A 111648-nucleotide genomic window follows, 5' to 3' on the forward strand; every position below is an offset into this window, starting at 1 on the left:
ATCAGCACCACGCAGATGCCCCGGTCTGCGACCCTGCGGACGGTCTCCAGGACCCGGGCGCGCTGGACGACCCCGAGGGCGGCGGTCGGCTCGTCCATGAAGATGACCTTGTTGGCGAAGGCGACCGCGCGGGCCACCGCGACGGACTGCCGCTGACCGCCGGACAACGTTGTCACAGCGGCCGTCACATCCTTCAGTTCGACGCCGAGTTCGGCGAACGCCCTGACCGCCTCCCGGCGCATCGCGGGCCGGTCGAGGACACCGATCCGCCCGAGCAGGCCACCCCGCACGATCTCCCGGCCGAGATAGAGATTGGCCGCCGCGTCGAGATCGGGCGCGAGCGACAGATCCTGGTACACCGTCTCCACGCCGTGCCGCTGTGCGTCCATCGGCCCGGAGAACCGCACCGGCGCCCCGTCCAGGCGGACTTCGCCGGCGTCGGGGGCGAGGACGCCCGACAGGACGTTCACCAGGGTGGACTTGCCGGCACCGTTGTCGCCGATGAGGGCGACGACTTCGCCGGGGTATGCCGTGAAATCGGCGCCCTGGAGCGCCTGGACATGGCCGAAACGCTTGACCACGCCATGTGCTGTGAGTAGTGGTTCCCTTGCAGAGGCCATGTTGTGCCTTCTGGTTGGTATCGTTAACAGCTTGGCTGATTCTTGGGGCGCTCACGGCGGGGTGTCAAGGGTGGTGCAGCTGCCGCCGGACCCCGCGGACCGGCTCCTCAACTCCGCCCATTTGCACGCCTGTTGATATGCCGCCGAGTTGGTAACGTTAACGAGTCGACGCTCAAACGTGACACAGGTGGAGGACGTGGCGTGGCAGCCACCCGGCCGACCATGAAGGACGTTGCCGCGGAAGCGGGCGTCAGCGCGATGACGGTGTCCCGGGTCGTCAACGGCGATGCGGCCGTCGCCCCGCGGACCGCCGCACGGGTGGAGGCCGCGGTCCGCAAACTGGGCTACCAACGCGATGACGTGGCACGCCAGTTGCGCCGCACCCACGAACTGAGCCAGACCATAGGGCTGTTGGTCGACGATGTCGCGGACCCCTTCATGGCCGCCGTCGCCTCCGCCGCGGAGGACGTCGCCCGGCAGCGCGGCAGCGTCATGCTCATCGGCTCCAGCCGCGCCGACCTGCGCCGCGAGCGCGAGGTGATCGCCGCGTTCACCGCCCGCCGCGTCGACGGCCTGATCCTCACCCCGGCCGCCGGCAGCCACCGCTTCCTGCGCCCGGCCCAGGCACAGGGCACGAAGATCGTCTGCGTGGACCGGGCGGCACCCGGGCTCAGCGTGGACGCCGTGGTGGTCGACAACTTCGGCGCGGTGCGGGAGGCGGTGGGGCGGCTGGTGGCCCACGGCCACCGCAGGATCGGGTACATCGGCGACACGCCGCGGATCTGGACGTTCGGCGAACGCCGGCGGGGCTATCTGGCGGCGCTGGCGGCGGCCGGGATCGCCGCCGACCTGGCACTGGTCAGGGACGGTCTGCGGCCGGGCCCGGCCGCGGCCAGCGCCGTCACCGAGATGCTGGCACTGCCCGATCCGCCGACCGCCCTCCTGGCCGGCAACGAGATCCTCGCCTTCAGCGCCCTCACCGTCCTTCCGGCCGACCTGGCGTTCATCGCCTTCGACGACTTCGCACTCGCCGACCGGCTCACCCCGCCCGTCACCGTGATCGCCCAGGACCCGGTGGCCCTCGCGACCAGCGCGGCGCACCTGCTGTTCGCCCGGATCCACGGGGACGCCTCACCACCACGCACGGTGGTCATGCCGACCCGGCTGATCCAGCGGGGGTCGGGGGAGCTACCGGGACCGTTCGCCGCGTAGGGAGATGGCCCGGCGTCCGCCAACCGCATCCGGAGACCCGCCGCTCGGCCCGGTGAGCCGCGGGCCCGAACTTCGGGCCGCGAGCCGTGGGCCGTGGGCCGCGAGCCCGAACTTTGGGCCGCGTGCCGCGAACGGTGAACCGCGAGCCGTGGGCCGTCGGCCGTGGGGCCGTCGGCCGTGAACAGTGGGCCGCGAGCTGTGGGGCCGTGGGCCGCGAACAGTGGGCCGCGAGCCGCGAGCCGCGAGCCGCGAGCTGTGGGTCGTGGGCCGCGCGTCGTGAACAGCGAGCCGCGCTCCGGCCGTCTGCGGCGTGAACGCTTAAGTTGCGGGTTCAGCGACCTCTGACATCGACCGATGAACTCACTCAGGCATAAGGCGGCTCGTCTGCAGGCGGGCGGGCATGTTCTCCTCACCGGGGATCCCCAAGACGTACTCCACGCCTTCGACTCGCAGACAGCCGGCACGGCCGGGGCCGTTCGGAAGCGGTCTGGTGGCGTCTCCCGCGCACAGCCCGCACGCTGGACACGGATGTGGACGCGTCGCCGCCAACCAAGTGGCGGCAGGGCTCTGGGAGGACCGTGTGACCGCTTCGTCACCCGCCACCGACGCACCGCCGGCCCGGTACGACGACCTGCGGGCCATGGTGATCAACTGCACTCTGAAACGGTCGCCGGAGCCGAGCAACACCCAGGGGCTGATCGACCGCAGTACCGCCATCATGGAGGCGCAGGGAGTGCAGGTCGATGTCGTACGGGCGGTGGACCACGACATCGCCACCGGCGTGTGGCCCGACATGACGGAACACGGCTGGACCACGGACGCCTGGCCGGATCTGTACCGGCAGGTCCTGGCGGCCGACATCCTCGTGCTGGCCGGCCCCATCTGGCTGGGCGACAACAGTTCCGTGACGAAGCAGGTGATCGAACGCCTCTATGCCTGTTCCAGTCTGCTCAACGAGGCCGGTCAGTACGCGTATTACGGTCGTGTGGGCGGCTGCCTGATCACCGGCAACGAGGACGGCGTCAAGCACTGCGCCATGAACGTCCTCTACAGCCTGCAGCACCTGGGTTACACCATCCCTCCCCAGGCGGACGCCGGATGGATCGGCGAGGCGGGCCCCGGACCCTCGTACCTCGACCCGGGCTCGGGCGGCCCGGAGAACGACTTCACCAACCGCAACACCACCTTCATGACCTGGCCTGCTGCACCTGGCCCGTGCGTTGAAGGATCTCGGAGGCATCCCCGCCTACGGCAACCAGCGCACCGCCTGGGACGCGGGCTGCCGCCGCGACTACGAGAACCCCGAGCACCGGTAGCGGCTCCAACGGCTGGGGAAGCCGAGCCGTTCGGGAACCGGACGGCTTCTTCTCAACGACGGTGCCGTCCGAAGACGACCCGTCGCAGCAGGGTGAAGCGCGCCACGGTCACCAGGGCGAAGCTCGGAACCAGCACCAGGACCTCCGTTGCCGGTGAGGCGGTGGGCCGCCAGTGGCGAAGGAGCAGGACCGCCCCGGAGGTGACCAGGTATGCCAGGACGAACATGACGCCCGCAGCGAGATGCGCCTGGCCGGCACGGACGGGAGAGCCACGGAAGGTCAGCCGCCGGTTCGCTTCGGTGTTGAGGACCGTGACGACGAGCAGCGAGACGAAATTGGCCGGCAGGGGAGGCGCCCAGTGGCGCAGCACCCAGTACAGCAGGGCCTGGGCCGCCGTGGAGACGACGCCGATCGCGGCGAAGCAGCCGACCTGTCTGGTCAGCGTGGTGCGGCCGAGCCGGTCGGAGGAGCCGTGCCGTGCGCTGAGGCGTCGCACCTCTCCATCATGAGGCCGGGCCGGGGGACCCGGGGGAGCACAGAGGCAGCGGTTCGGCCGTTCGGCTGGTGGCAGACACCCGCACGCACCTCAGGCCCGGACAGCCCGCCTGACCTGTGTCAGCCTGTAGATGTCTTGTTTGTCGGCATATCAGGTATGGGTCGCGGTCAGGCATGGGTCGCGGTCGGGCATGCGCTGTCCCGTCGTGAGACGGCTCGGGGACTGGAGGAGAGGGCCGATGGCAAGTGGCGGACGGCCGTCGGGTTCGGCCCCATCCGGTGGATCACGGCGCCGGAAACCGGGCCAGGAGCGTGCGCGGGCGCGCCTCGAACGTCTGCGCGCCACTGTGGCCGGTACGGCAGGGGCGGCCGCCGCTCGTAGCCGGGTGGCAGCGCGGCGCATCGGGCAGATGCCTCCGCCCCCGGGCCCGTTCCGTCCGGGGTTCTGGCGCAGCCCGATCCGCGGCCCCTGGCTGACGTCCGTGTTCGGCGTGGTGCTGCTGATCGGCATCCCGCTGCTGTTCGTCACCGGTCTGCTCTCCTACGCCTCCTACAACCCCGGGCTGAGCCCTCGCAACGACGAGACTCCCGACAAAGGCGTGCTGGGGTTCTACCTCTTCTCCTGGCCCACCCACCCGTACTGGCTGTACCGGCTGACTCAGGGCGTGCACGTCACGCTCGGTGTGATCCTCGTACCGGTCCTGCTCGCCAAACTGTGGTCGGTGATCCCGAAGCTGTTCGAGTGGCTGCCGGTGCGCTCCGTCGCGCACGCACTGGAGCGGGTGTCCCTGCTGATGCTGGTCGGCGGAGCCATCTTCGAATTCGTCACCGGCATCTTGAACATCCAGCTGTACTACGTCTTCCCGGGCTCGTTCTACCGCCTGCACTTCTACGGCGCCTGGGTGTTCGTCGCCGCCTTCGTCGTCCACGTATGCCTCAGACTCGGCCGGATGACACGGGCCCTGCGCTCACGCAGCCTGGGCGCCGAACTGCGCACCGACCTCGCCCACACCCGGCCCGAGCCACCCGACCCCGACGGCCTGGTGGCGGACGCCCCCGCTCCGCCGACGATGACCCGACGCGGTGCGGTGGGCATGGTGGGAGCGGGATCGCTGCTCCTCCTCGTCGTGACCGCCGGGCAGAGCATCGGCGGATGGCTGCGCGGCACCGCGCTGCTCGCACCGCACAACCGTGACCCGGGCAGCGGCCCCAACAGCTTCCAGATCAACAAGACGGCGGCGGCCGTCGGCGTCACCCCCGCACTCGTCGGCCCCGACTGGCGGCTGGAGGTCCACGGCCACGGACCAGCACTGGTCTTCACCCGTGAGCAGCTCCTGGCGATGCCGCAGCATGCCGCCGCGCTGCCGATCGCCTGCGTGGAAGGGTGGTCCACCGACGACCAGCACTGGAGCGGCCTTCGTCTGGCCGACCTCGCGGCCATGGCCGGCGTGCCCGGCGCCGGAAGCGTCCTGGTCGAATCCATCCAACCCCCCGGCCCGTTCACCAAGGTGATGCTGCGGGGCAACCAGATCCACGACACCCGAGCACTGCTCGCCCTCCGCGTCAACGGTGCGGACATCTCCCTCGACCACGGCTACCCGGCCCGCGTCATCGTCCCGGCCAACCCCGGTGTGAACAACACCAAATGGGTCCACCGGCTCACCTTCAGGGCATGACCATGGCACGATTCATCCGCTGGTACGGCTCCGGCCCCCTGCACCTTCTCGTTCTGATCGCCTCGTTCGCCCTCACCGGCTACGCCATGGTGCGCCTGTTCGCCATCCAGCCCTGGCAGGTGGCGGTCTGGTTCGTCGGCGCGGCGATCCTCCACGACATCATCCTGCTGCCGCTGTACTCGCTGGCCGACCTGTCGGCCCTCTCCGTGCTACGGCATCGCACGAACCGGGGACCCACGGTGCCGAGGATCAACTACCTTCGCGTCCCCGCCTTTCTCTCCGGTCTCCTGTTGCTGGTCTGGTTCCCGCTCATCCTCGGTCTGGCCGTCCCCTACGCCGGTGACACCGGGCTGCCCGAGAGCGTCTATCTCGGCCGATGGCTCGCGATCACCGGCGTACTCTTCGCCGCTTCCGCGCTGGCCTTCGCGCTCAGACTCCGCCGCGTCCGACGGGCCGACGGTGCCGACGGGGACCGGCCCGCTCCTCCAAGGCATGGCGCCACACCGTGACGACCGGCGAAGACAAGCTCTACGGCGACGAAGGCGACGAAGGCGACGAAGAGGACCCCTACGCGCTGGCCCTGCGACCCGGCCACGGACCGGTCTATCTGCGGTTGGCGGACGGGCGCCGTATCCGGATGCCGGTGCACCGCTGGTACGCGCCGCCCAGCGCCGCCGACACAACCGTGCTGGAACGCTGCGTCGGCCCCGTACTCGATGTCGGCTGCGGCCCAGGCCGTTTGTGCAGAGCGCTCCTGAGCCGGGGAGTCTTCGCTCTCGGGGTCGACATCGCGCCGCGCGCGGTCGCCCTGACCACCGGCCTGGGCGGGATCGCGCTGTGCCGCTCGGTGTTCGAGCGACTGCCGGCCGAGGGAGGCTGGCAGACGGTTCTGCTCACCGACGGCAACATCGGTATCGGAGGCGACCCCCGCGGCCTGCTGCGCCGCTGCGGCGGGCTCATCACCCCGACGGGGCTGCTCGTCGTGGAGGTCGACCCCCACGATGTCGAGGAGCTCTGCGCTGCCCGGTTCGAGGACTTCCGCGGCCGCGGCGGCCCGCTCTTTCCCTGGGCGCGCCTGGGAGAACGAGCGCTCCACAGGGCCGCCGAGGACCTTGCCCTCCGCGTCACCGACCAGTGGACGAGCGGCCACCGGCGTTTTGTCGCCCTGGGCCACTGACGCGGGCCCAGGGGTTGCTTGTGGGCGCCATCGGATCGCCGTAATTCGATGGCGTCACGGCCTGGACTCCTCTACTCTTGGTGCCGTTCGAGCGGCGACCGGAGGTCGCCGCGGGTGACCTGGTCGGGGAGGTGTGACCGATGGCTGTCTCTGTGATGGGCGCTGCCCGCAACCAGAAGTTCATCCACTCCACCTCCGTGGTCCCCGGCTGATCCTTCCTGCTTTCTCGCGCCTTGAGTGCGCGCGGCCGGGGCCGCCCTGTGAAGGGTTCCCCTTGAATCTCTCTTTCTCTTCGGCTTCCTCGGCCTCTTCCGCTTCGTCGCACCCTCTGTCCCCGTACGGCTGGGACGCGGGCTGGGAAGCCGAGTTCACCTCCCATGCCGAGCAGGGCCTCCTGCCCGGTCGTGTCGTACGTGTCGACCGCGGGCAGTGCGACATCGTCACCGCCGACGGGCTGCTGCGCGCCGACACCGCGTTCGTCACCCCGAACGATCCGCTGCGCGTCGTGTGCACCGGCGACTGGGTCGCCGTGGAACCCGGCGGCACCCCCCGTTACGTACGCGCGTATCTGCCGCGCCGTACCGCCTTCGTACGCTCCACCTCCTCCAAGCGGTCCGAGGGGCAGATCCTCGCGGCCAACGTCGACCACGCGATCGTCGCGGTGTCCCTCGCCGTCGAGGTCGACCTCGGCCGCATCGAACGGTTCCTGGCGCTGGCCTGGGAGTCCGGGGCGCAGCCGGTCGTGGTGCTCACCAAGGCCGACCTCGTCCCGGACCCGGTGACGCTCGCGCATCTCGTGCAGGACGTCGAGACGAGCGCACCCGGCGTGCCGGTCCTCACCGTCAGCGCGACGGCGGGGGAGGGCCTGGACGTCCTTGTCGCCCTCGTCTGCTCCGGTACGTCCGTACTGCTCGGGCAGTCCGGCGCGGGCAAGTCCACCCTCGCCAACGCGCTGGTGGGCGAGGAAGTGATGGACGTCCAGGCCGCCCGGGACGTCGACGGCAAGGGGCGGCACACCACGACCACCCGCAACCTGCTGGCGCTGCCGGGAGGGGGAGTACTGATCGACACGCCCGGGCTGCGCGGCGTGGGCCTGTTCGACGCCGAGACCGGGGTCGGGCAGGTGTTCTCCGAGATCGAGGAGCTGGCCGAGGGATGCCGGTTCTCCGACTGCGGGCACGAGAGCGAGCCGGGCTGCGCGGTCCGGCTCGCGGTGGAGACCGGGGAGCTGCCCGTGCGCCGGCTGGAGAGCTACCGCAAGCTGATGCGGGAGAACCAGTGGATCGTCGCCAAGACGGACGCGCGGCTCCGGGCCGATATCAAGAAGGACTGGAAGAAGAAGGGCGCGGAGGGGAAGGCGGCGATGGAGGCGAAGAGGGGGCGGTGGGGGTAGTCGGCTGCCCGGCAGCACCACGTCCGATTTCCGCCGGACCCACCCCTCCCCATCGCCCACACTTGAAGGGTGATGGACGAAGACACCAGGTATGAGGCGGTGCGCAGCCGGGACGGGCGGTTCGACGGCGCGTTCTTCTTCGCCGTGCGGACCACCGGCATCTACTGCCGTCCCAGCTGCCCCGCCGTCACCCCGAAGCGGCACAACGTCCGCTTCTTCCGCACCGCCGCCGCCGCGCAGGGTTCCGGCTTCCGGGCCTGCCGGCGGTGCCGACCGGACGCCGTACCCGGATCCGCCGAGTGGAACGCCCGCGCCGACGTCGTCGGCCGGGCCATGCGGCTGATCGGCGACGGCGTCGTGGACCGGGAGGGCGTCGGCGGACTCGCCGACCGGCTCGGCTACAGCGCCCGCCAGGTGCAGCGGCAGCTCACCGCGGAGCTCGGCGCCGGCCCGGTCGCCCTCGCCCGGGCCCAGCGCGCCCACACCGCGCGTGTGCTGCTCCAGACCACCGAGCTGCCGATCACGGAGATCGCGTTCGCGAGCGGATTCGCCAGCGTGCGGCAGTTCAACGACACGGTCCGCGCCGTGTACGCCACGACCCCGAGCCGGCTGCGCGAGGCAGCGCCCGGCGGCCGGGTCGCCCGGCGCGGCTCGCCGGCCGCCGGGATCCCGCTGCGGCTCGCCCATCGCGGCCCGTACCAGGCCACCCCCGTCTTCGACCTGCTGCAAGGCGAGGCAGTACCCGGCGTGGAGGAGGTCACCGGTGCCCCCGGCGCGCGCACCTACCGCCGCACCCTGCGGCTGCCGTACGGCCATGCCGTCGTCGCCGTCGAGGAGCGGACCGGCGCCACGACCGGCGCGGGCGGCGGCGCCCATCCCGGCGGCTGGCTCGACGCCCGGCTGCGCCTCACCGACCCACGTGACCTGACCACCGCCGTACAGCGGCTGCGCCGGCTGTTCGACCTCGATGCCGATCCGTACGCCGTCGACGAGCGGCTCGCCGAGGACCCACGGCTCGCTCCGCTGGTCGCCGCGCGGCCGGGGCTGCGCTCACCGGGCGCCGCGGATCCGGCCGAGGCCGCCGTGCGGGCCCTGGTCGGCACCGCCGCCGCCGAGCGGCTGGTCCAGCGGTACGGCAAGGCGCTGGACGCGCCCTCCGGCAGCCTCACCCACCTCTTCCCGGAGGCTGCTGTCCTCGCCGAGGCCGAGCCGGACGGCAGCCTCGGCGCGCTCGCCGCCGCGCTCGCGGACGGCACGGTACGGCTGGACCCGGGCGCCGACCGCGACGACGCGGAGGCGGCCCTGCGCGCCCTGCCCGGACTGGACCCGGTGGTCGTCGCCGCGATCCGCGTGCGCGCGCTCGGCGATCCCGACGTGGCCGCACCCGGCCTGGACATTCCGGACGACTGGCGGCCCTGGCGGTCGTACGCCGTCCGGCACCTGCTCGTGGAAGGAGAGCTGAGGAACTGATGGGTGTCACGTACTGGACACGGATCGTCTCGCCGGTCGGGGAGTTGCTGCTGACCGCCGACACGCACGGGGCGTTGACGTCCCTGTCCGTCCCCGGGCAGAAGGGCGGCCGGAGCGTCGAGGCGGGGTGGCTCGCGGACACGGGCCCCTTCCGGTCGGCCGAGGAACAGCTCGCCGCGTACTTCGCCGGTGAACTGAAAGAGTTCCGGCTGGAGTTGAGCACGCACGGGACGGAGTTCCGGGAGCGGGTGTGGGGCGCGCTGGACAGTGTTCCGTACGGGGGGACGACGACGTACGGGGAGATCGCCGCGCGGATCGGGGCGTCCAGGATGGCGGTTCGGGCGGTCGGCGGGGCGATCGGGGCCAACCCGTTGCTGATCGTGCGGCCTTGTCACCGGGTGATCGGGGCGGACGGGTCGATGACCGGGTATGCGGGGGGACTTGAGCGGAAGGTGCGGCTGCTGGCGCTGGAGGACGGGCGCGGCGGAGACGCCCCGTAAGGGGCGGGGGGAACTGCGCGGGCAACCACACACCACCCGCGGTCGGGACGCGGCCGGCGGATCTACGGCGCTGCTCCGCAAGGCACGCGCTCCGCCACCCGAGTGGTCCCCCGGTCAAGTTGCCGCCCCGCTCACCGTCCGTATGCCACCTTCCCCTCCAGTGGGCCTTTGGAAGGGCGGGTGTGGATGGGCAAGGTCGGGCGGGTTCTCGGCGCCGCGCTGCTGATCGCGATGGGTACGACCGGGCGGGCCGGTGCCGATTCCGCCCCCCCGCTCTGGGCGGGGAGCTGGGAGGCCGCGCCCTCCGGTACCGCCCCCGCGGTGCCCGGCGCCGTCTTTCGCAACGTCGTTCACCTGTCCGTCGGAGGCAGTGCCGTCCGGGTCCGGATCAGCAACCGGCTCGGCGGCGCACCGCTGCGGCTCGGCGCGGTCACCGTCGCCCTGCGCCAGGGCACGGGCGCGGACGCCGTGCCCGGGTCGATGCGCGGGGTCACCTTCGGCGGCGCCGGTACCGCGGTCGTACCCGTCGGGCAGGACCTGGTCAGTGATCCGGTGCCGCTCGCCGTTCCGGCCGCCGCCGATCTGCTGGTCAGCGTGGAGACGCCAGGTGACTCGGGGCCGGCCACCTATCACCGCGTCGCACTCCAGACCAGCTACCTCGCCGAGCACGGCGCCGGCCGGGCGGCCGACGAGGCCGGGGCGGCGTACACCCGGACCACCGGCAACTGGTACTACGTCGCCGGTGTCGACGTGCGGGGTACGGCCCGCGGCAGTGTGGTCGCCTTCGGCGACTCCCTCACCGACGGCAACGGCTCCAGCTTCGGCACCAACCACCGCTGGCCCGACCGCCTGGCGGAACGGCTGCGCTCCTACCGGATCGGCGTCCTCAACGCCGGGATCTCCGGCAACCGGCTGCTGCTCGACAGCACAGGAGGACCCGGCGCCCTGAACCGGCTGGACGCCGACGGGCTCACCCGGGCGGGAGTCCGGACCCTGGTCGTCCTCGAAGGCATCAACGACATCAAGGGCACCCCGGAGGCCACCGACCCCGGTGACTTCGTGCGTGCCTACCGGACCATCGTGGCCCGCGCCCATACGCACGGGATCCGGGTCGTCGGCGCCACACTCACGCCGTATGCCGGGTTCAGCGGATACACCGACGCCCGGGAGGCCGTACGGCAGCGGGTCAACGCACTGATCCGGACCGGGCAGGTCTTCGACGCGTACGTCGACTTCGACGCCGTCGTCCGCGACCCCGAGCAGCCGGCGCGGATCCGGCCCGCCTACGACCCCGGCGACCACCTGCACTTCAACGACGCCGGGATGCGCGCCCTGGCCGCCGCCGTCCGGCTCGTCGACCTGCTCTGAGCCCTCAGCCGTACCAGACGGAGGCGTTCGTGCAGGTGGATCCCGGCCAGGAAACCGGGAATCGCGCCGAACACGGGGACCACCTGGGTCAGCAGCACGACCGAGGCGCCGACCAGGACCGCCCACGCCACCCGGCACACCGGGCACCAGCACAGAGTGCCGCGCGGGTCAGTCCCGGGCCACCCAGCCCCGCTCGTAGGCGTGCCAGCCCAGTTGCAGCCGGGTCGTCACCCCGGCCAGCTCCATCAGCCGCTTCACCCGGCGCTGTACGGTCCTGAGGCCCAGGTCGAGCTGTTTGGCCACGCTCACGTCGGTCAGCCCGGCCAGCAGCAGCGACAGCACCTCCAGATCGGTGGCGTCGGGGGCGTCCGGCTGCTCCTCGGTCACCCCGGACGCGCCGAGGCGGAGTGGCAGCGCCGTACGCCACACCGACTCGAACAGTTCGGACAGCAGCTCCAGCAGGCCGCTGGCGTGCACCACCACCGCGGCGGGCTCCGAGGTGTGCGAGGTGAGCGGGACCATCGCGAGGGCGCGGTCCGCCACGACCAGTTTGGTCGGGACCCGCTCCACCACCCGCACCTGCTCGTTCCGGCCCAGCGCCGCCGTCAACTCCGTGATCCCGTACGGCAGATCGAGCACCGCACGCTCCACCACCACCCGGTAGCGCACACCCCGGCCGGCCGCCTGCTCCTCCGCCTCGTTCTCCATCCCGGACACCACCATCGGGTTGCCGGTGACCAGCGCGCACACCTCGTCGCCTGCGCCCAGCTGGAGCTGGAGGAACCGCTGGGCGACGGCCGGGGCGCCGGTCACCACCTCCACCAGGTCGTGCACCGCCGGCTCGGCGGCCGCCGCCCGGTACTCCTCGGCCAGCAGCGCCACTGCCAGCTCCGCCTTCTCCAGCTCGTGCCGCTGCTGGGTGAGCAGCGCGCCCAGCGCCACCCCGGGTGGCGCCGCCACCCAGCGGCCCGGCCGCCCCGAGGACTGGGCCGCGAGGCCGTGCCGCTCCAGCCGGCGCAGCGCGCGCTCGGTGTCCGGCTCGGCCAGCATCAGGCGCCGCGCCAGATCGGGCACATCGGCGGCACCCACGGAGACCAGCGTCCGGTACGCCGACTCGTCCCTCTCGTCCAGACCGAGCGCTGCCAGCATCGACCCGCGTTCCTCCTTCGCAGTCGGGTGCCATGGCGGGAACCGGCCACGGCGCAAACCCGCCGCAGCACATCATCGCCGTACCGCCGGTCACTCTGCCAAGATCACGTCACCGCAGCACCTTCACACGGGATCCGGACTCGCGATTCACAGCTGGTCATAAGGAACACCCGTCACAATCTGGCCCCCGGCCGGCGCCACGGCGTCCGGCCGTGCGAACGGTGGCCCGGGCCAAGACGCGCGCACGCGTAGGGGATCTGGGGCCGGGTCACTCAGGTGTCGCCGGGTGGTTCTCCCGTGGGGGGTGGGACCACCCGGCGACTCACATGGGTCATCCGTGTCATCCGTGTCATCCGTCTCCTGTATCTCCCGCGTGTCCTCGACTCTCTTTCCTCGCACGGGTGTTCAGTACGTCCCTCGCGACGCCGTTCGACACCGGGTCGTGTGCGGGATTTTCCCGATGCCCCGTTTTCATCCGGCCCGTGCGGTGGACAATTAGGGGCATGAGCCAGCCAGGGGGTAGGCCCGCCCGTCATGAGGACGACTGGTGGGGGCAGTTGTACGACGACTCCACCGAGGACACCGGCCCCACGGCCGCACCCGATTCGCTGGACGACCGCTTCGCCTCGGCGAAGAACACGGTGGGGGGACGGGCACGGCGGGGCGTCGCCGAGGAACCGGACGCCGAGCCGGTCTCGTCGGCCGAGCCGGTGCCGTCGTCCGAGCCGGTCCCGTGGACCGCTTCGGCCCCGTCGGCCGAGCCGGTCTCGTCGCCCGCGCCGGTGCCGTCGGCCGCTTCGGTCCCGTCGTCCGAGCCGGTCTCGTCGCCCGTGCCGGTGCCGTCGGCCGAGCCGGTCCCGTGGACCGCTTCGGTCCCGCCGACCGTGCCGGTGCAGCGCGCGGCCGCCGCCGCTGCCACCGAGACGCCGGGCGAGGACACCACCGCCACCCGGAAGCCATGGCCGTGGGACGAGGAGTACCAGGAGGACGAGGAGGACGAGGAGTTCCCGGAGGCGGACGACGAAGCCTGGGCGGACTGCCACCCCGCCACCCGGTCCGACCTGGCCGCACTCCCGCTGCCCTCCGTCCCGGCCTCCTCCGTGGAGTACGTCGGCTCCGGCCCGCCCACCTACGACGCCGAACCCACCGCCCTGCCCGCCGCCGACCCCGACGAACTGGACGACCTGGTCGCCGACACCGTGCTGGACGGCGCCCGTTACGGCACCTGCACCCTGCGGGCCGTCTCCCAGCGCGGCGACTCCGCCCGGTACCGGGGCGAGCCGCGCCGCGACGCCCTGCTCACCGCCCGGTTCGGGGCCGGCGACCAGGCGCTGCTCCTGGTCGCGATGGCCACCGGCGCCCGGGCCACCCCCGGCGCCCACCGGGCCGCCGCCGAGCTGTGCGAGTGGATCGCCCGGGCCGTGGGCCGCAGCCACCAGCGGCTCACCGAGGACATCCAGGCCGCCCGGCGCGGCGACCTCAAGTCCGGGCTGCACCGGCTCACCGACCGCAGCCTCGGCAAACTCCGGGCCAGCGCCGCCGAACAGGGCGTCGCCGCCGAGGAGTACGCGGCCAGCCTGCGCTGCCTGCTCATCCCCGCCCACCCCCAGTGCCGTACCCGGGTCTTCTTCGGGGTCGGGGAGGGCGGGCTGTTCCGGCTCCGGGACGGCGAGTGGCAGGACATCGAACCGCAGGTCGACACCGACGCCGTCGGCGAGGCCGTGGTCGGCTACGGTTCGCCGCCCGCCGAGACCCCGGAGGGCGACCGGCTCACCATGGACCTCGGCATCCCGACCCCGCCGAGCCCCTACGAACCGGCCCCCGAGCCGCCCCGCGACCCCTTCCTCTTCCGGGCCTCGGTAGCCCGCCCGGGTGATGCCCTCGTGATGTGCAGCGGCGGGCTCGCCGACCCGCTGCGCGGCGAGCCCGCCCTCTGTGCCTACCTGGCCCGACGCTGGTCCGGCCGTACTCCGCCGGGCCTCGCCGCGTTCCTCGCGGACGCCCAGGTGCGGGTGAAGGGCTACGCCGACGACCGTACGGCGGCGGCCGTCTGGGAGGCGTGACGGCGGTCCCTGTGCGTGGATGGGAGGTATCCGCCCACAGGGAAGGGGCACCTGTCCGCCATGGCCAAGCAGAACGTCGCCGAGCAGTTCGTCGACATCCTCGTCCGCGCCGGAGTGCGCCGTCTCTACGGCGTCGTCGGTGACAGCCTCAACCCGGTCGTCGACGCCGTCCGCCGCAACTCCGCCATCGACTGGATCCACGTCCGCCACGAGGAGACCGCCGCCTTCGCGGCCGGCGCGGAGGCCCAGGTCACCGGGAAACTGGCGGCCTGCGCCGGCTCCTGCGGCCCGGGCAACCTGCACCTCATCAACGGCCTGTACGACGCCCACCGTTCGATGGCCCCGGTGCTTGCCCTGGCCTCCCAGATCCCGTCCAGCGAGATCGGCCTGGGCTACTTCCAGGAGACCCACCCCGACCGGCTCTTCCAGGAGTGCAGCCACTACAGCGAGTTGATCTCCAGCCCCAAGCAGATGCCCCGGCTGTTGCAGAGCGCCATCCAGCACGCGGTCGGCCGCAGCGGAGTCAGCGTGGTGAGCATGCCGGGCGACATCGCCGACGAGCCCGCCCCGGACCATCCCGTCGAGAGCGCGATCGTCACCTCCCGGCCCACCGTCCGCCCCGGGGACGAGGAACTCGACAAGCTGGTCGCGATGATCGACGCGGCGGACAAGGTGACGCTGTTCTGCGGCAGCGGCACGGCCGGCGCGCACGCGGAGGTCATGGAACTCGCCGGGAAGATCAAGTCCCCGGTGGGCCACGCCCTGCGCGGCAAGGAGCACATCCAGTACGACAACCCGTACGACGTCGGTATGAGCGGACTGCTCGGCTACGGCGCCGCCTACGAGGCCACCCACGAGTGCGACCTGCTGATCCTGCTCGGCACCGACTTCCCGTACAACGCCTTCCTCCCCGACGACGTGCAGATCGTCCAGGTCGACGTGCGCCCGGAGGTGCTGGGCCGCCGGTCCCGTCTCGACCTCGCCGTGTGGGGCGATGTGCGCGAGACGCTGCGCTGTCTGGTGCCGCGGGTGCGGACCAAGGAGAACCGGCGGTTCCTCGACCGGATGCTCAAGAAGCACGCGGACGCGCTGGAGGGGGTGGTGAAGGCGTACACCCGGAAGGTGGAGAAGCACATCCCGATCCACCCCGAGTACGTGGCCTCCGTGCTCGACGAACTCGCCGACGAGGACGCGGTGTTCACGGTCGACACCGGCATGTGCAACGTCTGGGCGGCCCGTTACATCTCGCCCAACGGCCGCCGCCGGGTGATCGGTTCCTTCTCGCACGGCTCGATGGCCAACGCGCTGCCGATGGCGATCGGCGCCCAGTTCACCGACCGGCGGCGGCAGGTCGTCTCGATGTCCGGGGACGGCGGCTTCGCCATGCTGATGGGCGACTTCCTGACCCTTGTGCAGTACGACCTGCCGGTGAAGGTCGTACTGTTCAACAACTCGGCCCTCAGCATGGTCGAGTTGGAGATGATGGTCGCGGGCCTGCCCTCGTACGGCACCACCAACGTCAACCCGGACTTCGCCGCCGTCGCCCAGGCCTGTGGCGCCTACGGGGTGCGGGTCGAGAAGCCCAAGCAGCTCGCAGGTGCGCTGAAGGACGCCTTCAAGCACAAGGGGCCGGCCCTGATCGACATCGTCACCGACCCCAACGCGCTGTCCATCCCGCCGAAGATCAAGGCCGAGATGGTCACCGGCTTCGCGCTCTCCGCGTCCAAGATGGTCCTCGACGGAGGCGTGGGCCGGATGCTCCAGATGGCCCGCTCCAATCTGCGCAGCGTGCCGAGGCCGTAGCTCAGCCCTCGACCGGCACCCACTGGCGGACGCCGTTCACGAAGCCGTACCAGTAGTGCGGCAGGCCCTTGATGGAGCTGGTGCGGAACGGCCGGCCGTGGTCGTCGATGCGGACCGTGCCGGAGCGGCCCTTTGACGACCAGTCCAGTTCGAGGTACCAGCGGCAGTCGCAGCCCTCGGTGTGCGCCTTGACGCGTAGGACCTCCGGGTCCGTGGAGGAGACGCGGTAGGGCAGACGCATGGTCGAGACGGTCTGCCCGTCCGGGCCTTCGCCGGGCACCGGGCGGGCGATGGGGCGGTCCTTGTCCAGGTCGACGTCGAAGTAGCGCGGGGTGAGACCGCCGCCGCAGCCGTCGGCCATGGAGTAGGCGGTGCCGGGCGCGGGCGCGGTACGGCCGACGACACGCACCCGCAGGTCCTCCAGGACGACGGCCGTGGACGAGCGGCCCTGCACGGAGATCTGGACGATCGTGTCGTGGCCGTGCACCGCGTTCTGGGTGGCGGCCCAGGTGCCGGCGTCCTGTGGGACGGGCGGCGGCGGGACCTGCGCCGGCTGCTTGTCGATGACGTAGTCGTGGTCGCAGCCCAGTTCCCACACCTGGGAGTTGGCGGTCCAGGCGAGGGGGACGGCGGTCGGGGCGGGGGCGGTGGACTTGCTCGGGGCGGAGGAGGCGGCCGCGCGCTTGGTGCCGTCCGGCGAAGCGGATGCGGATGGGGAGCGACGGCTGGGTGAGTCGGAGCCAGGTGCCGGGTTGGTGGGCGTGGCGTCCTGGCCCCGGGCGTCGCCGACGGCGGTCGTGGGGGAGGAGCCGGGGGATTGGGCCGCGGTGCCGGTGGGCGGCCGGTCGTCGGAGAGGGCGGACAGACTGCCCAGCGTCACCAGGAGGACGGTGGCCGCGGCCGAGGCGACCACGGTGCGGCGACGGCGGTACCAGGGGCGCGGCGGGGGCTGCGGCGCCGACTCCGCTGCCGCCTCCGCCTCCGCCTCCGCCTCCGCCTCCGCCTCGGCTTCGGTGGCCGCCGATTCCGCTTCAGCCGGTTCGGGCTCCTGCGCCCCGGGGTCCTCCGTCGTCCGCGGTCGCTGCCGTGCCGCCACCGCCCGTAACCAGCGCTCGTGGAGTTCGAGACGTTCCTCCGGGGTCGCGCCGCAGAACGCGGCCAGGCGCTCGACCGGAGCGAAGTCCAGCGGCACGGCCTCGCCCGCGCAGTAGCGGTGCAGGGTGGAGGTGTTCATGTTCAGGCGGCGGGCCAGGGAGCCGTAGCTCCGGTCCGTACGGTCCTTCAACTGCCGCAGCAGCGCCGCGAACTCCTCGACGTCCTCGCGCACAGGTACCTTCCCCCGGTCGTCCGTATCCCAGGCACTCATATACCTGCACGTCAGCAGGGCTGGGATGGTTCCAGGGCGGCGGAACGGGTGGTGGCCGTTGCGGTTGCCGCGGGTGACCGCCGATGCTTCTGGTGTCGCACCGACCAGGGCCGGACCGACCAGCCGGCGCCGTCCGCGGCATCCCACACCCATGCACCGATCCAACGGGGGACCATCCATGCCCAAGCGCACCCGAGCAGGCGCGCTCACCGTACTCGCCGGCGCCGCACTGGCCGTCGGCACCGCGCTCGCCGCTCCGGCGGCGGCCGCCGCGAAGGCGCCCGGCTTCCTCGCGGCGGCCGATCTGCCGCCGCACCCGAGCTCGTCCTGGACGGCCGGCAAGGTCACCGCGGGTGTGCGGGACGCGGTCAGACGGGACACCTGCCTGGGCATCGCGCTCGGCGGCGGTCAGAACACCTGGTACCGGGAGTTCCGCACCGATCTCGACACCAGTGCCCGCCAGGTCGGCGTCGAACTGCCCGGCGTCAGCGCGGCGAAGGGCCGGGTCGCGAAGCTGGACGAGGACATCGTGTCCTGCGCGGACCGGATCGAGATGGAGGACCCGGAGACCCGGGCCGCCTTCCAGGACCACGGCGAGCTGTCCGTCGGGGACGGCGCCCATGTCTACGCCCTGCACACCGAGACCTCCTGGGGCGCCAGTGACATCCGGCTGCTGTCGCTAGGCCGGGACGGGAGCACCGTGACGGTCGTGGACTGGGGGCAGCTGGGCGGCTTCCGGGACGCGCCGGTGAAGGCGTTCAAGAAGACGGCCGCCACGGCCGTGAACAAGCTCCACTGAGGACGGGGGCCGTCCTCCCGCTCGGGGGAGGGGAGGACGGCCCCGACAGGCACCACGTACCGACCAGGCACACAAATCCAAGTACAGAAAACCAAGTACCGAAACGGGGAAACAGACATGAGCACCAAGACCCGCACCGTCCTCACCGCCGGCGTCCTCGCCGTGGCCCTCGGGCTCGGCGTCACCGCCCAGGCCTCGGCCGGCGCGCCGCGCAGCGTCAGCGGCGACCCGTCGGACAACCTCACCCGGATCGCCGACTTCTACGGCGCCTACATCGACGCCGAGAGCGACCTGGACGGAAGCGGCGGCCTGCCCACCGCACTGCGTTCCTACTACATCGACCCGACCTACCTGAAGAAGGTGGAGGCATGGGAGGACCGGGAGCACGCCGACGGGGTGCTGCAGGCCCAGAACACCCCGCTCAAGTGGAAGGTCACCGACAACGGCACGGCGAAGAACCACACCGAGGCCGTCGTCACCCTCACCTGGAGCCGCGACACGACCACGAAACTGTTCGTCGACATGAACCGCGGCTCCCACAAGATCATCCACATCGGCACCAAGGGCCTCGGGGGTAAGTAGGCGGAAGGGTAGGTTTCGGCCAGGTTCGTCGGTGCCGTGGACCGCGTGAATCAGCTCGGGGGTTTGTGCGAGGGGCTGTTTCACGCCGGGTCTGCGGCACCGTTGGCGCGTACGGGACGGTCCGGGAGGCGACGTACGCGCCGGGGCCGGTCCGGGACATGGCCGAACACCCCGGCGTCAACGGCGTGACATGACTGGCCCGTGCCCGAGCGGGCATGGATCCCCGTGAACGTGTTCGATCAGGAGGGGATCCGGCAACAGCGTGCGGGCGGGGGTCATGAACAGTCAGGCACGAGGGAGCGGTCCCGTGGCCATCGGGGCCTCCTCGGCGAGAACGGCGGGGGAAGAGACCGACACGAGGGAACGGGGACATCCGTCACAGCTCAGGCGCCGGCTGGGGCGGTCGGATCTGCGGGCGGTGCCCGAGGCGCGCAGGGAGTTGCGGGAGCTGCTGCGGCACTGGGGGAAACCGGGCCGCTCGGAGATCGCGGAACTGCTCACCAGCGAACTCGTCACCAACGCCCTCCTCCACACCGACCGCGAGGCCGTGCTGACGGCCGTCGTGGGACCGAGCCAACTGCGGGTGGAGGTGCGGGACTTCGTGGGCCGTCGGCCGCGCGTGTGCGCTCCGGACACCGGGGACGGCACCCACGGCCGGGGCCTGGTGCTGGTCGACTCCCTCGCGGACGCCTGGGGCGTCCAGGCGCACGAGGTCGGCAAGTCGGTGTGGTTCGAACTGGACGCGGAGGCCGCCTGAGGCCGCCTTCTCACAACGGGACGGGGGCGTGACCCTGAAGGTCACGCCCCCGTCCCGAGGTGCCGTACGGCAGAGGTGATCAACCGAACTGCTGCTCAAGGTCCTTGAGCTTGCGCTCCAGGGAGTCGAGGCGCGGCAGGGCCATCGTGTCGTCCTCCGCGGTCAGGTCGACGGTGATCGGGTCAGACCCTTTGCGGACGGGCTGGAGGGAGGGACGCTGGCGTACGGGCAGCTGCTCCGGCGCCGATATGGCAGGCTCCGCAGTGGGCTGGGAGGGAGCGCGTTCGACCTGGTGCACCTCGTCCTGCCGGCCGGCGCGTCCGACGAAGCCCCGGTGACCCCGGCTGATGGCCTTGAGCTGGGCCCGCTCCAGACGGTCGTGCTCGCGGCGGCGCAACCGGTTCGCCTCCTTCTGCCGCTTGTCCTCGCGCACCTCGTCGACGGCCTCGTCGAGGCTGCGCACGCCCTCAAGGAGCATCAGCGACCAGGCCCTGTAGGTCTCGAGGGGAGCACGCAGCCAGCGCACGATACGGATCTGCGGCAGTGGGCGCGGAACCAGGCCCTGCTCGCGAAGGGCGGCCCGGCGGGTCTGCTTCAGCGCGCGGTCGAAGAGAACGGCCGCCGAGAGCGACATGCCGGAGAAGAACTGCGGTGCACCGTCGTGGCCGCCGCCCCTGGGTGCGTGCACCCAGTTGAACCAGGCGGACGCGCCCGCGAAAGTCCACACCAGTATCCGGGAGCCGAGCGCCGCGTCACCGTGGCTGGCCTCGCGCACCGCGAGGACGGAGCAGAACATCGCCGCACCGTCCAGACCGAAGGGCACCAGGTATTCCCAGCCGCCGGACAGATTGAGGTTCTGCTGGCCGAAGCCGACCAGCCCGTGGAAGGAGAGCGCGGCGGCGACCGCCGCACAGCAGAACAGAAGCACATAGGAGGCGGTGGCGTATATGGCTTCCTTGCGCCTGCGCCGTTCCTCGCTGCGCTCCCACGAGTCGTCCTTCGCGTGCTCCCCGCCGGACCGCTTGGATCGCGTCAGCACCGCCACCGCGACCAGTATGCCCAGGAGCAGTACGGCGCCCGGAAGCAGCCAGTTCAGCGATATGTCGGTCAGTCTCATCTAGGGGTCCCTTGCATTGGGATAGGGCGTATCGCCCGCCATAGTGGCCCAATCCCACTGGCCCTCAGGGGGTTTCGGGGCAAGAGGCCGCCAAGGAAGTGCAAGGGGATGCCCCAGGGCGGCATTCTGCTCGAACTGCCGCGTGAGGGGCGGGAGTTGAGTTCGAGTAAGAGTACCCGTACGGGTGGTTCCTCGGAAAGTTCCTGCGGCAAGTGAGGAAGTTGTGAATTCCCTGTCGGCGCAAGGGTGATCTCACCCTCGGTGATCTTAGCGGATCCCGGGGAGTGCTCGGTACCGAGGGGCGGCCTGAGGGTGGCTCAGGCCGCGGCGGCCGCCGTGAGTTTGGCGATCCGCTCGTCGTCGCAGGTGCGCGGGCAGGTGGCGCAGGTGTCCTCGGGGCGCAGTGTGTAGTACATGCAGCAGCTCGCCCGGTCCCGGGTCGGCAGCGGCTCGCCCGCCGGGCCGGTCAGCACCCGGAAGGCGGCCGAGCCGACGTACGGCCTGGTGGCACCCGGCAGAAGCCGGTCGAGTTCGCGCACGGCCCGCTCCTCGTCCCCGAGCAGGTGTGCGACATACCAGAGCCCCTCGACGATCTCGTCGGTCGCCATGCCCCACAGCGCGCGCCCGCGCCGCCGCATCCGCGGCCCGAAGGCGCCGAGGACCGGTTCCAGGTGCTCGGCGACGGCCGTCCGCACCTCGGCCCGCAGCGCCTCCTCGCCGGCGACGACGACCGCGCCGGGCAGCGCCGCCGCCGGGTCGCCCGGCAGGCAGGCGAAGGAGGCGACGCGTACGGCCATGCGGCCGGCGGTGCGGTCGTACGAGACATGCGTCACCGGCAGGCGCGGGACCCGGCGGTCCAGGAACCAGGGGAGAGTGACCAGGAGGCAGGCGGCCCAGCCGTAGCGGTGCAGGCCGAAGCTCGCCACCACGTCCGGGCGGCCCGGCTGTCCGTAGTCCCGCCGGATCTGCTCCTCGTCCCAGGCGAGGAAGGTGTCCAGACCGGCCTCGCCCGCCGCGAGCTCGGCGGCGCCGACCCAGCCGCCGCCCCGCGGTGCCGGCTCGTCCGGGCCCAGCTCCGTGACCACCAGGTCCGGGCAGACCTCGGTGAGGCGGGCGTAGGCGGCGGAGACGGGGGAGGTCATGGGCTACCACCGATCGGCTGCGGACCGACTACCAGATAAGTAAGCCTTACCTTACCCAGACATTCGGAAATTTGAACTATCGACCGGTGCGCCTAAGGTGCTTGACGGACAAGTGACAACCCGCCGTTAATGGCCCAAGTCCCGACGAGTCGGAGGAGGACCCGTGAACCATCGCGCGCACCCGGCTCCCGCCGAGACGGCCAGGGTGCCGGCGCAGACGCGGTCCGGGGAGACGGCCGGGGAGGCGACCGGACATCCCGCCGGCACGCCGGCCGCGCGCGGCGAGCACACGCACGGCGAGCGGCCGATGCCGCAGCCCAGGCCCGCCGTGCAGCGGGCGTCCGTGCGGGGGCAGATCCTGGACGCGTTGCGTACGGCGCTGGCGAGCGGGGAGCTGGCGCCCGGTGAGGTGTACTCGGCGCCGGCGCTGGGGGAGCGGTTCGGGGTCTCCGCGACGCCCGTGCGCGAGGCGATGCAGCAGCTGGCCCTGGAGGGCGCGGTCGAGGTCGTGCCCAACCGCGGGTTCCGGGTGGTGGAGCGGGGCGCGCGCGAACTCGCCGAACTGGCCGAGGTACGGGCGCTGATCGAGGTGCCGGTGATGATGCGGCTGGCGCGCAGCGTGCCGGCCGAGCGGTGGGCCATGTTGCGGCCGCTGGCCGAGGAGTCGGTGCGGGTGGCGGCTTCGGGGTGCAGGGCGACCTACGCGGAGGCCGACCGGGCGTTCCACCGGGCGGTGCTGGCCCTTGCGGGCAATGAGCAGCTGGTACAGATCGCGGAGGACCTGCAGCGGCGCGCCCTGCCCCGGTTGCGCGGGACGCGGGGCGAGTTGATGGCGGACGCGGCGGAGCACGCCGCGTTGCTGGAGGCGTTGATCGCGGGGGAGCTGGATGCGGTTCGGGCGTTGGTGGCGGGGCATTTCGCCGCCGTGAGGTGACGGGCGGGGGATGTTCGCGTGGCGACCGGTTGCGGGGGTGACGGACCGGGAGGCCGGGTGGAAGCGGCGCGGTGGGTGTCGGGCGATCGCCGTAGAGGTGTGGGTTGTGGGCCGTGTGCGGCTGGTCGCGCCCACGCGGAGGAGCCGCACATCGATACAGCCCCGCTCCCCTTACGGGGCGCGGGGACGATGGGGAGGCACTCCACAAGCGCCGGTAAGTGCCCCCCTCGCCGGTGCCGGCCCTGCCTCAGCCGCCCTGCGCCGTCTTGTCGTACGCGTCGTGCCAGGCGGCCTTCGCGCCGGAGTCGCCTATGCGGTAGACGTCGACGACCGCACCGGCCGCCACGGCCACCGACAGCACGCCCACGACGATCCGCACCGGAAGGGCCGACAGGCGTCCGGCCCCGCTGCGGTCCGTCTGCGGCCCGCCGCTCCGCGTCGCCCACCACACGACCGTGGCCAGCACGAACAGACCCACCGCCCACGGCAGCAGTCCGTCACCCAGCTCGGTGTGCCGGCGGACCAGGGCGTCGTCGGTCACGTGCCGCTCCAGCCACTCGCCGGCCTGGGTCGTCAGCGGCACGCTGACCAGGGCCACCAGCGCGAGCGCGGGCAGCACCACGCCCAGCCGCCGGGCGGCACGCGGCCACAACGCGGCCGCCACCAGGGCGAGTGCGGTCAGCGGAACAAGGATGACGACGATGTGGACCAGCAGGACATGGGCCGGCAGGCCGTTGACAGTGCTCATGGCAAAGCGCTCCTGAGAGGGGTCGGGGCGCGTCACACTGGCACAGCCATCTCTCAGTTTCCTCTGAGCCCGCTCTTATGCGGTCGCCGCTCCCGGCTCGGGTGGTGTCAGCTGCCGCGCCAACCACGTGGGCACGCCTCCCAGCAACCGGAACAACCTCCCCGCCTCCTCCCGCAACCGCGACGCCTCCGGTTCCGACTCCGTGTCGGCCAGGGACGCGAGTGCCGGTGCCGTGCCCACCAGGTAGCCCAGTTCCTCCCTGATCCGCAGGGACTCCGCGAAGCCGTGCCGTGCCTCCGCCAACTCGCCGTCGCGCAGGGCCAGTCCGGCCAGGTGGCGCCAGGTGAAGGACAGCAGCAGCGGGTCGGTGTGCGCGGTGGCGGCGGCATGCGCGCGGCGGTAGGCCGCCCTCGCCGCCTGCGGGGAGCCGGTCAGGTTCTCCGCCAGCAGGCCCCGGCGGAAGTCGAGAAGGGCCCGCCCCGGCGCCCCCGGAGGGATCAGCGCCGCCGCTCTGCCGAGCGCGGCCCGCGCCTCGTCGGCCCGGTCCCGCACCCCGTGCAGCGTGGCCGCGTACGCGAGTTGGCCGCGCTCGCACGCGGCAGCGCCCCGCTCCTCGTCGGTGCGGGCCACCGCCTCCGCCGTCCGCAGCGCGTCCTCCGCCTCCTCCCAGCCGCCCTCGGTGTAGAGACACCGTTCGACCATCAGCCCCGCCCGCTGCAGGGAGTACGTCGGCGTGTCCGTCGGCAGCAGTGCCGCCGCGTCGGCCCAGCAGGCCCGCGAGCGCAGCCGCCATACCGCGGTCTGGAGCGGATCGTCACCGGCGGTCGTTCCGTTCCCAGACACGGCGGAATACGCCACGTTGCCCTCCCCGGGGTCCTGCCCTTCGGCTCAGCCCGGGGTCGCGGGGCGTGGCACGCCCCACTCATCGGCATCGAAAGGCGAGGTGCCCCGACACCGACCTGATCCGAAGGGCAGGCCCAGCGCGCCGTCGAGCTGTGAAGTGGTGGCCGCATTCCAGCACCGATCGCCGCGCGAGGCCAAGAGGGTGGGTGAATAATTTCACAAAGTCGTGGGACGGCGGGGGTACTCGGCGCGATCCGGTCGTACGCCCGCGTGACCTCAGCTCATCCGCAATGCCAAGAAGAAATCGAGCTTGTCCTCCAGTCGCGAGAGGTCCCGGCCCGTCAACTGCTCGATCCTGCCCACGCGATAGCGCAGTGTGTTGACGTGCAGGTGGAGCCGGGTGGCGCAGCGGGTCCAGGAGCCGTCGCAGTCGAGGAACGCCTCGAGGGTCGGGATCAGCTCCGCTCGGTGCCGGCGGTCGTAGTCGCGCAGGGGGTCCAGCAGCCGGGCGGTGAAGGCGCGGCGGACGTCGTCGGGGACGAAGGGGAGCAGCAGGACGTGCGAGGCCAGTTCCTGGTGGCCCGCCGCGCAGACCCGGCCGGGGCGGGCGGCGGCCACCCGGCGGGCGTGCCGGGCCTCCTCCAGGGCCCCGCGCAGCCCCTCCGCCGAGTGCACGGCCGCACTGACGCCGAGGGTGACCCGGCCGTCGTCGTCCAGGCCCGCCGACAGCGGGTCCGCCACCGACTTCAGGAGGGCGTCGGCGTGGATACCGGACTCGGAGCCGTCGTGCTCGGTGGCGACGGCGGGGAGCGGGACCAGGGCGATCGCCTCGTCGCCGGTGTGGGCCACCGCTATCCGGTCGGACGGCTCCGGGCCGGTGGCCAGCGGGTCGACCAGGATCTCTTCGAGGAGTGACTGCGCGACCGGGCCGCCCTCGACCTCCCCGCCGTCCCACTCGACGCGGGCGACCACCACCTGCCAGTGCGGGGCCGCGCCCAGACCCGGCAGCAGGACGGGCGCGGCCACCCGCAGGCGCGCGGCGATCTCCGCCGGGGCCGCGCCCGTCTGGACCAGCTCCAGCACCTCCTGGGCGAGCCGGCGCCGTACCGTACGGGCCGCGTCGCGGCGGTCGCGCTCCACGGCGATCAGCTGGGTGACGCCCTGGAGCAGGTCGAGGCGCTCGTCCTGCCAGTCGCCGGCGTCCGCCTCGACGGCCAGCAGCCAGTCCGAGAGCACGGTCTCGCGCACATCCCGCGCCCCCTGCGGGGAGCGGCCTCCCCCAGCTACCGCTGGGCGGTGCCCCCAGGACCGGATCGGAAAGAGCGAGAACGTCGTACCGCCGAGGAGGACGCGGTGCGGGCCCCGGCGGCCGGTGCGGGTCGCGGCCAGGTGCTCGGCGGCCAGCTGGGCGCAGGCCTCGGCGGGCAGCGCGGGCCCCGACGCCTTGGAGCCGGCGATCAGTCGGCCGGTCGGGGAGAGCACCCACGCCCGCAGGTCGAGGTCCGAGCCGAGCAGGTCCAGGACCACGTCCGGGCCGCCGCCCGCCGGGCCCGAGGTCATCATCCGGCGGTGCCGGTCGACGACGGCCGCCAGGTCCCCGGCCCGCTCGCCGCTGACCTGCCGTACGACATGCTCGGTGATCGTCGCGAACGCCACCGACTCGTGCACCGCGAACAGCGGGAGGCGGTGCCGGGCGCAGGCCACGACCAGGTCGTCCGGGATGTCCCCCAGCTCGGCCTCACCGGCCGCCAGCGCGGCCACCCCGGCCTGCGCCAGGAGTCGTACGAACGGCTCGGAGTCCGCGGCGTCCCGGCGCCAGGCCAGGCCCGTCAGCACCAGCTCACCGCCCGAGAGGTAGCGGCTGGGGTCACGCAGGTCCGTGGTCATCACCCCGCGCACCGTGCGGTCCAGCTCGTCCTCGCCGCCGAGCAGCCGCAGGCCCAGCGCATCGGTGTCCAGCAGTGCGCGCAGCCGCATCTCGTCGCCGCCGTTCTGTGTCTCGAAATCTACGATGAATCTTGCAGTGTCATGGATGAGGCGCCCGGCGTGCGGGGTCCCGGGCCGAGATCGCGGGGTACCTGGGCGTTTCCTGCGTTTCCACAGGAAATCCAAGGGGTTACTGATGACCTCCGTTCATACGAATCTACAAGATGCCCGTGCTGGCCAGCCAACTCCTTCATGGTTTCGGTGACTGACCCCGGTGGAGTACGGGGCGGTGTACTGGCCTCATTCCGCGTTAACAGGACATGAACGAGCCGGGCCCGCCGCACACGGATTGGCTCAAATCCGCACGACTCACGAGACTCACGAGACGGAGAAGAGAGCCGGTCATGGACTTCCTTCGCCCCGCCAGCTGGGATGAGGCGCTCGCCGCGAAGGCCGAGCATCCCACCGCAGTGCCGATCGCGGGTGGCACCGATGTGATGGTCGAGATCAACTTCGACCACCGCCGGCCCGAGTACCTCCTCGACCTCAACCGCATCGGCGATCTCTACGAATGGGAGGTCGGCGAGGAGAGCGTACGGCTGGGCGCCTCCGTGCCGTACACCCGGATCATGGAGAACCTGCGCACCGAGCTGCCGGGTCTCGCCCTCGCCTCGCACACCGTCGCCTCCCCGCAGATCCGCAACCGCGGCGGCGTCGGCGGCAACCTCGGCACCGCCTCCCCGGCCGGTGACGCCCACCCGGCGCTGCTCGCGGCCGGTGCCGAGGTCGAGGCCGAGTCCGTGCGCGGCACCCGGCTCATCCCCATCGACGACTTCTACACCGGCGTGAAGCGCAACGCCCTCGCGCCGGACGAGCTGATCCGCGCCGTGCACGTGAAGAAGGCCGACGGACCCCAGCAGTACTCCAAGGTCGGCACCCGCAACGCCATGGTCATCGCCGTGTGCGCCTTCGGGCTCGCCCTGCACCCCGGCACGCGGACCGTGCGTACCGGTATCGGCTCGGCCGCTCCCACGCCGGTGCGCGCGAAGACCGCCGAGGACTTCCTGAACGCGGCGCTCGACGAAGGCGGCTTCTGGGACAACGGAAAGATCATCACCCCGTCGGTCGCCAAGCAGTTCGCGGACCTGTGCGCCGCCGCCTGCAACCCGATCGACGACGTCCGGGGGACCGCCGCCTACCGCCGTCACGCGGTCGGCGTGATGGCCCGCCGGACGCTCACCTGGACCTGGGAGTCGTACCGCGGCGCCCGCCGCATCACGGAGGGAGCCGCGTAATGCGCGTCAACTTCACTGTCAACGGACGCCCGCAGGAAGCCGACGACGTCTGGGAGGGCGAGAGCCTTCTCTACGTGCTGCGCGAGCGGCTCGGTCTCCCCGGCTCCAAGAACGCCTGCGAGCAGGGCGAGTGCGGGTCGTGCACGGTACGGCTGGACGGGGTCCCGGTGTGTTCGTGCCTGGTCGCCGCCGGTCAGGTCGAGGGCCGTGAGGTCGTCACCGTCGAGGGCCTCGCGGACTACGCCAAGGACCGCTCCTGCGGTACGACGCTCGACGAGGCCAAGCGCTGGGAAGCCAAGCCCTCGGACTCCCAGACCGGCGAGGGCACCGAGCTCTCCCCCATCCAGCAGGCGTTCATCGACGCCGGCGCCGTGCAGTGCGGCTTCTGCACCCCGGGTCTGCTGGTCGCCGCCGACGAGATGCTGGAGCACAACCCGACCCCGACCGACGCGGACATCCGCGAGGCACTGTCGGGCAACCTGTGCCGCTGCACGGGCTACGAGAAGATCATGGACGCGGTCCGCCTCGCGGCCGCCCGGCAGGGAGAGGCGGTCTGAGCGAATGCCCACCATCGGCACTCCCACCAAGATCACCCAGGGCTCCCAGACCAAGGGCGGTATCGGCGAGTCCACGCTCCGCCCGGACGGCACCCTCAAGGTCACCGGCGAGTTCGCGTACTCCTCCGACATGTGGCACGAGGACATGCTCTGGGGCCAGATCCTCCGCTCGACGGTCGCGCACGCCGAGATCGTGTCGATCGACACCAGCGAGGCCCTCGCGCAGCCCGGCGTCTACGCGGTCATGACCTACGACGACCTGCCGACCGAGGTGAAGAACTACGGCCTGGAGATCCAGGACACCCCGGTTCTCGCGCACGGCAAGGTCCGCCACCACGGCGAACCGGTCGCGATCGTCGCCGCCGACCACCCGGAGACCGCCCGCCGCGCGGCCGCCAAGATCAAGGTCGAGTACCGCGAGCTGCCCGTCATCACCGACGAGGCCTCCGCGACCGCCCCGGACGCGATCCACATCCACGAGAACCGCGACGACCACCACATCGGCCACGTCCCGCACCCCAACATCGTGCACCGGCAGCCGATCGTCCGCGGCGACGCCGACGAGGCCGCCAGGCGCGCCGACGTCATCGTCAAGGGCGAGTACTACTTCGGCATGCAGGACCAGGCCTTCCTCGGCCCCGAGTCCGGTCTCGCGGTGCCCGAGGAGGACGGCGGCGTCCACCTGTACATCGCCACCCAGTGGCTCCACTCCGACCTGCGCCAGATCGCCCCGGTCCTCGGCCTGCCCGAGGACAAGGTGCGGATGACTCTGGCCGGCGTCGGCGGCGCGTTCGGCGGCCGCGAGGACCTGTCGATGCAGATCCACGCCTGTCTGCTGGCCCTGCGCACCGGCAAGCCGGTCAAGATCGTCTACAACCGGTTCGAGTCCTTCTTCGGGCACGTCCACCGCCACCCCGCGCGGCTCTACTACGAGCACGGGGCCACCCGCGAGGGCAAGCTGACCCACGTCAAGTGCCGGATCGTGCTGGACGGCGGCGCGTACGCCTCCGCCTCCCCGGCCGTCGTCGGCAACGCCTCCTCGCTCGGCGTCGGGCCGTACGTCGTCGACAACGTCGAGGTCGAGGCCATCGCCCTCTACACCAACAACCCGCCCTGCGGCGCGATGCGCGGCTTCGGCGCGGTCCAGGCCTGCTTCGCCTACGAGGCGCAGATGGACAAGGTGGCCAAGCAACTCGGCATGGACCCCGTGGAGTTCAGGAAGCTGAACGCCATGGAGCAGGGCACCCTGCTGCCCACCGGCCAGCCGGTCGACTCACCGGCCCCGGTGGCCGAACTCCTGCGCCGGGTCAAGGCGATGCCCATGCCGCCCGAGCAGCAGTGGCTCTCGGCCGGCGAGGAGGCAGACGTACGCCAGCTGCCCGGCGGTCTCTCCAACACCACCCACGGCGAAGGCGTCGTACGCGGCGTCGGCTACGCGGTCGGCATCAAGAACGTCGGATTCTCCGAGGGCTTCGACGACTACTCCACCGCCAAGGTGCGCATGGAGGTCGTGGCCGGCGAGCCGGTCGCCACCGTGCACACCGCGATGGCGGAGGTCGGCCAGGGCGGTGTCACCGTCCACGCGCAGATCGCCCGCACCGAGCTGGGCGTCACCCAGGTGACCATCCACCCGGCCGACACCCAGGTGGGCTCGGCGGGTTCGACCTCGGCCTCCCGGCAGACGTACGTCACCGGCGGCGCCGTGAAGAACTCCTGCGAGCTGGTCCGCGAGAAGGTCCTGGAGCTGGGCCGTCGCAAGTACGGCACCTACCACCCCGCCTGGGCCACCGCGGAACTGCTCCTGGAGGCCGGCAAGGTCGTCACCGACGGCGGCGAGGTGCTCGCCGACCTGGTGGACGTGCTCGGTGACGACGTGGTCGAGATCGAGGCGGAGTGGCGGCACCGGGCGACCGAGGCCTTCGACCTGCGCACCGGCCAGGGCAACGGCCATGTCCAGTACAGCTTCGCCGCCCACCGCGCGGTCGTCGAGGTCGACACCGAACTGGGCCTGGTCAAGGTGATCGAGCTGGCCTGCGCCCAGGACGTCGGCAAGGCACTCAACCCGCTCTCCGTCGTCGGCCAGATCCAGGGCGGTACGACCCAGGGCCTGGGGGTCGCGGTGATGGAGGAGATCATCGTCGACCCGAAGACGGCGAAGGTCAGGAACCCCTCCTTCACCGACTATCTGATCCCGACCATCCTCGACACGCCGACCATCCCGGTCGACGTCCTCGAACTCGCCGACGACCACGCCCCGTACGGGCTCCGTGGCATCGGCGAAGCCCCGACCCTGTCGTCGACCCCGGCCGTCCTCGCGGCGATCCGGAACGCGACGGGCCTGGAGCTGAACCGCACGCCCGTCCGCCCGGAACACCTCACCGGCACGGGACCCTCCGGGGGTTGAACCGGTAAGTCGTCCTGGGGGACCCCGTCCCCCAGGACACCCCTGAATGTTCGCCTCGGGCCGTCCCCCGGGTCGGGCACCTCCCCAAATCCCGCCAGACGCCGAAGGCAAGTCGCGGGTGCCCCTTTGAACCTTGGGAGCAGGCCCATATGACCCAGCAGTCACTCGAGCCGAAGACCGTCGCAGAAGACGCGGGAGAAGGCACCCGCGTCACGGCCGGCCGGTCCTGGCTCGACCGGTACTTTCACATATCCGGGAGAGGATCCACGGTCGCTCGTGAGGTCCGCGGCGGCGTCACCACCTTCATGGCGATGGCGTACATCCTCCTGCTCAACCCCCTGATCCTGTCCGGCAAGGACGCGGCCGGGGACACCCTCGGCCAGAAGGCCCTCATCACCGCGACCGCGTTCGCGGCGGCCTTCACCACGCTGCTGATGGGCTTCGCCGGCAAGGTGCCGCTCGCGCTCGCCGCCGGCCTCTCCGTCTCCGGCGTGCTGTCCTCACAGGTCGCCCCGCAGATGACCTGGCCGCAGGCGATGGGCATGTGCGTGATGTACGGCGTCGTCATCATGCTCCTGGTCGTCACCGGCCTCCGCGAGATGATCATGAACGCGATCCCGCTCGCGCTCAAGCACGGCATCACCATGGGCATCGGCCTGTTCATCGCCCTCATCGGTCTCTACAAGTCCGGCTTCGTGCACCAGGGCAAGGCCACCCCGCTCACCCTCGGCCCCGCGGGCCAACTCACCGGCTGGCCGGTGCTGCTCTTCGCCGGCACGCTGCTGCTGATCTTCATGCTCCAGGCCCGGAACGTCTCCGGTGCCATCCTGATCGGCATCATCAGCGGCACGGTCGTGGCGGCCGTACTCAACGGTCTCGGGGTCATCGACCCCAAGCAGTGGGCGGCCGGCGCCGCTCCCGCACTGCACGGCTCCGCCGTCTCCATGCCGGACTTCTCGCTCTTCGGGCACGTCGAGTTCGGCGGCTGGGGCAAGGTCGGCGCGATGACCGTGGCGATGATCGTCTTCACCCTGGTGCTCGCCGGGTTCTTCGACGCGATGGCCACCATCATCGGCGTCGGCACGGAGGCCGAGCTCGCCGACGACAAGGGCCGGATGCCGGGCCTGTCCAAGGCGCTGTTCATCGACGGCGCGGGCGGCGCGATCGGAGGGGTGGCCGGCGGCTCCGGGCAGACCGTGTTCATCGAGTCGGCGACCGGCGTCGGCGAGGGTGCCCGTACCGGACTCGCCTCGGTGGTCACCGGCCTGTTCTTCGCGGCCTGTCTCTTCTTCACCCCGCTCACCGCGATCGTCCCGCAGGAGGTCGCCTCGGCCGCCCTGGTGGTCATCGGCGCGATGATGCTGATGAACGCCCGGCACGTCGACTGGGCCGACCGGGCCACCGCCATCCCGGTGTTCCTGACGGTCGTCCTGATGCCCTTCACCTACATGATCACCACGGGTGTGGCCGCCGGCGTCATCTCCTACACCGCCATCAAGGCAGCTCAGGGCAAGGCACGGGAAGTCGGGGCATTCATGTGGGGCCTGACAGCCATCTTCCTGGTCTATTTCGCCCTCAATCCCATCGAGAGCTGGCTCGGCGTCCACTAGACGCTCCACCGGCGAAGCCGTGATGGGCCGGCGGTCGTCCGCCGGCCCGTCGTGGCTGGTCGCGCCCACGCGGCGGGGCCGCACATGTACACAGCCCCGCCCCCCTTCGGGGCGCCTTTCCTCCAAAGGAGACCGAGAGATGCTGGACATCGCCGAGGAGCTGAACCGGTGGGTCGCGGACGGACGTGACTTCGCCGTGGCCACGGTGGTGGCGGTCGGCGGCAGCGCCCCGCGTCAGCCCGGCGCCGCCCTCGCGGTGGACGCCGACGGCACCGCCGTGGGCTCGGTCTCCGGCGGGTGTGTGGAGGGCGCCGTGTACGAGCTGTGCCGACAGGCGCTGGAGGACGGCGAAACCGTCCTGGAGCGCTTCGGGTACAGCGACGAGGATGCCTTCGCCGTGGGCCTGACCTGTGGCGGCGTCATCGACATCCTCGTCACCCCGGTACGGGCGGACGACCCCGCCCGGCCGGTGGTCGCGGCCGCGCTGGCCGCCGCCGCGCGTGGGGAGGCGGCGGCGGTCGCGCGGATCGTCACCGGGCCGGCCGAACTCCTCGGCCGCGCCCTGCTGGTGGACGCCGACGGCTCCTGTGAGGGCGGCTTCGGCGCCCACCCCGAGCTGGACCGCACGGTGGCCGCCGAGGCAGGAGCCTTCCTGGACGCGGGCCGCACCGGCACCCTGGAGATCGGAGAGCAGGGCTCCCGCTGCGGAGCACCGCTCACGGTGCTGGTCGAGTCCTCGGTCCCGGCACCCCGGATGATCGTCTTCGGGGCGATCGACTTCGCGTCCGCGCTGGTCCGCGTCGGCAAGTTCCTCGACTACCACGTGACGGTGTGCGACGCGCGGCCCGTGTTCGCCACGAAGTCCCGCTTCCCGGAGGCCGACGAGATCGTCGTCGAGTGGCCGCACACCTACCTGGAGCGTACGCAGGTGGACGGCCGTACCGTCCTTTGCGTCCTCACCCACGACGCCAAGTTCGACATCCCGCTGCTCCGGCTCGCCCTGCGCCTGCCGGTGGCGTACGTCGGCGCGATGGGCTCCCGCCGCACCCACCTGGACCGCAACCAGCGGCTGCGCGAGGTCGGCGTCACCGAGCTGGAGCTGGCCCGCCTCAGGTCCCCCATCGGCCTGGACCTGGGCGCCCGTACGCCCGAGGAGACCGCCCTGTCGATCGCGGCCGAGATCGTCGCCAACCGCCGCGGCGGCGGCGGCCTCTCCCTCACCGGCGCCCACACCCCGATCCACCACGACACGACATCGACATCGACGCCCGCGCGGCGGATCGGGTCGGTGGCCTAGCCCCCCGGCCCAGGCCACCCCTCAGGGAGCGGAGCGCTCGGTCTGTTCCCCCGATCGCCCTACCGGTCCGGGCGCCAGGGGACGATGGAAGCGCCTTCATGGGCGTCGTACAGCGTCAAATGACGCGTTCGGCGGGGGGAGTTCCGTTCCGATGCGTTCGCGGTGCAACTCCTCTGCCCTCGCGGCGCGAGCGGACCGGGTCCCCTCGCCGCCCAGCGCCGTAACCCCGCCAGGTCGAGTACGACGGTGCGGCCCCGGCGGGTGGCCACCGGGCCCTCCTGCTGCATCGCCCGCCAACAGCGCACCACCGACTCCCTGGACGCCCCGGTGGCGGCGGCCAGTTCACGCTGGTTGAAGACCGTGACGGCACCCGGCAGGTCTCCGGCGCGGCCGAGCCGTACTGCACGGCGAGCTTCACCAGCAGCCCGGCGACCCGGGCCCGGGTGGTGCGGGCGCCCTGTTCGGCGCGCAGCCCGTCGGAGTCCCGTACCGGCCCACGACACCGCGCAGCACCGCCAGGCACAGCGCCGGGTCCCGCTCCAGCAGCCGCAGGAAGGCGTCCGCGGCGACTACCACGCCCTCCGAGCGGCGCATCGCGGTGACCGTCGCGGCCCGCCGGCCGCCGTCGACACAGGCGAGTTCGCCGAGGAGTTCACCGGGGCCGCGCAGGGCGAGCAGACTGGTGCAGCCGTTGGCCGAGTCGACCGTCGCCTTCACCAGACCGGCCGTCAGCAGGACGACGGAGTCGGCCGCCTCGCCCTCCCGCATCAGCACCTCGCCGCGGACCCATCCGCGCGGGTGCCCGGCCTCCCGCAACAGCTTCACTTCCCCGGGCGCGAAGAACGCCACCTCCGTGCCTCCCGGCCGCATCGACCCACGGTGACCGTTCGGCACCGGAGGGCCACTGCCCATCGTGCGGCCGGGATCTGCCAAGGGGAGGCGGCCAGGGCGGCGGCTACGGTTTCCTGAGCAGCGCGTTGACCGCCCGCCCGAACACCGCCCGGGCGGCCCGGTCCAGCAGTGGGTCGAAGGCCGACGGCATCCCCCGCACCCGTAGTTCCTCGTGCCAGATCACCCGGGTACGGCCGCCGGGCCCGGGACGCACCTGCAGTTCGGCCCAGCCGAGCACCACCCGGCCATGCTTGACCAGGCGGCACCGGCCGGAGCCGCCGTCCTCCGGGGGCTCCCAGACGGTCACCTCCATGGGGTCCTCGAAGGACAGCGGCCCGAGCCCGGAACGGGCCACAAAGACCGTGCCCTCATGGGTCGGGGGATCGGTGAGCACGCTGATCCGGGTCAGCGGGACCGCATCGGCGTGCGCGGACCACTCCGTGAGCCGGCGCCACGCCTCGTCGATGGGCAGCGGAGCCGTGCGTTGGAGAAGGAAGGTGACCACGGAACGATCGTAGGGAATCGGCCAGGCTCCGCGGGGCGCACACCATCTGTTCACAGGACCGACAGAAACGTCCAGGACGGACCGGAACCCGCCCCGGGCCCGTACGATCCCCGCCATGGGCGGGCAAACCGCCTGCCTTCACGGGGAGTTGGCCGACATGCCGTTGAAGACCTATGGCGTACTGATCACCCGGGCCGTCGACATCCGGCGGGAGGGCGCCGGCGACAGCCCGCACTACCAGATCCATCTCACCGACGACACAGGCGTCCACTACCGGGCCGCGGTCAACGTGCTCTCGCAGCAGAAGCCCGCCGAACTGCTCTATCTCGTCGACGACGACTTCAAGCACCCCCTCACCGTCCGCCTGGAGGGCCTGACGAGCGGCTGGAACACCCTGCCGCCCGGGCCCGGCGGGCCCAACCTCGACTTCGTGCGCGGCAACCTCTTCGACCCGGCGCGGATGCGCGTCCTGCCGGCCGACCGCTCAGGCCCCGACAACGACCTGGCCGACCTGCTCGACCACTACGTACGCCGTGCCGTCGACGACCCCAGTGCCCGGCTGTACCTGTTCGGCGAGCGCTGGGGGCCCGAGACCGCCGTCAAGGACAAGGTCTTCGGCTTCCTCCCCGGCAACGGCGTCCACGACATCCACATGAACCAGGGCAACAGCGGCCGCTTCCGCAGCGACGACGGGGTGTGGCAGGACGGCGGGCTGCTCATCCGCCTCCCCGGAGACGGTCAGGTCCAGGAACGCTGGGTCGGGATCTTCCTCGCCTTCCAGAACCAGGCCTGGCACACCGACGACGTCACCGGCCACGCCCTCGACGGCGTCGACACCTCCCGTCCCGCCCCGGGCGACCAGCCGGTCCGGATCGTCGCCGCGCTGGTCAACCCGCCTGGCCCCGCGCCCGAAGGGGAGACCGTCACCCTCCTCAACGCCTCACCCACCCCGGTCGACCTCACCGGCTGGCGCCTGCTCGACCGCGTCGGGCAGGCCTCCCCGGTCCCGCCCGGCCCGCCGGCCGCCGGTGCCACCCTCGCCGTGCCGCTGTCCGGCGGCGCCCAACTCGGCGACCAAGGCGGCGAGATCACCGTCCTCGGCACCGCCGGCCTCAAGGCGGACGGGGTGTCGTACACGGCCGAACAGGCGGCCCGAGAAGGATGGTGGGTCGTCTTCTGACCGGGCCCTTGAGCACGGCCTATAGAACGTGTGCGCGAATTCTTTGGGGTTGGACTCGGTCTTCGACGCCTTCGGGTGTGAGCATGGAAGAAGGGGACCGACCCCGGCCCGAGAGGACGAACCGTGCGCTACCGGGACCGCGCCCAGGCCGGTCGCGAACTCGCGGCCGTGCTGGGGAAGTTGCGCGACGAGGGTGGTCTGCCTGACCCCATCGTGCTGGCGCTGCCGCGGGGCGGGGCGGCCGTCGCCGCGGAGGTCGCGCGGGAGCTCTCGGCCCCGCTCGACGTGCTCGTCGTACGCAAGATCGGAGCCCCGTACCACGAGGAGTTCGGTGTCGGCGCGATCGCCGGGGACGACCCGCCGCTCCTCGACCACGCGACCCTGGCCCACCTGCGCATGAGCGAGGACTCCCTGGCCCCGGTGGTGGAACGCGAGCGGCGGGAACTGCGCCGCCGCGAGCGCCGGTACCGGCAGGGGCGGCCGGCGCCCGAGCTGCGCGGCCGTACCGTGATCGTCGTCGACGACGGCCTGGCCACCGGCTCCACCGCCCGCGCCGCCCTGCGCCACGTACGGCGCCGGGGCCCGGCCCGGACCGTGCTGGCCGTCCCCGTCGGCGCGCCGGACTCCCTGGACGCGCTCGCCGGCGAGGCCGACCTCGTCGTCTGCCCGTGCCGGCCGGCCCTGTTCAGCGCGGTCGGCCAGTGGTACGACGACTTCGGGCAACTGACGGACGCCGACGTACTGGACGCCCTGCGTGGCGCCTGAGGGAGAGGGAGCGCCATGCCGGAACTGGGCGAGGGTGAGGCTCGGCGGCGGTTCGCCGATGCACGCGTGGCACGGCTCGCCACCGTCGACGAGACCGGCCGCCCGCATCTGGTGCCGGTCGTCTTCGCACGGCACGGGGCCGACGGGATCGTCACCGCCGTGGACCACAAGCCCAAGACCACGCCCCGCCTCAAACGGCTGCGCAACATCGCCGCACAGCCGTCCGTGAGCCTGCTCGTGGACGCATACGACGAGAACTGGGACCACTTGTGGTGGGTCCGGGCGGACGGTGACGCGCGAGTGATCCCTGCCGACGCGGCGGTCATCGAGCCACTGCGCGAGAAATACCCGCAGTACCGGGAGCGTCCCCCCCACGGCGCGGTCATTTTCGTGACGGTGTCGCGCTGGACGGGCTGGCAGGCGGCCGCCTTTTAGGCGGCGAGTTCCCGCCCGCCGCCCCAGGCGCGCGGCGCCGCACCGATGGTTACGATTTGATCAGGTTTGACACGTTACGGGGTGAACATGTGATGGCGACGCGCATCGCGGGGTACGAGGTCGAGGGTGAGATCGGGCGGGGCGGGATGGCCGTCGTCTACCGTGCGACGGACCTGCGCCTGGACCGCACCGTCGCCCTGAAGCTGCTCGCCCCGGAGATGGCCCGCAACGACACCTTCCGTCGCCGCTTCACCCACGAGTCGCGTGTGGCGGCCGCCCTCGACCACCCCCACATCGTGCCGATCTTCGAGGCCGGCGAGACGGACGGCGTGCTCTACATCGCGATGCGCTATGTGTCGGGCCCGGATCTGCGTGTGCTGCTGGACAGGGAGGGTGTGCTGCCGGTGGAGGCGGCGCTGCGGATCGCCGCGCAGATCGCCTCGGCCCTCGACGCGGCACATGAGCACGATCTGGTGCACCGGGATGTGAAGCCCGGCAACGTGCTGGTGGCGCGGGGCACGGACAGCGACCACCCGGAGCACGTGTACCTCACGGATTTCGGGCTCACCAAGAAGTCGCTGTCGCTGACGGGGTTCACGACGGTCGGCGAGTTCGTCGGCACGCTGGACTATGTGGCGCCGGAGCAGATCTCGGGCCGTCCGGTGGACGGCCGGTGCGATCTCTACAGTCTCGCCTGCGTGGTCTTCGAGATGCTCGCCGGCGGTCCGCCCTTCGTCCGGGACGAGGACATCGCGCTGCTGTGGGCGCACCAGTACGACCGCCCGCCCGCGCTGAGCGAGGTGCGGTCCGGGTTGCCGCCGGGGTTGGACGCGGTGTTCGCCAAGGCGCTGGCCAAGGTTCCCGGGGACCGTTACGAATCCTGCCTGGAGTTCGTGGGGGCGCTGCGGCTCGCCGCGTTCGGCGTCGTACCGGGGGAGCCGGCCCCGCCGGACCGGCCCGCGCGAAGGACCCCCACCGTCCGCCGGAACACCGGACCCGCCGAGCCCCCGCCCACCTGGGCCCGCCCGGTGTTCGGTCCCTGAGACCTGTTCGCCGGAAACTCACTCCTCCCTGAGGAACTGCTCCGCCCAGACGGTCTTGCCGGTGCTGGCGTGCCGGGTGCCCCCAGCGCTGGCTGAGCTGGCCGACGAGGAGCAGGCCGCGGCCGCCCTCGTCGTAGGTGTGGGCCCGTCGCATGTGCGGGCCCGTGTTGCTGGAGTCGAAGACCTCGCAGGTGAGGCTGTGGTCGTCGTGGATGAGCCGGAGGCGGACGGGCGGACGGCCGTACCGGAACGCGTTGGTGACGAGTTCGCTTCCAGGGTTTTGTAAACGGACAAACCGCCATTATCGGTCAATCCGGCAAGGGATCCTCATGAGCTTCTCCGTTGTCACCCAGCACACCGGGACCGCCGCCGTCGCGCTGGCCCCGCGTGAGCGCGAGACGCTGAAGCACATCGCCGCGGGCTGCAGATACCTGCAGGCGGCACGGCACATGGGGCTCTCCCGGCACACCGTCGACGCCTACCTCCGCCGGTATCCGCGCCAAGCTCGACATCAACACCACGGCCGAGCTCACCCGGCTGGCCACCTCCCTTGGCCTGTGAGATCCGCCCGGCCGTGACAGCGTGGGAGCAACGGCGGAGCACGGGTGTCCTGGAGGCGGAGATGACGGTGAACGGGCTCGGACTTGTGGTGCACGGGGGCCGCGCGGAGGCGGTGGAAGCCGCCCGTGCCGTGCGGGCGTGGGCGGCGGAGCACGATGTGCGGTGCACGGACATCGACGTGTGGAACGACGGCGGACGGCACCACTCCGTGGAGGAGGTCGCGGCCGCGGGCGACCCCGACCTGATCGTCACCCTCGGCGGCGACGGCACCTTCCTGCGCGGCGCCCGGCTCGCCGCCCGCAACGACGCTCTGGTCCTCGGCGTCGACCTGGGCCGGGTCGGCTTCCTGACCGAGGTGGCGGCCTCCTCGGTGCGGGAGGCGCTGGACGCGGTCCGCGAGGACCGGTTCACCGTCGACAGCCGGATGCTGCTCACCATGCGCGCCTCCCGCCGTCTGGAGATGCCCTCCGACATGGAGGAGCTGATGCGCTACGGCCGCGGGCCGCTGCTGCCGCCGCCCCAGGTGCGCACGGACTGCGAGGAGGACGCGGAGTGGGGCGTGCCCCTGCACGTCACCGCGGTCAACGACGTCGTACTGGAGAAGCTCTCCCGGGACCGTCAGGTGTCCATCGGCGTGTATGTCTCCGGGCGGCTGCTCGCCTCCTACTCCGCCGACGCGCTGCTGGTGGCGACCCCGACCGGCTCGACCGCCTACAGCTTCGCCGCCGGCGGTCCCGTCGTCTCGCCGTGCGCCGACGCGCTCGTCTTCACGCCGGTCGCCCCGCACATGGCGTTCAACCGCTCGGTCGTCACGGCCCCGAACGAGGCCGTCGGACTGCGCATCCTGGAACACTCGGGGCAGGTCGCGGTCAGCGTCGACGGACAGGTGCGGGGCGTCCTGGGGCCGGGGGACTGGATCGGCGTGTACGCCGCACCGGTCCGGCTGCGCGTGATCCGGCTCGCGCCGATGGACTTCTACGGCCGGCTGCGCGAGCGCATGAACCTCACCGACGCCCCGGCCGCGGTCGCCGACGGCGCCGCCGCGCCTCTGTGGTCGCTGCGGAAACCCCCGCCCGACGACCTCTCCCATCTCTCCCTGCTGCCCCCCAGCACGCTGAACGCCGAACCGGAAGAGCCGTGCGCCGAGGATGCCGAGGACGATGTCGCCCCGGCACCCGGCCGCGGTTGATCGTCGAAGGTGCTCTCGGAGAGCTGCTCGCGCTTCTCGTGCGACGTGGTGGTCAACTGCCGGACGATCCGGCCCGGTCCACGGTCCGCGCCCGGCATCCGCGGCTCGCCGGCCGCGAACGGGCTGCGCGCGGCGACGTCCGCGCCGGACATGATGAAGGCGATCGACAGGAAGTCCGCGTCATGCGCGAACCGCATCGGACGGTCGATGTCGCACAGCACCATGCTGCCGGGCCGCTACAGCTTCGCCGCCCGCTCGCCGCACGAGGGACTGCGGCCTCTGCGTGACCCGGCAACCGTCCACCTCGACGAGGACGACGACTCGGTGTAGCAGCTGGCCGGATGGCTCCTTCGCCCTTCCGTCCGACACCCCCGAACGTCGGTGGGCACCGTGGCTCAGGACCGGGACGAGGAGGTGCCGGCGCGGGAGCGGTTCGCGCGGATCTCGTCGTGGTGGTCGGAGGCCCAGCCGATCAACTGCATGACGATCTCGTGCAGGCCGCGGCCGAGCGGGGTTAGGGCGTACTCCACGCGCGGCGGCACCTCGGCGTAGGCGGTCCGCGTGACCAGGCCGTCCTCCTGGAGCTGGCGCAGTGTGTGAGTGAGCATGCGCTGGGAGATGCCGGGGATCTGGCGCTGCAGGTCGGTGTAGCGCAGGGGGCCGTCCTCCAGGACGGCGATGATCAGCATGCTCCACTTGTCGCCGACCCGGTCGAGCACCTGCCGGATGAAGGCCATCTGGTCGGCGGGGATGCTCGCGCATGGCCCGATCGCGGCCGCCATCTCCATACCAGTGCTGTCCTGCATGGCGCCCATTCCTCTCCGTCGCGCACACCGATGTGCCTTTTGTAACGACTTCCATACTGGCGCATCATGGCGTTACGAACAAATTGTAGGAATTGGAGGTCAGGCCGTGAAGGTAGAGATCTGGGCCGAGGTGACCCGCCCCTGGTGCGGGCTCGGCAGCCACCGTGTGGACCGGGCCGTGGAGCGGTTCGAGCACGGCGACGAGGTCGAGGTGATCCACCACTCCTTCCCGCTGGGCAACGGCTTCCCCGCCGACCGCACGGTCAGCGTCCGCGATGCACTGTTGAGCAAGCACGGCATCAGCGGCGCGCAGGCGGAGGCCGCGACCGGGCAGACCGAGTCGCTGGCCGCTGCCGAGGGCCTGAGCCCGTACCGAGTGCTGGATAACGTCGTCGGCAACACCGAGCTCGTCCACGAGTTCCTGGCCCACGCCTCCGCTCAGGGCAAGAACCGCGAAGCCTGGTACACCATCTTCCGCACCTACTTCGGCAAGGCCGAATCCGTCTTCGCCCTGGACGACCTGCTCCGGCTCGCCGATGAACTGGGCCTGGACCGCGACGAGGCGCGTCAGGTGCTGACCGAGCGCCGCCACCGCATCCAGGTGCAGGACGACGCCCGCCGCGCGCAGCGCCTGGGCGCGACCGGTGCGCCGTTCACCGTCGTCGACGGCCGCTACGGCGTTCACGGCGCGCAGGACAGCGACACGTTGCTCGGCCTGCTGCGGCGTTCATCAAGGGATCCAAGGCCGGTTTCACCGACCATGACGGAGTCGACCAGACCGTCCGTGCCTCCAGCGCCGACTGGACCCTGGCCCGTGCCGTCGCCCTCAGCGACAAACCGGCAGGCGGCCCGGTGAAGGCCGCCGAACGCGGCACCGACAAACCAGCCATGCGGATCAGCCGCACGGACTTCGCCGGCTTCATGATCGATGCCGTCGAACAGGGCGCGTGGATCCGCGAGGCGCCGCTGGTGTGGAACGCCAAGGGCTGATCCAGACCTCCTCGCCGTCATCATTCACCGTCACTGCCGCAGTAGTTGGAGGAGCACCCCATGTCCAAAGTGATCGCTGTCTTCGGCGCCGGCCAGGGTCTCGGCACCTCGATCGCCCGACGCTTCGCCGCCGAGGGCTTCCGTGTTGCCCTGGTGGCGCGTCGCAAGGACCGCCTCGATGCCCTGGTCGACCAGCTCAGTACCGAGGGTATCGAGGCGGCCGGCTTCACTGCCGACCTCTCCGCGCCGGAGGATATCCCCGCCCTGATCGAGGCCATCCGCGAGCGGTTGGGCCAGATCGACGTGATCGAGTACGGCCCGATCCCCAGCGGCCGGTTCACCCCGGCCGCCCAGCTGGAACCGGACGCCCTGGCTCAGGACATCCCGCTGCTCCTGCTCTCGCCGTTGGCAATCGTCCAGGCCGTGCTTGCGGAATGGAAGGAGCGCGGTGACGGCGCATTCCTGATGACTACCGGCGCCACCGCCGTCCACCCCATGCCCCACGCGAGCGGCGTCGGCCCGCTGATGGCCGCCGCCCGCAACTGGCTGTACTCCCTGAACGGCGAACTCGCCGCCTCCGGCGTCTACGCCGGCACCCTGTCCATCGCCGCCTTCATCACCGGCAGCGAGGCCGCGGAGGCGGCTGCCGCCGACCCCGAGGCGGCTTCCCTGGCGGCTTCCTTGCCGGTTGTCGATCCGGCTGACCTGGCCGGGCTCTATTGGGACATGTACTCCAAGCGCGACCGCGTCGAGGAGGTCCACCCCGACCTCAAGACCAGCTGACAGGCGAGCCCCTCGGCGGTGTGGACTGCGATCCTCCGGTAAGTAAGTGGGGAGGATGCCAGGTACGGTGACCGGCCTGGGGGGGAGTACCCCATGAACGGACAAGGACCCGCGCGTCCCGTGCGCGCCCACGCCCGCCGCAACCGGGAGAAGCTCGTGGCGGCGGCCCTGGAGGAGTTCACGCGCACCGGCAAGGACGCGCCGCTGGACGGCATCGCCGGGGCGGCCGGGGTCGGCATCGGCACCCTCTACCGGCACTTTCCGACCCGGGAGTCCCTCGTCCTCGCCGCCCACGAGCACGAGGTGGACCAGCTGTGCGCCGTAGGGGACGAGCTTTTCGCGGCGCTGCCGCCGGACCGGGCGCTGCGCGAGTTCATGGGCCGCCTGGCCGGCCTGTTCGTCACCAGACAGCACATGTCCGAGGCGCTGCGCAGCGTGGGACCCGCCGGCGAGACATCGGCCTCGGAGTCGTACACGAAGGTCTACGACGCCATCGACGCCCTCTACAGCGCGGCCGTCGCGCCCGGCACGGTCCGGTCCGACCTGGAGACCGGTGACGTGGTCCGGGCCATGGGGGGACTGCTGCGGCTGGACGCGGCCGGGGACTGGAAGGGGCAGGCCGACCGGCAGATCCGGCTCCTCGTGGACGGCCTGCAGACAGGTGCTCCGGCCCGCGCCGAAGGGCGCCGGCCGGAGCGGTGAGGGGTGGTGGGGCCGGTCAGTCCGCGGCGCGTACCGCCGGCATGGTGAGCGCGACCGGCCCGCTCTTGCAGGAGTCGTGGCAGTCCTTCTCCAGGCTGCAGCACAGCGAGCAGACCGCCCCCGCGTGGAAGGGGCAGTTGGCCACGTCCGGCCGCTCGAACTCGGTCGTGCACACCGTGCAGGTCAGCACGGCCGCCGAGGGCAGCCCGTCCGCGCCAAGGAGCGGTTCCGCCAGGTCGTCGACGCGGGCGATGTAGTACTTCCCCTTGGTCAGCACCGCGAACAGCGGCGAGAGCACCATGGCCAGGAACAGCGCGATGAACGGCGAGTACGCCTTGCCGTAGTCCCCGAAGGCGTTGAAGTAGGCGGCGATCGAGACCGCCGACGCGATCAGCATCGAACCGAAGCCCACCGGGTTGAAGTTGTGCAGATGGGCGCGCTTGAACTCGATGTACGACGGGCTCAGCTTGAGCGGCTTGTTGATCACCAGGTCGGCGACGACCGCGCCGATCCAGGCGATCGCCACGTTGGAGTAGAAACCGAGGACGGTGTTGAGGAAGCCGAAGACACCGCCCTCCATCAGGGCCAGCGCGATGCCGACGTTGAGGAAGATGTAGACGACACGGCCGGGGTGACGATGGGTCAGCCGGGAGAAGAAGTTCGACCAGGACAGCGAACCGGAGTACGCGTTCGTCGAGTTGATCTTTATCTGGGAGAGGATCACGAAGAACGTGGCCAGGCCCAGGGCGACGGGCGCGGCGAAGGTCCTGAAGCCGTGCACGTACTGCTGGATCGGCTCGTTGGCCTTGGCCAGGCCCACGCTGCCGGCGATGTAGAAGGCGAGGAAGGCGCCGCCGATCTGCTTGGCCGCGCCGAGCACCACCCAGCCCGGACCGGCGGAGAGCACCGCACCCCACCACTTCCTGCCGTTCTCCGGAGTCTTGTCCGGCATGAACCGCAGATAGTCCACCTGCTCACCGATCTGGGCGATCAGCGACAGCGCCACACCGGCGCCCGCGCCCACCCCGAGCATGCTGATGCCGGACCCGGTGGGGGAGTTGCCCGCGAAGTGCGTGAACTCCGAGAACCTGCCCGGCTCCTGGATGGCGATGGACACGAACGGCGCGACCATCAGCACCAGCCAGACGGGCTGCGTCCACACCTGCATCTTCGACAGCGCGGTCATGCCGTAGACGACGAGCGGCAGGATGATGACCGAGCAGATCAGATAGCCGACCGCGAGCGGGATGTGCAGGCCCAGTTCCAGGGCCTGCGCCATGATCGAGCCTTCGAGGGCGAAGAAGATGAAGGTGAAGCTGGCGTAGATGACCGAGGTGAGCGTCGAGCCGAGATAGCCGAAGCCGGCGCCTCGGGTCAACAGGTCCATGTCGATGGAGTACTTGGCCGAGTAGTACGAGATCGGGATGCCGGTGAGGAAGATGACCACCGCCGCGGTCAGGATCGCCACCATCGCGCTGGAGAAGCCGTTGGAGATGGCGATCGAGCCGCCGATGGCGAAATCCGCGAGATAGGCGATACCGCCGAGCGCCGTGGTGGCCACCACATAGGGGGTCCAGCGGCGAAAGGACTTCGGAGCGTAGCGCAGCGAGTAGTCCTCCAGCGTGTCGTTCTTCGCCCAGTCGTTGTACGTCCGCTTCCCGTCCGTCCCGCCGTCCGGCACGGCCGGCGGCGCTTCTTTGCCGACGATCTCCGTCACGACTCTGCCCTCTCTCGTCCCCGGTCGTTTGCACGGAAGAGTCGCGGCGCGCCGTTTCCCGAACGTTTCACCTGCTTTAAAAAGACAGAGCTTGATACTTCCCGTGGGAAGGAGCTGGGTGTGGAGGGGCGATCCGGGGCAGCAGCGCCTGCCGTACCGCCGAGGTGTGCGCCGTCAGTGGTCGGCCAGAGACCGGGGGGAGTCACCAGCCGGTGAACAGCAGATGGTTCAGCAGCAGCGCGAGCAGCGCCTGTGCGGTGAGCCAGGCGCGCGGCCGGGGCAGGAACGCACAGGCCGGGAGCAGCCACATCGCGAAGGGCAGCCAGATGCGCTCCGTCTCCGCCTTGCTCATGCCGGACACGTCGGCGACCAGCAGCGCGAGCAGCGCGACCGTCACCAGGAAGGCGAGGCGGGTCGGTGCGGAGCCCGCCGTACGGCGGTGGATCAGCGTGGCACCTGCCCGCCGCAGCCCCGCCGCCGTAGCCGGCCCGGTGATGATCACCGTGCAGGCCAGGTTGGCCCACACCCAGTAGCCGTACGGGCGGGTGCCGCCGATGCCCTGGTAGTAACGGGTGACCAGCAGCCGGTACCCCTCCCACCAGTCGAACCCGGCGAGCGTGAACGCGACCGGGACCACCGCCGTCCCCGCCACCAGCAGGGCGAGGATGACCGGCCGGGCCCGGACCCGGCGCCGGCCGAGCACCAGTACCGCCGCCCCGATCAGCGCGAAGAGCGTCAGGCCGTACGACAGATAGCAGGTCAGGCCGTACAGCAGTCCCGCACCCGCCGCCCACCCCGCGGACCGTCCGGTCACCGCCAGCGCCAGCAGCGCCACCGCCCAGGCGGCGACCGCCGCGAAGTACCCGTCGGCCGAGGCGCCCACCCACACCGCTGCCGGCGCCAGCACCAGGAAGGGCGCGGCACGCCGGGCGAGCCGCTCGTCGGCCAGCGCCCGCACCGCGACCAGCACGGCGACACAGGCCGTCGACCCGACGGTGATGCACCAGGCGCCCGCCCAGCCGCCGCCGTGCAGCCCGATCCGGTCAAGGAGGACGAAGGTGAGGGTGGCCGCCGGCGGGTGGCCGGCGATATGGGTAGGCCAGGGCGCGGGGGTGCCGCTGACGATGTGGTGGGTGAAGTCGCGCAGGGTCGCCGGGATGTCGTGGAAGCGGCCGATGCCTGTGAGGTACTCGTTCGGGTTGGTGAGCCGGCCCGCCACGCCCCGCTGCCAGCTGTCGACCAGCGCCAGCGACCAGGTCCAGGCCAGACAGGCGCCCCAGGCCGCGGCGAGCAGCCCGCGCCACGGCAGCCGCACCGCCAGGTTCGGCCCGTACGCCACCACGGCGACCGCGACCAGCACGGCGGCCGGGGTGCCCGGGCCCACATGCGGGTCCCAGTCGGCGAACAGCGGCGGCCAGTGCACGAACAGGGTGCGGTAGGCGTCCTGGATGTGCCGGCCGACCAGGACGGCGACGAGCACCAGCAGGGCCGCGGCGAGGACGGCGTACAGATCGGCGTGCCGATCACGGTGGGGAGCGCGGGTCACACCGGAACGTTAGGCGGGCGACCGTCCGAAAGAGCGGATCAGGCCGCTGACGTCAGACTTTCGTCATGGGTTGCGCACCCGTTCACGGGGTTCTCCCGGCCTACCGTCGGACCATGCGACACGACGACCCGCGGCTTCCCTCCTCACCCGGCTTCTGGCGCAGCCCGCTGCGCGGCACCTGGTTCACCTCGGTGCTGGGCCTCGTGCTGCTCGTCGGCATCACCGTGCTGTTCGTGACCGGACTGGTGTCGTACGCCGCGTACAACCCGAACCTGGCCCCGGTGAACGACCAGACGCCGGACAAGGGCATCCTCGGCTTCTACCTGTTCTCGTGGCCGACGAACCCGTACTGGCTCTACCGGCTCACCCAGGGCCTGCACGTCACCCTCGGCGTCACCCTGATCCCGGTGCTGCTCGCCAAGCTGTGGTCGGTGGTGCCGAAGCTGTTCACGCTGCCCCCGGCCCGCTCGCTCGCCCACGCCCTGGAGCGGATCTCGCTGCTGTTGCTGGTCGGCGGCGGTCTCTTCGAGTTCACGACCGGTGTCCTCAACGTCCAGCTCGACTACGTCTTCCCCGGTTCCTTCTACCCCCTGCACTTCTACGGCGCCTGGGTGTTCTTCGCCGCGTTCGTGGCGCACGCGGCGCTCAAGGTGCCGGCGGCGCTCCGGGCGGTCCGGCAACGGCGGGGGCACGAAGGCGAGTTGGCGTCCACCCGGCCGGACGCGCCGACGGTGTCCCGGCGCGGGGCGCTGTGGTTCGTCGGGGGCGCGTCCCTGCTGCTGCTCGTCACCACGGCCGGGCAGAGCGTCGGGGGCGCGCTGCGGCGCACCGCCCTGCTCGCACCGCACGGCGGAGCCGACCCCGGCAGCGGGCCGAACGGCTTCCAGATCAACAAGACGGCCGCGTACGCCGGGATCGACGCCAAGGAGACCGGCGGCGAGGCCTGGCGGCTGGTCGTCACCGGACGCGACGGCCGGACGGTCCGCCTCAGCCGCACCGAGCTGCTCCAGCTGCCCCTGCACAGCGCCGCGTTGCCCATCGCCTGCGTCGAGGGCTGGTCGACCGCCGACCAGTGGTGGCGCGGGGTACGGCTGCGCGACCTCGCGGCGCTCGTCGGCTACGACGGCGACCCACCGGACGTGCTCGTCGAGTCGATCCAGCTCCACGGCGCCTTCCGCCGTGCGGCCCTGCGCGCCAACCAGGTCGCCGACCCGCGTTCCCTGCTCGCCCTCCAGGTGAACGGCGAGGACCTGTCCCCCGACCACGGCTACCCGGCGCGCGTGATCGTGCCCGCCGCACCCGGTGTGCTCAACACCAAGTGGGTGGCCCGGATGACCTTCGGAGACCTGTGATGCGCTCGCCCCTGCCCGTCGGCGTCCTGCTGGGGCGGCTGCGCCTCCCGCTCGGCAGCCCCCTGCAGATCCTCCTGCTGGCCTGCTCGTTCGCGCTCGCCGCCTATGCCGGCGTACGACTGCTGTCCGGCGACTGGCTCGGCGTGGCACTGTGGGTGGTGGGGGCGGCCCTGCTGCACGACCTCGTACTGCTGCCGCTGTACTCGCTGGCCGACCGGGCGGCGGTACGCGGGCTGGGCGCCGCCGGGCGCCGGGGGTGGTCGATGTACGTCCGGGTCCCGGCCGCGCTCTCCGCGCTGCTCCTGCTGGTGTGGTTCCCGCTGATCAGCGGGATGGTGGCCGGGCATTACCAGTCGGCCACCGGCCTGTCCGCGGACGGTTACCTCGCCCGCTGGCTGCTGATCACCGCTTTGCTCTTCGGCGGCTCGGCACTGCTGCTGGCGCGCCGGCTGCGCAGCGCGACGAAGCGGCGGCCACCGGCCGCCCACTGACCGGCCCGCTCCCATCCCCACGCGTACCGCAGCAGGGCCGCGGTGCCGAGCCGTGCCCAGAGGAAGGGGGCACCGACCGCCTCATGGGCGTCGGTGAGGTGGACATGGGCGCGTTCGTCGACGTCCACCGGAGCGGTCTCGGCGATCAACAGACCACCCGGGGCGAGGAGTTGGCCGACCCGGTCCAGCAGGTCGCGCGGGTCGCCGCCGATACCGACGTTGCCGTCCATGAGCAGGACGGTGCCCCAGCGGCCCTCGCCGGGCAGCGGCTCGAAGACCGAGCGGCGCAGCGCCTGGCCGCCGAGGTGCACGGTGTGGTCGACGGCGGCCGCACTGACGTCGATACCGAGGACGGTACGGCCCCGGGCGGCGAGTTCGGCGACGAGCCGCCCGGGGCCACAGCCGACATCGAGGACGGCACCCTCGCAGCGGTCCAGGACCTCCCGGTCGACCGGGTCGGCCCGCGCGCACCAGCGCTCGACGTCCAGGGGAAGCAGCCACCCGTCGGTGCGGCGCAGGAACAGCGGGCCGCGGCCGGCGCGCAGCGCGGCGGCGTAGGGGTCGGCGCCGGTCCAGGCGACAGGCGGCGAGGTGGTCATCGGCGGCCCGTCCCGCTGTGCGCCGTGCACCGGGCCAGGCGGGCGGCGAACCGGCCGCGCGGTGCGAGGGCGGCGACGGCGGTCGCGTCCGCCGCGGTGTCCACGTCCCGCAGCCTCGGCAGGTCTGTGACCCGCAGCCCGGCGGCGACGAGCCGCTGCCGCTGGACCGCGCCGGTCTCCGGCGTGGACATCGGCACCCCGCGCAGCAGCGAGGGGTCCGGGTCGGCCAGCCCCAGCGCCCAGAACCCGCCGTCCTCGGCGGGACCGAAGTAGGCGTCGCAGTCCGCGAAGTCCACGGTGAGCAGGGCCGGGGTGACCTGCGGGGTGTCCATGCCGATGAGGAGAGTGGGACCGGTGCAGCCGGCGAACGCGTGCGCGAGCCGCTCGTCCAGCCCGCCGGCACACTGCGGTACGACGTCGAAGCCGGCCGGCAGCCACGGGCCGGGGCTGCCGTCGAGGGCGAGGACGCGGCGCGTGGCGGGGGTGTCGGCGACCGTCCGCAGGGTGTCGGCGAGGGACGCCTCGGCGAGGGCGGCGGCCTGCTCGGGGGAGAACGGCGGGGTGAGCCGCGTCTTGACCCGACCGGGCCTGGGCTCCTTGGCGATGACGAGGAGGGTGGTCATGTGGGGGTTCCTTGAGTGGTGACGCGGGGTGGGGAGGACGTACGACTGCCCGCAGCCAGGCAGCCGGCGTGAGCGCAGCGCCCCTCTGGGGGCGCGGGGAACCGCGCGCTCAACCCCCACCGGCCCGCACCCGAGGCGGTTCCTTCAGTACCCGGCTCATGTCCCGCACCGCCTGCCAGGTGCCGCGCCAGGTGCCGGTGACCTTCGAGACACCGGTGCGCGGCCGGTACGGCACCTCGTGCTCCACGACCCGCCAGCCCGCGTCGGCCGCCCGCACCACCATCTGGAGCGGATAGCCGCTGCGCCGGTCGTCGAGCGACAGCGCGAGCAGCGGTTCGCGGCGCGCCGCCCGCAGCGGGCCGAGGTCGTGCAGCCGCAGCCCGGTACGGCGCCGTAGCATCCGTGCCAGCGCCAAATTCCCGGCACGGGCATGCGCCGGCCAGGCCCCGCGGCCCTGCGGCCGCCGTCGGCCCAGCACCAAGTCCGCCTCCCCGGCGAGGACTTCTCGCACGAACGGCACGAGGAGCCCCGGATCCAGGGAGGCGTCGCAGTCGCAGAAGCAGACGATGTCGGCGGTCGCGGCGGTCAGCCCCGCATGGCACGCCGCGCCGAAGCCGCGCCGCGGCTCGTGGACGACGGTCGCGCCGAGCGCCCGGGCGATGTCCGCCGAGCCGTCCGTGGAGCCGTTGTCCACCACGAGGGGCCGCCAGCCCGCAGGGATCCGGCCCAGCACCCAGGGCAGCGCCTCGGCCTCGTTCAGGCAGGGGAGGACGACGTCCACGTCCGTCGTCGGGGAGGATGGTGAGATGGTCACGGTTGTCACCCTACGAACGTGAACCGGACATAACGGGCGTCGGCTCCTTACGAAACGCGGACGTCGCGCCCCGTGCCCACCCTCGGGCGCGACACCCGCGACGGCCCGGTGCGAGGGTGGAGGCATGCAGCAGCCGTACGAGCTCACCGAGGACCGGGCCACCACCGGTGCCGCCCGGGTCCTGGTCGTCGACGACGATCCGACCGTCGCCGAGGTCGTCACCGGGTATCTCGACCGCGCCGGGTACCTGGTCGACCACGCCGACGACGGCCCCACCGCGCTGACCCGCGCCGCCGCCCACTGGCCGGACCTGGTGGTGCTCGACCTGATGCTGCCCGGCATGGACGGCCTGGAGGTCTGCCGGCGGCTGCGCGGCCGCGCCCCCGTCCCGGTCATCATGCTCACCGCGCGTGGCGACGAGGACGACCGGATCATGGGCCTGGAGGTCGGCGCCGACGACTACGTCACCAAGCCCTTCAGTCCCCGTGAACTGGTCCTGCGGGTGGAGTCGGTGCTGCGCCGCGCCCGTCCCGCGCCCGCCGCGCACTCCTTCTCCACCGCCGGCCTCACCCTCGACCCGAGCGCCCGTCGCGCCACCAGGAACGGCACCGAACTCGCCCTCACCCTGCGCGAGTTCGACCTCCTCGCCTTCTTCCTGCGGCACCCCGGGCGGGCGTTCAGCAGGGAGGACCTGATGCGCGAGGTGTGGGGCTGGGATTTCGGTGACCTGTCCACCGTCACCGTCCATGTCCGCCGGCTGCGCGCCAAGGTCGAGGACGACCCGGCCCGGCCGCGCCTGATCCAGACGGTGTGGGGCGTCGGCTACCGCTTCGACCCCGAGGCCGACGAGCAGGGGATGGACTGACATGCGCGACACCCTGCTGATCGCTCTCTACGCCCTGGCGGGCGCCGCCCTCACCGGGCTCGCCGGAGCGGCCGCGCTGCGCCTGCTCCGGCGCCGCTCGCTCACCCTGTCCATCGCCGTGGTCGCCGCCGTCGGCGTGGTCGCGATGCTCGCCGGCACCCTGGCCGTCGCCTGGGCGATGTTCCTCTCCTCGCACGACCTGTCGGTGGTGACCACGGTGGTCGCGATGGCGGCCGCGGTGTCCCTTGCCAGCGCGCTGATACTGGGCCGCTGGGTCGGCGCCCGCAGCCGCGAACTCGCCCTCGCCGCACGCTCGTTCGGTGAGGAGGGCGACTTCGCCGCACCCGCGGCCCCGGCCACCGCCGAACTGGCCGCGGTAAGCCGCGAGTTGGCGGCCACCAGCGCAAGGCTCGCCGAATCCCGGGAGCGGGAGCGCGCATTGGAGACCTCGCGCCGGGAACTGGTCGCCTGGATCTCGCACGACCTGCGCACCCCGCTCGCCGGTCTGCGCGCCATGTCGGAGGCGCTGGAGGACGGCGTCGCCACCGACCCGGACCGCTACCTGAAGCAGATCCGCACCGAGGTCGAACGCCTCAACGACATGGTCGGCGACCTCTTCGAACTCTCCCGCATCCACGCCGGGACCCTCGCGCTGAGCCCGAGCCGGATGTCGCTGTACGACCTCGTCGGCGACGCGCTCGCGGGCGCCGACCCGCTGGCGCGTGAGCACGGCGTACGGCTGGTCGGCGACCGGGTGGAGCCGGTGCCGGTCGAGGTGGACGGCAAGGAGATGAGCCGGGTGCTGGGCAATCTGCTGGTGAACGCCATCCGCCGGACGCCGCCCGACGGCACGGTCGCGGTCGCCGCCGAGCGGGGTCCCGAGGGGGTCGTCCTGTCCGTCACGGACGGCTGCGGCGGTATCCCCGAGGAGGACCTGCCCCGCGTCTTCGACACCGGCTGGCGCGGCAGTCACGCGCGGACGCCCCCTGCCGGAGCAGGACTCGGCCTTGCCATCGTGCGCGGGATCGTGGAGGCCCACCAGGGGCGGGCCACCGTACACAACATCCCGGGCGGCTGCCGCTTCGAGGTCACGCTGCCGACGGCGCCGTAGCTCACCGCACCCGCGCGAACTCCCGCATCCCCTCGGCGAAGCCGACCTCGGCCTTCCAGCCCAGCTCGGCCCGCAGCCGCGAGGAGTCGGCCGTGATGTGCCGTACGTCCCCGAGCCGGAACTCCCCGGTGACCACCGGCAGCGGCCCGCCGTGGGCGTCGGCCAGCGCGCGGGCCATCTCGCCGACGGTGTGCGGCTCGCCGCTGCCGGTGTTGTACGCGGTCAGCGCACCCGGCTCCGGCCGCGCCTCCAGGGCCACCGCGTTGGCGGCGGCCACGTCCCGGACGTGCACGAAGTCCCGGCGCTGCCGCCCGTCCTCGAACACCCGGGGGGCCTCACCCCGGGCGAGCGCCGAACGGAAGAAGGAGGCCACGCCGGCGTAGGGGGTGTCACGGGGCATCCGGGGGCCGTACACGTTGTGGTAGCGCAGGGACACCGCCGAACCGCCCGTCGACCGGGCCCAGGCGGCGGCCAGATGCTCCTGGGCCAGCTTGGTCGTGGCGTACACATTGCGTGGATCGACCGGCGCGTCCTCGGCGACCAGCCCCGGTGCCAGCTCGGCGCCGCACACGGGACAGTTCGGCTCGAACCGCCCGGCCTCCAGGTCGGCGACCGCGCGCGGCCCCGGTCGTACGACACCGTGGCGCGGACACTCGTACCGGCCCTCCCCGTACACGACCATCGACCCGGCCAGCACGAGCTGCCGTACCCCCGCCTCGGCCATCGCGGAGAGCAGCACGGCCGTACCGAGGTCATTGCGGGAGACGTACTCCGCCGCGTCCCCGAAGCCCACCCCAAGACCGACCATCGCGGCCTGATGGCAGACCGCGTCCACGCCCGCGAGCGCCCGCCCGACCGCCGCCGGATTGCGCACGTCGGCGCCCGGATCGTCGCGCACGTCGAACACGACCGCCTCGTGCCCGCGCGCCGTCAGCGCCTCGACGACATGGGACCCGATGAACCCGGCACCGCCGGTGACCAGTACACGCATACCGCCACGCTAGGCCCGCACGGGCGCCGGACCACGCGAGCGCGCCCGTACGTCACGACTCCGTAAGAGGTCCCGCCGAAGCCGACGGCGGCGGTCGGCCACCCGCCGTCCGGGACGGCGGTATCAGCCGCCGTATCGCGGGCACTCGGCCGCTGACACCGCCCCGGGAGGTGCCGTCATCGTGGCCGAAGCTGCGGAACCCTCGAAGGACGTTCGGCTCTCGCCGCACGAACGTCTCGTCCTGTCGCGGATCGAGGCGGAGCTGCGAGCCGACCGCCGCTTCATGCGCCGGATGCGCGCTCGGCGCGGCCTGGTCCGGCTGCGGCCGGCTGTCGCCCTGCTGACGGCGGCCTCGCTGTTCCTGGCCGTCATGGGGATACGCCCCTCGGCCCCCGTGGTGCTGTGGTGCTTCGCCGTGGTGTGGCCGCTGACGCTGGTCCAGGGCATACGGCTGCTGTGCCGCGAGGGCCGCCTCGGCCGATGAGCCCGAGCTGAGCCGCGCGGCTACGGACCGCCGGGCCCACGGGTTCTGGCGACGGCGGCCGTGAGCTGCTTCTGCACGGTATCCCGCAGCGGCGCACCCCGTACCGCCGTCACCACGTCCTGGGCCAGGCGGTGCAGCTTGGTGTTGGTGTGCTGGGAGGCCGAGACCAGCACCTCCCACGCCTGGTCGGCCTTCAGACCGAAGGACGCCATGAGGATTCCGCGGGCCATGTCGATGTCCGGCCGGGTCCGCAGCGCACGCCGGAGCTGGACGACCTCGGTCTGGAGCAGCCGGTCGCCGGTGTCCGTGCACGGACCGGTGTGATCGCCCGGATCGGGGTCCTCGCGCCGATCGGTGTGGTCGTGCGCCGACGAGAAGAGTTCGTATGTGTCCGTGAGGGTGAGCAGGCGTTCCACGGCGGTGCCGGCGGCGGTGACGACCACGGTCTTGCCCGCCGCGACGGCCTGACTCCGAAGCGCCAGCAGGACGTTGAGCGCGGCGCAGTCCGCGAACACCAGTCCGCCGAGGTCCAGGTCCACGCCGTGGACCGACCTGGTGAGGGCGTTGCGCAGGGCACGCCGTAGGTGCTCGCTCTCGTCGAGAGAGCACTCCCCGCTCACGGTGACCGTCACCCGTCCGCCGTCCGGTCCCGTCCACACCCGCAGAGCGCCGGCGGACGATGACGGGCTGAGGGCACAGCACGGGCTCGTCGACGGCCCTTCAAAGGGCGTTTCCGGCATGGTCGCCTCCTCCCCAACTCTTCCTCCAGGGTCGTGCGTTCCCCGTGACACGTCAAGACATACGCGAATTTCCTTTCGTGTTTTTGGATGTGTGAACGTGTAGCCGTACGATTTGGCCATGACGGGAGACGACGGAGTTCCTGAGCCGCATACGGGGTGGACGTTCGTGACCAATCACGCACGGGTCCTGGCCAGCATCGCCGACAACCACAACGTGCGGATCCGTGACATCGCCGCGCGCTGCCGGCTCACCGAACGCGCCGTCCAGAAGATCATCTCGGATCTGGAGCAGGACGGTTACCTCTCCCACACCCGCAACGGCCGCACCAACCACTACCGGATCGACCCGGGCAAGGTCCTGCGCCACCCGGCCGAGGCGGGCCTGACCGTGGCCGCGCTGCTGTCGATGCTGGTCCAGGACGAGGCCGAGCGCCACGGCGCGGCCGAACAGCGCCGGGTCGACTCCTGACGGGAGCCGGCCCGCCGGGCGGGAGGGTCTCTCAGCAGCCGCCGGGTCGGTCTCAGTAGCCGCTGAGGAGGGCGCGCACCCTGCCCAGGGTGTCCGGTCCCGCGGAGCTGTACCAGCGCGAGGGGTCGGCGGGGCGACGGCCCCACAGCAGCAGGACGCGTACGGCCGCGTCGCTCTCGATCGTCGCGGGGCCCTCGGGCGCGGCGAGCCGGATGCCGGCGCCGTCCGTGTCGGCGGTCACCACGACGTCGTCCATGCCCGGCGTGCGCAGCCGGCCCTCGACCCGTCCCCCGGGCCCGAGATCCAGACCGGCGCGGCCCCGTTCCAGCAGTGGCCGGCCGACCTGCACCACGCTGTGCTCCGTCATCCACGGCTCGCTGAGCGCCCGCACCGCGGTCCGGTCGTCGCCGGTCAGGTCCCAGCGGTGCAGGATCAGTTCCTCCCGCATGTGCTCCGCGAAGAACGGGACCTTCACCGACCGCCCGGTCCACCGCACCTCCGTGTCGGGGGACAGGTCCTGTGCGGCGGCCGCGGCGACCTCGGTGAGCTTCTCGCAACGGCTCAGGAACGCCGCCCAGAGTTCGGCGTCGGACATCCGACGATAGGGGGCCTCCCGCTCGAAGCCCCTGGTCTCCACCGGCGACCGGTCGAGGAACGCCTGGAGCACCCGGGCGAGTTCCTCGGCGTTGCCCGTCTGGTGGGCCAGGACGTCCCGCACCGTCCACGCCTCGCACCACGTACCGTCGTCGGGCCGCCGCCCCTGCACCGCGTGGACGAACGGGGCCAGCTCCGGCAGGGTCTCGTCGACCCGGGAGGGAATCATGCGCCATGGGTAGCCGGGCGGGTCACCGGCCAAACGCCCCCACCACCTGATCGCCACCATCGACGGTGTCAGATGACGAAGGTGGGCTGTTCGGCGATGCCCAGCAGGCTGCGGCCGTAGATCTCCCGGCCCAGGTCGGGGTTGACGACGCCGTGGCGGGAGGCGGTACCGAGGTCGCGCCGGATCCGCTGCAGCGGATTGGCCAGGGCGAAGGTGCTCGCGCCGGACACGGTAGACCAGACGGTCCACCGCCTCGCGGCTGCGGATCGCGGCGACGGCCGTGTCCATCCGGACCCGGGCCCGCTCCTCCACCGTGAGCTGCCCGGCCTCGGCGGCGGCGCGGTCGAGGTCGTCGGCGGCCCGCTAGGCGTGCAGTTGGGCGGTGTCGACGAGGGAAGCGGCGTCGGCCACGGCGAGCTGGACGCTCGGCGAGTCGGCGAGGCGCTCGTAGACGGTCAGGGACATCGGCTTGCGAGCCGCGGTGGCCAGGGTCAGGTCCAGGGCCGCCCGGGCCATGCCGAGCATGGGCGCGACGACCGCGAGGCCGACCATCGAGGCGACCGCGACGGCGTCGCGCGGCTCGCCCTCGTGGCCCACGCGGCCGGCGCGGCGTCGGCCGTGCTGCTGACCGGGGTCATCCGGACCCACGCGTCCTTCGCGGTGCCGCCACGGTCCCTGCGCGCCGCGGCCACGGCATACGCCGACGGCGGACTGCGGGACCCGGACCTGACCCCGGCCGACATCGCCCGGGCGCTGAACGTCTCCGTCCGCACCCTGCACCGTGCCTTCGCCGACGGCGAGTCCCTCATGGCCTACGTGCGCCGCCGCCGTCTCGAAGGCGCCCGCCGCGAACTCGGCCGCCCCGGCAGCCCGTACACCGTCGCCGAGGTCGCGGCCCGCCGGCAGTTCGCCGACCCCGGCCACTTCCGCCGCGTCCACCGCGAGACATACGGACAGTCCCCGCGGCGACCGGAGGACCGCAGCACCTGACACGGCCCCGGCCACCGCCCTCAGGACCGCCGGACCGGCTGCGGGGAATTCCTCGCCCGGTCTCCGGACTCCGGCGACCCGGTCAGCACGCGCCCTTGCCGTGCGTCGACCGCACCCGGAACAGGCGCGGCCGCACGCCGGTCACGATCGGATGCCCCTACTCCCTGGGAGGCTTGACGGCGATGTCGAGGTAGAAGGCGTCGATGCTGCGGACGGCCGTCTCGAACTCCTCCAGGTTGACGGGCTTGGTGACATAGGCGTTGGCGTGGTGCTGGTACGCGCCGTTGACGTCGTCGGGAGCCACGGACGTGGTCAGTACGACGACCGGGATGGTCCGCAGATCCGCGTCCTCCTTGACCACGGCGAGGAACTCGCGCCCGTTCATCCGGGGCATGTTGAGGTCGAGCACGATGAGGTCCGGGCGCTCGTTGGCCGGGTCGCGCAGGAAGTCCAGGGCCTCGATACCGTCGGAGACCTGGGTGAGGTTGCGCGTACCGCGCTCGGCGAGGGCGTCCTGGATCAGCATCGCGTCGGCGACGTCGTCCTCGACCAGCAGCACGTCGTACGGGCGGGTTGCGGCGGCAGCCATGATTCACGAACTCCGGTGTGTGGGGCGGCGGGTCGAGTGGTCTGTGCTGTTCGTGATCAGCCCGGGCCAGCGGCGCCGAGCTCCTTGGCGGCTCATACTGACGGCCCGGCCGATCTCCGGGTAGCCGGCGCCGCTCGCGGCGGCGGCGTGGGCGGCCTGGTCCTCCAGGTGTCTGACGGCCTCCTTGACGCCGGTGAGTACCCGCAACCGCAGCAGAGCATGCCGGCGGGCCTCGCCCGCCGTGTCGACGGGCTCCGCCGGAGGGTGGGCGGTCTCCTGCGTGAGGAGCCGGGTCAGTTCGTCCACCACCTGGGTCACCAGCACGTCCGCATCCCCACTCGGCGGACGGGGAGGGGGAGGGAGAGCAGGCATGCCATCACCCTAGGGCGTTGATCCAGGAGGGGACAACATGCGTTGTCGGGCCGCTAGTACAGTGTGCTTGCCGCGCGCCGAGGTGCGGCCCGGAACAGCTGGCCGAGGGAGCAGCCCACCGCGATGAGAAGGAAGCCGTCAGGCGCCGTGGGCGCGTTCGCGGGCTGGACGACCCGGCGCTGGCTGCGGGTGGGTGTGGCCGCCACCCTGGTCGTCCTCGCGGTGCTGGGGTCGCTGGGCGGCTGGGCCATGTGGCGGACCTCGCAGATCACGACCTCGCTGGTGGACCGGCGTTCGCCCGCCCTGATCGAGTCGATGCGGGTCGAGGCGGCTCTGGTCAACCAGGAGACCGGCGTCCGCGGCTACGGCCTGTCCGGACAACGGGACTTCCTGCAGCCCTACGCGCAGGGTGTGGCCGGCGAGCAGGCGGCGCTCAAGCGGCTGCGGCCCCTGCTCGGCGACGACGGCCGGGCCCGTGCGGACCTGGCCGAGGTGGAGAGACTCGCCGGGACCTGGCAGGAGCGCATCGCCCACCCCGTGGCGACGGCCTCCCCCGAGGAGGCCGCGACCGTCGCCGCGGCACGGGCCGACGAGGGCAAGACCTCGTTCGACTCCCTGCGCCGCGCGATGGCACGTCAGCAGGCCCACCTGGACCAGGAGCGGACGACGGCCACCCGTCAGCTGCGGCAGGCGGTGACCCTGCGGAACTGGATGTTCGCCGTCATCGCCGTCGTCATCGTGCTGGTGGCCGGGCTCGTCTTCGAGGGGCTGCGACGTGGTGTCACCGGCCCCCTCGGCATGCTCGGCTCGGCCGCCCGTGAAGTGGCGCAGGGCCGTTTCGACCGTTCCCTCGACGGCACCGGCCCCGCGGACCTGCGACGGCTCGCCTCCGACCTGGAGTCGATGCGCCTGCGCCTGGTGGCGGAGCTGCGGTTCAGCGAGGAGGCCCGCGGGCTGCTGGACGAGCAGGCCGAGGACCTGAAGCGGTCCAACACGGAACTGGAGCAGTTCGCCTACGTCGCCTCGCACGACCTGCAGGAACCGCTGCGCAAGGTGTCCAGCTTCACCCAGCTCCTGCAACGGCGTTACGGGGGGCAGCTGGACGAGAAGGCCGACCAGTACATCGCCTTCGCCGTCGACGGCGCCAACCGTATGCAGAACCTCATCAACGACCTGCTGGCCTTCTCCCGGGTCGGCCGCGTCCACAACGAGCAACGGACCGTGGACCTGGAGGAGGTGCTGAGCACGACCGTGGACGACCTCAGCGTGAGCGTCGAGGAGACCGGCGCCGAGATCACCCACGACGCTCTGCCCACCGTGCTCGGCGACGCGACCCAGCTGGGCATGCTGCTGCGGAACCTGCTGTCCAACGCGATCAAGTTCCGGCACCCCGACCGGCCGCCGCGGATCCACATCGGCGCGACCGGGACCGACGGGACCTGGGAGTTCGTGGTCAGCGACAACGGGATCGGTATCGAGCCCGAGTTCCAGGAGAAGGTCTTCGTCATCTTCCAGCGGCTGCACACCAGGGAGGCCTATCCGGGCACCGGCATCGGTCTGGCGATGTGCAAGAAGGTCGTGGAGTTCCACGGCGGCACGATCGGCATCGACCCCGACCACCGGCCCGGCACCCGCGTCGTCTTCACCCTTCCCGCCCTTTCCGCCCTCACGGCCGCGACGGCCGTCCCGGACAGAGAGACACAGTCGTGACCGGTCCATCCGCAGGCCGTGGCGAGCAGTACGCCGAGCAGTACGACGTCCTGCTGGTGGAGGACGACGACGGAGACGCCCTGCTGGTCGAGGAACTGCTCCACGACACCGATCTGCCGTACACCCTGACGCGGTGCCACACCGCCGCCGAAGCACACCGCGCACTCGCGGCCCGGCCAGTCGACTGCGTCCTGCTCGACCTGCACCTGCCCGACGCCTCCGGGGTGGAGACGATCCGGACCATCCAGGCGGACACCCGCGCCGCGATCATCGTCCTGACCGGCCTGGACGAACCCCGCGCCGGAGTGGACTCGCTGGCCGTCGGCGCCCAGGACTATCTCGTCAAGGGCAAGGTCGAACCCGACCTGATGCAGCGCGCCGTCCGCTACGCCGTCCAGCGAAAGCAGGCCGAACTCGCCAACGCCGCCCTCCAGATCGGGCGCCTGCGCGCCGCGGAGAACGCCCGCCTGGAACGCGGCCTGCTGCCCGAACCACTGCTGTCCACCACGGCCGTCACCGCCTCCAGCCGCTACTACCCCGGACGGGCCCAGGCCCTGCTGGGCGGTGACTTCCTCGATGTCGTGCAGACCGACGACGGCCAGGTCCACGCGATCATCGGAGACGTCAGCGGTCACGGCCCCGACGCCGCCGCGCTCGGGGTGTGCCTGCGCATCGCCTGGCGCGCTCTCACCCTCGGCGGCCACCGCGCCCAGCGCCTGCTGCACCTGCTGGAACAGATACACATCGCCGAACGCGCGGGCAGCGACCTGTTCACCACCTGCGCCCTGATCACCCTGGACCCGCAGGCCGCCACCCTTACCCTGCACCTGGCCGGCCACCACGAACCCCTGCTCGTCACCCCCGAGGGCACCCGGCAGGTCAGCGCCGCCCACGGAATCGCGCTGGGCATCGCACCCGGACTGGGCCACTGGCCCGCCACCACGCTGGCCCTGCCCGCCGACGGAGCGCTCATCGCCTACACCGACGGGCTCATCGAGGGCTTCGCGGACGGTACGGGCGCCCGGCTCGGAGTGGACGGCCTGCTGCGCCTCATCGACACGCTGCACACGCCCGATCCCGGCACCCATCTGGACCGGCTCATCGCCCGCACCCGCGCCCTCAACGCGGACCGCCACACCGACGACCTGGCCGTCCTGCGCCTGGACTGGAACACGGACGCGTCCTGAGGTGCGGCTCACTCTCGCTGAGCGGTCTTCGCCAGTTCCGCGTTGAACTGGGCGCCGATCAGCAGAGCCAGGTTGGACAGCCACAGCCAGATCAGGAAGACCACGACGCCTCCCAGCGAACCGTAGAGGCGGTTGTAGCTGCCGACATGGGAGGTGTAGACGGTGCAGCCCAGCGAGACGGCCAACAGAAGGACCACCGCCAGCACACCGCCCGGTGCCATCTTTCCGACACGGCGGGAGGGCTCGGGGCCCGAGTGGTACAGGACGAGCACCATGACGACGGCGACCACGACCACGAGTGGCCACCGGAGCGTGTCCCAGACCGCCTGTGGCCCGCCACCGAGTTCCAGCGCCCGGCCCAGGAACGCGGCCAGGCTGCCGGTGAGGAACAACGCCAGAACGGACGTGAGAAGCAGCACGATCAGGACGAGGGCCGTGATGATGATGCGTGGCGCGGTCCGCCAGAGCGGCCGTTGCGCGCTGACCCGGTACATGGCGTGCAACGCCCGCCGGAAGACGCTCAGATAGCTGGATCCCGACCACAGCGCTCCGGCCCCGCCCAGGACGATCAGTGTCCACGCCGCCGACGACTGCCCGGCCATCTGCCGCAGGGTCCCGCGCAGCAGGGAACGGGACGCGGCCGGAGCCGCCTGCGCGATGCGGTCGATGACCTCCGGCCTGGCCGTGGGGATGGTCAGCCCCAGGACCGAGAGGATCACCAGCAGTACGGGGAAGAGGGCCAGGACCGCGTAATAGGTCAGCGCGGCGGCCCAGTCCGTGATGTCGTCGTTCCAGACGGCCACCGGCGTGCGGCGCAGCGCCGCCCACCATCGAGCCGCGCGACCGCCCGCATCATTCATGAGACGGATGCTCTCACCCCTCGGTGCCCGGGACGGGCAGGAGGCGGGCTCAGCGTCGGCGGGTGGCCCGGACATGGAGATGGTTGAGGGCGTCGACCACCACGGTGCTGTGGTGCCAGAGCAGCCAGCGGCCCACCTGTCCGCCGAGCTGTTCCAGAGCCGACAGCTGGGCCGGCGCGAGCTCGTGCAGGGGACGTTCGTGGTGGCTGGAGATCATGCCGACCACGTTCCCTTTCGGGCCGACCAGGGGGACGCTGTGGCAGGCGCGGCTGCCGGCCTGCAGGATCGTCTGCCGGGAGCGTTCGTCGAAGGTGTCGCAGGAGCCGACGTCCTTCACGGTGACCTGCCGGACTTCCTCGGCCGCCTGCGCGCACGAGGTGGACCCGTTGTCGACGAAGGTGAAGTAGTCGGTGAAGCGCCGGTTCAGCCCGGTGTGCCGCACCATGCGCAGCAGCCGGTTCTCCACCAGCTGCACATTTCCCATACCGGTCCCGGTGATGTCCAGGGTGCGCTGCAGCGCGGCGTCCAGGACCGCCCCGTGGCCCTCCGGACGCGTTCCGTTCCGGTGCAGGAGGGGCAGCGGGGGAGGGCCCGCGTGCGGGCGTCCCGCAAGCCATCGCGGAGCCGTCGCCTCGGGGACGGGAAGACGGACGACAGCCGCGGCCAGGGTGTGCAGTTTGAGGTTGAACCGCTGGGACGTGTCGCGCAGCAGCTCGAACGACTCCTCGCGCGACGAGAGCCGGTAGTACGTCAGCAACAGCTCTTCGGCACGGGTCACACCGGCACGCGCCAGCCGCCTGTTGCGTTCGTCCAGGGCCCGCTGCTCCTCGGTCTCCGCGGCCTCCTCGGCGGGCGGTGGTGCAGGGGTGTTCGGATGCTCGACCATAGGCAGACCTCCTCTTCCGGTACGGGAACGCGAGGCCGGCCGGCAGCCCGTGCCGGAACACCGTGCCAGGATGTCCGCAGCTCGAAGCGCGCCGATCGGCCTTTCGCTGTACGCATGCCCGCTACGGGCTCCGGCAGACCTCTGTTCCCGCCAGGTCGCGGAGCCCGCGCAGCTCAGCGATGAGTTTCGGCCGGGCCGGGAGTCTGTTCCGGTGACCGTCGTAGGAGTCGGTCGTACGACGCTGCCCGGTACCGGACACCACGGAGGACACCATGACCACCACGCCGGACGAATCCGCGACCTCGTTGCCCGGGCGCCCGCCCGTCGTCGACCTGGCCACCTGGCAGGCCGCCCGGGACGAGCTGCTGGTCCGCGAGAAGGCGCACACCCGTGAGGGCGACGCACTCGCCGCGGCCCGCCGCCGGCTGCCGATGGTGGAGTTCGACGGGACGGTCGAGGTCGTCGGACCCGCCGGCCCGATCCCGTTCCTGGACCTCTTCGAGGGCCGCGACGAGCTCGTGGTCTACAAGCACATGTGGCACGACGCCGCACCGCACCAGGGGCAGTGCGAGGGCTGCACCACCACGGCCTGGCACCTCAAGGACGCCGTCTACCTCAACGCCCGCAGCGTCTCGTTCGCCGTCCTGACGACGGGCCGGTGGGACGAGGTGGCCCCCTACCTCGAGTTCATGGGCTACACCCAGCCCTGGTACTCGGTGCGCGACGTGAAGGGGCCGGCCGGCGGCCCCATGGGTTACCTCACCAGCTACCTGCGTGACGGCGACCGCGTGTTCCTCACCTACTCCACGACGGGCCGTGGCAACGAGCGGGTCAACGGGTCCCTCGGCCTGCTCGACATGACGCCGTACGGCCGCGGCGAGGCCTGGGAGGACAAGCCCGAGGGCTGGCCCAAGGGGGACAACCCGTGCTGGTCCTGGCGCTCGGACGCGGACGGGAACGCCACCTGGGGCCCGACCAGCCGCCCCGTGCCGCAGTGGACCCGCCCCGGCGCGACACCCGTGGAGACCCTCGGCCGACACGGTCACCATCACTGACACCGACCCTGATCAGGGGCGCCCCTGCCGGCCTGCGGCGTTCACGTCAGGCGGGCTGCCACAGTTCGATCCGGTTGCCCTCCGGGTCGGTGACCCAGCCGAAGCGGCCGACACCGTCCATGTCCTGCGTCTCTTCGGCCACGTCCGCTCCCGTGGCGCGGAGTTGCGCCAGCATGGCGTCCAGGTCGCGGACGCGGAAGTTGAGCATGGTCTGCTGGGTGCGGGATCCGAAGTAGTCGGTCTCGGACTCGAAGGCCGCGAAGACCGTGGGCCCGGCCTGCTGACGCCACAGGCCGTGGTCGTCGGCATCCAGGCCCAGGCAGTCGCGGTACCACGCGGTCAGGGCCGCCGGGTCGGTGGCCCGCAGGAAGTATCCACCGATTCCAAGTACACGTTCCATGCCGTCATCCTGCCAGCACGGCGCTGTGCAGGGACGGGATCGGGTGCGGTCAGGCGCGCGCTGTCGTTCTCCACGGCCGGGGCGAGGGGGGCGGAGCGAGTCCGGCCAGCAGGCCGAGAGCCGGCGGTGCGGGTCGGCGAGCCCGGTGGTCTCCTTCTTCCGCTCCCTCGGCGGCACATCGGATGAAAAAGGGCATGATCATCGTGCCCGAGAGCCGGTCGGCGGCGGCATTCTGAGCACAGGCCGGTATCCGGGGAAGAAGCACCCTTCCACGCCATCCCCAAGGAGAGTCGCCCCGTGCGTTCCATCCTCGCTCTCGCGCTCGGCTGTGTCGTCGGAGCACTGGAGAAGACCCCGGGTCCTGCCGGGGTCGCCCTGCATCGCGCTCCCGGCCCCGGACGCGCCCAACTGGCCGACACCACATACGAGTTCATCAGCACCGTGCCCTCCGGAGTACGGCTGGAGATGCTCACGGACGCCACCGGGATCGAGCTGGACGCCCAGATCACCCAGGTCGTGATGACGGGAACCGAGCCGTCCGACGCGGTCTTCGACCTGGTCGTCGACGGCGAACTGCGGGCTCCCGTCACCAGCTCCGGCCAGACCGTCATCCATGTCGACCCCGCCACCACGGCCCTGGACGAGCACCCGGCGCCACCTGCCACCCTCCGGTTCACCCTCGGGTCCGAGCCCCGGGAGCGCCGCGTCGAGATCTGGCTGTCCAACTCACGGGCGACCCAACTCGTCGACGTGCGCGTACCGGAGGAGGCGTCGGTGCGGCCGGCTCCGGCAAGCGGCCCGATGTGGGTGCACCACGGCAGCTCGATCAGCCAGTGCTCGGAGGCGGACCGCCCGACCGGCACCTGGCCGGCGATCGTCGCCCGGCGCGCGGGCCGCTCGCTCGTCAACCTCGGCCTCGGCGGCGAATGCCACCTCGATCCCTTCATGGCCCGGGCCATCCGCGATCTGCCCGCCGACGCGATCAGCCTCGAACTGGGCATCAACATCGTGAACGGCGACACCATGCGGGAACGCGCCTTCGTCCCGGCGTTCCACGGCTTCCTCGACACGATCCGCGACGGGCACCCGGACACACCGATCCTCATCGTCAGCCCCATCGTCTGCCCGGCCGTCGAAACCCGGCCCGGCCCCACGCTGCCGGGTGCCGACGGCAGGGTCCGCACCCTCGACCGCCCCGCTGAACTCACGCTGGGCTCAATGACGTTGACGCGCGTCCGCGAGCTGCTGACCGAGCACGTCGAGCGCAGGCGGAAGGCCGGTGACCACCGTCTCCACCTCATCGACGGCACCGCGCTCTTCGGCCGCGAGGACATCGCCGACCTCCCCGACGGCCTGCACCCGAACGCTGCCGGCTACGCCCGCATGGCCGAACGCTTCCTGCCCCGCTCGTTCGGCCCGGCGGGGCTGTTGCGCTAGATCCTGGTGGACCCGCAGATTTAACCGCACACCCCTTGTCGCGTCATTTCTACGCGCGTAACCTCAGCCGGTCGCATGGATCCCACCGGTCGAAAGCACGTCATGTGCCCCAACTCCGGCGGACGTTGAAGGAGTCACCCTCGTGCAGATTCACAGACCCAGCGCATCGCGTGTAGCCGGCGCCGCGTTCGTGGCCGCGGCGGCCACGGCGGCCGTCATCGTGGCACCGCTGCCCGCCGCGTTCGCCACCCCGTCGGCGAACGCGGTCATCTCGGAGGCGTACGGCGGCGGAGGCAACTCCGGGGCGACGCTCACCAACGACTTCGTGGAGCTGGCCAACCGCTCCACGGCGGCCTACTCCCTGGACGGCTACAGCGTCCAGTACCTCCCGGCCTCCGCCTCCGCGAGCTCGCCGTGGCAGGTCACCCCGCTCACCGGCTCGCTCCCCGCCGGCGGCAACTACCTGGTCGCCGAGGGCGCGGGCGCCGGCGGCACCACCGCACTGCCGACCGCCGACGCGACCGGCGGCATCGCGATGTCCGCCACCAGCGGCACCCTGGCCCTGGTCAAGGGCACCACGGCACTGACCTGCAAGACGGTCGCCGACTGCACCGGCGACGCCGATGTGGTGGACCTCCTCGGCTACGGCACCGCCGTCGTCCGCGAGGGCACCGCCGCGCCGACGGCGAGCAACACCACCTCCGTGTCCCGCGCCGCCTCGCTCGCCGACACCGACGACAACTCGGCCGACTTCACGACCGGCACGCCCACCCCGACCAACAGCGCGGGCGACACCGCGAGCGGCGGCACCGGCGGCGGCACCGGCGGCCCGACCGCGCCCGGCGCCTTCCGCATCCACGACATCCAGGGCACCACCCGTATCTCGCCCCTCAAGGGCCAGAGCGTCGTCGGCGTCCCCGGCATCGTCACCGCGGTCCGCACCACCGGCAGCAAGGGCTACTGGATCCAGGACCCGACCCCGGACGCCAACCCCGCCACCAGCGAAGGCCTGTTCGTGTACACCGGCTCCGCCACGCCCACCGTCTCGGTCGGCGACTCGGTCCTGGTGAGCGGCAAGGTCTCGGAGTACTACCCGGCCTCCGCCGCCCAGTCGGTCACCGAGCTGGGCAGCCCGGTCTCCACCACGCTCTCCACCGGCAACCCCCTCCCGGACGCGGTCGCGCTCAACGCCTCCACCATCCCGGACCAGTACACGCCCACGGCGGGTGGCGGCAGCATCGAGAACCTGACCCTCCAGCCGACCGTGTACTCGCAGGACTTCTACGAGTCCATCGAGGGCATGCGCGCCTCGGTCTCCGACGCCCGCGTGGTCGGCGCGACCAACACCTACGGCGAGATGTTCGTCACCGCCAAGCCGGACGAGAACCCCACCAAGCGCGGCGGCACCCTCTACGGCGGCTACGACCAGCAGAACACCGGCCGTATAGAGATCGTCTCCGCCGACGGTACGACCCCCGTCCTCAACGTCGGTGACGAACTGTCCGGCGCCACCACAGGACCGGTCGACTACTCCTCCTTCGGCGGCTACCTGCTCGCCCCCTCCTCCGCCACCACCGGCACGGCCGTCGACAACGGTCTCCAGCAGGAGGTGACGCGCAAGCAGAAGCACCGCGAGCTGGCGCTCGCCACCTACAACGTCGAGAACCTCGACCCGACCGACAGTGACGACAAGTTCGCCCGGCTCGCCGAGGGCGTCGTCAAGAACCTCTCCTCGCCCGACATCGTCACCCTGGAGGAGATCCAGGACGACAACGGCGCCACCGACGACGGCACCGTCTCCGCCGAGGCGACCCTGAAGAAGTTCACCGACGCGATCGTCGCGGCCGGCGGCCCGAAGTACTCCTGGCGGTACGTCAACCCGGTCAACGACGAGGACGGCGGCGAGCCCGGCGGCAACATCCGCCAGGTCTTCCTCTTCAACACCAAGCGGGTCTCCTTCGTGGACCGCGCCGCCACCGGCGATGCCTCCACGACCGCCGTTTCGGTGGTCAAGGACCGCATGGGCCAGGCCCATCTGTCCGCCTCCCCGGGCCGTATCGACCCGACCAGCGCCGCCTGGACGGACAGCCGCAAGCCGCTCGTCGGCGAGTTCGTGTTCCGGGGCCAGACGGTCTTCGTCATCGCCAACCACTTCATCTCCAAGGGCGGCGACGACCCGATCCACGGCCGCTACCAGGAGCCGACCCGCTCCTCGGAGACGCAGCGGGGGCTCCAGGCCGAGGAGGAGAACACCTTCGTCGAGTCGCTGCTCGCCGCCGACCCCAGGGCCCAGATCGTGGCCGCCGGCGACCTCAACGACTTCGAGTTCTCCGACGCGGTCAAGACCCTCACCGGCGACGGCAACGACCTCACCGACCTCATCAACACCCTCCCGGCGGACCAGCGTTACAGCTACGTCTACGACGGCAACAGCCAGACCCTGGACCACATCCTGACCAGCCCCTCCATCACCCACTACGACTACGACGTCGTCCACATCAACTCCGAGTTCGCCGACCAGGCGAGCGACCACGACCCCCAGGTCGTCCGGATCGACGTGAAGAAGAACGGCAAGAAGGCCCACCAGCCGAAGCCGCCCAAGAAGTAACGGCAACGGGCGCACGCCGTCGCCCGCGCTGACACGGCCTGAGTGCCGTGTCAGCGCGGGCGGCTCTGTTCAGGCCTCATGCACTCGCATTCCTTCTGAGACGCACTCGCGCAGACAACCGGTCCCTCTTGTCACACGTTTGCCACGGAACTCGAGCCCCGTCCGCTCCGACTACTGAGGCGGTACGGCTCGATCCGAGCGACGCCGTACGAAGCGATCTGGAGACCCGGTGATGGACGAGTCCCTGCCTTCCTCCGCCGGCGCGGGCGCGACGGCGCCGCGCAAGCCGGTGCCGCCGCCCGCGCTCTGCGGCTTCCTTCTCCTGCTGGCCCTGATCTTCACGGTGTCGTACGCCGTCGGAGCCGCCGCCGGACCCGTCGCACCCGGCATACACGGCACGAGCACCGACGTCGGCACCGGCACCGGCACCAGCACCGGTGGCGGGGCGGATGATATGGGCGATATGGGTGACATGGGGAACGGGCACGGGGGAGGTAACTGATGGGTGCCAAACCGGTGGGGGTCCTGGTGACCACCGATTTGACCGTCGGCGGCATGACCTGCGCGGCCTGTGTGATCCGCGTCGAGAAGAAGCTCGGCAGGCTGGACGGGGTCACGGCGACCGTCAATCCGGCCACCGGGCGAGCCCGGGTGAGTCATCCCCCCGAGATCGGCCCCGGCGAACTCGTCGCCGCGGTCGAGGAGGCCGGGTACACGGCCGTCCTGCCCGAGCCGCCGAAGAGGAAGGAGCAGCAGCGCGGGGAAGCGGCGGACGAGGAGTCCGAGGGCGCCCGGCAGGAACGTGAGCGGCTGCTGGTCACCGCGCTGCTCGCGCTGCCCGTTCTCGTGCTGTCGATGGTGCCCGCGCTGCAGTTCCGCAACTGGCAGTGGCTGTGCTTCGTGCTCGCCGCGCCGGTCGCCGTGTGGGGTGCCCGGCCGTTCCACACCAGGGCCGTACGGGGCCTCAGGCACTCCGCGGCCACCATGGACACGCTGGTCTCGCTGGGCGTGGTGGCGTCCTTCTCCTGGTCGGCGTACGCGCTCCTCCTCGGCGGCGCCGGTGACCCCGGGATGCGGATGCCGTTCAGCCTGGTGCCCTCGGCATCGGACGGCGTGGCACACATCTACCTCGAAGCGGCCGTCGGCGTACCGCTGTTCGTGCTCGCCGGGCGGTTCCTGGAGGGGCGGGCCCGGCGCGGCACCGGGGCGGCGCTGCGCTCGCTGGCCCGGCTCGCGGCCAAGGAGGTCGCCATACGGGACGGGGACGATGAACGGCTCGTCCCCGTCGAGGAGTTGAGGACCGGGCAGGTCTTCGTCGTACGGCCCGGCGAGCGGATCGCCACCGACGGCGAGGTGACCCAGGGAAGTTCGGCCGTGGACCTGTCCCTGGTCACCGGGGAGACCGAACCCGTCGAGGTCGGGCCCGGCTCGGCCGTGGTCGGTGGGGCGGTCAACTCCGGTGGTCTGCTGCTCGTACGGGCCACCGCAGTGGGCGCGGACACCCAACTCGCCCGGATCACCCGGCTGGTGACCGAGGCACAGACCGGCAAGGCGAAGGCGCAGCGGCTCGCCGACTCGGTCGCCGGGGTTTTCGTGCCCGTCGTCCTTGCGCTGGCCGTCACCGTGCTCGGGTTCTGGCTGGGCGCCGGGGCCGATCCGCAGGCGGCGATCACCGCGTGTGTCGCCGTCCTGGTCGTGGCCTGCCCGTGCGCGCTGGGCCTCGCCACCCCGACCGCGCTGATGGCCGCCACCGGGCGCGGTGCCCAGCTGGGCGTCCTCGTCACCGGCCCGCAGGCCCTGGAGGGACTCCAGCATCTCGACGCCGTCGTCCTGGACAAGACCGGCACCCTCACCACGGGACATATGGGCGTCGCCCGGCTCACCGCCGTACCGGGCGGACTCGGCAGGGAAGCGGCACTGCGGCTGGCCGGAGCCGTCGAGCAGGGTTCGGAGCACCCACTGGGCCGGGCCGTCGCCGCGTACGCCCGGCGGGAACTGGGCGAACCGCTCCCCGAGGTGGACGGGTTCCGCGCGCTGCCGGGGCGCGGTGTGCGCGGCCGGGTCGAGCAGCGGCTGGTCGAAGTCCTCGCCCCGGACGACGAGTTGCCCGCCGGTCTGACGGTGGACGAAGCCGCCGCGCACACGCCGGTACTGGTGTACGTGGACGGTGTGGCCGAGGCTCTGATCGAGGTCGGGGACGTCGTACGGCCCGGCAGCTACCGGGCCGTCGACCGGCTGCGGCGGCTCGGTGTACGGCCCGTGCTCGCCACCGGCGACCGGGAGGCACCGGCCCGGGCCGTCGCGAAGGCCCTCGCCATCGACGAGGTGCGCGCCCGCTGCACCCCGGAGGACAAGGCCGGCCTCGTACGGGACCTCCAGGAGCAGGGTCACCGGGTCGCGGTCATCGGCGACGGTGTGAACGACGCCGCCGCACTGGCCTGTGCCGACCTCGGCATCGCCATGGGCACCGGCACCGACGTGGCCATCGGGGCCGCCGACGTGACCCTCGTCCGCGGTGACATCGAGGCCCTGGCGGACGCGGTACGGCTGGCCCGACGCACCCTGAGCACGATCCGCGCCAACCTCGTCTGGGCCTTCGGCTACAACCTCGTCACCGTGCCGCTCGCCATGGTCGGCCTGCTCAACCCGATGGTGGCCGCCGCCGCGATGTCGGTCAGTTCGGTGCTGGTCGTCACCAACAGCCTGCGGCTGCGCGGCCGGCAGCCCTCGCCCGTCGTCGCCAGGAGGCGTGCCCGATGACCACACCGTCCCTCTGGCGGCCGACCCGGCGCCGCCTCACCGACACCCTTTCGGCCGCCGTCGCGCCGATCGCCGCGTTCAGTCTCGCCCTCGGCGGCCTGTCGGCGTGGGTCACGGCCGGGAAGGCGGGCAGCCCGCCCAGGATCGCCATCTCGAACGGGCGGGTCTTCCTGCCGTACGGCAACAACACGGAGACCGCCGCGTTCTTCGACGTCAGCAACGGCGGCGGAGCGGACGACCGGCTGGTGAAGGTGACCTCCTCCTCCTCGAGCGAGGGGCTCGCCCTCAGCCGCCACCGCATGCTCGGCGGAGGGGCCGCTTCCAGGAGCGACGTGAACTCGGTGACCGTCCCCGCGGGCGGCGCACTGTCCATGTCGCCCGGCGGCCTGGACGTCACGCTGACGGCCAAGTCCCGCCTGCGGTCCGGCGATCTCGTCCCGTTCACGCTGCACTTCGAGCACAGCGGGGCGGTCGGAACCCTCGCGGAGGTGGTCCGGCCGACGTCATGAGCGGCCGGTTCCGGGCGTTCGGCGTGGTCCAGATCACACTTCGTGGATTGAGTGGGGTCCCCGTCGGATATCCGTACCCCCGCATGACGACCAATGGCCGGATGCGAGGATGAGGCGCCATGACAGCAGGGTGGTGTTCTCGCACGCTACGGGCCGCGGTGTTCGCGGCCGTGTGTGTGCTGCTCGCCGCTCTGGGCCACGTTCTGATGTCCGGCAGCCAGGTGCCCTCCTGGGCGCTGGCCGCCGGCCTGGCCGGGACGAGTGCCGCCGGCTGGTGTCTGGCGGGCCGGGAACGCGGACTGCCGCTGATCGTGACGGTCGTGGTCGCCGCCCAGGCAGTGCTGCACGAGGCGTTCTCCCTGGCGCAGGCGTCATCGGTGCCGTCATCGGGCGGGGCGGCCTCCAAGGGCATGGCATCGATGGACATGGGCTCCATGGACATGGGCTCGATGCGGATGGACTCCATGGCCGACATGGGGCACATGACCGTGAGCCACACGGATCAGATGGATCACATGGGCCACATGGGGCATTCGATGGACGGCGGAAGCTCGGCGTACGGCATGCTCGCCGCCCACCTCCTCGCCGCGCTGCTGACCGGTCTGTGGCTCGCGTACGGCGAGAGGGCCGCCTTCCGCATCCTGCGGGCCGTGGCCGGATGGCTCGCGGCGCCGCTACGGCTGCTGCTGGCGCTGCCTCCCGCTCCGGACCGGCGGCGCATCCGCCCGTGCCGCCCTCGCTCGGACCGGGCGCCGAGCCTTCGTCTTCTCGTCCACGCGATCACCTCTCGGGGACCTCCTGCGGGGACGGCTGTCGTCTAGAGACAGCTGGATTCCCGAGGTTGCGCCCATGCGCCTCGGGCCCCGGCCGTACGCCCGTACAGGAGCCGTAGGGCCGTCTCCCCATTCACCGGACCGCCAGCGCCCTCGTGTGCCCCGGTCCGGATCAAGGATCCCGAGAAGGACACCAGGTGATCACCTCTGCCCTGCTTGACTCCCACCGCGGTACGGACAGATCGGCATCCGCCGACGAGTCGATAACCGCCTGCGCACTGGCCGCCCGAGGCGGTGACCCGGACGCCGCCGAGGACTTCGTCAGCGCCCTGCATCGCGATGTCCTGCGGTACGTCGCCCACCTGTGCGGCGACCCCCAGGCAGTCGAGGACCTCGCCCAGGACACGTTCCTGCGCGCGCTCGGCAGCCTGCACCGCTTCGAGGCCCGCTCCTCGGCGCGCACCTGGCTGCTGTCCATAGCCCGCCGGGCGGTGGTCGACAGCTACCGGCACGCCGCCGCGCGGCCCCGGCTGTCCGACGTACCGGACTGGCAGCTGGCCGTCGAACTGGCCCAGCCCCGGGACCTGCCCGGCTTCGACGACGGCATCGCCCTGCTGGATCTGCTGGCCGCGCTGCCCGACGAGCGCCGGGAGGCGTTCGTCCTGACCCAGTTGCTCGGCCTCCCCTACGCGGAGGCGGCCGAGGTCAGCGACTGCCCGATCGGCACGGTCCGCTCCCGCGTGGCCCGCGCCCGGGCCACGCTGATGGAACTGCTGGACGAGGCGGAGGAGCCCGCTGTGCCGGTGGCGGCCTGAGCCGGTTGCACGAGGGTGTCGGGGCGGCCGGCTCCGACACCCTCGGCGGCGCCTCGGCGTGCACCGCAATCCGTCCACCCGGGTCACACGCCTCATCAACAGGAACGCTTACTGCTGATAGTCTGCACCTGCATACCAGTCGCAATAAGGTCGGAGGATGTTGGACATGCCGGTGTACACGCTCCCGGAGCTTCCGTACGACTACTCGGCGCTCACCCCGGTCATCAGCCCCGAGATCATCGAGCTGCACCACGACAAGCACCACGCGGCCTACGTCAAGGGCGCCAACGACACGCTGGAGCAGCTCGCGGAGGCACGCGACAAGGACAGCTGGGGCTCGGTCAACGGCCTGGAGAAGAACCTGGCCTTCCACCTGTCCGGCCACATCCTGCACAGCATCTACTGGCAGAACATGACCGGCCCGAAGGACGGCGGCGGCGAGCCGCTGGCCGCCGACGGCGTGGGCGACCTGGCGGACGCGATCACCGAGTCCTTCGGGTCTTTCGCCGGCTTCAAGGCCCAGCTCACCAAGGCCGCCGCGACCACTCAGGGTTCCGGCTGGGGCGTCCTGGCCTACGAGGCGCTCAGCGGACGGCTGGTCGTCGAGCAGATCTACGACCACCAGGGCAACGTCGGCCAGGGCTCCACCCCGATCCTGGTCTTCGACGCCTGGGAGCACGCCTTCTACCTCCAGTACAAGAACCAGAAGGTCGACTTCATCGACGCGATGTGGGCCGTCGTCAACTGGCAGGACGTGGCCAAGCGTTACGCAACCGCCAAGGAGCGCGGCGACAGCCTGCTGCTGGCTCCCTGAGCCACTGATACGTCCTGCCTCGTGATCGTCTTCTCACCCTTCACGTCGGCAGGCGGAGAGAAGAAGGGCTCCCGCGAGCCGGATGCCCGCGGGAGCCCTTCCGGCTTGCGGCCCGGGTGCTGTCCTCAACGGCCCATAGGTTGCCCGGGCCTTGAAGGTGGCACCAACCCGACGGCCGTCCCGGCGCTCGACGACGCGCCCCGCGGCCCGGCTGCGGATGCTCGCCCACCACGAGCACGACCGGGACACCCGCATCCAGCAGCGCGTACGGCGGGACACCCGGAGACCCGCCCATGAGTCGGTCCGCCCCCCTTCAGGCGGGGCTCAGGTGCGGGAGTCGGCTTCCAGGAAGTGGTGGAGGGAGGCGGTCATGGAGCTGACGAAGGCGTCGCGGGTCCGGTCGGTGACGAGGTCGAGGGAGAGACAGGGGTTGAGGTCTTCCAGCTCGACCAGGAGAAGGCCGCCCTCCTGGGTTCGGCAGGCGTCCACGCGCTGGATGCCGTGGTCGAGCGTGTTCCAGTCGATGAAACGCCGGGCGAAGAAAAGATCGGCTTCGGACGGCCCGTACGGCTCGAGGACCCAGCGGCGGCCGGGGTCGGGGGCGTGCCCAGGGCGCCGCCCCGACCTGCCTGCCAGTCGGGGGACGGCGGCTTATGAACGGAGCCGGGCACCCGGGCCCAGCCGGGCGGTGACCTCCCCGGGGGTGAGGGCCGAGTGGTCCGCGGAGCACTGGACGACGACGCGGACCGGGGCGTCGCAGTCGGTGTGGCGAACGTCCAGCGGGGGGTTCTCCCCGGGGTCGAGGGCGTAGGTCTCGCCCCACTGGGTCAGCGCCATGAGCACGGGCCACAGATCCCAGCCCTTGCGGGTCAGACGGTACTCGTTGCGGGCGCGGCTGCCGGGCTCCCGGTAGGGGACGGTCTTCAGGACGCCGGCCGAGATCAGTTTGCGGAGGCGGTCGCTGAGGACGGCCTCGGACAGCCCGATGTGGCGGTGGAAGTCGTCGAAGCGGCGGACTCCGTTGACGGCGTCCCGCAGGATCAGCAGCGTCCATTTCTCGCCGACGACGTCGAGCGTGCGCTGGACGGGGCAGTTCTCCGTGCTCGTCTCAAGCCACTCCATCACACCATCGTAAGGGCCTGACTTCGTCGTTGACAGTCAGGCGCGGGAGAAGCTAGCTTCATTTGAAAAAGTCAGAGGGAAGGGCTCGGTACCGTGGGGCGCACACGTACGTATCAGTGGGACGATCCCGCGGTCCTGGCGGAGGCCGCCGGACGCATGGCCGGTATCGACTTCCTGCGCGAGCTGCAGGCGGGAGGGCTGCCGAGCTCGCCGATCAACCACACCGTCGACTTCGTCCTGGACGAGGTGGAGCCCGGGCGGGCGGTCTTCTCCCTGACGCCGGGGGAGGAGCACTACAACCCGATCGGCAGCGTGCACGGCGGCATCTTCGCCGTCCTGCTGGACTCCGCCGCGGGATGCGCCGTGCAGTCCACTCTCCCGCAGGGGATCGCGTACACCTCGCTCGACCTGACGGTGAAGTTCCTGCGCCGGATGACCGTGGAGACCGGTACCGTGCGCGCCATCGGCACCGTTCTCAGCAAGGGGCGTAAAACCGCCCTCGCGCAAGCGCAGTTGGTTGACGGGACGGATCGGCTGCTCGCCCACGCCACCAGCAGCTGCATGCTCTTCCCGGTGCCGCCGCCGCGCTGAGCCCGCCCGCCTGGGGGCGGGGGCCCAGCCCTCCCACGGAGTGACAGCAGGGCGCGCGGTACCGCTCCTTCGCCGACCCCTCTCAGTGGTCGTGCGCCCCCTCGGGCGCGTACACCGGCTTCAGCTCGGCTGCCCCCGTATCCGCGTCGGCCCGGCGACTGCCCGGTGTCCACAGGACGGCGCCGGCGGCCAGGCCCAGGGCGGCGAGGAGCCACCAGACCCGGTGGAAGGAGCCGATGGCGTCGGCCGCGGTGGGGGTGCCGAGGACGGCGACGAAGAGGCTGATGCCGAGGACCGCGCCGAGCTGGCGGAGGCTCGCGTTGATCGCCGAGCCGAGTGCGAACCGCCCCGGCGGCAGTGCCTGGACGGCGGCTCCGGACTGGGCGGGCAGGGTGAGCCCGACACCGAGTCCGGTGAGCAGCGCCGCGGGCAGCCAGTGGGTGCTCCAGTGCGGGGTGGGGCCGACGACGATCGCGTTGAGGGCGAGGCCGGCGGTCCAGAACAGGGCGCCGCAGGTGAGCACACGGCGTGCGCCGTAGGTGTGGGAGAGGCGGCTGGCGGTGCGTGCCACGGCGGTGACCACCAGCGGGCTCGGCGCGGTGGCGAGGGCGGCGCGCAGCACCGAGTAGTGCCACACCGTCTGCAGGAAGATGATGTTGCTGAGCAGCATGCCGTAGAAGGCGGCCGCGAACAGCAGCGTCGCCGCGTTGACCAGCCGGAACTGCCGGACCCGGAAGAGCGCGAAGTCCATCACGGGCTGCGCGGTGGAGCGGTCGCGCAGGACGAAGGCGGGGAGCAGCAGCGCGGCGAGCACGAAGGCGCTGATCACCCGCGGGTCGGACCAGCCCCAGTTCGGGCCCTCGATGATGCCCAGGCTCAGCGCGGCGGGCATCGCGGCGATCAGCAGGACGCCGAGCGGGTCGGGCAGGCCGTGGGCGTGCGGGTCGCGGGCCTCGCGCAGCAGGCGCAGCCCGAGGAAGGCGATCACCGCGCAGATCGGCACGTTGACCAGGAAGATCCAGCGCCAAGAGGCGTACTCGGTCAGCAGTGCGCCCAGGGTGGGGCCGAGCGCGGCCGCCGCCGCACCCATGGAGCCCCAGGTGCCTATCGCGACCGGCCGCCGGGCCGCCGGGAACTCCGGGAGGATCAGGGACAGCGACGTCGGGGTGACCAGGGCGGCGAACGCCGCCTGCAGGGCTCGCCCGGCGATGAGCATTCCTACGTTCGGCGCCAGCCCGCACAGGGCGCTTGTCGCCGCGAACCCGGTGATGCCGATCAGGAAGACCCGCTTGCGCCCGTAACGGTCGGCGAGCCGGCCGGCCGGGATGAGGACGGCGGCGAAGACCAGGCTGTAGGCGTTGAGCACCCACGCCAGATGGCCGGCCGTGGCATGGAAACTGCGGCCGATGGTCTCGAAGGCGACATTGACGATCGTGGTGTCGAGGAACACCACGAACACGCCGAGGCTGCTCAGCGCCAGCACCCGCAACGCGTGCCGTCGGGCGGCGGCGTCCTGGACCGGCTCCTCAACCGTCGGTGACCCGGCAGGCGCGGCGGTGGAGGCCCCCTCGGGTACGGCCATGCTGTCCTCGCAACTTAGTTTGAATTTCCTACTTACCGCGCCCGACGCTACCCGGAGTGAGTCGTGAAACACAACCAACCAGGGGTAACGTGGGCTCATGGACGTACAACCGCAGACTGCCGGGGAGCCGCAGACGGCCAGCACAGGGGCCGTCACAAAGCCGCTTTCGGTGATGGCGGATATGCCGGTGGGCGTACGCCCCTGCTCGATCGCCGCCGCACTGCAGATCGTCGGCGAGCGGTGGTCACTGCTCGCGCTGCGGGAGATGGCGTACGGCGTGCACCGCTTCGCGAAGATCGCCGGCTACACGGGCGCGCCCCGCGACATCCTCGCCGACCGGCTGCGCAAGCTCGAAGCGGCGGGCGTGATCGAACGGCGGCAGTACAGCGAGCACCCTCCCCGCCACGAGTACCACCTCACCCAGGCGGGGCAGGAGCTCTTCCCCGTCATGATCGGCCTGCTGCAATGGGGCGACAGGTGGGCGGTGGACACCCCTGCGGTCGCCTTCCGGCACGAGTGCGGTCACCCCCTGCGGATGGAGTCCGGGTGCCGGCACTGCGAGGGAGAGATCACTCCGGAGTCGCTCTCCTTGCTGTCGCGCGACTCGCACACCTGACCTCGGCATACCGGCTCGCTGTTCGGATCGCGTCGAACCACTGGCGACCTGCCGGGCGGTGACCCCTACAACGGGGGCCGCGTCCATATGAGCCTGGGCGACGCACACCTGGACGCGGGAGACGCGGAACTCGCCCGTATCTGCCTGGACGAGGCGGTCAAGGCCATGAACCAGGCAGGGGCCGGCCTGCGGCTCGCGGAGGCCATCGAGGCGAGGGCCGAGTGCCATCGCCGAGCCGTCCCCCGGACGCGGGAAGCGGAGGAGCGCTTTGCGTGACGTTCCTGGCCGACCGTGTGGTGATATGAGTAGCCGCAGCCCTCTGTCAGCGACGGGTCCACCACACCGGAGGACGGTCCCTCTCCGCGGGGATCAGCCACAGCGGACGTCCTTTGGTCCGGACACCGCGGCAACAGGGCCGGCCCCCGCTGCAACGGAGGACCGGCCCATCACGCCATACCCGGCAACAACGGGAACGTGAAGCCGTCGGCTGCCCGCCCCAGCGCGATCACCGAGCGATCAGGACGGGAGGGGCTGTCCGGACCCGGTCGGTAATTCCCAGCCGCGCTGCCTCGTATCGCGTAGGCTGGGGTCACCGACGCGGGGTGGAGCAGCTCGGTAGCTCGCTGGGCTCATAACCCAGAGGTCGCTGGTTCAAATCCGGCTCCCGCTACGACAGTTCGGCCCCCTCGGCGTATGTTGTTGAGGGGGCCGAGCGCATGCCCACCGGGTGGGGCCTGCCGTTTCTGAAAGTGGGCGACGGCCGAGTCGCCCCCGGATTCACGGAGCGGCATTCTGGAGCCGGGCTGCGTCAGCAGCGCTGCGGCGTAGAGGGAGCCCATGAACTCCTGTGAGCCCATGTACTGCACGCGGGCGTCTCGCTCGACGCGGACATCCTCCTCGTTCCGACCCATCCGCAGACCGGGGAGTTCTGGACCCCGGTCGGCCCGGCCGCCTCGGCATACCCAGATACCCAGCGCCGCTGCCGTTCGGGGTGTGGCTGTGGCTGGCCTGCCCCGAGCCGTACCTGCCCGTCCCCGCGTCGGGCGCCATGCCCGACGGTGTCGTCCGCGACGACCCGCCCGCGCCGCGCCCCGGTTACCTCTTCCGGGCCGACCCGAGAGCGTTCCAGCGCACCCTGGTCCGGCTGCCGGCCGTTCGCAGCCCCTGGCTGCACGAGATCCTCAAGAACCTCGCGCAGCGCATGCGCACCCGCCTCCTTTAGCCGACCGGCAGGGAGCGCCGACACCCAATCTCCGAACTGTCCGTGACCGTGCTGCCACAATCGAACACGGCCAGCCAGCGGTGCAGGGTTCTGCGCCTGCTCCGCGCCCTGCCGGACGGTGTGTGTGCTTCTGCTCGCGCACCCCGCCCGGTGTGCGGGATTCCTGGTAGGGCAGCATCTGCTCAGCTATCGCCTGCCTGTGAGGGGTCGTCATGCGTTCCACCCGCCGCGCTGCTTTTCCCGCGCTGCTCTCCTGCCTGTTGCTGGCGGGCTGTTCGTCCGTACAGCCGGGTGAACCGGACTCGTCATCGTCCGGCGCGTCGGCGCCGGCGGCGTCCCCGTCGGGTGCAGCGGGCGCGGGGCGGTCGATCGCGGTGGGGGCCGGTCCGCAGAAGAAGTACACGGTGCAGCAGCAGCCTGCGGCGGGCAGCTGCCACTACCGGTATGACAAGGGGGAGCCGCTGGAGGACCCCAAGTGCACCCCGGGAGCGGTCTCTCCGGCGGTCACACAGGCGAACCTGAAGTCGACGATATGCCGTAAGGGCGGCTACACCTCCGGTATCCGCCCCTCCACGTACGTGACGGGCAAGGAGAAGAAGCTCAACGCCGTCTCCTACGGCTACACCGGGAACATGGCCGACGCCGAGTACGACCACGAGATCAGCCTGCAGCTCGGCGGCGACCCCAACGATCCCCGCAACCTGTGGGTCGAGCCCCCGGACCCTGGCCACAAGAAGGGCAGCGGGGTCAACAACATGAAGGACCCGGTGGAGACGAAGTTGCACACCGCGGTCTGTGCCGGCAAGGTCACGCTCGCCCAGGCGCAGCAGGCGATCGTCACCGACTGGACCACCGCCCTCAGCACCCTCGGACTGAACTGACGTCCACCGGTGCGGCCATCGAACCGGCCCTCGTGGACAGCGGCTTCGCGAAGCAGCGACGAAGTCCCACCCGGAGACGAAGCGTCTCCGCCGCACGGGAGTTGTGTCGCGAAGCGGGCAGCAGCAAGGCAAGTGTCCGCTGAAGGGCCTGGACGTCCTCGACGGGTGCGAGGCCCGGGTCCTGCGTGAGGAAACCGGGCCGATCAACGCCTGACGAGGTACGGCCGGAGTCACCCGGTCGCGAGGGACACCTCGGTCGACTTGATCAGCGCCACGACCGGCGAACCGGCCGTCAGACCGAGGTCGGCGACCGCGTCCTTGGTGATCGCCGAGGTGAGCTCGCCCCCGTCGACCACGACCTTGACCGTGGCCATCGCCCCGCCCGTGGCGATATCGCTGACCGTGCCGGGCAGTTGGTTACGGATGGACAGCCCCTCCACCGGGCCCGTCGCGAGGGCGACCTCGGTCGACTTCATCATGGCCCGGACTGCCGAACCCTCGGCCAGCCCCAGGTCCTCGACCGCCTCCAGGGTGATCGCGGCGGTGAGTTCCTGGCCGCCGTCCAGGCGTACCTTCACGGTCGCCATCACCTCGCCGGGGGTGACGGCGGTGACGGTGCCGGGGATCTGGTTGCGGATGCTCAGACTCATGACGAGGCGCCTCACAGACAGAGGGAAAGGGCTGAATTGCCATGCTTTGTGCTGATCATGAGTCCATAAACTAGCCGCTTTGGCAACGCCCGTTGCGCCTCCCGTCTCATTCACCACCCGTGTGCCCGTTCGGCCCTGGCGAATCCGAGAAAGCGGCGCAACGGCATCCTCGGCCGCCGGAGAGCCACCACCCCGACAGTCGTCCGAGAGGTGATGGCCCGTGATCCAGGTCGTGGAACACGCACCGCAGGAAGGGCCGTACGCCATCGGTACCGCGCTCGTCGCGACCGGGCTGCCGGTGCGGGTCTGCCGGACCTGGGCGGGCGACCGGGTGCCCGAGACGGCGGAAGACCTGGTGGCCCTGGTGGTGATGGGCGGGCCGACGGCCGCTTACGACGACTTCCCGAGCCGTACCGCGGAACTGGCGCTGCCGCGGGCCGCGCTGGAGGCCGAGGTGCCGGTGCTGGGCGTGTGTCTGGGTGCGCAGCTGCTGGCGGTCGCGGCGGGCGGTGTCGCCCGGCCCGGCACCGGCACGCAGATCGGGTGGGGCGACGTACGCATGACCGAGGCCGCGCACGCCGATCCCCTGTTCGCAGCCGCTCCCGAGCGGCTGCGGGTGCCGCACTGGCACGGCGACACGATGGACCTGCCGGCCGGAGCCTCCCTGCTGGCGCCCTGCGACCGCTACCCGGTGCAGGCGTTCAGGGCCGGCGGCTCGGCCTGGGGCGTGCAGTTCCACCTGGAGGTGGATGAGGCGGCCGTGCAGGCGTTCGCCGCCGCATTTCCTCAGGAGGCGGCCATCGCGCCCGGTCTCGTGGAGTCCGCGCCCGCGGAGCTGGCCGTGCTCGCCCGCCATCGGGACGGCGTGTTCGAGCGCTTCGCCGCGTTCGTCGCGGGCCGGGCCGGCCAGACGGCGATGCGCGCGTTCTTCACCCGGCGGGCGGCCACCTGGGAGAAGCGCTTCGCCGCCGACGGCCCCCGATACGCGGCGGCGGTCGAGCGGATGGGACTGCGCCCCGGGCAGCGCGTCCTCGACCTGGGCTGCGGCACCGGCCGGGTACTCCCCGCGCTGCGCGCGCAGGTCGGCCGAGGCGGGCTGGGAGCTGGGCGGGTGGCGCGCCGGCCACCTGGTCGGCGAGTTCCCGCACGAGAAGATCGACGGCGCGGACACCGAGTCGTACATCGCACCCGCCAACGACACGCGCCTGCGCCGCACCGACAAGGCGGGCCGTAACTGCCACTGGATCCTGGAGATCCATCTCATCGACCGGCAGCGGGAGTTCGGCGGCTTCTACGAGGAGCTGCTCACACTCCGAACCGGCACGGGCAGCGCTCGGCTCTCCTCCCCGGACAGAACACCTAGGGCGATGGCTCGGTGGACCGGCCGGGCCGGCGGGTGAAACGTCGCAGGCCCCGTCGCGTGGGCTTGAGGGGTCTGTCCTCGGGAGCGATCGGGCCCTGGCCCGCAGTCACGGCCGGTGCCGTGGCTGCGGCCGGTACGGACCGGCCGCCCCGTTCGAGCCGGATCCGGACGGCCTGGGCCATGGCCTGGTGAGCCGGTTCCAGCAGCAGGCCCTCCGAGGAGAGGTGCTCCCACATGTGCAGCAACTCCTGTCCCCGAGTGGCCACCTGGCCCTCGTCGAGCAGCCGCTGCCACGCCGCGGTGGCGCGGGCCACCTCGGGTGCCGCCCGGTTCAGATCGGTGCGGCAGCGGATACGTGCGACGGTCAGCGCGAGGACGGTGGAGAGCATGTAGTCGCCGCGCTGATACGCGAGATACGCCTCGATCGCCCGGGCCTCCAGGGAGAGTTCGTCCTCCGCGCCTCTGCGCAGCGTGAGATGCTCCCGCAGCGCGCTGGCGAGGACGAACGCGGCGTGCAGCTCCTGGCGCTGCGCATGCTGGATGATGCGTTCGACGCGGGCCAGCGGAGGGAACGACTCCTCCTCCGCGGCCGTACGCTCGCGCCCGGGCGGCAGGTCCTCCTCGTCGGCGATGGTCCGGCTCGAACCGTCGGGGTACACCCGCAGACGTGCCACCTGCTGCACGGTGCGGTCGATGACGGTGGCCGCCACCGGGGCCCGCAGGGTGCGGGCGAACATGGCGATGGCGTCGAGTATCGCCTCGTTGGGGGGCCGTGTGCCGCCCATGTCCAGCAGATGGCCGTTGACCACCGTCGATCCGTCCTCGGCCACATAGGCGTCGAGCCGGATCAGCGGCGGTGCGCTCAGCGCGGGGAGGTTTCCCTCGTTACGGGGGGTCAGTGAGTAGGTCATCCGCTCAGACTCCGGGTCGGACGACACCGAGTATGGGCATGGACGCGGCCGGCGCGGTCGTGACCGTGCGTCCCGGCCGGGGGGCGTGGACGATCTGGCCGCCCCCTATGTACATGCCCACGTGCGTGGCGTCGTAGTAGATGATCAGGTCTCCGGGCTGCACGGAGGCCAGGCTGACCCGGGTCAGCCCCTGCCACTGCGCCTGCGAGGTACGGGGTATGGGGTGCCCGGCCGCCGCCCACGCCGTGGAGGTGAGTCCCGAGCAGTCGTACGACGAGGGGCCCACAGCGCCCCACACGTACGGTTTGCCGATCTGTGCCATCGCGAAGTCGACGGCCTTCGCGGCCGCTCCGCTCGCTTTCGTCCGGCCGCTGCCCGAGCCGGTACCGGTCGAGGTGCCGCCGGAATCGGAGACCGTCCACTTGGACTTGGCCTCCTGCGCCTCCTTTTGTTCCAACTGAGCAAGCTTGCGGGTCTGTTCCTTCTTGAGTCCCGCCTCGATCTGCTCGGCCTCGGCGATCTTCTTCTCGATCTTGCCCTTCGCCGCGGCCTTGTCCGCGCGGCTGCTCTTCAGCTCCCGCAGTTTCTCCGTGGCGGCGTCGGTCTGCCGGCTCAGTTCCGCGCGGGCGCTCTTCTGACTCTCGGACACGTTGACCAGGTTCCGCAGGGCCTGGCGGGCCTGGGAGGCGTCGTTCAGGGCCTGGTCGGGGTGGTCGCCGAGCAGCAACTGGATGCCCGTGGAGTCGAGATTGCCCCCGCGGTACTGCGTCCGGGCGGCCGCACCCGCGAGGTCGTGCAGATCGTCCAGCCGGTCCTCGGTGCGGGACAGGTCCTTGCGGAGCGACGTCAGCCGCTTCTCCTGCTGGGTGGCCTTCACGTTCGCGGTGTTGTACGCCTCGGTGGCCACCTCGGCGGCACGGTAGAGGCTGTTCAGCTCGTCGTGGATTTCCTCGATCGACTTGCCGTTCTGCGGATCGGGTTCGCGCGGGGTCGCGTAACTCGGGCCGGGTAACAGGGTGATGGCACAGACGAGGGCTGCTAGCGTGGCCCCGCTCCGCAGCTGTCTGCCGCCGGTCGACACGTTCATCGGCTCCATCTTCAGAGGTCGCGTGCAGGCGGCTCAGACGGATGACTTGCCCATCGCGGTTGCCACCGCGGTTCTCACGGAGGACCGTTCGAGCCTCGAACACACTACCTCCCTCTGAACGCCTACCTCTTGTATCCCCACGCGTGTCAACGCGCCCGCACGCAAGGGCGCCTGTGGCCGCCGGTGCTTCGGGAGGTGTGAGAGCGGACAGTGCACGAGAGAAGTTCATGCCGTGGACAGTGTCAACGAGCCTGGGGGCGAAGCGTTGCAGCAGCGGTCGCGCCTGCGTGGATGAGTCTTTCCGAGTTGTTCAGGTTCAGGTCGAGTTACGCGGTCGGCAGGGCGGTGGCCAACCAGTCCCGGACTGCCGCCGCCCGGTCCGGGTCGGGGTGTCGAACTGGACGATGCTGCGCCGGGCCTCGTCCACGTCGTGCTCCACTGTCATGCTCCCCTGTCATGGGAAACCGCCGCACAACCGGTGCATCCGTATCAAGAGGCGTACGACCGCCTCGCCGAGGAGGTCTCCCAGGTAACCGGCGTCTCCGAGGTGGACGTCGACGTCACGGCGGGGTCGGTCTCCGTCAGCGGCACGCAACTCGACGACGCGAGGTTGCGCGCGGCGATCGTGGAGGCGGGTTACGAGGTCACGGAGTCGGCCGCGGTGCCTGACGTACTGTTCGGCTTTCGGCCGCCGGGTGGATTCCGACCCGGCGGCCGGAGGTGCACAGAGGTCCACGAGCAGCACGGCAGAACAGCGGACGGAAAGGCTTCTCCGAGAAGCCGGTGGCGTCACGCGAGCACGGCGAACATCACGGCCATCCCAGGGTCATCGCCGCCTGACACATGGGAGCCAGGACAGCGACGACGTCCGTCCCGCCACCCGGTCATCCTCGTTCCCGCCCCAGGCGGTGATCTTCGCCTGGGGCGGGGACTCGCCCGCCCCGGCGCCCGCTGAACGGAAGGCGGCAGCGCCAAGGCGCCTTCTCACCTGCCTCTAACCCTACAAGCCGTAGGGTGGGATGTCCTCCTACGAGCTGTAGGAGGATCCTGCCCTGTGGCGTGTAACGACGAGAGGTGCAAGATGGCCGACGGCTCGAACGCCACGATGACCGGTGTCCCGCGCGCCGGCCTCCCCTCGCAGGCCATCCGGCCTTGGCGCTCACGGGGCGAGCCTTGGCTCGGGGCGGTCGCGGCCGCCTTCACGCTCGCCCAGCTCGTCCTCGTACGGCCGGATCTCGGTCTCGGCTGGGACGAGGCCGTCTACGTCAGCCAGGTCAGCGGTCACGTTCCCGCCGCCTACTTCAGCGCCCCCCGCTCCCGTGGCATCTCACTCCTCGCCGCCCCGATCGCATCGTGGTCCGACTCCACCGTCCTGCTGCGGTTCTACCTGGCCGTCCTCTCCGGCCTGGCCCTCTACCTCGCCCTGCGAGTCTGGCGAGGGCATCTCGGACCCGGCGTCCTGGCCTTGGCCGGCGCCCTGTTCGCCTCGTTGTGGGTGACGCTGTTCTACGGTCCGCAGGCCATGCCCAACTACTGGGTCGCGGTCGGCGCCCTGGCCTGCGTCGGTTGCTTCCTGCGCGCCCGGGCGAACGCACGGGACCGGGCGGCCTGGTGGGGTGTGTTCGCGGGCGCGGCGCTGATGGCGTGGATGCGCCCGATGGACGCGGTCTACGTCGTGCTGCCCCTGCTCGCTCTCTCCCTGCGCCGCCCGCGTCTTCTCGTCGTGCTGGTAGTGGGGCTGGTGGCGGGTGCCGGCGAGTGGGTGATCGAGGCGTATGCGAGCTACGGCGGCCTTGCGCAGCGCCTGTCTGGCGCCTCCGCCATTCAGGGCGGCCTCGGCTGGCACCTCGCGGTGGTCGACCAGTTGCGCAGTCTCGGCGGGCGCACCCTGTGCCGGCCCTGCACCGGATCGGTCCCCAGTCCGGTGGTGACCTTGTGGTGGTTCGCGCTGCCGCTTCTCGCCGTCCTCGGCGCGGTGGTCGCCGTACGTGCCCGGCGCGCGATGCCCGTCCTGCTCCCGGGAGCTTGCGCCGTCACGGCCGCCGTCCCCTACCTCTTCCTCATCGGCTACGCGGCCCCCCGCTTCCTGCTGCCCGCCTACGCCCTGCTCGCCCTCCCCGTCGCCCACGGCCTCGTCCACCTGATCACGGCCCCGACCCACAGGGCCGGACGCACCCTGGCCGCCGGCCTGGTGGCGGTCGGCCTGGCAGGCCATCTGGCCGTGCAGTACGTCGTCCTGGAGCACACCGTGCACAGCTCCGCCGCCTCCCGCGCCGACTGGACCCGCACCGCCGCCGCCCTCCACGGACTTGGGGTCCGGCCGCCGTGCCTGCTCAGCGGCTACGACGCCGTCCCAGTCGCCTTCTACACCGGCTGTGGCTCTGCCCAGACGGCGGGGCATGACGCCAGCACCACCCTGGCCGAGCTGACGCGTGCCGCTGACCGCACACCCTTCGCTGTCCTCGCTCCGCCGGGGGGCCGTCCGCCCGCGTACGCGCGCTCCTGGCCCGAGGAGCAGGTCGGCGTTCTTCGGGCGTACCTGGCACCCGGTGTACGGCAGGGGAGGCGACCGTCGTGACCGCGGCCGAGAGCCTGCCGATCACCGCGGGCAGGCGCCTGTACGTCCAGCTGGGAATCACCCTGGTGGTGCTCGCCGCCGCCGGCGGGATGCTCGCCGCGCACCGGGCCACGCTGGACAGCGGCACCGACCGGCTGGCCGCCGCCGACGGGGAGTGGCTGGTGCTCGCCTGCCTAGCCGCCCTGGCCACCTGGGTGTGCGCGGCCGTGGCGCAGCAGGGTGCGGTGGTCGAACCGCTGCCCAAGGGGCGGCTGGTGGCCGCGCAGTTCGCGGCCGGTGCCGCCAACCACCTCCTTCCGGCGGGCGCCGGAGCGGCGGTGGTCAACCTGCGGTTCCTGACCCGGTGCGGGCTGTCCACTCGGCGCTCGGCGACCGCGCTGGCGGTGAAGGCGGCCGTCGGCGGGACCGTTCGGTGCGTGCTCGGTGTGGCCCTGCTGGTCGCCTCGCCCGGCACGGTCCCTCTCTCGGCGCGGGTCCCGCATGGGCTGGTCCTGCTGGTGCCGGTGGTGGTCGGAGCCGTCGCCCTGGCGGTCGCGATGAGCGGCCGCCTCAGACGAGTGGTGAGTCGGGCCTTCGCCGACGTGCGGGCCGTGCACCGGTGCCGGGCACGGGCCTGTGCGCTGTGGGGCGGGTCGGTCGCGTTCGCTCTGCTGCATGCTGGGGTGATCGTTGCCGTGGTCCATGCGATCGGCCTCGGCCTCCCCGCGAGCCGTGTGGTCATGGCCTACCTGGTCGCCAGCGGCGCGGCGGCGCTGCTGCCCACGCCGGGCGGACTGGGGTCGCTGGATGCCGCGCTCGCCCTCGCGCTCACGGCGGCCGGCGCGCCGGGACCGGCGGCGGTCTCGGCGGTCCTCGGCTACCGCCTGCTGACCGGGTGGCTGCCGATGGCCCCCGGGCTGCTGGTCCTGGCGCTCCTGGTCCGCCGCTCGGCACTGTGAACCGTCCCGACGCCTTGCCTTCCTCCTGGTCGCCAGGCCTGCGGTACCGGGGGCGCCGCGCGCACCTTCTCAATCCGGCGGATCCGGCGGCCGTTCCAGCCGGTACCCGTGCCCCCGCGACGTGGTGATCCGTGGCAACCGGGTAGGCTCCTCGCTCGCCTGTGCCGCCTCGGTCGGTCTGCGGCGCAGGCCCGCCAACCTCACGTCGAGGGTCTTGGTGGAGCCGAACCAGTTCTCGTCCCACACCTCGGCCATCAGCGTCTCGCGCGAGACCGCCTCGCCGACCCGCTCGGCCAGCACCGCGAGCAGGTCGAACTCCTTGGCCCGCGACGGGACTTCGACACCGTGCAGTGCGCAGCGCCGGGCCGTCACGTCGACGACCAGATCGCCCAGCCGCACCGGCTCCCGGGCCGGCGCGGCCACCGCGTGCCGCCTGAGATGAGCCCGCAGCCGGGCGAGCAGCACGGTCAGGCTGAACGGCTTGACCAGGTAGTCGTCGGCTCCGGCGTCCAGGCCTGACCAATGCGGAGATCACCCAGCACCTCCGCCTCACCGAGGCCACCGTCAAGACCCACATCACGCGCATCCTGGCCAAGCCGCGGCTCCGGGATCGGGTACGGGTGGTGATCTTCGCCTACGAGCACCGACTGCGCCCGCACGGAGCCTGACCGCACTCGCCCGCGAGGCGGGGGAGACGACGGGCGCCCCCTTCGGTGTGCAGTAGTCCCGTCTCGGCGGAAGATTTCACGCAATTCGCTTACCGACTACGGCCTTGTAGACGCCAGGTGAACTGTAGATGATCGAGCGGGGGCGTCCATTCGCCCCTGTCCTGAACAGGGGATGTATGAATCCCTTGCCGGGACGGTCGGACGAGCCTCCGGCCCGGCGGAACCACGCCGACCGAACTTGCCTCTACGTGCGGTAGTCGATGGCTTTCGGGCGGCCGAACACATGCGGTTGCCGGCGGCGGGGGGCGAGGCAGAGGAGGCAGTCCTTGGCTGACAGCCATAGCGGCGGAACGCGCGTCGAGATCCGTGGTCGTACTACGACGCACCTGGTGGCACCGCCCCCGACCCGGGCCTCAGCCCTCGGTTTCGCGGACGCCGGGCCCCAGCAATGGCACCGGGGTATGACCCTGGTGGCCACGATCAGCCTGTTCATCGGCACGCGTGCCGCCTGGACCACCGCGATGGCGTCGAGCCCGCCGATCGCCGCGGTCATCTCCGTCTGCTACGCCTCGATCCTCGTCTGCGCCGTTCTCAGCCTTCTCGTACGCACCCGCCGGGCACTGATCCGGGTCGACGCGGCCGTACTGGTCACCGCCGTCGCCCTGGTGGTCTGCGGCTACCTGCTCGACCACGCCGGCAGCGACGAAGGCGTGCTGACCGCCCAGGCCGCGAGCGAGATATTGCACGGGCATCCGGTCTACGGCCAGCCGTGGCCATGGTTGTTCGCCACACCTGGCGTCGGGATCACCAAGACGATGTCCGGCGGTGCCGACTACACGTACGGCTATCCGCCGCTGACCGCCCTGCTGGCCGCACCTGTGCATGCCGTCGTCCACTCGACAGCAGCCGCCACCCTGGTCCCCACCGTCGCGCTCCTCGCCTCCTCGCTTCTGCTGTGGTTCCTGCTTCCGGCGCCCTGGCGGTCCGCGGCCACGGCCGTCTGCCTCGGTTTCGGCTTCCTGCCCCACTACGCCTACTCCGGCTACCCGGCCATCACGGCCCTCGCCCTGCTCATCCCCGTCGTGGTCCGCTGGCCCAGCACGGGCGAGGGCGACCACCTCGGGCCAGGGGGCGTAGTGCGGGCGGCCTGCCTGGGCGCCGCCTGCGCCGCCCAGCAACTCGCCTGGTTCCTCGCCCCGTTCCTCCTGATCGGCCTGTACGCCGTCCGGCGCGGTGAACTCGGCCCCCGGCGCGCCCTGGCGGTCACCGCCCGCTACACGGCCACAGCCGCCCTCACCTGGTCCGCAGCCAACGCGTACTTCGCCGTCCAGGACTTCTCGGCCTGGTTGAACGGAATCCTGCTCCCTCTGGAGCAGAAGGCGATCCTGCACGGTCAGGGCGTGATGGGTATCTCCTACTACTTCACCGACGGCAGCAGCCGCCTCGACTACTACTCCTACGGCAGCCAATTGCTTCTGCTCGGCCTGCTCGCGGCGACGCTGCTGTTCGTCCGACGACTGGGCCCGGCCCTCACCGTCCTGCCGTGGATCGCGTTCTACCTGGCCACGCGTTCCCAGGACGGCTACTTCCTGATGATGACCCCGCTGTGGCTGGCGGCCGCCGCCACCGTTCCGGCCACCGCGTTCGCCACCGCCTGGCAGCCACGCCTGCCCCGCCTCACCGGCCACCGCGCCAAGGCCGTCGTCGCGACCGGGTTGCTCACCCCCGCCCTCGCTTGCGTCGTGACAGCCGCCGCGAGTCCGCCGCCTCTGCGCATGAGCCTCGCGCCGCACTTCGCCAAGCGCGGTTCACGTGTCGGTGTCACCACCATTGACGTCCGGGCAGTCAACACCACTGGTACGGCACTCGAGCCGCACTTCGCGAGCCGTACCGGCCAGGGCGCCTCCAACTGGTGGACTATCGCCTCGGGTCCCACCGTGCTGGCCCCGCACGCCTTCGCGGACTATCGAGTGGAGCCCGAGGGGGGTTTCCGCGCGATGCCCGCCGGCCACGGGCCGGGGAGCTATCTCATCGCCGTCACCGGCACGCCGATGACGATCACCTCCGCCCACATCCCGGTCGCGACTTCCGCCGTCCGGTGAGAGGGGCGCCAGGCGGGTCACGCCTTTGGTGACCTGCTGGTTCGGCAACTGCTGACGTGGAGTAGTGGTGGTTTCCAGCCGACCCACGCGTGGGTAGCGGTGGACATGACACTGCACGGACGTCGGAAGAGGCGTGGGCCGGCTGCCGGTGATCGCGGCGACCGTGTCACGTGCGCGTGCGAAGTCGTCGTAGGTGGCGCGCGGGCCGCACCCTCGTGGGCCGGTCGCCGTCGCCCTTGCCTGTTGACGCGGTGGCGCCTGCCACGAGGGCCATCGTCACGATGAGGATCACCGCGGTGACCAGGCCGCTGCCGTCGTCGGTAAGGAACGCGACGAGGGAGACGACCAGCAGCGGGATCGCCGGATGCAGTGCGAGCCCCGGGAGCAGTGCGCTCGGGCGGCGCAGCACGCGGCCCGGTTCACGGACGGGCACCTGGAGCCCGGCCGAGAAACAGCACCGGCCACAGCAGGCACGGGGCGATGCACAGCGGCAGGCGGATCAGCGGGCCCGAGCGGCAGGGTGCGGGTGCGCAGCCACAGGCCGGGGCCCGGTACGAGGAGGGCGTCGGCGTAGGACAGGACGACGGCTCGGCCCAGGCGGCGCCGCAGCCATGCGGTCGCGCGGTCAATGGGCGCGGGGGCGGTGCTCGGAGTGTTCGAGGCGGATCTCTTCCGTCACGTGGGCAGGGGTGGGACGGAGGGCCGCGATATGGAAGTGCGCTGTATGTGCGCGCATGGCGCCATGGTGCCCGTGCGGGGCGGGCGGGGTGGGTCAAGTGCGCCCGCAGTCAGGATGTGTTCAGGTGCCCGGTGGCATGGTCGGGCAGTGTGATCTATGAAGCGTCTGAGAGCCAGGTGGTTCCGGAGGCCGGTCAGGCCCCCGATTCTCAGGGCCGACTGCGTTGGAGCAAGGTGCCTGAGGTCACCATCTACTTCTGGATCATCAAGGTGCTGTGCACAACGGTCGGCGAGACCGCGGCGGACCTGCTCAACGAGAAGGCGGGTCTCGGGCTGACCGGTGTGTCTGTGCTGACGAGTGCCCTGCTGGCCGTAGTTCTGGTGGTCCAGTTCCGCACCAGCGCCTACCGGCCGGGCGTGTACTGGCCGGCGGTGGCGCTGGTCAGCGTCGTCGGCACGCTGATCAGCGACGACCTCAGCGACAACATGGGCGTGCCGCTGGAGACGAGCACCACGGTATTCGCGTTGCTCCTCGTGATCGTTTTCGTCGTCTGGTACCGGCGCGAGCGGAGCCTGTCGATCCACCACATCGACACCACCAGTCGCGAGTCCTTCTACTGGTCGGCGGTCCTGTCCACCTTCGCCCTGGGCACCGCGGCCGGTGATCTGGTGTCCGAGCGTATTGACCTCGGCTACTGGCTGTCCGCCGTCCTCTTCGCGGTGGTCATAGCCGCGGTGGCCATCGCGCACTTCGCGCTGGACCTGGAGGCCGTGTGGAGTTTCTGGATCGCCTATGTCCTGACCCGGCCGCTGGGCGCCTCGATCGGTGACTACCTTTCCCAGCCCGCTGGCGACGGCGGCCTGAGCCTGGGCGCGGTAGTGACCGGCGCTCTGTTCCTGGCGGTCATCCTCGGACTGGTCATCTACCTCTCCGTCACCCGCAGGGATGTTGCCGTACCGGAGCACGCGTCGGGACACACGGCCTGAGCCACGAGCCGGGCCGGTAGTTCCTCCCATCGGTTCCGGCCGCGCTCGACTGCGGTCTGTCCATCCCACGCCGCCCTCCTCGCCCACCGGACACGCCCCGCCTACGCGCTGCACTTCACCGACCGCGCAGTGGGGCGAGTGATACACACGGTGGCAGTCAGGATGTGTTCAGGTTCCTGCTGGCACAGTCGGGCACCATGACCGATGAAACGTCTGATATTCCGGTGGTTCGAGAGACGGGCACACACCAGCGAGACCAGGAGCGAGCCGGTGAACAACCGGCTGAGGCGGCTCACACCACTTCTCCGGCACCGGATGAGCAAGTGCCGGGAGAGTCTCTGGGAGAGGTCGCCCGGGGGCCGACGCGAATTCAAGCGCCAGGCAGCTTGAATTCCGGGACGAGGTTTCCAGAATTCCGGCTGGTTTCGCCGGTCGGTGTTCGAACTGGCTCCACGAATTCTTCGGGCTGGCCAGGTGAATGGGGGGCTCCCGGTCGACCGGCATGGGCGCGGTCTGGCCTGAGAAGCCGAACGCTTCCAGGGCGGTTGGTGCTCGCATGACGGCGACCACGGTCCAGAGTCTCTCCACCTCGGCGACTTCCAGTAGCGGCATCAACACCTTCCCGACGCCTCCCTGCGGGGCTGAGCGGGCACAGAGAGTTCTCGCGTGGGCCGGGGGAGCGAAAGCGGAGGTGTTCCCGGGGCGGACCCTGTCACGGGTGACACCCCTGGCGGCGCGGCCCGAACAGGCTTGACGAGCAATCGGAGTCATACCGCAGCCCCTGCCAATCCGAGACTCCGCTTGGCCATGCATTTCCACACAATTACCGTTCCGCAGACGTGAGGGACGCCCCTCCGTGCTGCCACTCGTTCCATGCGAGGGTTACATGACAACCGCGACGACGCCCGAGAGTCTTCGGACGCCTGCCAAGCAGATGCTGAACAAGGTTCCCGAGGTCACGATCTGGTTCTGGATCATCAAGATCCTGTGCACCACGGTCGGCGAAAGCTTCGCCGACTGGATCAATATGAACCTCGGCGTTGGCCTGATCAACACGGCATTGATCTTCACCGCCGTGCTGGCGGGCGCCATGGGCTGGCAACTCACCACCAAACGGTACGTCCCGTTCGTGTACTGGCTCACCGTCGTGGTGGTGAGTGTGACCGGCACCCTCTACACAGACATCCTCACCGACAGCCAGGGCGTTCCCCTCGCGTTGAGCAGTAGCGTGTTCGCCGGCCTCCTGGCCGTTGTCTTCGGGATCTGGTACGCCCGCGAGCGGACCCTGTCGGTCCACACCATCACCACCCGTCCCCGTGAACTCTTCTACTGGCTCGCGGTCCTGGTCACTTTCGCCCTCGGCACCGCGACCGGCGACTGGACCCTGGAACTGACCGGCTGGACGCCAGGCGTCTCCGTGTTCCTGCCTCTCGGGCTGATCGTCGCGATCGTCCTCGGATGGCGCCTCGGCGCCAACGCGGTGCTCTCCTTCTGGCTCGCCTACATCCTCACCCGCCCGCTCGGTGCCAACCTCGGCGACTGGCTCGGCTCGCCCGGCGGCGACGGCGGCCTGGGCCTCGGTACTGCGATCACCAGCGTGATCTTCCTGGCCGCGATCCTCGCTACGGTCGTATATCTCACAATCAGCCGCAGCGATGTCATCGAGACCGGCGAACTCACCCACACCGCACGAGCGCTGAACCCGGCGCGTGAGCGGATCATGCTCGGTTACTACGCCGTCGTAGCGGTCGCAACTGCGGCGCTTCTCATCTGGGCACACCACCAGCCCCACGCGGCCGCGGCCAGCGAGGAGGACGCCCCCGCCCCTGTGACCGCCCATCTCACCCCGAAGCAGGCGACGTCGCCGTTCCCTCCGGCTGAGATCGCGAAGTTCCGCACGATCGCGGCTGACACCCTGGCAAAGCTCAATTCGGGCAACCAGTCAGCCGCGACCACCCGAGTGACCGACCTCGAGACCGCTTGGGACGACGACCAGTCCACCCTGGAGCCCAAGAGCGAGCAGTCCTGGCACTTCCTCGACAGCGAGATCGACCACGTCCTGACGGCGCTACGCGCCCCGAGCCCCGACAAGGCCACCGAGGTCAAGGAGCTCAACACCCTCCTCACCTCCCTCGGCTAGCCAACCACCGTGACGGACTGCCCCGACGCATCCCCGGCGCCGGGGCAGCCGACATTCCGAACCGGCCGGTATTCCGAACCGCACGCGGCACACGGATCGCCAGCAGCCGCGGCCGTCGGCACCGGAAGCCGCACAGGTCCGATACCGGGCTACGGCTCGTTCTTGGGTGGGCGGTTGCATGCGTTTTGCGAGTGCGACTTACTCTTACAACTTGTAGGAGCTGCCGGGGGGGCGTCAGCGTGTCCCGGTCAGGCCCCCATGGGGCATCCTGCGGGCGGTCTCGCGGCGATGGCGGGACCGTGTCCTTGGTTGAGGAGTGGCGAGAATGAGCGAACACCGGCGTCGATCGTCGGGGAGGGCCATACCGTCCGGCTCGGACGGTATGCCGGGTGGCGGCCGGGCCGCGGCACGCAGGGCCCAGGCCCGGGGCGGGCGTGCCCGCCGCGCGGCAGGCACGCGACGTGCGGACACCGGACGTCCGGGTCGGCGCGGCCTGATCGACTACCCGAGGGCGGGCAGACGTGGCCTGAGGCGGTGGCTGCCTTCGTGGAAGCTGGTGTCCGGCACCTTCCTGCTGTTCGTCAGCGGTTTGCTGGGCCTGTTCGGCTACGCCTACGCGACGACGACCATCCCCGGCGCGAACCCCAGTACGCAAGCCCAGAGCAACACCTACTACTGGTCGGACGGCTCGGTGATGGCCACCCAGGGGGCGACCAACCGGCAGAACGTCGATCTCGCCCAGGTCCCGAAACTGGTGCAGTGGGACTTCCTCGCCGCGGAGAACGCCACCTTCTACTCCGATCCGGGCGTCGACACGCAGGGCATGCTCCGCGCCGTCTACCACATGGCCACGGGCGGTGAGGTGCAGTCGGGGTCCACCATCACCCAGCAGTTCGTGAAGAACACCTACCTCAGCCAGGACCAGTCGGTCACCCGCAAGCTAAGGGAGATCATGATCTCCCTGAAGATCGGCGGGCAGATGTCCAAGCAGCAGATACTGCAGGGCTACCTCAACACCTGCTACTACGGCCGGGACGCCTACGGGATCGAAGCCGCGGCCCGTGCCTACTACCACGTGCATGCGTTCCAGCTGACCGTCAGCCAGGGCGCCTTCATCGCCGCCGCGGTCAACGAGCCGAGCCTGCTGATGCACGCCGACACCGATCCGCAGGCCAAGGCCCAGGCCGAGGCACGCTGGAAGTACGTGCTGGACCGGATGGCCAAGATCCACGAGATCACCGACGCCCAGGAACAGCGCTACCTGGCGTCAGGGTTTCCCACGCCCAAGCCGTACACGCCGTCGGCGGGAATGTCAGGGCAGACCGGTTACCTGGTGCAGACCGCGGAGAAATACGTCGAAGCCCACACCTCCCTCACGGACCAGCAACTGGGCCGCGGCGGATACCAGATCTACACCACCTTCGACAAGAAGAAGGTGAACGCCCTGTCGACGTCCGTCGCGGCGATGGAGCGGAAACACCTTGACCCGCGGCAACGCTCGGCCGACAAGGACGTCCAGGTCGGCGCGGCATCGATCGATCCGTCCACCGGCGCGATCGTGGCGCTGTACGGCGGGGCCGGCTGGAACAAGGGTCACTGGACGGACAACGCGGACGCGACCGGTGTGCCGGTCGGCTCCACCTTCAAACCCGTCGACCTGGCCGCCGCTCTCGATCACGGCGCCGTCCTCTCCCCTGGGCAGCCGCCCGCACCGATCACCCCGGACTCGAAGTTCGACGGTGACGACGGCATCACCATCAAGAACCAGCAAGGCCAGGAGCTGCCGGACTCGAACGACCCCACGGGGCTCCTGCACCAGCGCAACGACGTGTCCACCAAGTGGGGTTACATCACTTTGCGCAAGGCGATGGAGCAGTCGGTCAACACTCCCTACGTCCAGCTCGGCGAATATGTCGGCTACGACAACGTGGAGGCTGAGGCCCTGAAAGCGGGGCTCCCGCGCACGAGCCTGCAGTACGACACCCCGGGCTTCTACATCGGTACCTCCACACCGTCGGCGATCCGTATGGCGGACGCGTACGCCACTTTCGACGACGGCGGGGTCCAGCACGAGCCGTACTCGGTGACCAAGGTCGTCGCCGACGGCCGGCAGTTGCCCGGCTTCGGCGAGCACAAGGGCACCACGGCCATGTCCGCCTCTACCGCCGACACCGTCACCGACGTCCTGCGAGACGTCGTCAAGAACGGCACCGGTACCAACGCCCAGGCCCTGGGTCGCCCGGCGGCCGGCAAGACCGGTACCACCGACGACTACAAGTCCGCCTGGTTCATCGGCTACACCCCGCAGCTGACCACGGCTGTGAGCATGTTCAAGGAGAACCCGAAGAACGCCGGCCTCCAGTCGATGCAGGGTGTCGGTGGCTACGCCAAGGTCTTCGGCGCCGACATGCCCACCGAGGTGTGGACCGGCTACATGACCGCCGCCCTCCAGGGACAACCCGTCCAGCAGTTCCCGCCCGCACCCCAACTGGGCCAGAGCACGGACGAATACGGCGCACCCTCGCCCACACCCTCCGCCACCGCATCCCAGAGCACGCCCACGGTCACCCCGACCCCAACGGCCAGCCCGACCCCCACCGCACCGTGCAGAGGGCATGGGAAGCACTGCGTCAGCCCAAGTCCGACCGATACCGCCGGTACCACCGCTGGTACGGGCGGCGGGCTGCTCGGCGGCACAACCGGCGGTAACCCCTCACCCTCACCGGCGACCAGCTCGCCGACCCCGACCCGCACCCGCGGAGGTCCTTGAGCCGCGTCACGGCGGCCCGTGGGTTGCCCAACCTGTCGGCGTGCCGCAGCAGGGGGTGGGTCCTCGGCACCCAGGTGCCCGCCACCAGGCGACGCCCACGGGCTTCAGGAACAGGTCTCCACCGGGCCGCTTCGGGTGCGGGGACGGCTCCGGAGCCCGTGGCCGCCCCGCCTCCGTGCGGGCGGCCATCGCGCCAACCACGGTAGCGGCGAGCACCGTTCGTTGACCTTGGCGGTCGGCACGCGGGCGACGCCTGCCGGTGCTTCGTCAGAGTTGGCGCAGGTCTGCCGCAGACACTGCTTGCAGGCAGACCTGCGCCGCGGTGGGTGCAGACACGGCGACGCGGAAGTGTCATCCGGGACGAGTGACCTTGCGGTTGGGGAAGACCGGCCGAAGCGGCGCGCGTTTCATTCTCCCCAATCTCCCCAGTGGCTTGAGCGGGGCTTCTGGCAGTCGCGTCCGCTCGCGTGAGTCTCCGGCCTGAGGCCTCGACCGCTCGAACGTCAACGGACGCCCGTCCACAACGGACGTGCGCAGCAGTTGGGAAAGCTGCTCGGCATCATGCCCGGTCACGCTCGTCCGGTCGACAGCCTCCTGGGCGCGGGCCGCTTCGTTGGCCAGTTTCTCCTCACGAGCCTTCCGCTTGGCCTCGGCCTCGGCGGCCTTCCGGGCCTTCTCCCGTTCTCCGGCCTGCCGCGCGGCTTCCCGCGCGTGAGAATCGTTCCCGCCCGCCACTGTTTGCCCCCGCCGCAGCGCGTGATCGTCAGTCCGGAGCGCTCCGCAGCATCCCGCACCAGGTCGACGGCTTCAGCGGGCACTTGTCGAAGGCGTCCGCCCTCACCGCTCAGTCCGTGCCGGTGGCGCAGTGCTTCAAGAGGTCGGCGACGAGTGGGTCGACGACTCGGTAGCGCACCACCCGCCCCTCCTTCTCGCCCGCCACGGCACCGGCGGCGCGCAGCAGGCGCAGGGCCTGTGAGACGGCCGGGTCGTTCATGCCGGTCGCGACGGCCAAGTCGGAGACGGCAAGGGGTCCTGCCTGGTGCAGGGCCAGCAGAAGGGCGAGGCGTCCCGGGTCGGAGAGCAGGGAGAAGCGGTCGGCCCAGGTGCGGACACGGGCGGGTTCGCCGATGGCGGCGATGGCGTCGCACACCCGGTGGCCGTCGATGATGCGGCGGTCTGCGCGGGCCGCCGGGACGAGATGCATGGGTTCATCCTCGCAGGCGCCCGTATGTGATCTTGCATACCTGCGCACCTATGCAGCTATGCAGGAGAGCACCGAGCCCCCTACGGTGGGCAGGCCGTGGTGTTCGGGAAGCCGGTGTGAAGCCGGCGCGGCCCTCGCCACTGTGAATCGGGGAGTTCCCCGCCCAAGTCCCGGAAGGGACAGCCACTGGCCGTCGTACGGCGGCCGGGAAGGCGGGCGCGGGAGTGCACGACCCGTAAGCCAGGAGACCGGCCACGGCATCTCACGAGTTGATCCACGAGGTGCTGGAGCGTGACCGGATGACCCTGCCCAAGACATCCCTGCCCGAGATCAGGCCCTCAGCGTTCCGCTGGCGGCGCGAGGACACCGTCAAGACGATCGGGCTGATGGCGGTGATCGCCGCCCTGCATGCCGCCGCCTTCGGCATTCTGTTCCTTCTCGTCGTCCCCGAGCACTACGAGGTCGGGTCCAAGGCGTTCGGCATCGGGCTCGGCGTCACCGCCTACACCCTCGGCATGCGGCACGCCTTCGACGCCGACCACATCGCCGCGATCGACAACACCACCCGCAAGCTGATGGCCGACGGCAAACGGCCGGTGTCGGTGGGGTTCTGGTTCGCGCTCGGGCACTCCAGCGTAGTGGTCGCGATGGCCGCGCTGGTGGCGGGCGGTGCCCAGCTCGCGGGCACGCTCATGAACGACGACTCCCGCACCCACCAGACGCTCGGCATCATCGGTACGACCGTTTCCGGGTCCTTCCTCTACATCATCGCCGCCCTCAACCTCGTGGCCCTGCTGGGCATCCTGAAGGTGTTCCGGGCGATGCGGGTCGGGACGTACGACGAGGCGGAACTCGAACAGCACCTGGATTCCCGCGGGTTCATGAACCGCATCCTCGGACGGCTCACCAAGTCCATCACCCGCCCAGGCCAGATGTACCCCCTCGGCTTCCTCTTCGGCCTCGGCTTCGACACCGCCACCGAGGTCACGCTGATGGTGATGGCCGGCTCGGGCGCGGCGGCGGGCCTGCCCTGGTACGCGGTCCTCAGCCTGCCGCTCCTCTTCGCCGCCGGCATGAGCCTGTTCGACACCCTCGACGGCACCTTCATGAACTTCGCCTACCAGTGGGCCTTCTCGAACCCGGTCCGCAAGGTCTTCTACAACCTCGCCATCACCGGCCTGTCCATCGCTGTCGCCTTCTTCATCGGCACGATCGAGCTCGTCGGTGTCCTGCACGACAAGTTGGATTTGAGCGACGCGGTCACGGGCTGGATCTCCGGCCTCGACCTGGGCAACGTCGGCTACGTCATCGTCGGCCTGTTCATGGTCGTGTGGGTGGCGGCGGTGGCGTACTGGAAGTTGGCGAAGGTCGAACAGCGGTGGGCGGCCCGTCGGGTCGAGGGCGGCTGACATTCCGCGACCGAACCGCCGGCGGGCCGGGAAGCCTCGACGCTTCCCGGCCCGCCGTGCCTCCCGTGCCCCAGGCGTACGTCTCAGGGCTGGGCGATGCCGTCCAGCTTGCCCGCCTTGGCGTCGGAGACCAGGTTGGAGAACTGGTCGAAGCTCATCTGGACGCGCTGGCCGAAGTCGTCGGTCAGGACGATCCGCTGTTCGGCGGGGGCTTTCGGATCGACGAAGAGCTGGGGACAGCCGCAGTCGCACTCGCCGCAGAATGTCGCGACGGGTTCCAGTCCGTTGGTGTCGGTCATGGTGCTCCACCTCCGTGGGCGTGGGACAGCGAGGCGCCGGCGGCCGGCGGTCGCGGGGCTGCTCGGGAGATACCCCGCCTGCGCCGGATGGACGCGCGCCCTCGGTGCGTGCGGAGGTGCGACAGGTCGCGGCGTGCGCTTGTGCGCCCTCGGCGCTTCCGCTGCTTCGATTCCGCCGCAAGAGCCGGGAACTGAACGGTGCCCGCATCCGACTCGTATGGAGGAGGCAGGTTGACCGGGTAGGACGCGGGCGGTGGTGTCGAGTTCGCCGGGTACCACCAGGAAGTCGGAGGTGTTGTGAAGATCAGCACCCGGGTACGACCGCCCCCGGTTCGAGGAGGCGCTGAGGACGGCGCGGGAGGTCAAGGCACACGCCGCGCGCTGCAGGGTCATCTTTACCGTGTACGAGATGAAGCGGCTCGGCCGGGACGCCGCCGAGCTCACCGCGCTCGCTGATCACCTCACCGCGCACGGCTTGGTCCTGGAGATGCTCGCCGGGCCGTTGCCCGGTCTCTACGACCCGACTGGGCCGGGCAGGCTGCTGTTCGCGTTCTTCGCCGCGATGGCGGAGACCGAGCGGGAGAACATCCGCGAGTCGGCCCTGGAAGGGCTCGACACCGCGGCCCGCAAGGGCAAGCACGGCGGTCGGCCGCCGGTCATCACCGACGACATGCTCCGCCGCCGCGCGGGCGGTGAATCTGTCGAGCAGATCCAGCCCGACTTGATCATCCCCACCGGCAAGCGCAAGGGGCAGAACCCCTCGGTGGCCAGCATCTACCGGGCGCTCGCCGAACACGCCAAGCGCGAGGCGTACCCCGAAGCCGTCCAAGCTGCGCACGCAGACTCCGCTGCCCTCCAGGCCGGCGAACTCCCCGGCCCACGCACGGCGACGACCGAACCCGCTCGGTGACACGGCACCGTGTCAGCCACCACCGCCCAAGAGCGTGCCTGCCGGGCAGGCCGAACTGTTCGGCGTCCGGCGCCACCGCGTGATCTTCACCGACAGCCTCTTCGTCCTGGCCAGGCCGAGCCGATGCACCGCGAACACGCCGTCATCGAAGAGGTCTTCGCCGACCTGGAAGGCTCCGCGCTCGCCCACCTGCCCTCGGGGAAGTTCACTGCGAAAGCCGCCTGGCTGACCCTGGCCGCCACCGCCTAAAACCTCCACCCGCACGAGCGGCCACCTCGCCTCCGCCTTCCATGCCAGGGCGAGGACCGGCACCATCCGTCGCCACCTGATCAACATCCCCGCCCGGATCGCCACCGGAGCCCGCCGCATCACCCTCCACCTGCCCGAACCCGCCGCATCACCCTCCACCTGCCCGAACGCTGGCGCTGGGCCGACGACTTCACCGACCTGTGGAAAGCCACCGGCCAGCGCATGCTCACCTTTGCGTTCTTGGTTTTTGCGTATCGCGCCCTCGGGCGGGCAGGGAGTTCCGCAAGGAACGAAACCACGGCCAGGGGCGGAGCGCGTGCTGGCAGACCCCTCCAGGTGACCGAGTGCGTCCACCACGGCCTGCCCGCACTCCTCGACGGAGGTGTTGAAGCGCCGGCGCGGTGGGCCGCCGGGGCGGTCGATTGCTGCTGTGCTGCGGCATCACAGGTGAAACGGCCGGAAGGCTCATCGGCTTGTACGGCCCGGTTTTCCGAGGTGGGTGAGCGCCGCTGTGACCAGGGCCTGGACGCCGGTGTCCAGTGTGGGCTGCAGGACGGGGGCGAAGCGGGGGCTGTGGTTGGCCGGGATCTCCTGGGCCACGGTGCCGCGTTGCCGTGCGGCCTGGTAGGTGTCCGGATCGACACAGCCCAGGGCCCAGTAGGTGTACGGGGTGCCGAAGGCGTCCGGGATCCGGCTGAAGTCCTCGCTGGCGCTCTGTAGCTCGGCAGTGACGGCGCGCTCTGCGAACATCGCGGCGAAAGCGGCGGAGACCTCGTGGGTGACCGCGTCGTCGTTGACGGTCGGCGGGAAACGGGTGCCCTCCTCGATCTGCGGCGCGCGAGTCGCCCCGGAGGCGTCACACTCGGCATGGGCGATGCGCCGCACGGCGGCCAGGACGGCGCGCCGGGTCTCGTCGTCGTAGGTGCGCACGTTCACCAGCAGTTCGGCCGACTCCGGAATCACGTTGCCGCTCGTGCCCGCCTGGACGGAGCCCACAGTGACCACGGCCGGCTGGGTGGCGGCCAGCTCGCGCGAGACGATCGTCTGGAGACGGACGACGATCATCGAGGCGATCACCACGGGGTCGATGGCGGCCTGCGGTGCCGAGCCGTGAGCGCCCCGGCCATGGACAGTGATCTTCACGTTGTCCGCCGCGGAGAGAAAGGACCCGGCGCGCGTGCCGACCTGACCGGCCGGATAGGGAAGCACATGCTGGGCGAGCGCGACATCTGGGCGGGGAACACGGTCGGTCAGCCCATCAGTGAGCATCCGGTCAGCACCGTCCCCCGGCTCTTCAGCAGGCTGGAACAAGGCCACCAGCGTGCCCTGCCACGCCCTCCGTTCAGCGGCCATGAGCCGCGCGGCCCCCAGCAGGCAGGTGACGTGCATGTCGTGACCGCAGGCATGCGCCACAGGCACCCGCCGGCCCGAAGCGTCCGTGGCTTCGGCCGCGCTGGCGTAGGGCAGACCTGTCTCCTCCAGAACAGGCAAGGCATCCATGTCGGCCCGCAGCAAAACGGTCGGCCCTTCGCCGTCGGCCAGCACACCGACCACACCGGTGCCGCCGATCCCCTCCTGCACCCGGTAGCCGCAGTTCCTCAGGCGCTCCGCCACACCGGCCGCGGTGCGGTGCTCCTGGTGTCCCAGCTCGGGGTGGGCGTGCACATCCTTGTAGACGTCTTCGAGGTCGGACCGGATGTCATCGAGCCCGGCCAGAACAGCAACTGCGGAGTCTTTGGGTGTCATGGCTGTCTACTCCTGCATCTCGGTGGGTGAGCGCAGCGCCCGTTCCTGTCAGGGATCCCGGTCCTTGGTCGACCCCGGCCGCCAGTCGCGGCTGTTCGGCAGCTTCCAGCCCCAGTGGGACGCGGCCAGCCGCAGCGAGATACCGACCGTGATTCCGGCCAGGACGCCTACGGTGGGTGCGCCGAACCGGCTGCAGACCACCATCACCCCGCTCACCGCGATCGCGACGGTCGCGTACAGCGGGGTGCCGCCGAAGATGGAAGGGGTCCGCGCGAGCAACACGTCCCGGATGGCCCCGCCGCCAACCGCTGTGATGGTGCCCAGCAGCACGGCCGGCAGCCAGCCCAGGCCGACCGCGAGTGTCTTCTGCGCGCCGGCGACCGCCCAGACGCTGAGCGCCGAGGCGTCCAGGAGGTTGAAGGCCCAACCGGAGGTGGGGCGGCTCAGATCGGCTACGAAGGCCAGCAGGGTGCCGGCGGTGGCGACCGTGAGATAGGTGTAGTCGGTCAGGGCCACAGGTGTGCCGTGCTGCAGCAGGGTGTCGCGGAGGATTCCGCCGCCCAGGCCGGAGACGATGCCGATGACCAGGAAGCCGAACAGGTCCAGACGACGGGCTCGGGCCAGCACGCCGCCGAGGGTGCCGTTGGCGAATACCCCGCTCAGGTCCAGCGCCCGGGTCAGCTCGGTCACGCTCTCTGGAGACAACGACCGGGCCACGGACACCAGCGTCTCCCTTCACACTTCCACCATCGAAGCAGCCAAAGGCGCCACGTGCCCGCCGGGCATGGCATGCGAGGCAGCTTCTCCAGCCACTGGCCGGCCGGACTGCGACTGTGGTGTCCGTTCGCAGGTCAGGTGACCTATGGGTAGGGAAATCCGGCGGGATCTGGCGCGTTGCCGCTCAGGTCGTCCCGATGGAAATGGCCCGCTCAGCGGCTGCGCGCAGGACCTCGACACTCTCGGCCAGGGCCTGATGCTCTTCGGACGTCATGACGGGTTCGTGCATCTGCTGTACGCCGCCGGCGCCGAGAACGCTCGACAGGGACAGCGTGACTTTGTGCCGAGAGGAGTAGGCGGCGACGGGCAGCACCGCGCGTTCATCGCGCAGGACTGCCTCGACGAGGCGGGCGGAGACAGCGCCGATGCCGTACTGGCTCGCGCCGGTGCCCTCGATGATGGTGATGTTCGCGTAGCGGATGTCGCGCTCGACCTCCTTGCGGATGTCCTCGACGGAGCGCCCGTCCTGGCCCAGCAGGTCGCCGACGGGGATGCCGCCGACGGTCGCCGAGGACCACAACAGCACCTCGGAGGTGCCGTGTTCGCCCACCACCAGGGCCTGCACATCACGCGGCCGGACCCGCAGGCGGTCGGCCAACTGGACGCGGAATCGCAGGCTGTCGATCACGGTCCCGGTAGAGAACACCCGGTCATGTGCGGCCACCTGCCGGGTGAGGTCGGCCAGCGGGTCCGGTGGGTCGGTGACGACCATCAGCACCGCCTCGGGCGCGACCGTGACCACCTGCGGAACGATTTCGGCGAAGACCTCGGCGTTGGTCTCCAGCAGTCGCAGGCGCCCCTTGGGGTCGGACCGGTCGGTGGCGCCGCCGGCCTTCTCGTTGACACCGGCAGTGATCACGACGATCGCAGTACCGGCCAGGTCTTCGTAACCGCCGGAGCGTACGTCGACCGTGGGTGACAGCGGCGCCGCATAGCGCAGATCGCTGGCGACGCCGTCGGCGCGGGCAGTGTCGCGGTCGACCAGCACGATCTCCCGGCAGCTTCCACCGCGTTCGACCAGGGACAGAGCGGTTGCCGACCCGACCGCGCCCACCCCTACCACTGCGACCTTCATATCTGCTCCTCAGGAGGGCGGCCGGGCGTGGGCACGCCAACCTCCGGGGACACTGCGAACGGGGTGCGGCGAGACTTCGCCGGCCGGAAACGGGGATGCGTTGTAGAGGACGGCCCGCACCGGACCGTTGGCCGCCCGGTCACCGCCACGCGGGGCAGTCCCTGCCGAGCGAGCGCTTCCCGATCAAGCGTAGGGCGGGAGTTCGATACCCGCCACTACGCCTGGACCGAGCACTACGCCATAGTCGCCCTTTCCGAGATGGACGACGTGCTTCACCACGTCCGGGTTGTTTTGCCGGCGCTCGCCGGGCTAGCCATCGGTGGATTCGCTCCCGGCGGGCACCTGCCCGTGCTGCTGCTCGCGGTCTATGCCTGCGGCCTCCTCGCAGTCTTGTTCTCCGGCCGTCCGCCGTCGGGACGGACAGGCTGAGCGCCGACAGCGCACCAGCGAGATCAGCACGGCGGCCGCGAGGACCTGCTCCAGGCCCCGGTGGCCCAGCTGCCGGCCGCCCGGGCGGCCGAGAGGGCGCGGGAGGGAGGGCTGTTCGCTCCCGCGGCTGGATCCGGCCCCCAGTTCTGCGCCGGGGTGCCTCACCGCCGGCGATGCTGGGCAGGTCCACCGAGGGCAGTTGGCATGAGGGGCTGCTCGGTTCGCGCATCGTGCCGCCACCGGGCACCGTGGAGGTCATGGGCTCCTGGCAGCTGCACTTCGCCGGCGGCGCACAGCTGTGGCGATCGCGTCACGTGCTGCTGTTGATCCCGGTCGGGCTCGTTGTCCTGATCACAGTTGCTGATGTTTTCGCGCCTGCCGACATCGTCCTCGGTCCCCTGCTGGTGATCGCGCCCGCGATCACCGCTTGGGGTGAAGGCCCCTGGACCACGGGGGGCATCGGCGCCCTGGCCGTGGGGGCGCAGGCGTTCATCGGTTGGCGTTCAGGCATGCTGTTCTCACGTGGCGTGATCGTGCAGGTGATCGCCCTTGCGCTGCTCTCGTCGCTGGTCGTGGCTCTGTGCGTGGTCCGCGACCGGCGTCGGCGCGAACTGTCCCAGGTGCGGTCGGTCGCCGAGGCCGCCCAGCGGGTCCTGCTGTGGCCGCTGCCACGCCGCCTGGGCGCTCTGCGGATCGCGTCCGTCTACCTGGCCGCCGAGGACGAAGCGTCGATCGGCGGGGACCTGTACGCGGCCACCCGCATCGGGAGCGGGGCCCGCTTCTTGATCGGCGACGTGCGGGGCAAGGGTCTGCCCGCGATAGGGGAGGCCGCCTTGCTGCTCGGCGCCTTCCGCGAGGCCGTCCACCACAACGCCTCGCTGCCTGCACTCGCCGCGTCCCTTGAACGCAGCGTCACCCGCTACCTCGCCGACTTCGAGCCCGAGGAAGAGGCCGGGGAACGCTTCGTCACCGCCCTGCTGCTGGACGTCCCCGACGACGAGCCGATCGCACGGGTGACCAGCTGCGGACACCTGCCGCCCTTACTGCTCGGTCCAGGGACCGCCGCGGTGCTGCCGGATCTCAGCCCGACGCCGCCGCTCGGCGTCGGCTTGACCGACTCCGAGAGCGCCGTCAACGTGCTGCCCTTCCGGCCCGGCGACACCCTGCTGCTGTACACCGACGGCGTCATAGAGGCCCGCGACCACCATGGCCTCTTCTATCCGCTGGCGGAACGCGCTGCCCGGTGGGCCGAGAATCAGCCCACCGTCCTGCTGGACCACCTCCTGCGGGACCTCCTCACCCACACCGGCGGGCGCCTCGGCGATGACGCCGCTCTCATCGCCATCCGTCGCACTGCCAGCACGAAGGCCCGTGCCGACACCAACAGCTCCGCAACATCGTCGCAATTCCGGAAGCGCACGTACTCACACGCCGGCGAACGGCCCGGACACGCGTGAACTTGCGGTCGGCCACCCGCCGGACCGCTGGACATGCTGCTGTGCTGGGTCGCGCTACTGCTGATCCGCGTTGCCGAGCGCCGCACCGAGTGGACCTGGCCCAAGCTCGCCGCCGAACTCGGCCGGATCCACCAGGTCACCTTCCCGCCCTGGCCAGCAGCCTCCAGCAGGCCACCCGCCTCACCGACATCCAGGCCAAACTCTTCAAGGACTGCAGCGTGTCACTTTCGCCAACGATGAGCGGCCTCAAGATCCGCGAATAGCCCCTGAGCTGAGAAAACGCACCCCGGAGCCGTGGGCGAACGGCTTGAGGGCCGCCTCATGCCCAGCGCCGCAGGTCGCGCCCCATGGTCAGCCCACCCGCATGCCCACCAACTGCTGCTCGTCCTGCTCGGTGCGGTCGCCGGGCTGCCGCTGCTGCGCAGTGGGCTGGACCGGATGCCCCGACTCGGGGCGGATTTCGGTATGGCGGCCGGGGGTGCCTTCGACGCGAGAAACAGTGGCTTCGCAAGTGGTGGGTAGAAGGCTGTCCGGTTAGCGTGATGGGCGTGGCACGGATCGTGATCGTGGAGGACGACGCCGCCATCGGGCCCAAACTCGCCGCCTCGCTGCGGAGCGTCGGCGGCCATGACACCGAGTGGTGTCAGGACGGCAAGGCCGCGCTGACCAGGACCACCGGAGGCGCCGTCGATCTGGTGCTGCTGGACTTGGGACTGCCGGACGTGGACGGCTTTGAGCTGTGCCAACGGCTGCGGGACCGCTTGCCCGACGCGGTGGTGGTGGTGCTGACCGCCCGGACCGACGAGATGGACGTCATCCAGGCACTGGAGTCGGGCGCGGATGACTATCTGACCAAGCCGTTCCGGTTGGCCGAACTGGAGGCCCGTGTCACGGCGCACCTGCGGCGCGCCACGGACGGAAGCGGCGCGGCGGACGCGCGCATCACGCATGGCGAGTTGGTGGTCGACCGCGCGGCGCGACGCTGTCTGACGCCGAAGGGTGAGGTGGAGCTGCGGCCGAAGGAGTTCGACCTGCTCGCGGTGCTCACCGCCTCGCCGGGGCAGGCGGTGAGCCGAGAGGAGCTGATGAGCCGGGTCTGGGACGAGAACTGGTTCGGCTCGACCAAGACTCTCGATGTGCATGTCGCGGCGCTGCGGCGCAAGCTGGGCGGCCTGGTGCACATCACGACGCTGCGGCACTTCGGCTACCGCCTCGAAGTCCCACCGGAGAGCTGAGGTGCGCCGCCGGATCCTGCATGCCACGGTCGTGGCGGTGGTGTGTGCCGTGCTGTTGTTCGCCGTCCCGCTGGCGGTGGCGGTGCTGCGCCTGTACCGGCAGGACGAGATCGGCGAACTGGAGCGGATCGCCAACCGTACGGCGCTCGCCGCTCCCATGTTTGTCCCGGATTTCGATCCTCGGGAGCTGCCACGTGTGGGGCCGGGCACGCAACTCGCGGTGTACGACACCGCCGCTCGCCTGGTGACCGGTTCGGGGCCGGGTGTCGGTGACGCCCTGGTGCGGGCGGCGCTGAGGGGCTCTGTGCAGTCCGGCCAGACGGGCGGGAGACTGGTTGTGGCGGTGCCGGTGGGTTCTGCGGAGCGGGTACGGGGGGCAGTGCGGGTCAGTCGTACGGCCATGTGGCCATCGCACCGGGCCGTGCTCGCGTGGCTGAGTATGGGCGGGCTGGCGGCGGTAGCCGTCGGAGCGGCGGCTCTGGTGTCCCTGCGGTCCAGCAGACGTCTGGCCCAGCCGTTGGAGGCGCTGGCGGCGACCGCGCGCCGCCTGGAGAGCGGAGATCTGACCGCACGGGCCGTGCCGTGCGGGTTACCGGAGGCCGATGAGGTCGGAATTGCTCTGAATCGCGCCGCTGAGCGGCTCGACCGGCTCTTGCAGAGAGAGCGTGCGTTCAGCGCCGATGCCTCTCATCAATTGCGGACGGCGCTCGCCCGGACACGCCTGGAACTGGAGAGCGAACTCGCCGCCTGCCCGCCCTTCGACCCGCGCGCCGCGATGCGGGCGGCGCTGGAGTCGTTGGACCGCATGACGACCACCATTGACGACTTGCTGGCCCTGGCGCGAGACGTACCGGAACGGGCTCCGCTCGACGTGGCCGCCCTCCTTGCGGAGACCCGAAGGAGGTGGCGGGGCGACCTGGAGGCGGCGGGCCGCTCGCTGCAGGTCGTCGTCGAGGACGACCTGCCTGCCGCGGTCGGCTCGCGGCAAGCCGCTCGTCAGGTGCTCGATGTGCTCCTGGCCAACGCAGCGACCCATGGCCGGGGAGCGGTTACCGTACGGGCCAGGGATGCCAACGGGGTGCTTGCCGTCGATGTCGAGGACCAGGGACCGGGCCTGCCCGAGGATCAGGACCTCTTCGCCCGCCGCCCTGCGGGAGAGGAGCACGGCATCGGGCTGACGCTGGCCCGCTCACTGGTCGAGGCCGAGGGAGGACGGCTGTTCGTCTCCCGGCGGGCCCCGCATCCCTGCTTCACCTGGCTCATCGCCGCGACGACAGGCACTGAAGCCCCCAGATCATGTGCCGACACTACTCCGAAGCCGTGACGGGAACGGCACTGCACGGTAAGAGCTGCGTCCGCGGCCATTCGGGTGCAATTGGCAGCCGTTCATGTCTTAACCGCTGCCTAACCTGCCGCGCAGCGGACGCTAACCCTGTCCTTCCTAACGTGGTGATTGTCGGTGGAACCCGGCACGACGAGGCGCCGCCGACCGGTCGTCGGGCAGCAGGCCACGAATCCGCTGCGCTTGGAGACGGTGGCGATGACAGAGCAGGCGGAACTCTCCCTCCTTGACGGGGCCGACCCCGCTGTGAAGAGGCCGTCGGGCTGTGACGGTGGATGGACCCGTGTTCGGCTCCTGAGCCAGTGCTTCGAGCGTGCATGTGACGCGAACCCGTCGAGCACCGCCGTGGTGTGCGGCGCGGAGCGGGTCAGCTATGCGGAGCTCGACCGGCGGGCGAATCGTCTGTGCCGGTTCCTGCTGGCGCGTGGGGTGGTGCCGGGCGACCGGGTCGGTATTCTGCTGGACCGGTCGATAAGCACCTACATCGCACTTCTCGCGGTGATCAAGTCCGGTGCGACCTACGTGCCGCTCGATCCGGCTTTCCCGGCCGACCGCCTGGAGTTCATCGTGCGGGACTCGGCGCTGCGAGAACTCGTGACGACGTCGTCCTTCGCCGACCGCACCGGGCGCGTGCCCTGCGCTGTTCTGGACCTCGACCACGTGGGGGACCAGCCGGCCGCGCTGCCTGACACCAGACCGGGGGTCGAGGTCGACCCGTCGTCGGCGTGCTACGTCATCTACACGTCGGGTACGACCGGCCGCCCCAAAGGAGTAGCCGTCTCCCATGCGAACGTCGTCAACTTCCTGCGGGTGGTCACCCCGATCTACCGCATCGACTGCGAGGATCGGGTCTACCAGGGCCTCTCGATCGCCTTCGACTTCGCGCTCGAGGAGATCTGGCCTGCATGGATCGCGGGAGCCACGCTGGTGGCGGGGCCGGCCGGGGGCCGGATCGCCGGACCCGACCTAGGCTCCTTCCTGACCGAGCACGAGATCACGGTGCTGTGCTGCGTGCCCACCCTGCTCGCCACCCTCGAACCGGACCTGCCCCATCTGCGCACCCTGCTCCTGAGCGGAGAAGCCTGCCCCGCCGACCTGGTGGGCCGCTGGTGGCGCCCGGATTTGCGCATCCTCAACGCCTACGGTCCGACCGAGACCACGGTGACCGCCACCTGCGGCGAGCCGGACCCGCACCGGCCCGTGACCATCGGCACCCCGCTGCCCACGTACCGGGTCTACCTTCTCGACGAGGCGCTGCACGCGGTCCCCGCGGGGGAGCCCGGAGAGATCTGCATCGGCGGCCCCGGCGTGGCCATCGGTTATGTCAACCGCCCTGACCTCACCGCGGAACGGTTCGTGCCCAACCCGATCACGAGGGACCGCGCGGAAGCCCCCCGGATCTACCGCACGGGAGATCGCGGCCGCCGCACCACGACCGGCGAGCTCGAATATCTGGGCCGCGTCGACACGCAGGTGAAGATCCGTGGCTACCGCATCGAACTCGCCGAGATCGAGGAGGTGCTGCGCGAGGACGAGGCGGTTGAGAACGCCGTCGTCACCCCGCTTGAGCGCCACAGCAGCGCAGAGAGTCTCGTCGGCTACATCACCCTCGACGACACGTCGGACGCCGTGTCCGAAGAGGACCTGCGCGAGCGACTGCGTGCACGGTTGCAGCGCAGACTCCCCGGCTACATGGTGCCCGCCTTCGTCGAGGTCCTTTCTGCGTTCCCCCTACTGGCCGCGGACAAGGTCGACCGTGCCGCGCTGCCGGCCCCGGTTTCGCCCCCGCTCGCCCGGCACTCGCGACCGCGCATCACCCCTGTGACACCGCTGCAGCACCGGCTGGCCGCGCTGTGGGCCCAGGTTCTCGATTACCGCGAGATCTCCCTGGAGGACGACTTCTTCTGCGATCTGGGGGGCCACTCCATGACCGCCGCCCGTCTGATCTCGCGGATGCGGCAGGACCCGCAGCTCCAACAGGTGGCCATGAGGGATCTGTACGACCACCCCACCCTCGAGAGCCTGGCTTCCTTCGTGGCGACGGCCCGCGCCGCGGAGCCGACAGCCGAGCGAGCCGCCTTGGAGGCTGCCCCGGCTTCCCTCCACCACTCCACGCTCCGGGTGATGGCCTGCGGTGCGGCACAGATCGCCGGACTGTACCTGTGGTTGCTCCTGCCCAGCCTCGCCATAGTCGTGCTGTTCTACCGGTTGTTCCGTTCCTGGCACGTCCCGCAGCCGACCTTCACAGCCGGACTCCTGGCCCACCTCGTCCAGATGCCGGTCTCGACGTTCACGCTGCTGGAGGCGGGGTGGCTGGCGATCACCCTGTTCGTGCTGCCGCTGCCGGTGAGCCGACTGCTGCTGGCCGGCGTGCGCCCTGGGCGCTATCCCCTGTGGGGTGTCACATACTGGCGCTTCTGGCTGCAGAGCAAGCTGCTCGCGCTGACACCGTTGCGGCTGCTGGCCGGTTCCCCGCTGCTTTCTCCGTGCCTGCGGCTGCTCGGCGCTCGTGTCGGCAGGAACTGCCATCTTCAGGCGGTTCTCGCGCCTCCCAGCCTGCTCGAGATCGGCGAGGGGACGAGCATCGGTTACGGGGCCCGGCTGCAGACCTACGTGGTCGAGGCCGGCTGGCTGCGGCTGGGGACGGTCCGGATCGGCTCGGAGTGCTTCGTCGGGACCAACAGTGTGGTACTGCCCGGCGCCGTGATCGGTGACGGCGCCAGTGTCGGCGAGCAGTCGCTCGTGCCCGAGGACCACGTCGTGCCGCCGGG

At 71.2% G+C, this 111648-nt stretch carries 105 protein-coding genes, 1 tRNA gene, 8 pseudogenes and 1 riboswitch (2 of these 115 only partly in view); of the genes and pseudogenes, 72 read left to right on the top strand and 42 right to left on the bottom strand.

Annotated elements, in window-relative coordinates:
- Positions 1-581, bottom strand: partial view of an ATP-binding cassette domain-containing protein gene (locus ABTY98_RS24850; protein ID WP_471509688.1) — the 5' portion only. Its footprint begins 175 nt before the window's first position; 581 of the gene's 756 nt are visible here — the first part of the coding sequence; its start codon is at positions 579-581; the stop codon falls past the left edge of the window.
- Between the two features lie 240 nt (positions 582-821).
- On the opposite strand from ABTY98_RS24850, the gene ABTY98_RS24855 reads away from it, so the two are divergent.
- Positions 822-1832 (top strand): LacI family DNA-binding transcriptional regulator, encoded by a 1011-nt coding sequence (locus tag ABTY98_RS24855; protein ID WP_352223156.1) that lies wholly within the window; start codon positions 822-824, stop codon positions 1830-1832.
- Between the two features lie 640 nt (positions 1833-2472).
- A pseudogene (locus ABTY98_RS24860) lies at positions 2473-3148 on the top strand (flavodoxin family protein).
- Between the two features lie 52 nt (positions 3149-3200).
- Here the strand turns inward: ABTY98_RS24860 and ABTY98_RS24865 are convergent.
- Complete coding sequence (locus tag ABTY98_RS24865; RefSeq protein WP_352223157.1) at positions 3201-3644, bottom strand: GtrA family protein; 444 nt, start codon at positions 3642-3644, stop codon at positions 3201-3203.
- 409 nt (positions 3645-4053) lie between these two features.
- On the opposite strand from ABTY98_RS24865, the gene ABTY98_RS24870 reads away from it, so the two are divergent.
- The 7 genes from ABTY98_RS24870 to ABTY98_RS24900 all read left to right on the top strand — a co-directional run bounded on the left by ABTY98_RS24870 (position 4054) and on the right by ABTY98_RS24900 (position 11227).
- Positions 4054-5319, top strand: coding sequence for a molybdopterin-dependent oxidoreductase (locus ABTY98_RS24870; RefSeq protein WP_352223158.1), 1266 nt, complete (start codon positions 4054-4056; stop codon positions 5317-5319).
- 2 nt (positions 5320-5321) lie between these two features.
- Positions 5322-5828: a hypothetical protein gene (locus ABTY98_RS24875; protein ID WP_502994341.1), complete on the top strand. Its 507-nt coding sequence runs from the start codon at positions 5322-5324 to the stop codon at positions 5826-5828.
- Positions 5825-6496, top strand: a complete 672-nt coding sequence (locus tag ABTY98_RS24880) for a class I SAM-dependent methyltransferase (RefSeq protein ID WP_352223160.1) — start codon at positions 5825-5827, stop codon at positions 6494-6496. Before ABTY98_RS24875 ends, ABTY98_RS24880 begins: the two co-directional genes overlap by 4 nt.
- Before the next feature lie 274 nt (positions 6497-6770).
- Positions 6771-7889: a ribosome small subunit-dependent GTPase A gene (gene rsgA, locus ABTY98_RS24885; RefSeq protein WP_352223161.1), complete on the top strand. Its 1119-nt coding sequence runs from the start codon at positions 6771-6773 to the stop codon at positions 7887-7889.
- A gap of 72 nt (positions 7890-7961) precedes the next feature.
- Entirely contained in the window at positions 7962-9359 is a 1398-nt protein-coding gene (locus ABTY98_RS24890) for a DNA-3-methyladenine glycosylase 2 family protein (RefSeq protein ID WP_352223264.1), read from the top strand.
- Positions 9359-9859, top strand: a complete 501-nt coding sequence (locus tag ABTY98_RS24895; RefSeq protein ID WP_352223162.1) for a methylated-DNA--[protein]-cysteine S-methyltransferase — start codon at positions 9359-9361, stop codon at positions 9857-9859. Before ABTY98_RS24890 ends, ABTY98_RS24895 begins: the two co-directional genes overlap by 1 nt.
- A gap of 186 nt (positions 9860-10045) precedes the next feature.
- The gene (locus ABTY98_RS24900) at positions 10046-11227 is read left to right on the top strand and encodes an SGNH/GDSL hydrolase family protein (RefSeq protein WP_352223163.1); all 1182 of its coding nucleotides are present in this window, start codon (positions 10046-10048) and stop codon (positions 11225-11227) included.
- A 168-nt stretch (positions 11228-11395) separates the two neighbouring features.
- On the opposite strand, the gene ABTY98_RS24910 is transcribed toward ABTY98_RS24900, so the two are convergent.
- Positions 11396-12376 (bottom strand): helix-turn-helix domain-containing protein, encoded by a 981-nt coding sequence (locus tag ABTY98_RS24910; RefSeq protein WP_352223164.1) that lies wholly within the window; start codon positions 12374-12376, stop codon positions 11396-11398.
- Positions 12377-12879: 503 nt separating this feature from the next.
- Here ABTY98_RS24910 and ABTY98_RS24915 point away from each other — a divergent pair.
- Both ABTY98_RS24915 and ABTY98_RS24920 read left to right on the top strand, forming a co-directional pair.
- Entirely contained in the window at positions 12880-14439 is a 1560-nt protein-coding gene (locus ABTY98_RS24915) for a protein phosphatase 2C domain-containing protein (RefSeq protein WP_352223165.1), read from the top strand.
- Positions 14440-14499: 60 nt separating this feature from the next.
- On the top strand, positions 14500-16242 hold the full coding sequence (locus ABTY98_RS24920) for a pyruvate dehydrogenase (RefSeq protein WP_352223166.1): 1743 nt from the start codon (positions 14500-14502) through the stop codon (positions 16240-16242).
- A 1-nt stretch (position 16243) separates the two neighbouring features.
- On the opposite strand, the gene ABTY98_RS24925 is transcribed toward ABTY98_RS24920, so the two are convergent.
- Positions 16244-17608, bottom strand: a complete 1365-nt coding sequence (locus tag ABTY98_RS24925; protein WP_352223167.1) for a helix-turn-helix domain-containing protein — start codon at positions 17606-17608, stop codon at positions 16244-16246.
- Between the two features lie 178 nt (positions 17609-17786).
- On the opposite strand from ABTY98_RS24925, the gene ABTY98_RS24930 reads away from it, so the two are divergent.
- From ABTY98_RS24930 to ABTY98_RS24940, 3 genes are all read left to right on the top strand, one after another.
- The gene (locus tag ABTY98_RS24930; RefSeq protein ID WP_352223168.1) at positions 17787-18407 is read left to right on the top strand and encodes a hypothetical protein; all 621 of its coding nucleotides are present in this window, start codon (positions 17787-17789) and stop codon (positions 18405-18407) included.
- 117 nt (positions 18408-18524) lie between these two features.
- Positions 18525-18989: a hypothetical protein gene (locus ABTY98_RS24935; protein WP_352223169.1), complete on the top strand. Its 465-nt coding sequence runs from the start codon at positions 18525-18527 to the stop codon at positions 18987-18989.
- A gap of 307 nt (positions 18990-19296) precedes the next feature.
- Positions 19297-19746: an ATP-binding protein gene (locus ABTY98_RS24940; protein ID WP_352223170.1), complete on the top strand. Its 450-nt coding sequence runs from the start codon at positions 19297-19299 to the stop codon at positions 19744-19746.
- 79 nt (positions 19747-19825) lie between these two features.
- Here ABTY98_RS24940 and ABTY98_RS24945 read toward each other — a convergent pair whose 3' ends face one another.
- Both ABTY98_RS24945 and ABTY98_RS24950 read right to left on the bottom strand, forming a co-directional pair.
- Positions 19826-20863 carry a DUF2637 domain-containing protein gene (locus ABTY98_RS24945; protein WP_352223171.1) on the bottom strand — a complete coding sequence of 346 codons (1038 nt, stop codon included), beginning with the start codon at positions 20861-20863 and terminating at the stop codon, positions 19826-19828.
- Positions 20864-21180: 317 nt separating this feature from the next.
- Positions 21181-22005: a (2Fe-2S)-binding protein gene (locus tag ABTY98_RS24950; RefSeq protein WP_352223172.1), complete on the bottom strand. Its 825-nt coding sequence runs from the start codon at positions 22003-22005 to the stop codon at positions 21181-21183.
- 163 nt (positions 22006-22168) lie between these two features.
- Here ABTY98_RS24950 and ABTY98_RS24955 point away from each other — a divergent pair, with 163 nt between their 5' ends.
- On the top strand, positions 22169-22939 hold the full coding sequence (locus ABTY98_RS24955) for a GntR family transcriptional regulator (protein WP_352223173.1): 771 nt from the start codon (positions 22169-22171) through the stop codon (positions 22937-22939).
- 247 nt (positions 22940-23186) lie between these two features.
- Here ABTY98_RS24955 and ABTY98_RS24960 read toward each other — a convergent pair whose 3' ends face one another.
- The 3 genes from ABTY98_RS24960 to ABTY98_RS24970 all read right to left on the bottom strand — a co-directional run bounded on the left by ABTY98_RS24960 (position 23187) and on the right by ABTY98_RS24970 (position 26507).
- Complete coding sequence (locus tag ABTY98_RS24960) at positions 23187-23687, bottom strand: DUF2231 domain-containing protein (RefSeq protein ID WP_352223174.1); 501 nt, start codon at positions 23685-23687, stop codon at positions 23187-23189.
- 75 nt (positions 23688-23762) lie between these two features.
- Positions 23763-24545, bottom strand: a complete 783-nt coding sequence (locus tag ABTY98_RS24965) for a hypothetical protein (protein ID WP_352223175.1) — start codon at positions 24543-24545, stop codon at positions 23763-23765.
- A 261-nt stretch (positions 24546-24806) separates the two neighbouring features.
- Entirely contained in the window at positions 24807-26507 is a 1701-nt protein-coding gene (locus ABTY98_RS24970; protein ID WP_352223176.1) for a PucR family transcriptional regulator, read from the bottom strand.
- A gap of 353 nt (positions 26508-26860) precedes the next feature.
- Between ABTY98_RS24970 and ABTY98_RS24975 the strand changes: the two genes are divergently transcribed.
- From ABTY98_RS24975 to ABTY98_RS24995, 5 genes are all read left to right on the top strand, one after another.
- Entirely contained in the window at positions 26861-27751 is an 891-nt protein-coding gene (locus ABTY98_RS24975; RefSeq protein ID WP_352223177.1) for an FAD binding domain-containing protein, read from the top strand.
- Positions 27751-28308: a (2Fe-2S)-binding protein gene (locus tag ABTY98_RS24980; protein WP_352223178.1), complete on the top strand. Its 558-nt coding sequence runs from the start codon at positions 27751-27753 to the stop codon at positions 28306-28308. Before ABTY98_RS24975 ends, ABTY98_RS24980 begins: the two co-directional genes overlap by 1 nt.
- A 4-nt stretch (positions 28309-28312) precedes the next feature.
- Positions 28313-30712: a xanthine dehydrogenase family protein molybdopterin-binding subunit gene (locus ABTY98_RS24985; protein WP_352223179.1), complete on the top strand. Its 2400-nt coding sequence runs from the start codon at positions 28313-28315 to the stop codon at positions 30710-30712.
- A gap of 149 nt (positions 30713-30861) precedes the next feature.
- Positions 30862-32322: an NCS2 family permease gene (locus tag ABTY98_RS24990; protein WP_352223180.1), complete on the top strand. Its 1461-nt coding sequence runs from the start codon at positions 30862-30864 to the stop codon at positions 32320-32322.
- Positions 32323-32461: 139 nt separating this feature from the next.
- Entirely contained in the window at positions 32462-33619 is a 1158-nt protein-coding gene (locus tag ABTY98_RS24995; protein WP_352223181.1) for an XdhC family protein, read from the top strand.
- Positions 33620-33678: 59 nt separating this feature from the next.
- On the opposite strand, the gene ABTY98_RS25000 is transcribed toward ABTY98_RS24995, so the two are convergent.
- The 3 genes from ABTY98_RS25000 to ABTY98_RS25010 form a co-directional block, all read right to left on the bottom strand.
- Positions 33679-34122, bottom strand: coding sequence for a helix-turn-helix domain-containing protein (locus ABTY98_RS25000; protein ID WP_352223182.1), 444 nt, complete (start codon positions 34120-34122; stop codon positions 33679-33681).
- Positions 34034-34489: a Crp/Fnr family transcriptional regulator gene (locus ABTY98_RS25005; RefSeq protein ID WP_352223183.1), complete on the bottom strand. Its 456-nt coding sequence runs from the start codon at positions 34487-34489 to the stop codon at positions 34034-34036. The genes ABTY98_RS25000 and ABTY98_RS25005 overlap by 89 nt, the downstream gene beginning before the upstream one ends.
- A gap of 85 nt (positions 34490-34574) precedes the next feature.
- The gene (locus ABTY98_RS25010; protein WP_352223184.1) at positions 34575-35015 is read right to left on the bottom strand and encodes an SRPBCC family protein; all 441 of its coding nucleotides are present in this window, start codon (positions 35013-35015) and stop codon (positions 34575-34577) included.
- Positions 35016-35172: 157 nt separating this feature from the next.
- Between ABTY98_RS25010 and ABTY98_RS25015 the strand changes: the two genes are divergently transcribed.
- From ABTY98_RS25015 to ABTY98_RS25030, 4 genes are all read left to right on the top strand, one after another.
- Complete coding sequence (locus ABTY98_RS25015; protein WP_352223266.1) at positions 35173-36195, top strand: DUF2278 family protein; 1023 nt, start codon at positions 35173-35175, stop codon at positions 36193-36195.
- A 123-nt stretch (positions 36196-36318) separates the two neighbouring features.
- Positions 36319-36960 carry a phosphoribosyltransferase gene (locus ABTY98_RS25020; RefSeq protein WP_352223185.1) on the top strand — a complete coding sequence of 214 codons (642 nt, stop codon included), beginning with the start codon at positions 36319-36321 and terminating at the stop codon, positions 36958-36960.
- Positions 36961-36975: 15 nt separating this feature from the next.
- Positions 36976-37395: a TIGR03668 family PPOX class F420-dependent oxidoreductase gene (locus ABTY98_RS25025; RefSeq protein WP_352223186.1), complete on the top strand. Its 420-nt coding sequence runs from the start codon at positions 36976-36978 to the stop codon at positions 37393-37395.
- Positions 37396-37487: 92 nt separating this feature from the next.
- Positions 37488-38438 (top strand): serine/threonine-protein kinase, encoded by a 951-nt coding sequence (locus tag ABTY98_RS25030; RefSeq protein WP_352223187.1) that lies wholly within the window; start codon positions 37488-37490, stop codon positions 38436-38438.
- 18 nt (positions 38439-38456) lie between these two features.
- Here ABTY98_RS25030 and ABTY98_RS25035 read toward each other — a convergent pair.
- Positions 38457-38709 (bottom strand): annotated as a pseudogene (locus ABTY98_RS25035) (ATP-binding protein); the annotation flags it as partial.
- A 351-nt stretch (positions 38710-39060) separates the two neighbouring features.
- Here ABTY98_RS25035 and ABTY98_RS25040 point away from each other — a divergent pair.
- Together ABTY98_RS25040 and ABTY98_RS25045 are read left to right on the top strand one after the other, a co-directional pair.
- Positions 39061-40188, top strand: a complete 1128-nt coding sequence (locus tag ABTY98_RS25040) for an NAD(+)/NADH kinase (protein ID WP_352223188.1) — start codon at positions 39061-39063, stop codon at positions 40186-40188.
- Positions 40189-40197: 9 nt separating this feature from the next.
- Positions 40198-40518 carry a hypothetical protein gene (locus ABTY98_RS25045; protein ID WP_352223189.1) on the top strand — a complete coding sequence of 107 codons (321 nt, stop codon included), beginning with the start codon at positions 40198-40200 and terminating at the stop codon, positions 40516-40518.
- Positions 40519-40583: 65 nt separating this feature from the next.
- On the opposite strand, the gene ABTY98_RS25050 is transcribed toward ABTY98_RS25045, so the two are convergent.
- Positions 40584-41003, bottom strand: a complete 420-nt coding sequence (locus ABTY98_RS25050) for a winged helix-turn-helix transcriptional regulator (protein ID WP_352223190.1) — start codon at positions 41001-41003, stop codon at positions 40584-40586.
- Positions 41004-41100: 97 nt separating this feature from the next.
- Here ABTY98_RS25050 and ABTY98_RS25055 point away from each other — a divergent pair, with 97 nt between their 5' ends.
- The 4 genes and pseudogenes from ABTY98_RS25055 (at position 41101) to ABTY98_RS25070 (ending at position 43469) form a co-directional block, all read left to right on the top strand.
- Positions 41101-41850: a DsbA family oxidoreductase gene (locus tag ABTY98_RS25055; RefSeq protein ID WP_352223191.1), complete on the top strand. Its 750-nt coding sequence runs from the start codon at positions 41101-41103 to the stop codon at positions 41848-41850.
- Positions 41790-41984: pseudogene (locus ABTY98_RS25060) on the top strand (NAD(P)-dependent oxidoreductase); the annotation flags it as partial. The gene ABTY98_RS25055 and the pseudogene ABTY98_RS25060, both read left to right, overlap by 61 nt.
- Positions 41985-42044: 60 nt before the next feature.
- Entirely contained in the window at positions 42045-42767 is a 723-nt protein-coding gene (locus tag ABTY98_RS25065) for an SDR family NAD(P)-dependent oxidoreductase (RefSeq protein ID WP_352223192.1), read from the top strand.
- A 93-nt stretch (positions 42768-42860) separates the two neighbouring features.
- On the top strand, positions 42861-43469 hold the full coding sequence (locus ABTY98_RS25070) for a TetR/AcrR family transcriptional regulator (protein WP_352223193.1): 609 nt from the start codon (positions 42861-42863) through the stop codon (positions 43467-43469).
- A gap of 16 nt (positions 43470-43485) precedes the next feature.
- On the opposite strand, the gene ABTY98_RS25075 is transcribed toward ABTY98_RS25070, so the two are convergent.
- Both ABTY98_RS25075 and ABTY98_RS25080 read right to left on the bottom strand, forming a co-directional pair.
- On the bottom strand, positions 43486-45186 hold the full coding sequence (locus tag ABTY98_RS25075) for a purine-cytosine permease family protein (RefSeq protein ID WP_502994335.1): 1701 nt from the start codon (positions 45184-45186) through the stop codon (positions 43486-43488).
- Positions 45187-45388: 202 nt separating this feature from the next.
- Entirely contained in the window at positions 45389-46732 is a 1344-nt protein-coding gene (locus ABTY98_RS25080; RefSeq protein ID WP_352223194.1) for a hypothetical protein, read from the bottom strand.
- A gap of 113 nt (positions 46733-46845) precedes the next feature.
- Here ABTY98_RS25080 and ABTY98_RS25085 point away from each other — a divergent pair, with 113 nt between their 5' ends.
- Positions 46846-48084: a molybdopterin-dependent oxidoreductase gene (locus tag ABTY98_RS25085; RefSeq protein ID WP_352223195.1), complete on the top strand. Its 1239-nt coding sequence runs from the start codon at positions 46846-46848 to the stop codon at positions 48082-48084.
- Positions 48084-48575 carry a hypothetical protein gene (locus ABTY98_RS25090; protein ID WP_352223196.1) on the top strand — a complete coding sequence of 164 codons (492 nt, stop codon included), beginning with the start codon at positions 48084-48086 and terminating at the stop codon, positions 48573-48575. The genes ABTY98_RS25085 and ABTY98_RS25090 overlap by 1 nt, the downstream gene beginning before the upstream one ends.
- On the opposite strand, the gene ABTY98_RS25095 is transcribed toward ABTY98_RS25090, so the two are convergent.
- The 3 genes from ABTY98_RS25095 to ABTY98_RS25105 form a co-directional block, all read right to left on the bottom strand.
- Positions 48464-49174, bottom strand: coding sequence for a class I SAM-dependent methyltransferase (locus ABTY98_RS25095; protein WP_352223198.1), 711 nt, complete (start codon positions 49172-49174; stop codon positions 48464-48466). The genes ABTY98_RS25090 and ABTY98_RS25095 overlap by 112 nt on opposite strands.
- On the bottom strand, positions 49171-49797 hold the full coding sequence (locus ABTY98_RS25100) for a TIGR04282 family arsenosugar biosynthesis glycosyltransferase (protein WP_352223199.1): 627 nt from the start codon (positions 49795-49797) through the stop codon (positions 49171-49173). Before ABTY98_RS25100 ends, ABTY98_RS25095 begins: the two co-directional genes overlap by 4 nt.
- A gap of 109 nt (positions 49798-49906) precedes the next feature.
- Positions 49907-50605 carry a glycosyltransferase family 2 protein gene (locus ABTY98_RS25105; protein ID WP_471509770.1) on the bottom strand — a complete coding sequence of 233 codons (699 nt, stop codon included), beginning with the start codon at positions 50603-50605 and terminating at the stop codon, positions 49907-49909.
- 130 nt (positions 50606-50735) lie between these two features.
- On the opposite strand from ABTY98_RS25105, the gene ABTY98_RS25110 reads away from it, so the two are divergent.
- Together ABTY98_RS25110 and ABTY98_RS25115 are read left to right on the top strand one after the other, a co-directional pair.
- Positions 50736-51476 (top strand): response regulator transcription factor, encoded by a 741-nt coding sequence (locus tag ABTY98_RS25110; protein WP_352223202.1) that lies wholly within the window; start codon positions 50736-50738, stop codon positions 51474-51476.
- 1 nt (position 51477) lies between these two features.
- On the top strand, positions 51478-52587 hold the full coding sequence (locus ABTY98_RS25115; protein WP_352223203.1) for a sensor histidine kinase: 1110 nt from the start codon (positions 51478-51480) through the stop codon (positions 52585-52587).
- 1 nt (position 52588) lies between these two features.
- On the opposite strand, the gene ABTY98_RS25120 is transcribed toward ABTY98_RS25115, so the two are convergent.
- Positions 52589-53578: an NAD-dependent epimerase/dehydratase family protein gene (locus ABTY98_RS25120; RefSeq protein ID WP_352223204.1), complete on the bottom strand. Its 990-nt coding sequence runs from the start codon at positions 53576-53578 to the stop codon at positions 52589-52591.
- Between the two features lie 181 nt (positions 53579-53759).
- Between ABTY98_RS25120 and ABTY98_RS25125 the strand changes: the two genes are divergently transcribed.
- Complete coding sequence (locus tag ABTY98_RS25125; RefSeq protein ID WP_352223205.1) at positions 53760-54062, top strand: DUF3040 domain-containing protein; 303 nt, start codon at positions 53760-53762, stop codon at positions 54060-54062.
- A 20-nt stretch (positions 54063-54082) separates the two neighbouring features.
- Here the strand turns inward: ABTY98_RS25125 and ABTY98_RS25130 are convergent, their stop codons facing one another.
- Positions 54083-54802: an ANTAR domain-containing protein gene (locus ABTY98_RS25130; protein WP_352223207.1), complete on the bottom strand. Its 720-nt coding sequence runs from the start codon at positions 54800-54802 to the stop codon at positions 54083-54085.
- A 118-nt stretch (positions 54803-54920) separates the two neighbouring features.
- Here ABTY98_RS25130 and ABTY98_RS25135 point away from each other — a divergent pair, with 118 nt between their 5' ends.
- The gene (locus tag ABTY98_RS25135) at positions 54921-55271 is read left to right on the top strand and encodes a helix-turn-helix transcriptional regulator (RefSeq protein ID WP_352223208.1); all 351 of its coding nucleotides are present in this window, start codon (positions 54921-54923) and stop codon (positions 55269-55271) included.
- 52 nt (positions 55272-55323) lie between these two features.
- Here ABTY98_RS25135 and ABTY98_RS25140 read toward each other — a convergent pair whose 3' ends face one another.
- The 3 genes from ABTY98_RS25140 to ABTY98_RS25150 all read right to left on the bottom strand — a co-directional run bounded on the left by ABTY98_RS25140 (position 55324) and on the right by ABTY98_RS25150 (position 56691).
- Positions 55324-56094 carry a maleylpyruvate isomerase N-terminal domain-containing protein gene (locus tag ABTY98_RS25140; RefSeq protein WP_352223209.1) on the bottom strand — a complete coding sequence of 257 codons (771 nt, stop codon included), beginning with the start codon at positions 56092-56094 and terminating at the stop codon, positions 55324-55326.
- A 68-nt stretch (positions 56095-56162) separates the two neighbouring features.
- Positions 56163-56324, bottom strand: a complete 162-nt coding sequence (locus tag ABTY98_RS25145) for a hypothetical protein (protein ID WP_352223210.1) — start codon at positions 56322-56324, stop codon at positions 56163-56165.
- 133 nt (positions 56325-56457) lie between these two features.
- Positions 56458-56691, bottom strand: a complete 234-nt coding sequence (locus ABTY98_RS25150) for an acyl-CoA dehydrogenase family protein (RefSeq protein WP_352223211.1) — start codon at positions 56689-56691, stop codon at positions 56458-56460.
- On the opposite strand from ABTY98_RS25150, the gene ABTY98_RS25155 reads away from it, so the two are divergent.
- Complete coding sequence (locus ABTY98_RS25155; RefSeq protein WP_352223212.1) at positions 56683-57084, top strand: helix-turn-helix domain-containing protein; 402 nt, start codon at positions 56683-56685, stop codon at positions 57082-57084. The genes ABTY98_RS25150 and ABTY98_RS25155 overlap by 9 nt on opposite strands.
- 157 nt (positions 57085-57241) lie before the next feature.
- Here ABTY98_RS25155 and ABTY98_RS25160 read toward each other — a convergent pair whose 3' ends face one another.
- Positions 57242-57673, bottom strand: a complete 432-nt coding sequence (locus ABTY98_RS25160; RefSeq protein WP_352223213.1) for a response regulator — start codon at positions 57671-57673, stop codon at positions 57242-57244.
- A 3-nt stretch (positions 57674-57676) separates the two neighbouring features.
- Positions 57677-57997 (bottom strand): hypothetical protein, encoded by a 321-nt coding sequence (locus ABTY98_RS25165; RefSeq protein WP_352223214.1) that lies wholly within the window; start codon positions 57995-57997, stop codon positions 57677-57679.
- Positions 57998-58168: 171 nt separating this feature from the next.
- Between ABTY98_RS25165 and ABTY98_RS25170 the strand changes: the two genes are divergently transcribed.
- On the top strand, positions 58169-59755 hold the full coding sequence (locus ABTY98_RS25170) for a sensor histidine kinase (protein ID WP_352223215.1): 1587 nt from the start codon (positions 58169-58171) through the stop codon (positions 59753-59755).
- Positions 59752-60942: a PP2C family protein-serine/threonine phosphatase gene (locus tag ABTY98_RS25175; protein ID WP_352223216.1), complete on the top strand. Its 1191-nt coding sequence runs from the start codon at positions 59752-59754 to the stop codon at positions 60940-60942. Before ABTY98_RS25170 ends, ABTY98_RS25175 begins: the two co-directional genes overlap by 4 nt.
- Positions 60943-60950: 8 nt before the next feature.
- On the opposite strand, the gene ABTY98_RS25180 is transcribed toward ABTY98_RS25175, so the two are convergent.
- On the bottom strand, positions 60951-61802 hold the full coding sequence (locus ABTY98_RS25180; protein ID WP_352223217.1) for a YihY/virulence factor BrkB family protein: 852 nt from the start codon (positions 61800-61802) through the stop codon (positions 60951-60953).
- Positions 61803-61851: 49 nt separating this feature from the next.
- Entirely contained in the window at positions 61852-62688 is an 837-nt protein-coding gene (locus ABTY98_RS25185) for an ANTAR domain-containing protein (RefSeq protein WP_352223219.1), read from the bottom strand.
- Between the two features lie 272 nt (positions 62689-62960).
- On the opposite strand from ABTY98_RS25185, the gene ABTY98_RS25190 reads away from it, so the two are divergent.
- On the top strand, positions 62961-63743 hold the full coding sequence (locus tag ABTY98_RS25190) for a DUF899 family protein (protein WP_352223220.1): 783 nt from the start codon (positions 62961-62963) through the stop codon (positions 63741-63743).
- 46 nt (positions 63744-63789) lie between these two features.
- Here the strand turns inward: ABTY98_RS25190 and ABTY98_RS25195 are convergent, their stop codons facing one another.
- Positions 63790-64143, bottom strand: coding sequence for a VOC family protein (locus ABTY98_RS25195; protein ID WP_352223221.1), 354 nt, complete (start codon positions 64141-64143; stop codon positions 63790-63792).
- Between the two features lie 297 nt (positions 64144-64440).
- Here ABTY98_RS25195 and ABTY98_RS25200 point away from each other — a divergent pair, with 297 nt between their 5' ends.
- The 8 genes from ABTY98_RS25200 to ABTY98_RS25235 all read left to right on the top strand — a co-directional run bounded on the left by ABTY98_RS25200 (position 64441) and on the right by ABTY98_RS25235 (position 73859).
- Positions 64441-65580, top strand: a complete 1140-nt coding sequence (locus tag ABTY98_RS25200; RefSeq protein WP_352223222.1) for an SGNH/GDSL hydrolase family protein — start codon at positions 64441-64443, stop codon at positions 65578-65580.
- Between the two features lie 142 nt (positions 65581-65722).
- Positions 65723-68188 (top strand): DUF8508 domain-containing protein, encoded by a 2466-nt coding sequence (locus ABTY98_RS25205; protein WP_352223223.1) that lies wholly within the window; start codon positions 65723-65725, stop codon positions 68186-68188.
- A gap of 232 nt (positions 68189-68420) precedes the next feature.
- Positions 68421-68690 carry a hypothetical protein gene (locus tag ABTY98_RS25210; protein ID WP_352223224.1) on the top strand — a complete coding sequence of 90 codons (270 nt, stop codon included), beginning with the start codon at positions 68421-68423 and terminating at the stop codon, positions 68688-68690.
- Positions 68690-70948: a heavy metal translocating P-type ATPase gene (locus tag ABTY98_RS25215; protein WP_352223225.1), complete on the top strand. Its 2259-nt coding sequence runs from the start codon at positions 68690-68692 to the stop codon at positions 70946-70948. The genes ABTY98_RS25210 and ABTY98_RS25215 overlap by 1 nt, the downstream gene beginning before the upstream one ends.
- Positions 70945-71457, top strand: a complete 513-nt coding sequence (locus ABTY98_RS25220) for a copper chaperone PCu(A)C (RefSeq protein WP_352223226.1) — start codon at positions 70945-70947, stop codon at positions 71455-71457. Before ABTY98_RS25215 ends, ABTY98_RS25220 begins: the two co-directional genes overlap by 4 nt.
- Positions 71458-71576: 119 nt before the next feature.
- The gene (locus ABTY98_RS25225) at positions 71577-72278 is read left to right on the top strand and encodes a hypothetical protein (RefSeq protein WP_352223227.1); all 702 of its coding nucleotides are present in this window, start codon (positions 71577-71579) and stop codon (positions 72276-72278) included.
- 149 nt (positions 72279-72427) lie between these two features.
- Positions 72428-73045 carry a sigma-70 family RNA polymerase sigma factor gene (locus ABTY98_RS25230; RefSeq protein ID WP_352223228.1) on the top strand — a complete coding sequence of 206 codons (618 nt, stop codon included), beginning with the start codon at positions 72428-72430 and terminating at the stop codon, positions 73043-73045.
- 166 nt (positions 73046-73211) lie between these two features.
- The gene (locus ABTY98_RS25235; protein ID WP_352223229.1) at positions 73212-73859 is read left to right on the top strand and encodes a superoxide dismutase; all 648 of its coding nucleotides are present in this window, start codon (positions 73212-73214) and stop codon (positions 73857-73859) included.
- 324 nt (positions 73860-74183) lie between these two features.
- Here ABTY98_RS25235 and ABTY98_RS25240 read toward each other — a convergent pair.
- Together ABTY98_RS25240 and ABTY98_RS25245 are read right to left on the bottom strand one after the other, a co-directional pair.
- Positions 74184-74465, bottom strand: a pseudogene (locus ABTY98_RS25240) (hypothetical protein); the annotation flags it as partial.
- Positions 74466-74510: 45 nt separating this feature from the next.
- Entirely contained in the window at positions 74511-74981 is a 471-nt protein-coding gene (locus ABTY98_RS25245) for a winged helix-turn-helix transcriptional regulator (protein WP_352223230.1), read from the bottom strand.
- 93 nt (positions 74982-75074) lie between these two features.
- Here ABTY98_RS25245 and ABTY98_RS25250 point away from each other — a divergent pair, with 93 nt between their 5' ends.
- On the top strand, positions 75075-75572 hold the full coding sequence (locus ABTY98_RS25250; protein WP_352223231.1) for a PaaI family thioesterase: 498 nt from the start codon (positions 75075-75077) through the stop codon (positions 75570-75572).
- Between the two features lie 82 nt (positions 75573-75654).
- Here ABTY98_RS25250 and ABTY98_RS25255 read toward each other — a convergent pair whose 3' ends face one another.
- The gene (locus ABTY98_RS25255; RefSeq protein ID WP_352223232.1) at positions 75655-77154 is read right to left on the bottom strand and encodes an MFS transporter; all 1500 of its coding nucleotides are present in this window, start codon (positions 77152-77154) and stop codon (positions 75655-75657) included.
- Positions 77155-77326: 172 nt separating this feature from the next.
- Between ABTY98_RS25255 and ABTY98_RS25260 the strand changes: the two genes are divergently transcribed.
- From ABTY98_RS25260 to ABTY98_RS25280, 5 genes and pseudogenes are all read left to right on the top strand, one after another.
- Positions 77327-77770: a winged helix-turn-helix transcriptional regulator gene (locus ABTY98_RS25260; RefSeq protein ID WP_352223233.1), complete on the top strand. Its 444-nt coding sequence runs from the start codon at positions 77327-77329 to the stop codon at positions 77768-77770.
- Between the two features lie 87 nt (positions 77771-77857).
- Complete coding sequence (locus tag ABTY98_RS25265) at positions 77858-78046, top strand: hypothetical protein (RefSeq protein WP_352223234.1); 189 nt, start codon at positions 77858-77860, stop codon at positions 78044-78046.
- Positions 78047-78366: 320 nt separating this feature from the next.
- A tRNA-Met gene (locus ABTY98_RS25270) sits at positions 78367-78440 on the top strand.
- A gap of 211 nt (positions 78441-78651) precedes the next feature.
- Positions 78652-78992: pseudogene (locus ABTY98_RS25275) on the top strand (hypothetical protein); the annotation flags it as partial.
- A gap of 212 nt (positions 78993-79204) precedes the next feature.
- Positions 79205-79873, top strand: coding sequence for a hypothetical protein (locus tag ABTY98_RS25280; RefSeq protein ID WP_352223235.1), 669 nt, complete (start codon positions 79205-79207; stop codon positions 79871-79873).
- Positions 79874-80103: 230 nt separating this feature from the next.
- Here the strand turns inward: ABTY98_RS25280 and ABTY98_RS25285 are convergent, their stop codons facing one another.
- Entirely contained in the window at positions 80104-80523 is a 420-nt protein-coding gene (locus ABTY98_RS25285) for a TOBE domain-containing protein (protein ID WP_352223236.1), read from the bottom strand.
- A 232-nt stretch (positions 80524-80755) separates the two neighbouring features.
- On the opposite strand from ABTY98_RS25285, the pseudogene ABTY98_RS25290 reads away from it, so the two are divergent.
- A pseudogene (locus ABTY98_RS25290) lies at positions 80756-81262 on the top strand (type 1 glutamine amidotransferase); the annotation flags it as partial.
- Between the two features lie 337 nt (positions 81263-81599).
- Positions 81600-81836: pseudogene (locus ABTY98_RS25295) on the top strand (M24 family metallopeptidase); the annotation flags it as partial.
- A gap of 46 nt (positions 81837-81882) precedes the next feature.
- On the opposite strand, the gene ABTY98_RS25300 reads toward ABTY98_RS25295, so the two are convergent.
- Both ABTY98_RS25300 and ABTY98_RS25305 read right to left on the bottom strand, forming a co-directional pair.
- Complete coding sequence (locus ABTY98_RS25300) at positions 81883-82797, bottom strand: hypothetical protein (protein ID WP_352223237.1); 915 nt, start codon at positions 82795-82797, stop codon at positions 81883-81885.
- Between the two features lie 4 nt (positions 82798-82801).
- Positions 82802-83884: a C40 family peptidase gene (locus ABTY98_RS25305; RefSeq protein WP_352223238.1), complete on the bottom strand. Its 1083-nt coding sequence runs from the start codon at positions 83882-83884 to the stop codon at positions 82802-82804.
- A gap of 1081 nt (positions 83885-84965) precedes the next feature.
- On the opposite strand from ABTY98_RS25305, the gene ABTY98_RS25310 reads away from it, so the two are divergent.
- Both ABTY98_RS25310 and ABTY98_RS25315 read left to right on the top strand, forming a co-directional pair.
- The gene (locus tag ABTY98_RS25310; protein ID WP_352223239.1) at positions 84966-86462 is read left to right on the top strand and encodes a hypothetical protein; all 1497 of its coding nucleotides are present in this window, start codon (positions 84966-84968) and stop codon (positions 86460-86462) included.
- Positions 86459-87400 carry a lysylphosphatidylglycerol synthase domain-containing protein gene (locus ABTY98_RS25315; RefSeq protein ID WP_502994337.1) on the top strand — a complete coding sequence of 314 codons (942 nt, stop codon included), beginning with the start codon at positions 86459-86461 and terminating at the stop codon, positions 87398-87400. The genes ABTY98_RS25310 and ABTY98_RS25315 overlap by 4 nt, the downstream gene beginning before the upstream one ends.
- A gap of 69 nt (positions 87401-87469) precedes the next feature.
- Here ABTY98_RS25315 and ABTY98_RS25320 read toward each other — a convergent pair.
- Positions 87470-87919: pseudogene (locus ABTY98_RS25320) on the bottom strand (winged helix-turn-helix domain-containing protein); the annotation flags it as partial.
- Between the two features lie 11 nt (positions 87920-87930).
- Here ABTY98_RS25320 and ABTY98_RS25325 point away from each other — a divergent pair.
- Together ABTY98_RS25325 and ABTY98_RS25330 are read left to right on the top strand one after the other, a co-directional pair.
- Positions 87931-88068 carry a hypothetical protein gene (locus ABTY98_RS25325; RefSeq protein ID WP_502994342.1) on the top strand — a complete coding sequence of 46 codons (138 nt, stop codon included), beginning with the start codon at positions 87931-87933 and terminating at the stop codon, positions 88066-88068.
- Between the two features lie 461 nt (positions 88069-88529).
- On the top strand, positions 88530-90170 hold the full coding sequence (locus tag ABTY98_RS25330) for a hypothetical protein (protein ID WP_502994343.1): 1641 nt from the start codon (positions 88530-88532) through the stop codon (positions 90168-90170).
- A gap of 166 nt (positions 90171-90336) precedes the next feature.
- On the opposite strand, the gene ABTY98_RS25335 is transcribed toward ABTY98_RS25330, so the two are convergent.
- Positions 90337-90603: a hypothetical protein gene (locus ABTY98_RS25335; protein ID WP_352223241.1), complete on the bottom strand. Its 267-nt coding sequence runs from the start codon at positions 90601-90603 to the stop codon at positions 90337-90339.
- Positions 90604-90998: 395 nt separating this feature from the next.
- Between ABTY98_RS25335 and ABTY98_RS25340 the strand changes: the two genes are divergently transcribed.
- From ABTY98_RS25340 to ABTY98_RS25350, 3 genes are all read left to right on the top strand, one after another.
- Positions 90999-91835 carry a COG4705 family protein gene (locus ABTY98_RS25340; RefSeq protein WP_502994338.1) on the top strand — a complete coding sequence of 279 codons (837 nt, stop codon included), beginning with the start codon at positions 90999-91001 and terminating at the stop codon, positions 91833-91835.
- Positions 91836-92721: 886 nt separating this feature from the next.
- Complete coding sequence (locus ABTY98_RS25345) at positions 92722-93975, top strand: COG4705 family protein (RefSeq protein ID WP_352223242.1); 1254 nt, start codon at positions 92722-92724, stop codon at positions 93973-93975.
- Positions 93976-94531: 556 nt separating this feature from the next.
- Positions 94532-96745 carry a transglycosylase domain-containing protein gene (locus ABTY98_RS25350; RefSeq protein ID WP_352223243.1) on the top strand — a complete coding sequence of 738 codons (2214 nt, stop codon included), beginning with the start codon at positions 94532-94534 and terminating at the stop codon, positions 96743-96745.
- Positions 96746-97589: 844 nt separating this feature from the next.
- Here ABTY98_RS25350 and ABTY98_RS25355 read toward each other — a convergent pair.
- Positions 97590-97949: an ArsR/SmtB family transcription factor gene (locus ABTY98_RS25355; protein WP_352223244.1), complete on the bottom strand. Its 360-nt coding sequence runs from the start codon at positions 97947-97949 to the stop codon at positions 97590-97592.
- An 80-nt stretch (positions 97950-98029) separates the two neighbouring features.
- A riboswitch (cobalamin riboswitch) is annotated at positions 98030-98220 on the top strand.
- Between the two features lie 28 nt (positions 98221-98248).
- On the opposite strand from ABTY98_RS25355, the gene nicT reads away from it, so the two are divergent.
- On the top strand, positions 98249-99358 hold the full coding sequence (nicT, locus tag ABTY98_RS25360) for a Nickel transporter NicT (protein ID WP_352223245.1): 1110 nt from the start codon (positions 98249-98251) through the stop codon (positions 99356-99358).
- 83 nt (positions 99359-99441) lie between these two features.
- Here nicT and ABTY98_RS25365 read toward each other — a convergent pair whose 3' ends face one another.
- Complete coding sequence (locus tag ABTY98_RS25365; protein WP_352223246.1) at positions 99442-99657, bottom strand: hypothetical protein; 216 nt, start codon at positions 99655-99657, stop codon at positions 99442-99444.
- A 343-nt stretch (positions 99658-100000) separates the two neighbouring features.
- Between ABTY98_RS25365 and ABTY98_RS25370 the strand changes: the two genes are divergently transcribed.
- Positions 100001-100567, top strand: a complete 567-nt coding sequence (locus ABTY98_RS25370; protein WP_352223270.1) for a recombinase family protein — start codon at positions 100001-100003, stop codon at positions 100565-100567.
- A gap of 123 nt (positions 100568-100690) precedes the next feature.
- Positions 100691-100816: a hypothetical protein gene (locus tag ABTY98_RS42395; RefSeq protein ID WP_502994339.1), complete on the top strand. Its 126-nt coding sequence runs from the start codon at positions 100691-100693 to the stop codon at positions 100814-100816.
- Between the two features lie 465 nt (positions 100817-101281).
- Here the strand turns inward: ABTY98_RS42395 and ABTY98_RS25380 are convergent, their stop codons facing one another.
- The 3 genes from ABTY98_RS25380 to ABTY98_RS25390 all read right to left on the bottom strand — a co-directional run bounded on the left by ABTY98_RS25380 (position 101282) and on the right by ABTY98_RS25390 (position 104414).
- Positions 101282-102562, bottom strand: coding sequence for an amidohydrolase (locus tag ABTY98_RS25380; RefSeq protein WP_352223247.1), 1281 nt, complete (start codon positions 102560-102562; stop codon positions 101282-101284).
- Between the two features lie 48 nt (positions 102563-102610).
- A complete protein-coding gene (locus ABTY98_RS25385) occupies positions 102611-103252 on the bottom strand; it encodes a trimeric intracellular cation channel family protein (protein ID WP_352223248.1) in 642 nt (213 codons plus the stop codon).
- 211 nt (positions 103253-103463) lie between these two features.
- Complete coding sequence (locus ABTY98_RS25390; RefSeq protein WP_352223249.1) at positions 103464-104414, bottom strand: lactate/malate family dehydrogenase; 951 nt, start codon at positions 104412-104414, stop codon at positions 103464-103466.
- 258 nt (positions 104415-104672) lie between these two features.
- On the opposite strand from ABTY98_RS25390, the gene ABTY98_RS25395 reads away from it, so the two are divergent.
- From ABTY98_RS25395 to ABTY98_RS25420, 6 genes are all read left to right on the top strand, one after another.
- Positions 104673-104843: a hypothetical protein gene (locus ABTY98_RS25395; RefSeq protein WP_352223250.1), complete on the top strand. Its 171-nt coding sequence runs from the start codon at positions 104673-104675 to the stop codon at positions 104841-104843.
- Between the two features lie 257 nt (positions 104844-105100).
- Complete coding sequence (locus ABTY98_RS25400; RefSeq protein WP_352223271.1) at positions 105101-106300, top strand: PP2C family protein-serine/threonine phosphatase; 1200 nt, start codon at positions 105101-105103, stop codon at positions 106298-106300.
- A gap of 321 nt (positions 106301-106621) precedes the next feature.
- A complete protein-coding gene (locus ABTY98_RS25405; protein ID WP_352223251.1) occupies positions 106622-106822 on the top strand; it encodes a hypothetical protein in 201 nt (66 codons plus the stop codon).
- 26 nt (positions 106823-106848) lie between these two features.
- Positions 106849-107535 (top strand): response regulator transcription factor, encoded by a 687-nt coding sequence (locus ABTY98_RS25410; protein WP_352223252.1) that lies wholly within the window; start codon positions 106849-106851, stop codon positions 107533-107535.
- A 1-nt stretch (position 107536) separates the two neighbouring features.
- The gene (locus tag ABTY98_RS25415) at positions 107537-108859 is read left to right on the top strand and encodes a sensor histidine kinase (RefSeq protein WP_352223253.1); all 1323 of its coding nucleotides are present in this window, start codon (positions 107537-107539) and stop codon (positions 108857-108859) included.
- A 216-nt stretch (positions 108860-109075) separates the two neighbouring features.
- Positions 109076-111648, top strand: the 5' portion of a protein-coding gene (locus tag ABTY98_RS25420) for a Pls/PosA family non-ribosomal peptide synthetase (protein ID WP_352223254.1). It continues 1531 nt past the right edge of the window; 2573 of the gene's 4104 nt are visible here — the first part of the coding sequence; it begins with the start codon at positions 109076-109078; the stop codon falls past the right edge of the window.

It is taken from the genome of Streptomyces sp. NPDC096040, assembly GCF_040303265.1.
GTDB lineage: Bacteria > Actinomycetota > Actinomycetes > Streptomycetales > Streptomycetaceae > Streptomyces.

What these genes read in the sequence shown, in the direction of transcription:
- ABTY98_RS24870 (WP_352223158.1), top strand. Translation starts at nt 4,054, where the DNA reads ATGCCTCCGCCCCCGGGCCCGTTCCGTCCGGGGTTCTGGCGCAGCCCG.
- ABTY98_RS24875 (WP_502994341.1), top strand. Translation starts at nt 5,322, where the DNA reads ATGGCACGATTCATCCGCTGGTACGGCTCCGGCCCCCTGCACCTTCTC.
- ABTY98_RS24890 (WP_352223264.1), top strand. Translation starts at nt 7,962, where the DNA reads ATGGACGAAGACACCAGGTATGAGGCGGTGCGCAGCCGGGACGGGCGG.
- ABTY98_RS24895 (WP_352223162.1), top strand. Translation starts at nt 9,359, where the DNA reads ATGGGTGTCACGTACTGGACACGGATCGTCTCGCCGGTCGGGGAGTTG.
- ABTY98_RS24900 (WP_352223163.1), top strand. Translation starts at nt 10,046, where the DNA reads ATGGGCAAGGTCGGGCGGGTTCTCGGCGCCGCGCTGCTGATCGCGATG.
- ABTY98_RS24910 (WP_352223164.1), bottom strand. Translation starts at nt 12,376, where the DNA reads ATGCTGGCAGCGCTCGGTCTGGACGAGAGGGACGAGTCGGCGTACCGG.
- ABTY98_RS24915 (WP_352223165.1), top strand. Translation starts at nt 12,880, where the DNA reads ATGAGCCAGCCAGGGGGTAGGCCCGCCCGTCATGAGGACGACTGGTGG.
- ABTY98_RS24920 (WP_352223166.1), top strand. Translation starts at nt 14,500, where the DNA reads ATGGCCAAGCAGAACGTCGCCGAGCAGTTCGTCGACATCCTCGTCCGC.
- ABTY98_RS24925 (WP_352223167.1), bottom strand. Translation starts at nt 17,608, where the DNA reads ATGAGTGCCTGGGATACGGACGACCGGGGGAAGGTACCTGTGCGCGAG.
- ABTY98_RS24930 (WP_352223168.1), top strand. Translation starts at nt 17,787, where the DNA reads ATGCCCAAGCGCACCCGAGCAGGCGCGCTCACCGTACTCGCCGGCGCC.
- ABTY98_RS24935 (WP_352223169.1), top strand. Translation starts at nt 18,525, where the DNA reads ATGAGCACCAAGACCCGCACCGTCCTCACCGCCGGCGTCCTCGCCGTG.
- ABTY98_RS24945 (WP_352223171.1), bottom strand. Translation starts at nt 20,863, where the DNA reads ATGAGACTGACCGACATATCGCTGAACTGGCTGCTTCCGGGCGCCGTA.
- ABTY98_RS24950 (WP_352223172.1), bottom strand. Translation starts at nt 22,005, where the DNA reads ATGACCTCCCCCGTCTCCGCCGCCTACGCCCGCCTCACCGAGGTCTGC.
- ABTY98_RS24960 (WP_352223174.1), bottom strand. Translation starts at nt 23,687, where the DNA reads ATGAGCACTGTCAACGGCCTGCCGGCCCATGTCCTGCTGGTCCACATC.
- ABTY98_RS24970 (WP_352223176.1), bottom strand. Translation starts at nt 26,507, where the DNA reads ATGCGGCTGCGCGCACTGCTGGACACCGATGCGCTGGGCCTGCGGCTG.
- ABTY98_RS24975 (WP_352223177.1), top strand. Translation starts at nt 26,861, where the DNA reads ATGGACTTCCTTCGCCCCGCCAGCTGGGATGAGGCGCTCGCCGCGAAG.
- ABTY98_RS24980 (WP_352223178.1), top strand. Translation starts at nt 27,751, where the DNA reads ATGCGCGTCAACTTCACTGTCAACGGACGCCCGCAGGAAGCCGACGAC.
- ABTY98_RS24985 (WP_352223179.1), top strand. Translation starts at nt 28,313, where the DNA reads ATGCCCACCATCGGCACTCCCACCAAGATCACCCAGGGCTCCCAGACC.
- ABTY98_RS24990 (WP_352223180.1), top strand. Translation starts at nt 30,862, where the DNA reads ATGACCCAGCAGTCACTCGAGCCGAAGACCGTCGCAGAAGACGCGGGA.
- ABTY98_RS24995 (WP_352223181.1), top strand. Translation starts at nt 32,462, where the DNA reads ATGCTGGACATCGCCGAGGAGCTGAACCGGTGGGTCGCGGACGGACGT.
- ABTY98_RS25005 (WP_352223183.1), bottom strand. Translation starts at nt 34,489, where the DNA reads ATGCGGCCGGGAGGCACGGAGGTGGCGTTCTTCGCGCCCGGGGAAGTG.
- ABTY98_RS25015 (WP_352223266.1), top strand. Translation starts at nt 35,173, where the DNA reads ATGCCGTTGAAGACCTATGGCGTACTGATCACCCGGGCCGTCGACATC.
- ABTY98_RS25025 (WP_352223186.1), top strand. Translation starts at nt 36,976, where the DNA reads ATGCCGGAACTGGGCGAGGGTGAGGCTCGGCGGCGGTTCGCCGATGCA.
- ABTY98_RS25030 (WP_352223187.1), top strand. Translation starts at nt 37,488, where the DNA reads ATGGCGACGCGCATCGCGGGGTACGAGGTCGAGGGTGAGATCGGGCGG.
- ABTY98_RS25040 (WP_352223188.1), top strand. Translation starts at nt 39,061, where the DNA reads ATGACGGTGAACGGGCTCGGACTTGTGGTGCACGGGGGCCGCGCGGAG.
- ABTY98_RS25050 (WP_352223190.1), bottom strand. Translation starts at nt 41,003, where the DNA reads ATGGGCGCCATGCAGGACAGCACTGGTATGGAGATGGCGGCCGCGATC.
- ABTY98_RS25065 (WP_352223192.1), top strand. Translation starts at nt 42,045, where the DNA reads ATGTCCAAAGTGATCGCTGTCTTCGGCGCCGGCCAGGGTCTCGGCACC.
- ABTY98_RS25070 (WP_352223193.1), top strand. Translation starts at nt 42,861, where the DNA reads ATGAACGGACAAGGACCCGCGCGTCCCGTGCGCGCCCACGCCCGCCGC.
- ABTY98_RS25085 (WP_352223195.1), top strand. Translation starts at nt 46,846, where the DNA reads ATGCGACACGACGACCCGCGGCTTCCCTCCTCACCCGGCTTCTGGCGC.
- ABTY98_RS25090 (WP_352223196.1), top strand. Translation starts at nt 48,084, where the DNA reads ATGCGCTCGCCCCTGCCCGTCGGCGTCCTGCTGGGGCGGCTGCGCCTC.
- ABTY98_RS25095 (WP_352223198.1), bottom strand. Translation starts at nt 49,174, where the DNA reads ATGACCACCTCGCCGCCTGTCGCCTGGACCGGCGCCGACCCCTACGCC.
- ABTY98_RS25100 (WP_352223199.1), bottom strand. Translation starts at nt 49,797, where the DNA reads ATGACCACCCTCCTCGTCATCGCCAAGGAGCCCAGGCCCGGTCGGGTC.
- ABTY98_RS25110 (WP_352223202.1), top strand. Translation starts at nt 50,736, where the DNA reads ATGCAGCAGCCGTACGAGCTCACCGAGGACCGGGCCACCACCGGTGCC.
- ABTY98_RS25115 (WP_352223203.1), top strand. Translation starts at nt 51,478, where the DNA reads ATGCGCGACACCCTGCTGATCGCTCTCTACGCCCTGGCGGGCGCCGCC.
- ABTY98_RS25120 (WP_352223204.1), bottom strand. Translation starts at nt 53,578, where the DNA reads ATGCGTGTACTGGTCACCGGCGGTGCCGGGTTCATCGGGTCCCATGTC.
- ABTY98_RS25130 (WP_352223207.1), bottom strand. Translation starts at nt 54,802, where the DNA reads ATGCCGGAAACGCCCTTTGAAGGGCCGTCGACGAGCCCGTGCTGTGCC.
- ABTY98_RS25135 (WP_352223208.1), top strand. Translation starts at nt 54,921, where the DNA reads ATGACGGGAGACGACGGAGTTCCTGAGCCGCATACGGGGTGGACGTTC.
- ABTY98_RS25140 (WP_352223209.1), bottom strand. Translation starts at nt 56,094, where the DNA reads ATGATTCCCTCCCGGGTCGACGAGACCCTGCCGGAGCTGGCCCCGTTC.
- ABTY98_RS25160 (WP_352223213.1), bottom strand. Translation starts at nt 57,673, where the DNA reads ATGGCTGCCGCCGCAACCCGCCCGTACGACGTGCTGCTGGTCGAGGAC.
- ABTY98_RS25170 (WP_352223215.1), top strand. Translation starts at nt 58,169, where the DNA reads ATGAGAAGGAAGCCGTCAGGCGCCGTGGGCGCGTTCGCGGGCTGGACG.
- ABTY98_RS25180 (WP_352223217.1), bottom strand. Translation starts at nt 61,802, where the DNA reads ATGAATGATGCGGGCGGTCGCGCGGCTCGATGGTGGGCGGCGCTGCGC.
- ABTY98_RS25185 (WP_352223219.1), bottom strand. Translation starts at nt 62,688, where the DNA reads ATGGTCGAGCATCCGAACACCCCTGCACCACCGCCCGCCGAGGAGGCC.
- ABTY98_RS25190 (WP_352223220.1), top strand. Translation starts at nt 62,961, where the DNA reads ATGACCACCACGCCGGACGAATCCGCGACCTCGTTGCCCGGGCGCCCG.
- ABTY98_RS25195 (WP_352223221.1), bottom strand. Translation starts at nt 64,143, where the DNA reads ATGGAACGTGTACTTGGAATCGGTGGATACTTCCTGCGGGCCACCGAC.
- ABTY98_RS25210 (WP_352223224.1), top strand. Translation starts at nt 68,421, where the DNA reads ATGGACGAGTCCCTGCCTTCCTCCGCCGGCGCGGGCGCGACGGCGCCG.
- ABTY98_RS25215 (WP_352223225.1), top strand. Translation starts at nt 68,690, where the DNA reads ATGGGTGCCAAACCGGTGGGGGTCCTGGTGACCACCGATTTGACCGTC.
- ABTY98_RS25220 (WP_352223226.1), top strand. Translation starts at nt 70,945, where the DNA reads ATGACCACACCGTCCCTCTGGCGGCCGACCCGGCGCCGCCTCACCGAC.
- ABTY98_RS25225 (WP_352223227.1), top strand. Translation starts at nt 71,577, where the DNA reads ATGACAGCAGGGTGGTGTTCTCGCACGCTACGGGCCGCGGTGTTCGCG.
- ABTY98_RS25235 (WP_352223229.1), top strand. Translation starts at nt 73,212, where the DNA reads ATGCCGGTGTACACGCTCCCGGAGCTTCCGTACGACTACTCGGCGCTC.
- ABTY98_RS25245 (WP_352223230.1), bottom strand. Translation starts at nt 74,981, where the DNA reads ATGGAGTGGCTTGAGACGAGCACGGAGAACTGCCCCGTCCAGCGCACG.
- ABTY98_RS25255 (WP_352223232.1), bottom strand. Translation starts at nt 77,154, where the DNA reads ATGGCCGTACCCGAGGGGGCCTCCACCGCCGCGCCTGCCGGGTCACCG.
- ABTY98_RS25260 (WP_352223233.1), top strand. Translation starts at nt 77,327, where the DNA reads ATGGCGGATATGCCGGTGGGCGTACGCCCCTGCTCGATCGCCGCCGCA.
- ABTY98_RS25265 (WP_352223234.1), top strand. Translation starts at nt 77,858, where the DNA reads ATGAGCCTGGGCGACGCACACCTGGACGCGGGAGACGCGGAACTCGCC.
- ABTY98_RS25280 (WP_352223235.1), top strand. Translation starts at nt 79,205, where the DNA reads ATGCGTTCCACCCGCCGCGCTGCTTTTCCCGCGCTGCTCTCCTGCCTG.
- ABTY98_RS25285 (WP_352223236.1), bottom strand. Translation starts at nt 80,523, where the DNA reads ATGAGTCTGAGCATCCGCAACCAGATCCCCGGCACCGTCACCGCCGTC.
- ABTY98_RS25300 (WP_352223237.1), bottom strand. Translation starts at nt 82,797, where the DNA reads ATGACCTACTCACTGACCCCCCGTAACGAGGGAAACCTCCCCGCGCTG.
- ABTY98_RS25305 (WP_352223238.1), bottom strand. Translation starts at nt 83,884, where the DNA reads ATGAACGTGTCGACCGGCGGCAGACAGCTGCGGAGCGGGGCCACGCTA.
- ABTY98_RS25310 (WP_352223239.1), top strand. Translation starts at nt 84,966, where the DNA reads ATGGCCGACGGCTCGAACGCCACGATGACCGGTGTCCCGCGCGCCGGC.
- ABTY98_RS25330 (WP_502994343.1), top strand. Translation starts at nt 88,530, where the DNA reads ATGACCCTGGTGGCCACGATCAGCCTGTTCATCGGCACGCGTGCCGCC.
- ABTY98_RS25345 (WP_352223242.1), top strand. Translation starts at nt 92,722, where the DNA reads ATGACAACCGCGACGACGCCCGAGAGTCTTCGGACGCCTGCCAAGCAG.
- ABTY98_RS25355 (WP_352223244.1), bottom strand. Translation starts at nt 97,949, where the DNA reads ATGCATCTCGTCCCGGCGGCCCGCGCAGACCGCCGCATCATCGACGGC.
- nicT (WP_352223245.1), top strand. Translation starts at nt 98,249, where the DNA reads ATGACCCTGCCCAAGACATCCCTGCCCGAGATCAGGCCCTCAGCGTTC.
- ABTY98_RS25365 (WP_352223246.1), bottom strand. Translation starts at nt 99,657, where the DNA reads ATGACCGACACCAACGGACTGGAACCCGTCGCGACATTCTGCGGCGAG.
- ABTY98_RS42395 (WP_502994339.1), top strand. Translation starts at nt 100,691, where the DNA reads ATGCACCGCGAACACGCCGTCATCGAAGAGGTCTTCGCCGACCTGGAA.
- ABTY98_RS25380 (WP_352223247.1), bottom strand. Translation starts at nt 102,562, where the DNA reads ATGACACCCAAAGACTCCGCAGTTGCTGTTCTGGCCGGGCTCGATGAC.
- ABTY98_RS25390 (WP_352223249.1), bottom strand. Translation starts at nt 104,414, where the DNA reads ATGAAGGTCGCAGTGGTAGGGGTGGGCGCGGTCGGGTCGGCAACCGCT.
- ABTY98_RS25395 (WP_352223250.1), top strand. Translation starts at nt 104,673, where the DNA reads ATGGACGACGTGCTTCACCACGTCCGGGTTGTTTTGCCGGCGCTCGCC.
- ABTY98_RS25400 (WP_352223271.1), top strand. Translation starts at nt 105,101, where the DNA reads ATGGGCTCCTGGCAGCTGCACTTCGCCGGCGGCGCACAGCTGTGGCGA.
- ABTY98_RS25405 (WP_352223251.1), top strand. Translation starts at nt 106,622, where the DNA reads ATGCCCAGCGCCGCAGGTCGCGCCCCATGGTCAGCCCACCCGCATGCC.